80 protein-coding genes, 4 tRNA genes and 1 pseudogene are annotated in these 80,799 nt (G+C 69.9%); 9 read left to right on the top strand and 76 right to left on the bottom strand.

The features are described 5' to 3' along the window. Positions 1 to 1,226, top strand: a pseudogene (locus B5D66_RS25545) (hypothetical protein); the annotation flags it as partial. 66 nt (positions 1,227 to 1,292) lie between these two features. Here the strand turns inward: B5D66_RS25545 and tsaD are convergent. The 6 genes from tsaD to B5D66_RS19875 all read right to left on the bottom strand — a co-directional run bounded on the left by tsaD (position 1,293) and on the right by B5D66_RS19875 (position 7,708). Next, positions 1,293 to 2,333: a tRNA (adenosine(37)-N6)-threonylcarbamoyltransferase complex transferase subunit TsaD gene (tsaD, locus tag B5D66_RS19900; protein WP_078763298.1), complete on the bottom strand. Its 1,041-nt coding sequence runs from the start codon at positions 2,331 to 2,333 to the stop codon at positions 1,293 to 1,295. Next, positions 2,330 to 2,821, bottom strand: coding sequence for a ribosomal protein S18-alanine N-acetyltransferase (gene rimI / locus B5D66_RS19895; protein ID WP_078763297.1), 492 nt, complete (start codon positions 2,819 to 2,821; stop codon positions 2,330 to 2,332). Before rimI ends, tsaD begins: the two co-directional genes overlap by 4 nt. After that, a complete protein-coding gene (gene tsaB / locus B5D66_RS19890; RefSeq protein WP_078763296.1) occupies positions 2,809 to 3,483 on the bottom strand; it encodes a tRNA (adenosine(37)-N6)-threonylcarbamoyltransferase complex dimerization subunit type 1 TsaB in 675 nt (224 codons plus the stop codon). The genes rimI and tsaB overlap by 13 nt, the downstream gene beginning before the upstream one ends. An 11-nt stretch (positions 3,484 to 3,494) precedes the next feature. Further along, complete coding sequence (tsaE, locus tag B5D66_RS19885) at positions 3,495 to 3,977, bottom strand: tRNA (adenosine(37)-N6)-threonylcarbamoyltransferase complex ATPase subunit type 1 TsaE (RefSeq protein WP_078763295.1); 483 nt, start codon at positions 3,975 to 3,977, stop codon at positions 3,495 to 3,497. Positions 3,978 to 4,239: 262 nt separating this feature from the next. Continuing rightward, positions 4,240 to 5,379 (bottom strand): alanine racemase, encoded by a 1,140-nt coding sequence (gene alr / locus B5D66_RS19880; RefSeq protein ID WP_078763294.1) that lies wholly within the window; start codon positions 5,377 to 5,379, stop codon positions 4,240 to 4,242. A gap of 100 nt (positions 5,380 to 5,479) precedes the next feature. Then, entirely contained in the window at positions 5,480 to 7,708 is a 2,229-nt protein-coding gene (locus tag B5D66_RS19875) for a PrsW family glutamic-type intramembrane protease (protein WP_078763293.1), read from the bottom strand. 779 nt (positions 7,709 to 8,487) lie between these two features. On the opposite strand from B5D66_RS19875, the gene B5D66_RS19870 reads away from it, so the two are divergent. After that, positions 8,488 to 8,979 (top strand): NUDIX hydrolase, encoded by a 492-nt coding sequence (locus tag B5D66_RS19870; RefSeq protein ID WP_394330071.1) that lies wholly within the window; start codon positions 8,488 to 8,490, stop codon positions 8,977 to 8,979. A 66-nt stretch (positions 8,980 to 9,045) separates the two neighbouring features. Here the strand turns inward: B5D66_RS19870 and B5D66_RS19865 are convergent, their stop codons facing one another. Next, entirely contained in the window at positions 9,046 to 10,527 is a 1,482-nt protein-coding gene (locus B5D66_RS19865; protein ID WP_078763292.1) for an NAD(P)H-hydrate dehydratase, read from the bottom strand. Positions 10,528 to 10,778: 251 nt separating this feature from the next. On the opposite strand from B5D66_RS19865, the gene B5D66_RS19860 reads away from it, so the two are divergent. After that, positions 10,779 to 11,312 (top strand): DUF4913 domain-containing protein, encoded by a 534-nt coding sequence (locus tag B5D66_RS19860; protein WP_078763291.1) that lies wholly within the window; start codon positions 10,779 to 10,781, stop codon positions 11,310 to 11,312. Between the two features lie 44 nt (positions 11,313 to 11,356). Here the strand turns inward: B5D66_RS19860 and B5D66_RS19855 are convergent, their stop codons facing one another. The 3 genes from B5D66_RS19855 to coaA form a co-directional block, all read right to left on the bottom strand. Further along, the gene (locus B5D66_RS19855; RefSeq protein WP_078763290.1) at positions 11,357 to 12,523 is read right to left on the bottom strand and encodes a glutathionylspermidine synthase family protein; all 1,167 of its coding nucleotides are present in this window, start codon (positions 12,521 to 12,523) and stop codon (positions 11,357 to 11,359) included. A gap of 6 nt (positions 12,524 to 12,529) precedes the next feature. Next, on the bottom strand, positions 12,530 to 12,904 hold the full coding sequence (locus tag B5D66_RS19850; RefSeq protein WP_078763289.1) for a hypothetical protein: 375 nt from the start codon (positions 12,902 to 12,904) through the stop codon (positions 12,530 to 12,532). A gap of 132 nt (positions 12,905 to 13,036) precedes the next feature. After that, complete coding sequence (gene coaA / locus B5D66_RS19845) at positions 13,037 to 13,981, bottom strand: type I pantothenate kinase (RefSeq protein WP_078763288.1); 945 nt, start codon at positions 13,979 to 13,981, stop codon at positions 13,037 to 13,039. Positions 13,982 to 14,322: 341 nt separating this feature from the next. Between coaA and B5D66_RS19840 the strand changes: the two genes are divergently transcribed. Both B5D66_RS19840 and glmS read left to right on the top strand, forming a co-directional pair. Further along, a complete protein-coding gene (locus B5D66_RS19840; protein ID WP_144390214.1) occupies positions 14,323 to 14,787 on the top strand; it encodes a hypothetical protein in 465 nt (154 codons plus the stop codon). 173 nt (positions 14,788 to 14,960) lie between these two features. Continuing rightward, positions 14,961 to 16,814, top strand: a complete 1,854-nt coding sequence (gene glmS, locus B5D66_RS19835; protein ID WP_078763286.1) for a glutamine--fructose-6-phosphate transaminase (isomerizing) — start codon at positions 14,961 to 14,963, stop codon at positions 16,812 to 16,814. A gap of 776 nt (positions 16,815 to 17,590) precedes the next feature. Here the strand turns inward: glmS and glmM are convergent. From glmM to rplM, 3 genes are all read right to left on the bottom strand, one after another. Continuing rightward, complete coding sequence (glmM, locus tag B5D66_RS19830; RefSeq protein WP_078763285.1) at positions 17,591 to 18,931, bottom strand: phosphoglucosamine mutase; 1,341 nt, start codon at positions 18,929 to 18,931, stop codon at positions 17,591 to 17,593. 204 nt (positions 18,932 to 19,135) lie between these two features. Further along, positions 19,136 to 19,651, bottom strand: a complete 516-nt coding sequence (rpsI, locus tag B5D66_RS19825; RefSeq protein WP_078763284.1) for a 30S ribosomal protein S9 — start codon at positions 19,649 to 19,651, stop codon at positions 19,136 to 19,138. Positions 19,652 to 19,686: 35 nt separating this feature from the next. Further along, positions 19,687 to 20,136, bottom strand: a complete 450-nt coding sequence (rplM, locus tag B5D66_RS19820; protein ID WP_078763283.1) for a 50S ribosomal protein L13 — start codon at positions 20,134 to 20,136, stop codon at positions 19,687 to 19,689. 1,671 nt (positions 20,137 to 21,807) lie between these two features. Between rplM and B5D66_RS19815 the strand changes: the two genes are divergently transcribed. Next, positions 21,808 to 22,875 (top strand): chromosomal replication initiator protein DnaA, encoded by a 1,068-nt coding sequence (locus tag B5D66_RS19815; protein WP_235001110.1) that lies wholly within the window; start codon positions 21,808 to 21,810, stop codon positions 22,873 to 22,875. A gap of 83 nt (positions 22,876 to 22,958) precedes the next feature. Here the strand turns inward: B5D66_RS19815 and truA are convergent, their stop codons facing one another. The 46 genes from truA to B5D66_RS19585 all read right to left on the bottom strand — a co-directional run bounded on the left by truA (position 22,959) and on the right by B5D66_RS19585 (position 60,982). After that, a complete protein-coding gene (truA, locus tag B5D66_RS19810) occupies positions 22,959 to 23,792 on the bottom strand; it encodes a tRNA pseudouridine(38-40) synthase TruA (protein WP_078763282.1) in 834 nt (277 codons plus the stop codon). Between the two features lie 136 nt (positions 23,793 to 23,928). Further along, positions 23,929 to 24,444: a 50S ribosomal protein L17 gene (gene rplQ, locus B5D66_RS19805; protein WP_078763281.1), complete on the bottom strand. Its 516-nt coding sequence runs from the start codon at positions 24,442 to 24,444 to the stop codon at positions 23,929 to 23,931. Between the two features lie 67 nt (positions 24,445 to 24,511). Beyond that, on the bottom strand, positions 24,512 to 25,531 hold the full coding sequence (locus B5D66_RS19800) for a DNA-directed RNA polymerase subunit alpha (protein ID WP_078763280.1): 1,020 nt from the start codon (positions 25,529 to 25,531) through the stop codon (positions 24,512 to 24,514). Positions 25,532 to 25,667: 136 nt separating this feature from the next. Further along, positions 25,668 to 26,072, bottom strand: coding sequence for a 30S ribosomal protein S11 (rpsK, locus tag B5D66_RS19795; protein WP_078763279.1), 405 nt, complete (start codon positions 26,070 to 26,072; stop codon positions 25,668 to 25,670). 64 nt (positions 26,073 to 26,136) lie between these two features. Beyond that, a complete protein-coding gene (gene rpsM / locus B5D66_RS19790) occupies positions 26,137 to 26,517 on the bottom strand; it encodes a 30S ribosomal protein S13 (protein ID WP_078763278.1) in 381 nt (126 codons plus the stop codon). Positions 26,518 to 26,714: 197 nt separating this feature from the next. After that, a complete protein-coding gene (gene rpmJ / locus B5D66_RS19785; RefSeq protein WP_013156136.1) occupies positions 26,715 to 26,828 on the bottom strand; it encodes a 50S ribosomal protein L36 in 114 nt (37 codons plus the stop codon). Positions 26,829 to 26,887: 59 nt separating this feature from the next. Next, complete coding sequence (gene infA / locus B5D66_RS19780) at positions 26,888 to 27,109, bottom strand: translation initiation factor IF-1 (RefSeq protein ID WP_017593374.1); 222 nt, start codon at positions 27,107 to 27,109, stop codon at positions 26,888 to 26,890. A gap of 265 nt (positions 27,110 to 27,374) precedes the next feature. Further along, positions 27,375 to 27,827 (bottom strand): DUF1707 SHOCT-like domain-containing protein, encoded by a 453-nt coding sequence (locus B5D66_RS19775; RefSeq protein WP_078763317.1) that lies wholly within the window; start codon positions 27,825 to 27,827, stop codon positions 27,375 to 27,377. A gap of 101 nt (positions 27,828 to 27,928) precedes the next feature. Continuing rightward, entirely contained in the window at positions 27,929 to 28,753 is an 825-nt protein-coding gene (gene map / locus B5D66_RS19770; protein ID WP_078763277.1) for a type I methionyl aminopeptidase, read from the bottom strand. Further along, a complete protein-coding gene (locus B5D66_RS19765; RefSeq protein ID WP_078763276.1) occupies positions 28,753 to 29,403 on the bottom strand; it encodes an adenylate kinase in 651 nt (216 codons plus the stop codon). The genes map and B5D66_RS19765 overlap by 1 nt, the downstream gene beginning before the upstream one ends. After that, a complete protein-coding gene (secY, locus tag B5D66_RS19760) occupies positions 29,403 to 30,719 on the bottom strand; it encodes a preprotein translocase subunit SecY (RefSeq protein WP_078763275.1) in 1,317 nt (438 codons plus the stop codon). Before secY ends, B5D66_RS19765 begins: the two co-directional genes overlap by 1 nt. A 291-nt stretch (positions 30,720 to 31,010) precedes the next feature. Next, positions 31,011 to 31,475 carry a 50S ribosomal protein L15 gene (gene rplO / locus B5D66_RS19755; RefSeq protein ID WP_078763274.1) on the bottom strand — a complete coding sequence of 155 codons (465 nt, stop codon included), beginning with the start codon at positions 31,473 to 31,475 and terminating at the stop codon, positions 31,011 to 31,013. Continuing rightward, on the bottom strand, positions 31,472 to 31,657 hold the full coding sequence (gene rpmD, locus B5D66_RS19750) for a 50S ribosomal protein L30 (protein WP_078763273.1): 186 nt from the start codon (positions 31,655 to 31,657) through the stop codon (positions 31,472 to 31,474). The genes rplO and rpmD overlap by 4 nt, the downstream gene beginning before the upstream one ends. Positions 31,658 to 31,660: 3 nt before the next feature. Continuing rightward, complete coding sequence (rpsE, locus tag B5D66_RS19745) at positions 31,661 to 32,263, bottom strand: 30S ribosomal protein S5 (protein WP_078763272.1); 603 nt, start codon at positions 32,261 to 32,263, stop codon at positions 31,661 to 31,663. Between the two features lie 49 nt (positions 32,264 to 32,312). Further along, on the bottom strand, positions 32,313 to 32,699 hold the full coding sequence (gene rplR, locus B5D66_RS19740; protein WP_078763271.1) for a 50S ribosomal protein L18: 387 nt from the start codon (positions 32,697 to 32,699) through the stop codon (positions 32,313 to 32,315). Between the two features lie 2 nt (positions 32,700 to 32,701). Further along, entirely contained in the window at positions 32,702 to 33,238 is a 537-nt protein-coding gene (gene rplF, locus B5D66_RS19735; RefSeq protein ID WP_078763270.1) for a 50S ribosomal protein L6, read from the bottom strand. 15 nt (positions 33,239 to 33,253) lie between these two features. Continuing rightward, positions 33,254 to 33,652 carry a 30S ribosomal protein S8 gene (rpsH, locus tag B5D66_RS19730; protein ID WP_078763269.1) on the bottom strand — a complete coding sequence of 133 codons (399 nt, stop codon included), beginning with the start codon at positions 33,650 to 33,652 and terminating at the stop codon, positions 33,254 to 33,256. 244 nt (positions 33,653 to 33,896) lie between these two features. After that, positions 33,897 to 34,082, bottom strand: coding sequence for a type Z 30S ribosomal protein S14 (locus tag B5D66_RS19725; protein WP_078763268.1), 186 nt, complete (start codon positions 34,080 to 34,082; stop codon positions 33,897 to 33,899). 13 nt (positions 34,083 to 34,095) lie between these two features. Further along, a complete protein-coding gene (rplE, locus tag B5D66_RS19720; protein ID WP_078763267.1) occupies positions 34,096 to 34,671 on the bottom strand; it encodes a 50S ribosomal protein L5 in 576 nt (191 codons plus the stop codon). Then, positions 34,671 to 34,976 carry a 50S ribosomal protein L24 gene (gene rplX / locus B5D66_RS19715; protein WP_078763266.1) on the bottom strand — a complete coding sequence of 102 codons (306 nt, stop codon included), beginning with the start codon at positions 34,974 to 34,976 and terminating at the stop codon, positions 34,671 to 34,673. Before rplX ends, rplE begins: the two co-directional genes overlap by 1 nt. Before the next feature lie 3 nt (positions 34,977 to 34,979). Continuing rightward, the gene (gene rplN / locus B5D66_RS19710) at positions 34,980 to 35,348 is read right to left on the bottom strand and encodes a 50S ribosomal protein L14 (RefSeq protein ID WP_078763265.1); all 369 of its coding nucleotides are present in this window, start codon (positions 35,346 to 35,348) and stop codon (positions 34,980 to 34,982) included. A gap of 102 nt (positions 35,349 to 35,450) precedes the next feature. After that, positions 35,451 to 35,723 carry a 30S ribosomal protein S17 gene (gene rpsQ, locus B5D66_RS19705; protein ID WP_078763264.1) on the bottom strand — a complete coding sequence of 91 codons (273 nt, stop codon included), beginning with the start codon at positions 35,721 to 35,723 and terminating at the stop codon, positions 35,451 to 35,453. After that, positions 35,720 to 35,974 (bottom strand): 50S ribosomal protein L29, encoded by a 255-nt coding sequence (rpmC, locus tag B5D66_RS19700; protein WP_078763263.1) that lies wholly within the window; start codon positions 35,972 to 35,974, stop codon positions 35,720 to 35,722. Before rpmC ends, rpsQ begins: the two co-directional genes overlap by 4 nt. Then, positions 35,974 to 36,390 carry a 50S ribosomal protein L16 gene (gene rplP / locus B5D66_RS19695; RefSeq protein WP_078763262.1) on the bottom strand — a complete coding sequence of 139 codons (417 nt, stop codon included), beginning with the start codon at positions 36,388 to 36,390 and terminating at the stop codon, positions 35,974 to 35,976. The genes rpmC and rplP overlap by 1 nt, the downstream gene beginning before the upstream one ends. A gap of 3 nt (positions 36,391 to 36,393) precedes the next feature. Continuing rightward, complete coding sequence (gene rpsC / locus B5D66_RS19690) at positions 36,394 to 37,209, bottom strand: 30S ribosomal protein S3 (RefSeq protein ID WP_078763261.1); 816 nt, start codon at positions 37,207 to 37,209, stop codon at positions 36,394 to 36,396. After that, entirely contained in the window at positions 37,209 to 37,586 is a 378-nt protein-coding gene (gene rplV, locus B5D66_RS19685) for a 50S ribosomal protein L22 (RefSeq protein ID WP_078763260.1), read from the bottom strand. Before rplV ends, rpsC begins: the two co-directional genes overlap by 1 nt. A gap of 71 nt (positions 37,587 to 37,657) precedes the next feature. Continuing rightward, the gene (gene rpsS / locus B5D66_RS19680) at positions 37,658 to 37,936 is read right to left on the bottom strand and encodes a 30S ribosomal protein S19 (protein ID WP_078763259.1); all 279 of its coding nucleotides are present in this window, start codon (positions 37,934 to 37,936) and stop codon (positions 37,658 to 37,660) included. 12 nt (positions 37,937 to 37,948) lie between these two features. Next, a complete protein-coding gene (rplB, locus tag B5D66_RS19675) occupies positions 37,949 to 38,782 on the bottom strand; it encodes a 50S ribosomal protein L2 (protein WP_078763258.1) in 834 nt (277 codons plus the stop codon). 54 nt (positions 38,783 to 38,836) lie between these two features. Further along, positions 38,837 to 39,127, bottom strand: coding sequence for a 50S ribosomal protein L23 (rplW, locus tag B5D66_RS19670; protein WP_078763257.1), 291 nt, complete (start codon positions 39,125 to 39,127; stop codon positions 38,837 to 38,839). Further along, positions 39,124 to 39,795, bottom strand: a complete 672-nt coding sequence (gene rplD / locus B5D66_RS19665; protein WP_078763256.1) for a 50S ribosomal protein L4 — start codon at positions 39,793 to 39,795, stop codon at positions 39,124 to 39,126. The genes rplW and rplD overlap by 4 nt, the downstream gene beginning before the upstream one ends. Positions 39,796 to 39,798: 3 nt before the next feature. Then, positions 39,799 to 40,449 carry a 50S ribosomal protein L3 gene (rplC, locus tag B5D66_RS19660; protein ID WP_078763255.1) on the bottom strand — a complete coding sequence of 217 codons (651 nt, stop codon included), beginning with the start codon at positions 40,447 to 40,449 and terminating at the stop codon, positions 39,799 to 39,801. Between the two features lie 13 nt (positions 40,450 to 40,462). Next, entirely contained in the window at positions 40,463 to 40,771 is a 309-nt protein-coding gene (gene rpsJ / locus B5D66_RS19655) for a 30S ribosomal protein S10 (RefSeq protein WP_013156110.1), read from the bottom strand. A gap of 224 nt (positions 40,772 to 40,995) precedes the next feature. Further along, entirely contained in the window at positions 40,996 to 42,189 is a 1,194-nt protein-coding gene (gene tuf / locus B5D66_RS19650) for an elongation factor Tu (RefSeq protein WP_078763254.1), read from the bottom strand. 54 nt (positions 42,190 to 42,243) lie between these two features. Further along, positions 42,244 to 44,358, bottom strand: coding sequence for an elongation factor G (gene fusA, locus B5D66_RS19645; RefSeq protein ID WP_078763253.1), 2,115 nt, complete (start codon positions 44,356 to 44,358; stop codon positions 42,244 to 42,246). Positions 44,359 to 44,404: 46 nt separating this feature from the next. Next, complete coding sequence (gene rpsG, locus B5D66_RS19640) at positions 44,405 to 44,875, bottom strand: 30S ribosomal protein S7 (RefSeq protein WP_078763252.1); 471 nt, start codon at positions 44,873 to 44,875, stop codon at positions 44,405 to 44,407. 2 nt (positions 44,876 to 44,877) lie between these two features. Further along, positions 44,878 to 45,249, bottom strand: a complete 372-nt coding sequence (gene rpsL / locus B5D66_RS19635) for a 30S ribosomal protein S12 (RefSeq protein WP_078763251.1) — start codon at positions 45,247 to 45,249, stop codon at positions 44,878 to 44,880. A gap of 530 nt (positions 45,250 to 45,779) precedes the next feature. Continuing rightward, entirely contained in the window at positions 45,780 to 48,368 is a 2,589-nt protein-coding gene (locus B5D66_RS25200) for a hypothetical protein (protein ID WP_144390213.1), read from the bottom strand. 526 nt (positions 48,369 to 48,894) lie between these two features. Next, positions 48,895 to 52,770, bottom strand: a complete 3,876-nt coding sequence (locus B5D66_RS19625; RefSeq protein WP_078763249.1) for a DNA-directed RNA polymerase subunit beta' — start codon at positions 52,768 to 52,770, stop codon at positions 48,895 to 48,897. A 31-nt stretch (positions 52,771 to 52,801) separates the two neighbouring features. Then, the gene (gene rpoB / locus B5D66_RS19620; protein WP_078763248.1) at positions 52,802 to 56,269 is read right to left on the bottom strand and encodes a DNA-directed RNA polymerase subunit beta; all 3,468 of its coding nucleotides are present in this window, start codon (positions 56,267 to 56,269) and stop codon (positions 52,802 to 52,804) included. Positions 56,270 to 56,857: 588 nt separating this feature from the next. After that, positions 56,858 to 57,244 (bottom strand): 50S ribosomal protein L7/L12, encoded by a 387-nt coding sequence (gene rplL / locus B5D66_RS19615; protein ID WP_078763247.1) that lies wholly within the window; start codon positions 57,242 to 57,244, stop codon positions 56,858 to 56,860. A gap of 99 nt (positions 57,245 to 57,343) precedes the next feature. Then, complete coding sequence (gene rplJ / locus B5D66_RS19610) at positions 57,344 to 57,865, bottom strand: 50S ribosomal protein L10 (protein WP_078763246.1); 522 nt, start codon at positions 57,863 to 57,865, stop codon at positions 57,344 to 57,346. A gap of 366 nt (positions 57,866 to 58,231) precedes the next feature. Beyond that, the gene (gene rplA / locus B5D66_RS19605) at positions 58,232 to 58,936 is read right to left on the bottom strand and encodes a 50S ribosomal protein L1 (protein ID WP_078763245.1); all 705 of its coding nucleotides are present in this window, start codon (positions 58,934 to 58,936) and stop codon (positions 58,232 to 58,234) included. 75 nt (positions 58,937 to 59,011) lie between these two features. Next, a complete protein-coding gene (gene rplK / locus B5D66_RS19600; RefSeq protein WP_078763244.1) occupies positions 59,012 to 59,443 on the bottom strand; it encodes a 50S ribosomal protein L11 in 432 nt (143 codons plus the stop codon). 223 nt (positions 59,444 to 59,666) lie between these two features. Beyond that, entirely contained in the window at positions 59,667 to 60,431 is a 765-nt protein-coding gene (nusG, locus tag B5D66_RS19595; protein WP_078763243.1) for a transcription termination/antitermination protein NusG, read from the bottom strand. Positions 60,432 to 60,560: 129 nt separating this feature from the next. Next, entirely contained in the window at positions 60,561 to 60,809 is a 249-nt protein-coding gene (secE, locus tag B5D66_RS19590; protein WP_078763242.1) for a preprotein translocase subunit SecE, read from the bottom strand. A 100-nt stretch (positions 60,810 to 60,909) separates the two neighbouring features. Continuing rightward, positions 60,910 to 60,982: transfer RNA gene (locus tag B5D66_RS19585), tRNA-Trp, on the bottom strand. A gap of 211 nt (positions 60,983 to 61,193) precedes the next feature. Here B5D66_RS19585 and B5D66_RS19580 point away from each other — a divergent pair. Then, positions 61,194 to 62,402, top strand: a complete 1,209-nt coding sequence (locus B5D66_RS19580; RefSeq protein ID WP_078763241.1) for a pyridoxal phosphate-dependent aminotransferase — start codon at positions 61,194 to 61,196, stop codon at positions 62,400 to 62,402. Between the two features lie 104 nt (positions 62,403 to 62,506). Further along, on the top strand, positions 62,507 to 63,532 hold the full coding sequence (locus tag B5D66_RS19575) for an adenosine deaminase (protein ID WP_078763240.1): 1,026 nt from the start codon (positions 62,507 to 62,509) through the stop codon (positions 63,530 to 63,532). Between the two features lie 28 nt (positions 63,533 to 63,560). Here the strand turns inward: B5D66_RS19575 and B5D66_RS19570 are convergent, their stop codons facing one another. The 16 genes from B5D66_RS19570 to B5D66_RS19495 form a co-directional block, all read right to left on the bottom strand. Further along, a complete protein-coding gene (locus tag B5D66_RS19570) occupies positions 63,561 to 64,157 on the bottom strand; it encodes a TMEM165/GDT1 family protein (RefSeq protein WP_078763239.1) in 597 nt (198 codons plus the stop codon). Between the two features lie 341 nt (positions 64,158 to 64,498). Beyond that, a complete protein-coding gene (locus B5D66_RS19565; protein ID WP_078763238.1) occupies positions 64,499 to 65,581 on the bottom strand; it encodes a UDP-N-acetylmuramate dehydrogenase in 1,083 nt (360 codons plus the stop codon). Positions 65,582 to 65,652: 71 nt separating this feature from the next. Beyond that, positions 65,653 to 66,081: a MaoC family dehydratase gene (locus B5D66_RS19560; protein ID WP_078763237.1), complete on the bottom strand. Its 429-nt coding sequence runs from the start codon at positions 66,079 to 66,081 to the stop codon at positions 65,653 to 65,655. 11 nt (positions 66,082 to 66,092) lie between these two features. Next, complete coding sequence (locus B5D66_RS19555) at positions 66,093 to 66,554, bottom strand: MaoC family dehydratase N-terminal domain-containing protein (protein ID WP_078763236.1); 462 nt, start codon at positions 66,552 to 66,554, stop codon at positions 66,093 to 66,095. Positions 66,555 to 66,725: 171 nt separating this feature from the next. Further along, a complete protein-coding gene (rpmG, locus tag B5D66_RS19550) occupies positions 66,726 to 66,890 on the bottom strand; it encodes a 50S ribosomal protein L33 (RefSeq protein ID WP_159457292.1) in 165 nt (54 codons plus the stop codon). Between the two features lie 86 nt (positions 66,891 to 66,976). Beyond that, a tRNA-Met gene (locus B5D66_RS19545) sits at positions 66,977 to 67,049 on the bottom strand. Between the two features lie 109 nt (positions 67,050 to 67,158). Further along, a tRNA-Thr gene (locus B5D66_RS19540) sits at positions 67,159 to 67,231 on the bottom strand. Between the two features lie 115 nt (positions 67,232 to 67,346). Then, entirely contained in the window at positions 67,347 to 69,452 is a 2,106-nt protein-coding gene (locus tag B5D66_RS19535) for an AAA family ATPase (RefSeq protein ID WP_078763234.1), read from the bottom strand. A 179-nt stretch (positions 69,453 to 69,631) separates the two neighbouring features. Then, positions 69,632 to 73,993 (bottom strand): TIGR02680 family protein, encoded by a 4,362-nt coding sequence (locus tag B5D66_RS19530; protein ID WP_078763233.1) that lies wholly within the window; start codon positions 73,991 to 73,993, stop codon positions 69,632 to 69,634. A 181-nt stretch (positions 73,994 to 74,174) separates the two neighbouring features. After that, the gene (locus B5D66_RS19525; protein ID WP_078763316.1) at positions 74,175 to 75,398 is read right to left on the bottom strand and encodes a TIGR02678 family protein; all 1,224 of its coding nucleotides are present in this window, start codon (positions 75,396 to 75,398) and stop codon (positions 74,175 to 74,177) included. Between the two features lie 94 nt (positions 75,399 to 75,492). Beyond that, on the bottom strand, positions 75,493 to 76,215 hold the full coding sequence (locus B5D66_RS19520; protein ID WP_078763232.1) for a DUF2397 family protein: 723 nt from the start codon (positions 76,213 to 76,215) through the stop codon (positions 75,493 to 75,495). 152 nt (positions 76,216 to 76,367) lie between these two features. Next, positions 76,368 to 76,892, bottom strand: a complete 525-nt coding sequence (locus B5D66_RS19515; RefSeq protein ID WP_078763231.1) for a hypothetical protein — start codon at positions 76,890 to 76,892, stop codon at positions 76,368 to 76,370. A 266-nt stretch (positions 76,893 to 77,158) separates the two neighbouring features. After that, positions 77,159 to 77,488 carry a hypothetical protein gene (locus tag B5D66_RS26175; protein ID WP_235001108.1) on the bottom strand — a complete coding sequence of 110 codons (330 nt, stop codon included), beginning with the start codon at positions 77,486 to 77,488 and terminating at the stop codon, positions 77,159 to 77,161. Between the two features lie 26 nt (positions 77,489 to 77,514). Continuing rightward, on the bottom strand, positions 77,515 to 77,733 hold the full coding sequence (locus tag B5D66_RS19505; protein ID WP_078763230.1) for a hypothetical protein: 219 nt from the start codon (positions 77,731 to 77,733) through the stop codon (positions 77,515 to 77,517). Between the two features lie 56 nt (positions 77,734 to 77,789). Then, positions 77,790 to 78,014: a hypothetical protein gene (locus tag B5D66_RS19500; RefSeq protein WP_078763229.1), complete on the bottom strand. Its 225-nt coding sequence runs from the start codon at positions 78,012 to 78,014 to the stop codon at positions 77,790 to 77,792. 825 nt (positions 78,015 to 78,839) lie between these two features. Beyond that, positions 78,840 to 78,921 (bottom strand) — tRNA-Tyr (locus B5D66_RS19495). Between the two features lie 248 nt (positions 78,922 to 79,169). On the opposite strand from B5D66_RS19495, the gene B5D66_RS19490 reads away from it, so the two are divergent. Continuing rightward, a complete protein-coding gene (locus tag B5D66_RS19490; protein ID WP_078763228.1) occupies positions 79,170 to 79,667 on the top strand; it encodes a YajQ family cyclic di-GMP-binding protein in 498 nt (165 codons plus the stop codon). A gap of 92 nt (positions 79,668 to 79,759) precedes the next feature. Here B5D66_RS19490 and B5D66_RS19485 read toward each other — a convergent pair whose 3' ends face one another. Continuing rightward, positions 79,760 to 80,620, bottom strand: a complete 861-nt coding sequence (locus tag B5D66_RS19485; protein WP_078763227.1) for a M48 family metalloprotease — start codon at positions 80,618 to 80,620, stop codon at positions 79,760 to 79,762. Between the last annotated feature and the right edge of the window lie 179 nt (positions 80,621 to 80,799).

Below are 80,799 nucleotides of genomic sequence, written 5' to 3'. Positions count from 1 at the left end.
ACCTGCACACCCTCGTCGGCAAGGCCGACGAGCACCACGAAGCGCTGAGCGGCGAGGTCGCCCGTAGCACGGGACTCCTCACCACGCAGGCCGAGGAGAACCACGCCGAGACGGCCGCCGCCATCGCCGACGCCAACAGCGCGGTGGTCAAGCTGTCCGGCACGACCGAGACCCAGCTCGCCGACCTGCGCACGCACCTGCGCAAGCAGCAGAACGAGCTCCAAGAGCGGCTGGACGCCCAGCACGCAGAGCTGCGTGAGCGGGACGACGCCCAGTACGAGGGACTGGCGGCGAAGCTCGCCGAGGCCGCCGCGAACCTGCGCGCCGCCGCCGAAGGCGACCACAACGCCGCGATCGCGGCCATCGCCGAGGTCGGAGCCGCGCTGGCCGAGACCAACCTGGCCATCGCCGCCGTGGAGGAGCGCGACGAGGCCCGCTCCGCCGAGCTCCGCTCCGCCTTCGACGAGCGTGTCGAGTCCCTGACCGCCCAGGGGCGCGAGCAGCACGGTGCCCTGCTGGAGCTCATCGCCGAACACCGCGACTCCGTCGGGGCGCGCCTGGAGCAGCAGCGCGAGGAGCTGTCGGGCAAGGTCGACCAGCACCTGGCCTCGGTCACGGCCAAGATCGACGGACGCTACGAGGCGCTCACCGCGAAGTTCGAGCACGGCCTGGGCCGGCTCAGCGACCGCTTCGACACCTTCGAGGGGCACTTCGACGGAAGCTTCGAGGGGGTCGAGGGCAGGCTCGACGGTCTCAACGGCCGCCTGGACGGACTGGACGGACGGGTCACCGGCGTCGAGGGCAAGTTCGAGGGGGTCCACGGCCAGTTCGACGGTGTGGACGGCCGCCTGGAGGCCATCGACGACCGTCTGGAGGCGCTCAACCAGCGCCTGGGCCAGCTCCCGGCCTCCCTGGAGGTCTCCGAGGTGCACCGCCGCCTGTCCGAGCTGGTCGAACGGCCGATCATCGACCACTCCGAGCGGTTCGACGCGATCGACCAGCGGCTCGGCGAGTCCCTGGACCCCCTGCTGAACGAGATCCGGACGCGACCGGACCGTCACGAGTTCGAGGAGACCATCAGCGACGCCGTGGAGACGTCGCACGACGACATCACCAAGCGCCTGGCCGCGCTGGAGGAGACGATGCTCGCCCTGGCCGAGGCCCTGCTGCGCCCCGGCCGCGACGGCAAGCGCAAGCGCCGCCCGGTCGACGACGACGAGGACTGATCCTCGCCGTCCACGCCGAAGGGGCCGTCCCGTTGGGACGGCCCCTTTCCCGTTGTGCGCCCCGGCTCAGCCGGCCAGGGGGCGGTTCACCGGCAGGGAGGTGTCGGTGGCGAGGTCGAGCCGGGAGGGCGGCAGGCCCGCGGCGACGACCTCGGCGCCCAGGGCGGCGATCATGGCACCGTTGTCGGTGCACAGACGCGGGCGCGGGACCCGGAGTTCGATCCCCGCGGCGGCGCACCGCTCCTCGGCCAGGGCCCGCAGCCGGGAGTTCGCGGCCACCCCGCCGCTGATGACCATGTGCTCGACGCCGTGCTCGCGGCAGGCGTCCACGGCCTTGCGGGTGAGGACGTCGACGACGGCCTCCTGGAAGGCCGCCGCGACGTCGGGGACTGGCACGGGCCGACCGTCGCGTTCGGCGTCCTCGACCCAACGGGCGACCGCCGTCTTCAGGCCGGAGAAGGAGAAGTCGTAGGTGCCATCGCCCCACTTGCCCCGCGGGAAGCGGATCGAGCCGGGGTCGCCCTCGCGCGCGGCGCGGTCGATGGGCGGCCCGCCCGGGTAGGGCAGGTCGAGCAGGCGCGCGACCTTGTCGTAGGCCTCGCCCGCCGCGTCGTCCACGGTGTCGCCGAGGAGGCGGACGTCGGTGGCGAGGTCGCGTACCAGCAGCAGCGAGGTGTGTCCGCCGGAGACGAGCAGCGCGACCGTCGGCTTGGGCAGCGGGCCGTGCTCCAACTGGTCGACGGCGACGTGGCCGACCAGGTGGTTGACGCCGTACAGCGGTTTGCCGAGGGCGAGCGCGTAGGCCTTGGCCGCGGAGACGCCGACGAGCAGGGCACCGGCCAGCCCCGGACCGGCGGTCACCGCGATGGCGTCGACGTCGGACAGCTTCACCCCCGCGCGGTCCAGCGCCCGTTGCACGGTCGGCGTCATCGCCTCCAGGTGCGCCCGGCTGGCCACCTCGGGCACCACGCCGCCGAAGCGCGCGTGCTGGTCGACGCTGGAGGCCACCTCGTCCGACAGTAGTTCGCAGCCGCGGACGAGGCCCACGCCGGTCTCGTCGCAGGAGCTCTCGATTCCCAGGATCAGTGGCAGGTCGGTGTTGCTCATCGGGTCTTCTCCTCGCCGGCGTCCCCCGCCGGGGCCGAGCGCCTCATGACGATCGCGTCGGCGTCCTTGTAGTAGCCGCGCCGCACGCCGAGTTCGGTGAAACCGAACCGGCGGTACAGCCGTTGGGCGCGCGGGTTGTCGGAGCGCACCTCCAGGAACACGTCGGTGACCCCGCGCCGGTGCGCCTCGGCCAGCAGCTCGGTGAGCAGCGCGGTGCCGACGCCGCCGCCCCAGTGGGCCGCGTCGACGGCGATGGTCTGCACGTCTCCCTCGGGCGGCACCGCGCGCAGTCCCGCGTAGCCGATGATCCGCCCCTCGGCGACGGACTCGGCGACGACGTAGTGGCGTCCGTCGCCGGTCATCTCGTCGCGGAGCATGCCCTCGCTCCAGGCGTCGCCGGGGAACAGGGCGCGCTCCAGCCGCATCACCTCGGCGATGTCCGCCTCGGTCATGGAACGCAACCGGTGCCCGGTGGTCAGGCCTGCCATTGCCGCACCTTCTTGGGGGCGCCCGGCTCCTGGGCGTCGGGACGGCGCAGGTAGAGGGGCAGGGGCTCGGGCAGCTCCCTCCCTTCGACCAGGCGTCGTACGGCGAGCTCGCCGAGGGCGGCCGCGTCGGGGTACAGCGGTTCGGCCTGCGCCGCGTCCTGGCCGAACACGTCGGCGTACAGGTGCGCGCCGTGCCCGATGACGGGCAGGCCGCCGGTGTCGACGTCGGCGGGACGGTCCACGGCGATGTCGCCGACCCGGGTGAGGGCGTCGTCGTAACGCGCCCAGAACACCTCCTTGCGCCGGGCGTCGCTGGCCGCGACGAACGGCGTGGTGCGTCCCGACGCGAAGGCGATGGCATCGAGCGTGGCGACCCCGTGGCAGGCGATGCCGAGCGCCTCGGCGAGGGCGTGCGCGGTGGCCAGGCCGACGCGCAGCCCGGTGTAGGGGCCGGGTCCGATACCGACCGCGATGTGGGTGAGGTCGGCCATCTGGGCACCGGAGCGTTCCACTACCTCCTGGATGCCGGGGGCCAGCAGTTCCCCGTGTCGGCGGGCGTCGACGGAGGAGACGCTCGCGCGCACCCGGACGCCGTCGCCGACGGGTTCACAGACCGCGGCGGTGACCGCGGGGGACGCAGTGTCGAAAGCCAGAAGCAGCACGATCCACCAGCCTATTGCGCGGTCGGCAGTGCGTCGTGCCAGCGGGCGCCGACGCCGGTCAGACGGACGGTGCGGGTGTCGTCGGGCAGCCGGTCGATCACGATCTCCAGCCGTTCGTCGGAGAGGCTCTCGGCCAGGCCCTCGCCCCATTCGACGACCGTGACGGAGTCGGGGATGGCGGCGTCCAGGTCGAGGTCGTCGATCTCGGCCGCGCTTCCCAGCCGGTAGGCGTCGACGTGCACGAGGTCGGGCCCCCCGGTCAGGGAGGGGTGGATGCGCGAGATCACAAAGGTGGGTGAGGTGATCGGGCCCCGCACTCCCAGCCCCTCGCCCAGCCCCTGGGTGAAGGTGGTCTTGCCCGCGCCGAGCGGGCCGGTCAGGATCAGCACGTCACCGCGGCGCAGCCCGGAGGCGACGCGCCGGGCGAGCGCGCGCATCTCGGCGTCGGTGGCCGCCGTGACGGTGGCGGCGGTGGTGTCGGTCGGTTCGGTCATGGGCTCGCAACGTCTCGTGGGTGGAGAGGGCGGCCTGCGGTCGCCGGGGCCGCACGCGCTCCCTGGACGCTCCCGCCGGCGCGGTCCCGTGCCGGTGGAGGGAGACCACGCGGCCGCGGACCCGGGAGGCGGGGATCCGCCGTCGTAGGGGTCCGTTGGGACGCTCGCCGGGATCGGTGGGCGCCGTGCGGTCTCGGTCGCCGCACACCACCAGGGTAGGCACTTCCGGGAGAAGGTGGGGCCGCTTACCGCGAGGTCCGGATCAGCTCACCGCCCCGGACCGGTAGGTTCGCGGGACGCGCACGCCGACGCGGGTGACGATCTCGTAGGGGATGGTGCCGAGCGCCTCGGCCCAGTCCTGCGCGGTGGGCACGCCGTTCTCCCCGTCGCCGAAGAGAACGACCTCATCGCCCGCCTCGACCGGGTCGTTCCCGACGTCCAGGACGAACTGGTCCATGCACACGGTGCCGGCGATCACGTGCCGCCGGCCGCCGAGGGCGGCCGGTCCGATGTTGCTCGCCGCGCGCGGCACCCCGTCGGCGTAGCCGAGGGGGACGAGGGCGAGCGTGGTCTCCCGGTCGGTGACGTAGCGATGGCCGTAGGAGACGCCGCTGCCCGCGGGAACGCGCTTGACCAACGCGACCCGCGCGGCCAGGGTCATCGCCGGCCGGACACCGATGTCGCGCAGGTCGGGCATGGGGCTGAGACCGTAGGCGGCGATGCCCGGACGCACCAGGTCGAAATGGGAGTCGGGGCGGGTGAGCAACGCCGCGGAGTTGGCGATGTGGCGCACCTCGGGGCGCAGTCCGGCCTTGTCCGCGAGGGCCAGGGCCTCGTCGAAGGCGTCGAGCTGGGCCTGGACGGAGTCGCGCGCGCCGGGGTCCGCGGGCTCGTCGGCGCGGGCGAGGTGGGAGAACACTCCGGTGACCTGGAGCACCCCGGCCGCCTCGGCCCGGGCCGCGGCCTCGACGACCTCCGGCCAGCCTTCCCTGGTGATGCCACCCCGGTTGAGCCCGGTGTCGGCCTTCAGGTGGACACGCGCCGGCCGTCCCGCCGCGCGCGCCGCCGCGACGGTCGCGTCGAGGACCCAGGGGTCGCTGATCCCGAGCTCGACGCCGGCCTCGATGGCGGCGCCGATGGGCGCGCCCGGCGGGACGATCCAGGCGAGCAGCGGGGTGTCGATGCCGGCCCGGCGCACCTCCAGGGCCTCCTCGATGAAGGCGACGCCCAGCCAGGTCGCGCCGCCGGCCAGCATGGCCCGGGCGGCCGGGATCATGCCGTGCCCGTAACCGTCGGCCTTGACGACTCCCATGAAGTGGGAGTTCGGGGCGCGCTCGCGCAGCGCGGCCACGTTGGCGCTGATCACGTCCAGGTCGACGCGGGCTTCGGCAAAGGCAGGCATGTCTCTTAGTGTGGCACGCGCGGGGAAGGGCTCCCCCGCGCGCGAGGTGACAAGGGGCACGTCACCACGTGTTGCGGGCGTGGGGAGAACACCGGCCCGGTCAGCCGCGCGGGCGCAGCAGGCGGTCGGTCCGCGCGGGAAGCGCGAATCCGACGAGCCCGGCGACCCCATAGGGCACCTGGCCGGGAGCCAACGCCCCGAGGAGACCACCGAGGTTGCCGCGCGGATCACGGAGGAAGTGCCGGACGCTGGGATGCTCACGCGGCACGCTCCACCCGCTCACCAGCAGGCTCGCCAGCGCCACGCCGCCCGCCCACACCCACGGCCGGGTCCCGGCCGGCAGCGCGGCAACCCAGTCGGACAGCGCGCGCAGCGACATCAGCGCGTAGGCGCCGTCGGCGTGGGGGACCGATCCCGAAAGCGCGGGGTGGGCGAGGGCCGTGGAGACGGCCAGCACCGCCACCGCGGCGATCGAGGCCGAGCGGGGGCCGACCCCGAGCCGGGTCGCGAGCTGGACCTCGGTCTCGGCCAGTTCCTCGCGCGACGGGCTGCGTCGCCACGGACGGCCGGCCGCGCGGGCGGCCCCCATGGCGTACTCGCGCCGACGGCGCAGGAAGATCCAGGAGCGGCACAGCGTCGCCGGTCCCCGGCTGGCGGCGACGACCATCACCGCGTACTCGTGCAGGATCGTCGCGAGCGTCTCGACCAGGGCGACCGGGATCCGCGCCCACAGCAGCCCGAAGTGGCGGAAGGTCGGGGCGATGTCCCCGGGGACGCGGACCCGGACGCGCACCGCGCGACCGTGCGCGGCGCGTACCAGGGCGGCCAGCGGCGGACGGCCGGGCAGCCGCGGCACCTCGGCGGTGGCCGACCGGGCGACCCGGTAGTCCAGGAGCACCGCGAGGACGAGCAGGAGCAGCAGCAGCCAACGTGTCGCCGCGCCGTCACCGTAGAGGGCGAACACCGCCGTGGTGAGCGGGGTGGGGTCCAGCCCGGCCACGACCGCGTTGAAGTTGAGGTGTTCCAAGGCCGCGGCGCCCAACGCGAGCGGGGGCAGCGCCCACAGCCAGACGCCGTAGCGGCGGGCCCCCACGAGCGCCAGGCCAAGTGCGGCCCCGACCAGTCCGCTGGTGACCGCGTGCCCGGAGAACCTCAGCAGGGCGACCTCCTGGAACGGCTGTGTCGAAACGGCGGCCACCGGAACCTCGACCCACCCCGGCAACAGCGCGAACATCCCCAGATGGGCGGCGAACGGATCGACGGAGCCGCCGGCGACGAGCATCGCCCGGACGGCCTGCTCCGCCACGTGGAACCCCGCGCCGGACGCCGCGGCGAGCAGGAGCAGGTCGACGGCGGCGAACCTGCGGAACCTGCGTCGCGCGACGAACAGGCACAACAGCAGCGGGAGGAGTTTGCCGACCTCCTCCACCGGCACGGCCACGTAGGCGTAGGCGTAGGGGTCGTCGGCCGCAAGCCCCAGCGCCCCGGCCAACGCCAGCTCGGCGAGCGCCATCGGCCAGGCCAGGAAGGCTCCGAACGCGAGCGTGCGCACCAGCGTGGAGAAGGCCACGGTCCGCGAACGCGCCAGCCAGGCGAGCTGGGCGAGGAGCCACACCATGGCGAGGACGACCGGCAGTGCGGCGGGCACCCCTGGGACGAACACCCCGGCCAACAAAAGCACCACGAGCATCGCCCACCCCCATGCGCCGCGCAGGGCGCGCAGCGCGGTGGTGGCCCGCGGCGAACCACGACGCAGCGAGTCCAGTCTCTGCTCGATCCGTTCGGCGAGGTCGGGGCCGGGCCCGCGGGTCCCGCGGGCGTGCCGGGCCCCCTGTTCCAGGCAGGCGTAGCGCTGGGCCGCGCGCAGCAGCTCGGGGTCGCGCGAGGTTCGCGCCTCCTCCCCGAAGGCGATCCGGGCCGCGGCGAGGTCGGGGCCGACCAGTTCACGGACGAACACGTCGGGTCCCGCGGCGACGGTGAGCTCGGTGGTGGTCACCAGGACCCCGGCGGAGATGTCCTCGATGGCGACGAGGAAGTCGGTCGGCTCCGCGCCCCAGCCGCGTACCAGGGCGATGAGCGCCTCGGCGTCGACGGGGACCTCGGTGACGGGTTCGTAGGCGTATTCGGCGCGGGTCCGGCACACCAGGAGCCGTTCCACCCCCAGCGCCTCTCCCGCCGAGACGATGGCTCGGATCAGGGCGGTGTCGCGTGAGGCGGTGAAGGGGACGACCACTTTCGCGTCGTCGTCGATCCATGCCTCGTCGAACTCGGTGGCGTTGGCACACAGGCGCAATACGAGATCGCGCGTGAGCATGGCCTGTTCGTCCATGACCCTCGTTTTTCTCGTGCCCGATAACGGTTGCCCCCGGCCCCGTTCACGGCGTGGCCGGCCGCTCCCAGGGAAGTGACTACGCTACCGCGCCGATTGCACGGAAATGGAGTCCTGGTCCTTATCCTCTTACCTATGCCCGTGATCGGTCATGGACAATTCGCTGCACCGATACACCATCGTGATCCGTGAGAATGGCGTTTCCCGTGTTTTCGGCCTTTCCCCACGCGATTCATCCGGTGGGGATGACCGTCTTGGCCCGTCTGTGCATCGGGCCCCTGGCCGGCGGGGCCGGGCCCCTCGGCTCTCCCCGGACGCGTGTCGGCACCTCCTGGGGCGTCGGATCCCCCGGTACGGCCTGCCGGGCGTTTCTCGGGGCGGAGCCGGTTCCCGCGCGCCGGGCACGTCGGCGCGGGTTCCGTGAACCAGGTCGGGCGCCATCTCGGGGGCTCCCCGAACAGGATGTCAGCGGGGTCCACGGCCGCGTCCCTCACCGGGGATCGATCGGGGCGGGGAGCGCACGAGGCCGGCGAGCTGCGCCCGCCCTCCCGAGTAGGCGCGAGGCCGGCGCCGGGAGCGAACGCCGCCTCGGGCCGGGCCCGACCGCTACGGCGGACGCTCCGGGGCGGGGCGTGCCCCGTGTCCGGGCGGCGTGGCCCACGAAGGTCTGTCGGCGAGTGCGGCGACGGTGGCCGCGACGGGCCGCGAGAGCACCGGAGGAACGGGGCCGCCCGGCGCGCGTGTAGGGTCGGGCGCGCACGAGAGCGAGGGGAGGCGCGGTGGTGGACGTCCGGATCGCGGAGGGGGTCGAGGTCCCCGAGGTCAGCGGGGACCGGCGCTGGGTCGTGGGCGCGGTGATCATCGATGATCGCGGACGCGCGTTCGCGCAACGCCGCTCCCCTGAGCGCCGGCTCTTCCCCGGCTGCTGGGACATCGTCGGCGGTCACGTGGAGGACGGCGAATCGGTCGTGGAGGCCCTCGCGCGGGAGATCGCCGAGGAGACCGGTTGGCGGCTCACCGAGGTCGTCGCGGACCTGGGGGCCCTGGTGTGGACGCCCGACGACGGGGTGGAGCGTCACGAGGTGGACTACCTGGTGCGCGTCGCCGGGGACCTGACCGCTCCGGCGCTGGAACCGGGGAAGCACACCGAGTTCGCCTGGGTGGAGGAGACGCAGATCGGCATGCTCGTCGACCCCTCCGACCCGGGGCACACCTTCGTCGCGGACCTCGTCGCCCGTGGGCTGCGCAGCGCGCGGGCCCTTGACGGCTGAGGCCGCGCGGTCGCTCCTTTGGCCGCCGTGTTGCCCGGTCGGGTCCGCGGCCGCCGGGCCGTCCCGCTAACGGCGGCCGCCCGCCTCCTCGACGAGGCGCACCGCCGCGGGGATCGCCCCGATGAGGTCCGACGCCGACACCGGGGCTCCGTCGTGGGCCAGCCTGCCCGCCAGCCCGTGCAGGAAGGCCCCGCACATGGCCGCCGCTCCCGGCGTCAGCCCTCCGGCCAGCAGGGCGCCGGACAGGCCCGACAGCACGTCCCCGCTGCCCGCGGTCGCCAGGAGCGGGGTCCCCGTGGGGTTGGCCACCGCGGGGGCGCCGGGCTCGGCGATGACGGTCGTGGAGCCCTTCAGGAGCACCGTGCAGCCGTACTCCTCCGCGGCGCGGGTGGCGTGCTCCAGCCTTCGGGCCTCGATGTCGTCGCGTTCGGTGCCGGGCAGGAGCCGGGCGAGCTCGCCGGCGTGCGGCGTGAGCAGCGTGGGCGCGGTGCGGTCGCGTACGAGGTGGGGGCGCCGTCCCAGCAGGGTGATCGCGTCGGCGTCGACCAGGACGGGGCGATCGCCGGCCAGTACCGTCTCCAGCTCCACCTCGGCGGCGGGGTGCAGGCCCCGCCCGGGTCCGATGACCCAGGCGCCGACGTGTGTGGGAAGCCGTCCCGCGGGGTCGGTCGGTTCGAGGACCGAGGCCACCGCCTCCGGCCAGTGCCGGATCACCTCGGCGGCGACGCTCTCCTGGCCGATGTAGCGGACCATCCCGACGCCCGCGCGCAGCGCCCCGCCGACCGCGAGCACGGCCGCCCCCCGATAGCGGCCGCTGCCCGCCGCCACGGCGAGCACTCCGCGGCGGTACTTGTCGGATTCGACCCCCGGCCGGGGCAGCAGCGCCGCGATGTCGTCCGCGCGGGGCGCGCACAGCCGGGGTGCGGGAAGCTCGGGTCCCAGTCCGATGTCCACGAACTCGACGACCCCCGCGTGTCCGGCGCCCGGGTCGACGAACAGTCCCGGTTTGTGGGTGCCGAAGGTGACCGTGACGTCGGCGTGGACGGCCTCCCCCTCCACCGCCCCGGTATCGGCGTCCACCCCGCTGGGAAGGTCGACGGCCAGGACCGGCGCTCCCGAACGGGTGGCGTATCCGGCGAGGACCGCGTGGGAGGCACGCAGCCCGCCCCGTCCCCCGATGCCCACGAGCCCGTCGATGACGAGGTCGGCCGCCGAGATCTCGCCCTCGGCCTCCTCCGCCCCCACCAGGCGTCCCCCGGCCGCGCGTAGCGCGGCGAGCCCTGCCTCGTGCACGCGAGGGCCGGCCGGCACGGCCCGGACGGCGGCGCCCCGACGGGCCAGCGTCGCGCCGGCGTACAGCGCGTCGCCTCCGTTGTCGCCGCCTCCGACGAGCAGCGCGACGCGGGCGCCGTACACCCGCGGCAGCATCCGCGCGGCGACGGCGGCCAGGCCGGCGGCCGCCCTTCGCATCAGTGCCCCTTCGGGCAGCCGTGCCATGAGCGCGCCCTCGGCCCTGCGAACGGTGTCCACGGTGTGTGCCTCGCGCACCCGGCCTCCCTCGTCGTCCCGGCGGTCCCGTGCCCCGGTCCGCCCACGATATTCCCGTCCAGGGCGGGGACCTCGCGCGGCCCGGCCCCGCCCGGCCGGGAAACCGGTTCCACGGTGCCGGGCGATGTCGCGTACGGTCTGAGGAATCGGTCCTCCCCCCGGGCCCGTACCGGCGCCACCCCGCCACTGATTTACTTTGTTCCAGCCAAAATTCGTTTTCCGGCATCGAATAGCAGCACGGGACTGTCCCCATGACCTATACCGACGACCGCGTCGCGGCCGACGCCGGCCTCACCGACCGAGTCGCACTTCTCCAAAACGCCATCCACAAACTGGGCGCGGACGTCATCAGGCTGCAGACACAGCTCTCCGAGCTCGCCGCCACCAACGCCCAACGGCCCGAGGAACCCCGCTCCGCCACACCGTTCATCTTCAACATGTCCCGGGACGCCTACCGGGGGGAGCTCGCCTCCCTGGTGGGCTGGGTGGACGACTTCCTCGTCCCGGTCTACCTGGGCTCCACCGGCGCCTGGTGTCCGGTGTGGTGGGAGCACCACGAGGCGGTGGGACGGTTGCACGCCCTGCGGCTGGCCTACATCGAGCTGTCCGACACCTCGACGGCGGGCCCGTCGGGGCCGGGGTTGTGGCACCGCGACCATCTCGACCCGACCCTGGACCGGCTGCGTTCGCCCGACGGCCCGTTCGCCGCGTGCCTGTCCGCCGCCGGGCACGTGGAACGTCGGCAGGCCGGACACGTGGAGAGACGGCCCACCGGCTCGATCTGACCCCTGGTGCCCCGGGACGGGGAACGTCCCGGGGCGCCGCCGGCCTAGACCCGGATCACGTGGGGCACGAACGACGAGGTGTCGTCCGTGATGAGACCGGTCGTCTCGCGGATCCCCAGGCCCGCGGCCTCGTCGCCGACCACCCAGGTCCCCAGCGTCGGGTGCTGCCCGTCGTGCTCCGGCAGCGGGTGGAAGTCCTGGAAGACGTAGCCCTCGGCGCCGTAGTCGCCGGGCGTCCGCACCAGCTCGCCGTGCGGCGTCACGATCCGCATGCTCGCCCCCTCGCGGCCGAGCAGGGGTTTGGCGACGTAGGACTCCAACGGCCCCGGGTCGCCGAGGTAGGCGGGCAGCAGGTTGGGGTGGTCCGGGTACATCTCCCACAGGATGGCCAGGATCGCCTTGTTGGACAGCACCATCTTCCAGACCGGCTCGATCCAGGGCAGCGTCTGGAGGTGCTGGAGGATGAGGGGGCCGAACCTGTCCTTGACCAGCCACTCCCACGGATAGAGCTTGAAGACGGCGGTGATCGCGCGTTCCTCCAGGTCGACGAACTCGCGCGCGGCGTAGTCCCAGCCGATGTCCTCCAACGCGATCTCGACGGTGGGAAGGCCGGCCTGCTCCGCGGTCTCCTGGAGGTAGGCGGTGGTCAGGGCCTCCTCACCGGTCTCGTCCTCGTTCGTCCAGGCGAAGTGGAGGGTTCCGGAGGGGAGCCGGGGGCCGAGCTCGGCCCACCGGTCGACGAGCCGCTCGTGCAGCGAGTTCCACTGGTCCCCGTCGGGGAACCGGTCGCGCATCCAGTGCCACTGGATGATCGCCGACTCCACCAGGCAGGTGGGGGTGTCGGCGTTGTACTCCAGCATCTTCGGCGGGGCGGAGCCGTCGTAGACCAGGTCGAAGCGGCCGTAGAGGTGGGGGTCGCGGCGCTGCCACGAGGCCCGGATGGACGGGGCGACCCAGTCGGGGATGCCCAGTTCGGCGAACCGGTCCTCGGCGACGACGTGGTCGACCGCCTCCAGGCACATGCGGTGCAGTTCCTCCACCACCGCCTCCAGGCGCAGGACCTCCTCCATCTCGAACTCGTAGTGCACCGACTCGTCCCAGTAGGGCCGGGACAGGTGTCCGGGGTGGACGGCCCGGTGGAATCCCAGGCCCTGTGACTCGACGATCCGCTCCCAATCGGGGCGGACCGCCCCTCCGCTGCGTCGGATCACGGCCGTTCAGCCTCCACCGCTGCCGCCGCGGCCGCCGGCGCCGCCGCGGGAGATGGTGGTGCCGCGCTCGGTGACGATCGTGACGCCGCTGGGGCGCGTGACGGTGCCGCCGCTGACCCGCTGCCCTGAGCGTGAACCGCCGTAGTAGTAGTGGTATCCGCCACCACCGCCGCCGGCGGTGGCCCCGTTGTCGTCGCAGCGGTCCTCATCGACGGTGCGGTAGGACCCGTCGGAGTTCCGGCTGTCACGGTCGACGCAGTAGGCGGTGACGGTGTCGTTGCTGGAACATCCGGCGATGGTCAGGGAGAGCGCACCGACCGCGCCGATCAGGACGGCCGGCGAGCTCTTGCGTGGTCTGGGGCTCGGGGGGTGGTGCGCCATGGGGGTATCCGGCCTCCTCCGGGGTCTGCTACGGGAGGGAGAGTTCTCCGCGCATCAGGGATGGGACGGGTCTGTGCATGACGGCGTTCCCTCGCGCAGAAGGATTTTTCTTCTTAAATCGTCCGGAACCGGTCAGGTCTTACGCAAGCGGACACGGCGCACCCGGTGCCCCTCCCCCTTGTACAGCACCAGCGTGGCCCGTCCCCGGGTCGGCACGATGTTCTCGACCAGGTTGACCTCGTTGATGGTCCGCCAGGTGTTCATCGCGAACGCGCGCGCCTCCTCCTCGTCGACGCTCGTCGCCATCGAGTGGAAGTAGGAGCGCGGATCGGAGAACGCGGTACGGCGAAGCTCCAGGAAACGCTCCAGGTACCAGGAGCGGATGTGCTCGACCCGCGCGTCGACGTAGATGGAGAAGTCGAAGAAGTCGGCCACCGCCAACCGTCCCGCCGAGGGCGGCTGGAGCACGTTGATGCCCTCGACGATGAGGATGTCGGGGCGCCGGACGGTCTGCACCGCCCCCGGGACGATGTCGTAGGCGAGGTGGGAGTAGACCGGGATGTCCAGCTTCGGGGCACCGGCCTTCATCTCGGAGACGAAGCGCACGAGGGCGCGCCGGTCGTAGCTCTCCGGAAACCCCTTGCGGTTCATGATGCCGCGCTCGGTCAGCACCGCGTTGGGGTACAGGAAGTTGTCGGTGCTGACCAGCTCGACGTGGGGGTGGTCGGGCCACTGGGCGAGGAGGGTGCGCAGCAACCGCGCCGTGGTGGACTTGCCGACCGCGACGCTGCCGGCGACACCGACGATGAAGGGCACCGGCCTGTCGTCCTCGCCGAGGAAGTCCCGCACCGCCCCGTGGCGCTGCCGCGTCGCCTTGACGTAGAGATTGAGCAACCGGGACAACGGCAGGTAGATGTCGCGCACGTCGTCCAGCGAGGTCGGGTCGGCCCTGCCGCGCAGCTCCTCAAGCTCGGCCTCGGTCAGCGACAGGGGGGTCGCGGCGCGCAGCGCCGCCCACGCCTGACGGTCGAGCTCAACGTACGGCGTCGAAAAGCCGTTTTTCGTCGGTTGATACACGTTTGCCCACCCTAGATGAGGGGGGATGGTGCCCCGACAGTCGCCCTCCGGCACGGACGTCCCCGGCCACTCCCCCTCCACCCCATGCCCGCCCCGGAGACGTTCAATGGATCGGCGCGGCACGCGCCGGGATCGAGGGGGAAACTCCAAGGACCTCTTGTCCGGCGCAAAGAGATGACACGTCCCCGCTCTCCCCGGCCCTCGGCATGGTTTATTGAAGAGGTCGAAGCGGTCGATACGCAGGACGGGAATCGGTCACCATGTCCGGCACCGACATCCGTAGTGGACATGCGCCTCGCCGGCCGGAGGGACCCGCGGCCTCCTCTCCGGTCGCCGGCCGTGTGTGGGCGGCGACGCGCATCTGCCTTGGCCTGGTCTATCTGTGGGCGTTCTTCGACAAGACGTTCGGGGCCGGGTTCCCCACACCACCCAAATACGCCTGGCTCACCGGCAACAGCCCGACCCTGGAGTTCCTCGGTGGTGCGCGCGGGCCGTTGTCCCACCTGTTCCGTTCCCTGGCCGAGAACCGTCTCGTCGATCTGGTGTTCATGGCGGGCCTGTTCGGGATCGGCGCCGCCCTGCTCCTCGGCATCGGCATGCGCGTGGCCGCCGCGGCCGGGGTGGTCATGATGGCGCTGCTGTACCTCACGGCCCTGCCGCCACGCGTCAACCCGCTCATCGACGAGCACGTCGTCTACGCCCTGGTCGGTGTCGGGCTGGCCGCGGCCAACGCCGGCGACGTCTGGGGGTTGGGGCGCCCTTGGGCCGCCACCCGGCTCGTGGGCCGGTTACCCTGGTTGCGCTGACCGGACACGGCCGGAATTTTTTACCCGGCCGGAGGGATGTCCCCCGCGGGGGCTCCCTATGCCGTGACGTGCGCGAGGAGCTCTCTCTTTACCAATTGGTCTATACCGCTACCTGCGAAAATTCCGAATGGCCTAGGTCTGAGAACTCTCCTCCATTGGTTACGCTGACGCTCATGTGTGGAATCGTTGGCTACGTCGGGCCGAAACCGGCGCTTGAGGTCGTCGTGGACGGCCTGGCAAGGCTGGAGTATCGGGGATACGACTCCGCGGGTGTCGCCGTCCTCTCCGACGGCAGGCTCGAAACCGAGAAGCGGGCGGGCAAGCTCGCCAACCTGCGCGCGGCGCTGGAGCAGACCCCTCGCTCCGCCGACGGCATCGGTATCGGACACACCCGCTGGGCCACGCACGGCGCCCCGACCGACATCAATGCCCATCCCCATGTCGACAACGACAACCGGGTGGCGGTCATCCACAACGGCATCATCGAGAACTTCGCGCCGTTGCGCCTCGCCCTGGAGGAGCGTGGCTGCAAGTTCACCTCCGAGACCGACACCGAGGTCGTCGCCCACATGCTGGGCGAGGAACTGAAGGAGCGCGGCGACGGCGATCTCGCCGCGGCCCTGCGTTCGGTCTGCAAGCGCCTGGAGGGCGCCTTCACCCTCGTCGCGGTCTGCGTGGACGACCCGGACCTGGTCGTGGCCGCCCGCCGCAACTCCCCCTTGGTCGTCGGCCGCGGTGACGGCGAGAACTTCCTCGCCAGCGACGTCGCCGCCTTCATCGCCCACACGCGCAACGCCATCGAGCTCGGCCAGGACCAGATCGTGGAGCTGCGACGCGACTCCATCACCGTCACCGACTACGACGGCGCGCCCGCGCCGATCCGCGAGTACCACGTCGACTGGGACGCCTCGGCGGCCGAGAAGGGCGGGTACGAGTACTTCATGCTCAAGGAGATCGTCGAGCAGCCGCGCGCGGTGGCCGACACCCTCCTGGGTCGTGTCGGGGTCGACGGCACGCTCACGCTGGACGAGATGCGCCTGTCACCGGCCGACCTGCGCGACATCAGCAAGATCGTGATCATCGCCTGCGGCACCTCCTACCACGCCGGGCTGATCGCCAAGTACTCGATCGAGCACTGGTGCCGGATCCCCTGCGAGGTCGAGGTCGCCAGCGAGTTCCGCTACCGTGACCCGATCCTGGACCGCCAGACCCTGGTCATCGCCATCTCCCAGTCCGGCGAGAGCATGGACACGCTCATGGCGGTCCGCTACGCGCGCGAGCAGCGCGCCCGCGTCCTGGCGATCTGCAACGTCAACGGCTCCACGATCCCCCGGGAGTCCGACGGGGTGCTCTACACCCACGCGGGGCCTGAGGTCGGGGTCGCCGCGACGAAGACGTTCCTGACCCAGCTCGTCGCCTGCTACCTCGTGGGCCTCTACCTGGCCCAGGTGCGCAACCTGAAGTTCGGCGACGAGATCAACGCGATCATCGAGCAGCTCGCGAACATGCCCGAGCAGGTCGAGAAGGTCCTCGACACCGTCGAGCCCGTCCGCCAGCTCGCCCGTTCCCTGGCCGACGCCAGCACCGTGCTGTTCCTGGGGCGGCACGTCGGCCACCCGGTCGCCATGGAGGGTGCGCTCAAGCTCAAGGAGCTCGCCTACATGCACGCCGAGGCGTTCGCGGCCGGAGAGCTCAAGCACGGCCCGATCGCGCTGATCGAGGACAACCTGCCCGTGGTCGTGGTGGTGCCCAGCCGCGAGGGCCGCAGCGTGCTCCACGACAAGATCGTCTCCAACATCCAGGAGATCCGTGCCCGGGGTGCCCGGACGATCGTCATCGCCGAGGAGGGGGACGAGACGGTCCGGCCCTTCGCCGACGAGCTGATCGAGATCCCGGCCGTGCCGACGCTGCTCCAGCCGATCGTGGCGACCGTGCCGCTCCAGGTCTTCGCCTGCGAGTTGGCGCTGGCCAAGGGCAACGACGTGGACCAGCCGCGCAACCTCGCCAAGAGCGTCACCGTGGAGTGACCCGAGGCATGGTAGGCGTGGGGGCGGGCCGCGGGCCCGCCCCCTGTCTTTTCCCCTCCCCGGTCGTGCCGGCCGCGTCGCGGACCTGGCGGGTGACACCGGGGAGGAGGTGCGCGGTGCCGGGTTCGGGGAGGGAGCGGCGCGCCGGGCGCGACCGCGTTCAACGCCCTCCCGCTCCGTCCGGCTTCCGCGTCGGCGGCCACGGCGATCGGGGACTCCCGCCCTCTCGAACCGGGTGATCCCGCGCCGGCATCGGGCGCGGCGAGGAGGTCACCCGTTCACCTCGTCCGGCCCCGCCCCTCCGACGCGGTGGGCGATACCGCCGCCGGAGCCCGGATCGGCTCCGCTTCGGCGGCCCGGCCGGTCTCCTCACCGGCCCTCTTCGGGGACGGCCCCGGCACCCACGCCGTTGCCCGCGGGAGCGCCCACCCGCGGTTCGGCACCGGCGTCTGCGGCCCCCTGACGCGGCATCCGGCCGGACGGGAAGAACGGGCCTACGCCGGATGACGGTGCTCCGCGGAGAGAAGCGGGGGATCGCCCTGGAGCTCGCCGCCTCTCGCCGGGCAGCGGCGTGTGCCACCGGGCGGCCCCGGGCGCGGAGCGCTCACGGTATACACGCTACGGAGCGAGGCCGGCGGCCCCGCCTTCTTCGTGGACCCGGCAAGCCCGCGGCACCGCCACGGCGACGCCGCCCCGCCCGGAGCGCCCCACTGGGCCGGACATGGCAGCGCGCCGGCCCCCTTGGGGGAGCCGGCGCGCGAAGGACCTCGGACGGGTCAGCCGAGCGCGGACTTGACCACCCCGGCCAGCCGGTCGGCGACCCGCTGGGCCTGTTCCTGGTGGGGGGCCTCGACCATGACGCGGACCATCGGCTCGGTGCCGCTCGGGCGGATGAGAACGCGGCCCGAGGAGCCCAGCTCCGCCTCGGCCTCGGCGACCGCCCCGGTGACCTCGCTCGACGTCGCCACTCGGCCCTTGTCGACGTCGCGCACGTTCACCAGGACCTGCGGCAGCCGGGTCATGACCTTGGCCAGTTCGGCCAGGGCCAGGCCGCGCCGGCTCATCGCGCCGAGCAGGTGCAGACCGGTCAGCAGGCCGTCCCCGGTGCTCGCGTGCTCCAGCAGCACGACGTGGCCGGACTGCTCGCCGCCGAGCGAGTAGGAGCCGGCCCGCATCGCCTCCAGCACGTAGCGGTCCCCGACCGGCGTCTCCACCACGGTGACGCCGGCCTCCTTCATCGCCAGTTTCAGTCCGAGGTTGGACATCACCGTCACGACGAGCGTGTTCTCGGCGAGGCGGCCGGCCTCCTGGAGTTCCAACGCCAGGATCGCGAGGATCTGGTCGCCGTCCACGACGGAGCCGTCCGCGGCGACCGCCAGGCAGCGGTCGGCGTCGCCGTCGTGGGCGATGCCGGCGTCGGCGCCGTGCTCGCGCACCGCCGCGCGCAGGGCGTCGAGGTGGGTGGAGCCGCACCCCTCGTTGATGTTGAGGCCGTCGGGAGCGTCGCCGATCGTGATCACCTCGGCGCCCGCGCGGCGCAGCGCCTCGGGCGCGACGCGGTGCGAGGCACCGTTGGCGCAGTCGACGACGACCTTGAGCCCGTCCAGGCGGTTCGGCAGGGAGGCGACGACGTGGGCGATGTAGCGTTCGGCCGCGTCGGGGGCCTCGGTGACGCGCCCCACCGCGTCGCCCACCACCGGCTCCACGGGGACGCCGAGCCGCGCCTCGATCTCGTCCTCGACCGCGTCGGGCAGCTTGTGGCCGCCTCGGGCGAAGAACTTGATGCCGTTGTCGGGGGCCGGGTTGTGGCTGGCCGAAAGCATCACGCCGAAATCGGCGTCCAGCTCGCCGGTGAGGTGGGCGACCGCGGGCGTGGGGAGCACTCCGAGGCGGATCACGTCCACCCCCGCGCTCGCCAGTCCCGCGACGACCGCGGCCTCCAGGAACTCCCCTGAGGCGCGCGGGTCACGGCCGACCACGGCGAGCGGCCGGGGACCGGTGTGCCGGCCGTCGGACAGCACTCGCGCCGCCGCGATGGAGAGGTCCAGCGCCAGCGAGGCGGTGAGATCGCGGCCGGCGACCCCCCGGACTCCGTCAGTACCAAACAACCGAGCCACGAACCAATCGCCCCTTTTCGTCCTGGAGACAATGGAGAACACTGTTTTGAGACCGGGGTGCACGGATTCTGTTGAGTACACCCGGGATGACGATGTCGAGAAACAGCTATGGCCCGCACTGGCCACCCGTTCTCGAAAAACGGGTGCCCGGCGGGCCGTAGCTGGAACCGGCGCGAACAGCGACCGGGATACCAGACGGAGTGGTTACCGCTTGGAGTACTGCGGGGCCTTGCGGGCCTTCTTGAGACCGGCCTTCTTGCGCTCGACCTCGCGGGCGTCGCGGGTGAGGTAACCGGCCTTCTTCAGGGTCGGACGGTTGTTCTCCGGGTCCAGCCCGGCCAGCGCGCGGGCAAGACCGTGGCGCAGCGCACCGGCCTGACCGCTGGGGCCACCACCGTTGAGGCGCGCGAAGACGTCGTAGGCCTCCTCGAACCCGAGGGCGACCAGCGGTTCCTTGATGATCTGCTGGTGGACCTTGTCCGGGAAGTAGACCTCGAGCGGCTTGCCGTTGATCTTCCACTCGCCGGAGCCCGGGGTGATCCGGACGCGGGCGATGGCGCTCTTACGGCGGCCGGTACCGGCACCGGGGCCGGACGCGGTGGGGACGTACCCGGCGGCCGGGGCGTCCGGCGACTCGCTGGTGTACTCAGCGGGGTACTCTTCGGGGTTGTCCTCGAAGTCCTGGGTGGCGACGTCTTCGATGCCGGTGGGCTCGACCACGGTTCTCCTCGTACTTCCTTCAGTCTCGCAAACGCCTAGGCGGGCTGCTCGATCTTGGTGATTTCGAACGGCACCGGCTGCTGGGCCTGGTGCGGGTGCTCCGAGCCGGCGTAGACCTTGAGCTTCTTGGCCATCTGGCGGCCGAGGGAGTTCTTCGGCAGCATGCCCTTGACGGCCTTCTCGATGGCGCGCTCGGGGTTCTTGGCGATCAGCTCGCTGTAGGCGACGGAGCGCAGACCGCCGGGGTAACCGGAGTGCCGGTAGGCCCGCTTCTGCTCCAGCTTCTTACCGGTCAGCGCCACCTTGTCGGCGTTCACGACGATCACGAAGTCGCCGGTGTCGATGTGGGGCGCGTAGTACGGCTTGTGCTTGCCTCGGAGCAGCGTGGCAACGTGGCTGGCCAGCCGCCCGAGCACGACATCGCTGGCGTCGATGACGTGCCACTGACGCTGGACATCGCTGGGCTTAGGGCTGTATGTGCGCACGATCGTATGCCTTCGTCTCAGTCGGCGGGGTCCATCCCCGCGAACGGAGATGGGGAACTCGTATTACTGGCCGGGCCGCCCATTGCGGGGACTCACCCGGTGATTGAGTGCGCAGACGGTGATGCGTGATCGGCGCCCAACGCGAATGTGGGAACCCACGGCAACTCAACGCACAACGACGGAGAATCATAGCCGTCGGACACGCCACAGGTCAAAACGACCCATGATCATACTGCTTTCCGTCATGGATCGGCCAGTGGCCGCGTCACACCGCTCGATTACTCCACTCTCATTATGCCTTGCCGTAGGAGTGCTTGGGCCACACCACGGGGACCCGACGCGGTACTTCGGGGCGTCGGTGAGGTCGCTCTTCCCCGCGGGACAGGCGACGCCGGCCGGGAGGTGAGTTCGGGGGAGACGCCCGTCATATCCTCCCACTGCGCCGGGAAGCGACCGCTACAGTCGCGTTCAGGGGCCTTGCCGCACGCCGCCGAACAGGCGTCCCGTGGGGCCGGGACCCCTACGGTCCCGGGGCACCGACACGAGGAGGTCGGAAGGCACAGTGAGCATAGCGCGTGACCGCGGTGGCGCCATCCCCGAGAAAGGCGCGCGGGGAGGAGGCGCGCCGCCCTCCCCCGGCCGCGTTTCCCGGCTCCGCGAGGGCGCCGGTCCCCGGAACGGGCGCCCTCGCCCCGAAAGGGCTATCCTCACCCCGCACGACCGGCTCCACCGGTCGTGTCCGCCCCGGGTCCGATGATCCCCAGGTGTCCTTCGACCGTCCCGGGTGGCCGGGACCGGCCCCGCGGACAGCGTCGCCCCCTCATCTCCCCGGCCGTGTCCTCCCCGCCGAGGTGGGGGCCGGGGACGCCGCCGGCGCGGGCGGCCGGCCGAAGGACGATCGCGGGAGACCGAGGGCGGCACCCGACCGATCGTCTCCACCCCGCTTCCCCGCCCCTCCCACCCGGGGCCACCCACCCCCTCCACAGGGCGGCGGCCCTGCCGGCGAGAGGCCGGTGAGTCCCCTCCACGGGAGGGGCGCACCCCCCGAGGATCCAACCGCCGCCCCAGGAAAGTCTCCGGAGTTCTCCCATCGCAGCACATCCGAACGAGCCCGCAGGTGGCCAACCAGACCCTGCCGGCCGACCACCCCAGCCCCCCACGCCGCCCGCGGGACAGTTCCCCCCGGACGGTTCAGGTCGCCCCTCCGGGCCGCAGCCCCCTTGGGGTGCGCCTCCCCCGCCTCCCGGCGCGTGGAACGGCCCCTCGGGAGCGCAGCATCCCCCGGGGCCTCCGGTCCCCCCTACCGGCGCGCGGCAACCGATGACGCCCCCGTCCGGCCCCGGCGCTCCCCCTCAAGGGCCGCCCCCCGGGGCCGGAGGCCCAATGCCCCGGCCCGGGCAGCCCCCGCAGCCCGCCTGGCACGGCCAGGGGCCCCCGCCGACCGGCCCGCAGCGGCCGCCGCAGGGTCCACCCCCGGGGCCTCCGCAGGGCTTTCAGGCCCTGCCTCCGGCCTCGGGCACCCCCTCCGCGCCCTCCTCGCCCGGAATGGGTGCGCCCGGCCCGCAGCGGCCACCTCAGGGGCCCCCGCCGGGGATACCCGGCCCCGCGGGACCGCCGCCCGGCCCGGGGGCGCGGCCTCCCCTGCCGCCGGGGATGCCCGGTGGTCTTGGCATGCCGTCGTATCCCACCGGTCCCCAGCAGCCGCGCCACCCCGGCCGGCAGGCCGAGGGGGGCGGCCCGGGTGAACCCCTGCGCGGCCGGGTCATCCCCCCGGGTGGCGAGGCCCCGGCCGCCGAGCCCGTGTTCAACGCCGACCCCTCCCCCGCCGAGGCCGACGACGAGGGGGCCACCCAGGTCTTCTCCCCCGTCTCCGAGGAGCCCGTAGGCGCGACCCAGGCCATCCCCCCGGTTCAGGACGACTTCTACGGGGGCCGGCCGATGTTCCGGGACGAGGTGCCGCCGCGTTCCGCCGAGTCCACCGCCCAGTTCGACCTGTCGGGCATGGACGCCCCCGGGGAACGCCCGTCCCGGCGGCGTTCCGGCTCTGAGCGGCCCCACCGCCCCAAGGGCCCGGGCAGGTCGGGCGGCCTCCCCCGGAACAAGGGGCTCCTCCTGGCCGGCGGATTCGCCGCGCTGCTCCTCCTCGGTGGCGGTGGCGCGTTCCTCGTGGCCTCTGGGGGGTCGGGAGAGGGCTCGGGAGAGTACGACGTCGCCCGGGTCTCCAACGAGTCGACCGACGGCGATCCCCTGTCCGCCGGCCCCCTGTTCCCCGACACCGAGATCGAGGCCGCCGGCGAGACCTTCACCCTGGTCATCACCGACGAGACCGACCAGTGCGCGACCACCGCCCACGGCGACTACGGCGACGTCCTCACCGAGAACGAGTGCCGTCAGGTGCTGCGGGCCTCCTACGTCAACGAGGCGGGGGACCACGCGGTCACGGTGGGGGTGGCGGCCATGCCCGACGCCGACAAGGCCGGCGCGGCCCAGGAGGCCCAGAACCTCGCCGAGAGCCGCTGGTTCTCGGGACTCGCCGGCGAGGAGGGCAGCGGCACCGAGCGGATGGACATCGCCGGCGGCCACGGCGCGGGTGGCACCTGGGGGCGCTACATGGTGTTCGCCCTGGCCGCCAACAGCGACGGACGGGTCTCCGAGGCGGACGCCTCCCAGCTCGCCGAGATCAGTCAGGAGTTCGTCAACGTCCCGTTGAAGGCCCTGGGCGAGCGCGCGCGGGACTGACCCGGCCGGTCCCACGGAAACGGGGCGGCCCCCGGACCACATCGGTGGTCCGGGGGCCGCCCCGTGTCACGTGCCCGTGGCGCTCACCCCTCACCGGCCGGCGTGCGCACCCGGCGGGTCGCCACCGCGCGCGCGGCCAGCTCGGCGTCGGGCGGATAGGCGACCTCCTCCAGGGACAGGCCGTGCGGGGGAACGACGTGGACCGCCGAATCACGTACCCCCGCGGCCAGCACCCGCCCCGGCCAGTCGGTCTCGCGACGGCCGTCGCCGACCGCCAGCAGCGCGCCGACGAGCGCGCGGACCATGTTGTGGCAGAAGGCGTCGGCCTGCACCGTTCCGGCGTACAGGTGGGGTTCCTCCTCCACCCACTCCAGTCGCAGCAGCGCCCGGATCGTCGTGGCCCCCTCGCGACGGCGGCAGTAGGCGGCGAAGTCGTGCTCGCCGAGCAGGGCCGCGGCGGCCTCGTTCATCCGCGCCAGGTCAAGGGGTCGCTTGTGCCAGAGCACGTCACGGCGGCGCAGCGGGTCGACTCCTCCAGGAGCGTCGCTGACCCGGTAGACGTAGCGCCGGAACAACGGGGAGAAGCGGGCGTCGAACCCCTCGGGGGCCGGGCCCACCGCCCGCACCCGGACATCGGCCGGCAGCACCCCGGCCAGCCGGCGCAGCAGCCGATCGGCCTCCTGCTCCCACAGCGCGGCGGGCACGTCGAGGTGGGCCACCTGGCCACGGGCGTGCACCCCCGCGTCGGTGCGCCCGGCGACGGTCAGCTGCACCTCGTCCAGCCGCAGCACCCGGGCCAGCGCGCTCTGCACCTCCCCTTGGACCGTGCGCCGGCCCGGCTGTTCGGCCCAGCCGGAGAAGTCGGTGCCGTCGTATGAGATGTCCAGCTTCAACCGGACCAGGTCGTCGGGGCTCATGCCGGTGCTCCGTCCTTGGGTCGGGCGCGGCCGTGGCGGATCGGCGGCGTGCCGGCCGCGCGGGGGTGGGACGACGAGGTGCCCGGCCCCCTGTGCGGGGACCGGGCACCTGTTCGCCGGAAAGGCAGGACGGGTCCTACTTCTCCTCGGGCTTGGTCTCGCCCTCGGCCTGGGAGGTCTCCCCCGCCTGAGCGGTCTGCTCGGAGGTGGTGTCCTCGGCCGGCTGGTCCGCGGCCTCCGGAGCGGCGGCGGTCTCCTCGGCCGGCTCGGCCGGGGTGGAGACGACCTTCGCCGGAGCGGCCTCGACCAGCTCGATCACGGCCATCGGGGCGTTGTCGCCCTTGCGCGGGCCGATCTTGGTGATGCGGGTGTAGCCGCCGTCGCGGTTCTCGAACCGCGGGCCGATCTCGGTGAAGAGCTCGTGAACGACGCTCTTGTCGGCGATCTTGGCCAGCACCAGCCGACGCGCGTGCAGGTCGCCGCGCTTACCGAGGGTGATGAGCTTCTCCGCGTACGGACGCAGGCGCTTGGCCTTGGCCTCCGTGGTCTTGATGCGACCGTGCTGGAACAGCGAGGTCGCCAGGTTCGCCAGCATGAGCCGCTCATGTGCCGGGCCGGAACCCAGGCGAGGCCCCTTCGTTGGCGTGGGCATGGTGTCGTTCTCCTAGTGATGCGGTCCTCGACCAGGCACGCGGCCGTGGACCATCGGGCGACGTCTTCTAGTACTGCTCGGTCTCGACGTAGGACTGGTCGTCCTCGTCGGCACCGTAGGAGTCGGCCGCGCTCGTCGGGTCGAATCCGGGCGGGGAGTCCTTGAGCGACAGCCCCATGTCGATGAGCTTCTGCTTGACCTCCTCGATGGACTTCGCACCGAAGTTGCGAATGTCCAGGAGGTCCTGCTCGGAGCGGGCCACGAGCTCACCGACGCTGTGGATGCCCTCGCGCTTCAGGCAGTTGTAGGAACGGACCGTGAGGTTCAGGTCCTCGATCGGCAGCGCCAGGTCGGCGGCCAGGGCCGCGTCCGTCGGCGAGGGGCCCATGTCGATGCCCTCGGCGTCGACGTTGAGCTCGCGCGCCAGGCCGAACAGCTCGACCAACGTCTTGCCGGCGCTCGCCACCGCGTCGCGGGGGCGGATGGACGGCTTGGTGGTGACGTCCAGGATGAGCCGGTCGAAGTCGGTGCGCTGCTCGACACGGGTCGCCTCGACCTTGTAGGTGACACGCAGGACCGGCGAGTAGATCGAGTCGATCGGGATGCGACCGATCTCCTGACCCGGCTGCTTGTTCTGCGTCGCGGAGACGTAGCCGCGGCCGCGCTCGACCGTGAGCTCCATCTCCAGCTTGCCCTTGCCGTTGAGCGTCGCGATGTGCAGGTCGGGGTTGTGCACCTCGACACCTGCCGGCGGCGCGATGTCGGCCGCCGTGACGACGCCCGGCCCCTGCTTGCGCAGGTACATCAGGACCGGCTCGTCGTGCTCGGAGCTGACCACGAGACCCTTGAGGTTCAGGATGATCTCGGTGACGTCCTCCTTCACGCCGGGCACGGTGGTGAACTCGTGCTCGACGCCCTCGATGCGGATGCTGGTGACAGCCGCACCGGGGATGGAGGAGAGCAGGGTACGACGCAGCGAGTTGCCGATGGTGTATCCGAAGCCCGGCTCCAACGGCTCGATGACGAACCGGGACCGGAATTCGGAGATCGACTCCTCGGTCAGGGTGGGGCGCTGAGCGATCAGCATGATCCGTGTTTCCTTTCCCACGACCGCCCGCTATATGACGGTCACTGGACGGCCCCGCGGATGCGGGGCCTTCTGCCCTGGCCCCGGGAACCACGAGAGGTCCCGGGACCGGTGCGACGAGGGCCGCTCGGTCGGGTCAGACCCGGCGGCGCTTCGGGGGACGGCAGCCGTTGTGCGGAACCGGCGTGACGTCCTGGATGGAGCCGACCTCCAGGCCGGTGGCCTGGAGCGAGCGGATCGCGGTCTCACGACCGGAACCGGGGCCCTTGACGAAGACGTCCACCTTGCGCACCCCGTGCTCCTGGGCACGGCGCGCGGCGGCCTCGGCGGCCATCTGCGCGGCGAAGGGGGTGGACTTACGCGAGCCCTTGAAGCCGACCTGCCCGGAGCTCGCCCACGAGATCACCGCGCCGGTCGGGTCGGTGATGCTCACGATCGTGTTGTTGAACGTGCTCTTGATGTGAGCCTGTCCGTGGACGATGTTCTTCTTTTCCTTGCGGCGCACCTTACGCGCGGCGCCCTGACGGCCCTTAGGCGGCATTCCTCAAACTCCCAAGATCATCGGTCCGTGTCTCACCGGACGCGAAACGTCGTGTCCGGACGGACTACTTCTTGCCGGCCTTCTTCTTGCCGGCCACGGTCTTCTTCTTGCCCTTGCGGGTACGCGCGTTGGTCTGCGTCCGCTGACCGTGGACGGGGAGGCCACGGCGGTGACGGATGCCCTGGTAGCTGCCGATCTCGATCTTGCGGCGGATGTCGGCCTGGATCTCGCGGCGGAGGTCACCCTCGACCTTGTAGTTGGCGTCGATCCAGTCGCGCAGCTTGACGAGGTCGTCCTCGGTGAGCGCGTGGACACGGGTGTCGGGGTTGACGCCCGTGTTGCGGAGGGTCTCGGCGGCGCGGGTGCGACCGATCCCGAAAACGTAGGTGAGAGCGATCTCCACCCGCTTGTCGCGGGGGAGGTCAACGCCGGCAAGGCGTGCCATCTGGGCGAGCTCCTTCGTGGTTGCGGAGGTCTCTCCCGTTGCCGTGGCCCTCTCGTCGCCCAACGACGAGGCCCCGGCCTCCGACCGGGGGTGGTTCCCCAGTGCCGTGGCACCCGGGGAAACGGAACGGGACTTCGAACTACCGCCGCCGGGCCGTCGGACCGGTGCGGCGGGGTGATGCGCTCAAGAAGGCTGGGTCAGCCCTGACGCTGCTTGTGCCGCGGGTCCGAGCAAATGACCATGATCCGGCCGTTACGGCGGATCACCCGGCACTTCGCGCAGATCTTCTTGACGCTCGGCTTGACCTTCATGGTGGCTCCGAACTCGGTGCGCTCCCCTGGACCACGGCGGACGCGGCCGGGGATGCGCGTTACTTGTAGCGGTAGACGATGCGCCCGCGCGTGAGGTCGTACGGGCTCAGCTCCACGACGACACGGTCGTCGGGAAGGATACGGATGTAGTGCATCCGCATCTTGCCGCTGATGTGGGCGAGGACCTTGTGCCCGTTGTCGAGCTCCACACGGAACATAGCGTTGGGTAGGGACTCGATAACGGAGCCCTCGATCTCGATGGCGCCGTCTTTCTTAGCCATGTCCTCCACGCTTCGTTCATCGACTGAGTTGACTGAATTGACCCGACGCGGGGATCACCCCCGCATACGCGAGGAGCACGAGAGAGACGTCAGCCTCTGACCCGGTAACCCGAACTACGTCGGGATTCTGATCACTGGAAGATCAGGTCAACTGCAATAGCATACGCCAACGCGACGAACGGACGCGAATGAAGGCAGACCGACCCAACAGCCCGCGTGTGGGCACACCCAGTCTAGCGGGTTCGACCCGGTCCCCACGCCCTTGTCAGGGCGCGTCGCCCCCACGGCGGGCGATGATCGCGCCGATGGTGATGAAGGCCATGACCACACCCCAGGGACCGGCCACCCACAGGAACCACGGGTAGTCGCTGCCCCCTCCGGCGAGGTAGGCGATCAGCCAGATCAACAGGCACAGGGTGTTGACCCCGGCCCACAGCAGCCACGGGATCAGCAGCGCCGGATCGCGAAGCGCCGAACCGGCACTCCGTCCGGCCGGGACGTGCTCGGGCACCACGGGAAGATCGGCGAGGTCGCGTTCTGGCAGGTCCGCGGTGAGCGGGACGAGCTCGCCGAACGTCCGGGCCTGATAGACCTGTTCCAGCCGGGTGGTGAACTCGCTGTCGTCGAGACGCCCCTGTGCGAAGTGCTCCTGGAGCTGCTTGGCCACCCGGTCACGATCGGAGTCGGAGGCCCTGGTCTCCGGGGAGAACTCGGACATGCGGTTCACCATCCCCATCCTCACGTCGGGCCTCTCGGCCAAGGGTCCGCCACCGATCATCGTAGTCGTGCGGCGCACCCTTCGGTCCGGCTCCTGAGGACTCAGAACCCCGGGTCGGGCAGCCCCAGGCGGGCGATGGTCTCCCGGTTCTCCTCACGCGCGGTCAACACGAGCGGGCCGTCCTCGGTGATGGCCACCGAGTGCTCGAAGTGTGCCGAACGCTTCCCGTCGCGGGTGACGACCGTCCACCCGTCGTCGAGCTGGAGGACGTGCCGGGTGCCGAGGTTCACCATGGGCTCGATCGCCAGGCACATCCCCTCGACCAGCTTGATACCGCGGTTGGGCCGGCCGTAGTTGAGGACATGCGGTTCCATGTGCATCTCGGTGCCGATGCCGTGGCCGCCGTACTCCTGGACGTTGCCGTAACGGCCGCGCGTGTTGATGGCGGTCTCGATGGCGTGCCCGATGTCCCCCAGGCGGTTGCCCGCGCGGGTGGCGAGGATGCCCTGCCACATCGCCTCCTCGCACACCTCCATCACCGTGCGGTCCTCGTCGGAGACCTCGCCGACCGCGACCGTGATCGCGGAGTCGCCGTGCCAGCCGTCGAGGATGGCCCCGCAGTCGATGGCGATGATGTCGCCCTCGGCCAGCACCCTGGTGGCGCTGGGGATGCCGTGGACGACCTCCTCGTTGACCGAGGCGCAGATGGAACCGGGGAAGCCGTGGTAGCCCTTGAAGGACGGCACGGCCCCCGCGTCACGGATGCTGCGCTCGGCGATGGCGTCGAGGTCGAGCGTGGTCATGCCCGGACGGACCGCCGCGCGCAGCGTGTCAAGGGTGCGGGCCACGATCCGGCCCGCGGCCCGCATTTTCGCGATCTCAGCCTTCGACTTCAGCTGCACCGCGTCTTGCCCTTTGCGAAACATCAATCCTTGCCCTTGAGAGCGGCCAGGGCGCGCTCCGTGACCTCTTCCACGGTGCCGGTGGCCGTGATCGCCACGAGGATGCCCTCCTTCTCGTAGAAGGACACCAGGGGGGCGGTCTGTTCCCGGTAAACGTCCAGACGGTGGCGGATGGTCTCCTCGCGGTCGTCATCGCGCTGGAAGAGCTCACCCCCGCAGGAGTCGCAGACGCCCTCCGTCGCCGGCGGGTTGTAGACGACGTGCTGGACGTGGCCGCAGGAACGGCAGGTCCGTCGTCCGGAGAGACGACGGACGACCTCCTCCTCGTCGACCTTGAGCTCCAGCACCACGTCCAGGCTCCGGCCCATCTCCTGCAACATCTTGTTGAGGGTCTCGGCCTGCGCGACGTTGCGCGGGAACCCGTCGAGCAGGAACCCGTTCTGCGCATCCTTCTCGGCCAGCCGGTCACGGACCATCGCGTTGGTGACCTCGTCGGGGACGAGGTCACCGCGGTCCATGAAGGCCTTGGCCTGCTTACCCAGTTCTGTGCCACCGCTGACGTTGGCACGGAAGATGTCCCCGGTGGACACCTTCGGAATCGACAACTCTGACGCCAAGATTTGGGCCTGGGTGCCCTTACCGGCTCCCGGAGGTCCCACCAATACGGCACGCACTATCGCAGAAAACCTTCGTAGTTCCTCTGCTGGAGGTGACTCTCGATCTGCTTCACCGTGTCCAGCCCGACACCGACCATGATCAGGATGCTCGTACCACCGAACGGGAAGTTCCCCGCGGCCCCGGAGGCTCCGAGGGCCAGCATCGGCAGTAGGGCGATCACACCCAGGTAGAGCGCGCCGGGGGTCGTCAGCCGGGTCAACACGTAGTCGAGGTACTCGGCGGTCGGACGCCCCGGACGGATGCCCGGGATGAAACCACCGTACTTCTTCATGTTGTCCGCGACTTCAGCGGGGTTGAAGGTGATGGCCACGTAGAAGAAGGCGAAACCCACGATCAGCAAGAAGAACGTGACCATGTAGACCGGGTGGGTGCCGTTGGGGTTGAAGTAGGTGGAGAGGAAGTTCACCACCGAGTTGTTCGTGTCGTTGCCCAGCAGGCCGATGACCAGCTGCGGCAGGTACAGCAGCGACGAGGCGAAGATGACCGGGATGACACCCGCCTGGTTCACCTTCAGCGGGATGTAGGTGGAGCTGCCGCCGTACATGCGGCGACCCACCATCCGCTTGGCGTACTGGACCGGGATGCGACGCTGGGCCTGCTCGATGAACACGACCCCGGCCATGAGGATCAGGCCCGCGACCACGATGATCGCGAACACCCACGGCCCCTGCTCCTCCCAGATGCGCATCATGGAGGACGGGAACATCGCGACGATCTGGGTGAAGATCAGCAGCGACATGCCGTTGCCCACGCCGCGCTCGGTGATGAGCTCACCGAACCACATGATGATGCAGGTACCGCCGGTCATGACGAAGACCATCGTGATGAGGGTCAGCGGGTCCTGCTGCGGCATGTAGGAGCTGGGCACACAGGCGTTCTGGAACAGCTGCCCGGTGCGGGCCATGGCGATGATGCTCGTCGACTGCAGGACCGCCAGCGCGACCGTGAGATAGCGCGTGTACTGCGTGATCTTGGCCTGCCCCGCCTGGCCCTCCTTCTTCAGGGTCTCCAGGCGCGGGATGACCACCGTGAGCAGGTTCAAGATGATGCTCGCGGTGATGTAGGGCATGATGCCCAGGGCGAACACGGCGAGCTGGAGCAGTGCGCCACCACTGAACAGGTTGATCAGCGAGTACAGGCCCGCGGAATCGCCGGCCTGGACACCCTGGAGACACTGCTTGATGGCCGCATTGTCGATACCCGGCGCGGGAATGACCGAACCGAGCCGGAAGATCGTCAGGATGAATATGGTGAACAGCAGCTTGTTGCGCAGGTCAGGCGTGCGGAACGCACGGACGAACGCTCTTAGCACGTCTCCTCCTGCGAGGCTTCGGCGGCGGCGGAACCGTTTCGAGACATCGCGGCCGATCCTGGATCGTCGTTGAACGTCAGCGCAGGGCGTTCACCCTGAGCCCCGGTAGTTTCTTGGTAAGCAGATGGAACTTTAACAGCCATTCGGGAGCTTGGCAGGAAGAACGCCCCTACGCTGCGGGAACGCCCTTCCGGCGCACCCTCCGCGGAACGCGACAAGGGCGCCCGCCGGCACCGCACTCGCGTGTGGTGTGCCCGGCAGACGCCCCGTGAGCCCACGTGGGGGTCGCCCCTACAGCTCGGTGACCGAACCGCCGGCCGCCTCGATCTTCTCCTTGGCGGAGGCGGAGAACGCGTTCGCGCTCACCTGGACGGCCACGGAGATCTCGCCGGTGCCCAGGACCTTGACGAGCTGGTTCTTGCGAACCGCGCCCTTGGCCACAAGGCTGTCGACGGTGACCTCGCCACCCTCCGGGTACAGCTCGGCCAGCTTGTCCAGGTTCACGACCTGGTAGGTCGTCTTGAACCGGGCGTTGCTGAAGCCCTTGAGCTTGGGAACCCGGCGGATGAGCGGCATCTGGCCACCCTCGAAGCCGACGGGAACGGTGGAACGAGCCTTGGTGCCCTTGGTGCCACGACCCGCGGTCTTGCCCTTGGACGCCTCGCCGCGACCCTTACGGATCTTCGACTTGTTGGCACCCGGGGCCGGGCGCAGGTGGTGGATCTTGAGCAGCTGGTCGGGAGAGTAGTCGCTCATTCGCTGACCTCCTCGACGGTGACGAGGTGCGTGACGACATTGATCTGCCCACGAACCTCGGGACGGTCCTCGCGGATGACGGACGAGCCGATCCGACCGAGCCCGAGCGAGCGCAGAGTGTCACGCTGCTTCTGCTTGCCGCCGATCTTCGAGCGGACCTGCGTGATCTTCAGCTTCGCCATGATCTAGGCCCCCGCCTTCGCTTCCGCACGAGCGCGCAGCATCGCGGCCGGAGCGACGTCCTCGATCGGCAGACCGCGGCGGGCCGCGATCTCCTCGGGACGGTTCAGGCCCTTGAGCGCTGCCACCGTGGCGTGAACGATGTTGATCGGGTTCGACGAACCGAGCGACTTGCTCAGAATGTCGTGGATGCCGGCGCACTCCAGGACGGCGCGGACCGGGCCACCGGCGATAACACCGGTACCGGGAGCGGCCGGACGGAGCAGGACGACGCCGGCGGCGTCCTCGCCCTGGACCTGGTGCACGATGGTGCCCTGGATCCGGGGGACCCTGAAGAAGTTCTTCTTGGCCTCTTCGACGCCCTTGGCGATCGCCGCCGGGACTTCCTTGGCCTTGCCGTAGCCGACACCGACCATGCCGTTGCCGTCGCCGACGACGACCAGGGCGGTGAAGCTGAAGCGGCGGCCGCCCTTGACGACCTTGGCGACCCGGTTAATGGTCACCACACGTTCGATGTAGGAGACACCCTTGTCTGCGGCGCCGCCGCGGCGATCGTCACGGCGGTCACGCCGCTCGCCACCGGCGCCGCGCCGCGGAGCTGCAGCCATCAGTGGTTCCTCTTCCCGTCGATGAAAATGCTCTTGGTCGGAGTCATCACTAGAACTCCAGACCGCCCGCACGCGCGCCCTCGGCCAGGGCGGCGATGCGGCCGTGGTAGCGGTAACCGCCACGGTCGAAGACGACCGCCGTGATGCCGGCGTCCTTGGCACGCTGCGCGAGCAGCGCACCCGTCTTCTGCGACTTCTCGGACTTCTTGCCCTCTTCGCCGCGGATGCTCGGGTCCATGGTCGAGGCCGAGACCAGGGTGATGCCCTTGGTGTCGTCCACGATCTGGGCGATCATGTGCTTGGAGGAGCGGGTGACGACCAGACGCGGCCGCGCGGGCGTACCCGAGATCTTCTTGCGGACCCGCAGGTGCCGCCGCGCACGGGAAGCCGCGCGCGAGGCCGTACCCTTGCGGACAGCCGTCGAGCTCTTCGCCATGCTTACTTACCAGCCTTTCCGGCCTTGCGGCGGATGTACTCACCCTGGTAGCGCACGCCCTTGGCCTTGTAGGGGTCGGGCTTGCGCAGGCTCCGGATGTTGGCCGCGACCTGACCCACGAGCTGCTTGTCGATCCCGTCGACGTGCAGCAGGGTCGGCTTCTCGACCCGGAAGCTGATGCCCTCCGGGGGCTCGACCACGACCGGGTGGCTGTAGCCCAGGGAGAACTCCAGGTTGGAGCCCTTGGCCTGGACGCGGTAACCCACGCCGTGGATCTCCAGGGTCTTGCTGTAGCCCTTGGAGACGCCCTCGATCAGGTTGGCGATCAGCGCACGGGTCAGGCCGTGCAGCGAGCGGTTCTCGGGCTTGTCGTCCGGACGCGCGACCTTGATCTGACCGTCCTCCTGCGAGACGGTGATCGGCGCGGCGACCGTGTGCTTCAGTTCGCCCTTCGGCCCCTTGACTTTGACGTCTTGCCCGTCAATCGTGACTTCGACGCCCTTCGGGACCGAGATCGGCAGTCGACCGATACGCGACATGCTGAAATCTCTCCCTTACCAGACGTAGGCGAGGACTTCGCCGCCCACGCCGCGCTTCTTGGCCTGCTTGTCGGTCATCAGGCCACCGGACGTCGAAATGATGGCCACACCGAGGCCACCCAGGACTCGCGGAAGGTTGTCCTTCTTCGCGTAGACCCGCAGACCCGGCTTGGAGACCCGACGGACGCCGGCGATGGAACGCTCACGCGTGGGCCCGTACTTCAGGTCCACCACGAGGTTCTGTCCAACCGCGGCCTCTTCGGTGCGCCAGCCCTGGACGTAACCCTCCTGCTGGAGGATCTCGGCGATGTGAGCCTTGATCTTGGAATACGGCATGGTCACACTGTCGTGATATGCCGAATTCGCGTTACGCAGACGCGTGAGCATGTCTGCGATCGGGTCGGTCATCGTCATGGCCGATTGGCCCTTCCTCACCGCGGTTTCCCCAAGGACAGACTTTCCCTTTGAGCCTGTTCCCCCGTCTGTGCGGAGGTTCCTCTAGGACCTACGGCGTGGTCATGGGCACCGTGCCGATTCAGGCACCGTGCCCGGTCGATTTTTCTCTGTACAGCGGAGGTGTCCCACCGTCCGCTTCGTTGCAACGCTCGGCCCTACCAGGACCCGGGGGGCCGGCCCTGAAGGGCCGGCCGCACGAGTACTACCAGCTGGACTTGGTGATGCCGGGCAGCTCGCCCCGGTGCGCCATCTCACGGAAGCAGATGCGGCACAGGCCGAACTTCCGGAAGACCGAACGCGGGCGACCGCAGCGCGAACAACGAGTATATGCGCGAACCTCGAACTTCTGCTTCCGGTTCGCCTTGGCGATCAGAGCCTTCTTAGCCATCCGTCTTCACCCCTCAGGCTTCCTTGAACGGGAAGCCCAGCCGCTTGAGCAGGCTCCGGCCTTCGTCGTCGTTGGTCGCCGTGGTGACGACCGTGATGTCCATGCCGCGCTGCCGGTCGACCTTGTCCGGGTCGACCTCGTGGAACATGACCTGCTCGGTCAGACCGAAGGTGTAGTTGCCACGACCGTCGAACTGCTTCGGGGAGAGCCCGCGGAAGTCACGGATCCGGGGAAGCGCCAGGGAGAGCAGCCGGTCGAGGAACTCCCACATCCGGTCGCCGCGCAGCGTGACGCTGGCGCCGATCGGCTGCCCCTCGCGCAGCTTGAACTGCGCGATGGAGTTCTTCGCCCGGTTGATCCGCGGCTTCTGGCCGGTGATCGCCGACAGGTCGGCGATGGCGCCCTGGATCAGCTTCGCGTCCCGAGCCGCCTCGCCGACACCCATGTTGACCACGATCTTCGTCAGACCGGGGACCTGCATGATGTTGGCGATCTCGAACTCTTCCCGGAGGGCCGGGATGATCTCGGAACGGTACTTCTCCTTGAGGCGCGGCATCGCCGGAGCCGCGGCGTCAGTGGTGACCGTCATCAGATGTCCTTACCGGTACGGCGGGAGATCCGAACCTTGGTTCCGTCTTCCTCGAAGCGGTAACCGACGCGGGAGGGCTTGCCGTCCTCGACGATCGCCACGTTGCTCACGTGGATCGATGCTTCCTGGGTGACGACCTCACCCCGCTGGCCGCCCGCCTGGTTGGCCTTCTTGTGCTTCTTAACGAGGTTGACGCCCTCGACGATGACACGCTGCTCCTTGGGAAGGGCCTTGAGGACCTTCCCGGTGGCACCCTTGTCCTTGCCGGCGATGACGATGACCTCGTCGTCCTTCTTAATCTTCATCGCCTACAGCACCTCCGGCGCTAGCGAGATGATGCGCATGAACTTCTTGTCCCGCAGCTCGCGGCCGACGGGGCCGAAGATACGAGTGCCTCGCGGGTCCCCACCGTCCTTGATGAGCACGGCGGCGTTCTCATCGAAGCGGATGTAGGAGCCGTCGGGCCGGCGGCGCTCCTTGGTGGTGCGCACGACAACGGCCTTGACGACATCGCCCTTCTTCACGCCCGCGCCGGGAAGGGCGTCCTTCACCGTCGCCACGATGATGTCACCGATGCCCGCGTAGCGCCGACCCGAGCCGCCGAGGACACGGATGGTCAAGATCTCCTTGGCCCCCGTGTTGTCGGCGACCTTGAGTCGCGACTCCTGCTGAATCACGTCTGCTCCTGATATACCGCGCGGGTTCACTTCCCGCGCTTGCTAGGTGGTCTCACCCCTTCGGCGGCCGATCTCCACGAACCGGCCGCCGTAGGCAGGGGTTTACTTAGCCTTCTCCAGGATCTCCACGACGCGCCAGCGCTTGGTCGCGGACAGCGGACGGGTCTCCATCAGGCGGACCCGGTCCCCGATGCCGGCGGTGTTCGCCTCGTCGTGGGCCTTGTACTTCGTGGTGCGGCGGATGACCTTGCCGTACAGCGCGTGCTTGACGCGGTCCTCCACCTCGACAACGACGGTCTTGTCCATCTTGTCGCTGACGACGTAACCCTCGCGCACCTTGCGGTAGTTGCGAGCCACGGTCTTGTCTTCGCTCATTCGGCTGCTTCCTTCGTCTTCTCAGCCGACCCAGCAGCCAACGGCATGATGCCGAGCTCGTGCTCCCGCATGACCGTGTAGATCCGAGCGATCTCACGCTTGACGGTACGCAGCCGAGCGTGGTTGTCGAGCTGCCCGGTGGCGGCCTGGAAGCGGAGGTTGAACAGCTCTTCCTTCGCCTCCTTGAGCTTGGTGACCAGGTCCTCCAGGGACTGGTCCCGTAGCTCCTGGGCGGTCAGGGACTTCGCCATCACGCCTCCACTTCGCGCTTCACGAACTTGCACTTCATCGGGAGCTTGTGCATCGCGCGCCGCATCGCCTCCTTGGCGATGGGCTCCGGCACACCCGACAGCTCGAACATCACGCGTCCGGGCTTGACCGGAGCGACCCACCACTCCGGGGATCCCTTACCGGAACCCATGCGGGTCTCGGCGGGCTTCTTGGTCAGCGGACGGTCCGGGAAGATGTTGATCCAGACCTTGCCGCCACGGCGGATGTGCCGAGTCATCGCGATACGCGCCGACTCGATCTGCCGGTTGGTGACGTAGGCGGACTCCAGGGCCTGGATGCCGTACTCACCGAAGTTGACCGTCGTACCACCCTTGGCACGGCCCTTGAGGCTCGGGTGGTGCTGCTTGCGGTACTTGACCTTGCGGGGAATGAGCATTGGTCAGCTCCCCTCGTTCCCGGACTTCTCGGCGCCCTGCGTCGCCTCAGCCGGCGTGTTGGACTTCGCGTCGGCCTGCTGGCCGCCGCCCTGCTGGCCACCACGACGGCGGCGCTGCGGACGCTCGCGGCGCTGACCGCCACCGCCCGGGGCACGCTGCGCGGCCGCCTGGGCGGCCTCGCGCTCGGCCCGGGTCGCCGGGGCGTCACCCTTGTAGATCCAGACCTTCACACCGATGCGGCCGAACGTCGTACGGGCCTCGAAGAAGCCGTAGTCGATGTCGGCGCGCAGCGTGTGCAGCGGCACCCGGCCCTCGCGGTAGAACTCCGAACGCGACATCTCAGCGCCACCGAGACGGCCACCGCACTGGATGCGGATGCCCTTGGCGCCGCTCTTCATCGCGCTCTGCATCGCCTTGCGCATGGCCCGACGGAACGCGACCCGGCTGGACAGCTGCTCCGCGACACCCTGAGCGACGAGCTGGGCGTCGATCTCGGGGTTCTTGACCTCGAGGATGTTCAGCTGGACCTGCTTCTTGGTCAGCTTCTCGAGGTCGCCGCGGATGCGGTCGGCCTCCGCGCCGCGGCGGCCGATGACGATGCCCGGCCGGGCGGTGTGGATGTCGACGCGGACGCGGTCACGGGTGCGCTCGATCTCGACCTTGGAGATCCCGGCGCGCTCCATACCACGGTTCAGCATCCGGCGGATGGCCACGTCTTCCTTGACGTAGTCCTTGTACAGCTTGTCCGCGTACCAGCGACTCTTGAAGTCGGTGGTCACGCCGAGTCGGAACCCGTGCGGGTTGACCTTCTGCCCCACTATCGGGCCCCTTCCTTCGTCTTGGCCGACGAGGCGCCCGCGGTCTCACGCGGCTCGACGACCACGGTGATGTGGCTCGTCCGCTTGGTGACGCGGAACGCCCGGCCGAAGCCGCGGGGCCGGATCCGCTTCAGGGTCGGACCCTCGTCCACCCACGCGCGGCTGACGACCAGCGTCTCGCGGTCCAGCTTGTCGTTGTGCTCGGCATTGGCGATGGCGCTCGCGAGCACCTTGCCCACCGGTTCGCTCGCCGCCTGGGGCGCGAACCGGAGCACCGCCTGTGCCTCGTCAGCGGGCAGCCCGCGAATAAGGTCCACCACTCGGCGGGCCTTTCGGGGCGTAACACGGACGAACCGTGCTTGTGCCCTCGTTCCCATCGCTTTTCCCTCGCTCACGGAAATCACCCCCACGCACCGTGGGGCTTGGCTCTTACTCCTGGATGCAACCGCTAACGGCGGCTACGGCGGTCTTCCTTGACGTGGCTGCGGAAAGTGCGCGTGGGAGCGAACTCGCCGAGCTTGTGGCCGACCATCGACTCGGACACGAACACCGGGACGTGCTTGCGCCCGTCGTGAACGGCGATCGTGTGCCCGATCATCTCGGGGATGATCATCGAGCGGCGGGACCACGTCTTGATGACGTTCTTGGTGCCCTTCTCGTTCTGCTCGTCCACCTTCTTGATCAGGTGGTGGTCGACGAAGGGACCCTTCTTAAGGCTACGTGGCATCAGACGTGCTCCTTACCGCTTCTTCTTGCTACGCCGACGCACGATGAGCCGGTCGCTGGCCTTGCCGGGCTTGCGGGTGCGGCCCTCGGCCTGACCCCACGGGCTGACCGGGTGGCGACCACCGGAGGTCTTGCCCTCACCACCACCGTGCGGGTGGTCGATCGGGTTCATCGCGACACCGCGGACGGTCGGGCGCTTGCCCTTCCACCGCATACGGCCGGCCTTACCCCAGTTGATGTTTGACTGCTCGGCGTTGCCGACCTGTCCGACCGAGGCCCGGCAGGTGACCTCGACCTGCCGCATTTCACCGGAGGGCATACGCAGCGTGGCGTAGGCGCCCTCCTTGGCGAGCAACTGGATCTGCGAACCGGCGGAGCGGCCCAGCTTGGCGCCACCGCCCGGCTTCAGCTCGACCGCGTGCACGAACGTACCCGTGGGGATGTTGCGCAGCGGGAGGCAGTTGCCCGGCTTGATGTCGGCCTGGGGGCCGTTCTCGATCCGGTCGCCCTGCTTGAGGCCGGCCGGCGCCAGGATGTAGCGCTTCTCGCCGTCCACGTAGTGCAGCAGCGCGATCCGCGCGGTGCGGTTCGGGTCGTACTCGATGTGCGCGACCTTGGCCGGGATGCCGTCCTTGTCGTGGCGACGGAAGTCGATGACACGGTAGGCGCGCTTGTGGCCGCCGCCCTGGTGGCGAGCGGTGATCCGGCCGTGGCCGTTACGGCCGCCCTTGGAGTGGAGCGGACGCACCAGGGACTTCTCGGGCGTCGACCGCGTGATCTCGACGAAGTCGCTCACGCTGGCGCCACGACGACCCGGTGTCGTCGGCTTGTACTTACGAATGCCCATCTTCTTCGTGCATTCCTCTACGTATTACTGGAGATGAAGCGGTCGGGCGGCGGATCAGACGCCGAAGATGTCGATCCGGTCGCCCTCGCGCAGGCTCACGATCGCGCGCTTGGTGTCGGGACGCTTCCCGAAACCGAACCGCGTGCGCTTGCGCTTGCCCTGACGGTTGATCGTGTTCACGCTGGTGACCTTCACGTCGAAGATCTGCTCCACCGCGATCTTGATCTGCGTCTTGTTGGCGTCGGGCTTGACGATGAACGTGTACTTGTTCTGGTCGATCAGGCCGTAGCTCTTCTCGGAAATCACCGGTTCGATGATGATGTCCCGAGGGTCGGGGATCCTCACTGGTCGTCCTCCTGAGACGTCGCAGTCTTCGAGGCACCCTGGACGTGAGCCAGGAACTCGTCGTAGCCGCTCTCGGTGAACACGATGTCGTCGGCGACCAGGACGTCGTAGGTGTTGACCTGGCCGGCGTCGAGGATGTGCACCTCGGGCAGGTTCCGCAGCGCGGTCCGGTTGTGCTCGTCGGACTGGGCGAGGACAACGAGGACCTTGTCGGACTCGGTGACCTGGCGCAGCGCCTTCAGAGCGGTCTGGGTGCGCTTGGTGGTGACGTCCTCGGCGAGGAACTCGCTGATGACGTGCACGCGGCCGTGACGGGCCCGGTCGGAGAGGGCGCCGCGCAGCGCGGCGGCCTTCATCTTCTTGGGCGTCCGCTGGCTGTAGTCGCGCGGCTTGGGGCCGTGCACCACGCCACCGCCGGTGAACTGCGGAGCGCGGATGGAGCCCTGCCGGGCACGACCGGTGCCCTTCTGGCGGTACGGCTTCTTGCCGCCGCCGCGCACCTCGCCGCGGGTCTTCGTGGAGTGCGTACCCTGGCGGGCGGCAGCCTCCTGCGCGACCACGACCTGGTGGATCAGCGGGATGTTGACCTGCTGGTCGAAGATCTCACCCGGGAGCTCGACGCTCCGGCCGGTCGCGCCGTCGGGGTTCTTGACCTCGATCGTCGCCATGACTTACTTGTCCCCCTTCGCGGCGGTGCGGACGAGCACCAGCCCGCCGTTGGGGCCGGGAACCGCACCCTTGACCAGAATGAGGCCCTTCTCGGCGTCAACCGAGAACACGGTGAGGTTCTGGACGGTCTTGCGCACGTTGCCCATGCGACCGGCCATCCGCAGGCCCTTGAACACGCGGCCGGGCGTGGCGCAGCCGCCGATGGAACCCGGCGAGCGGTGCTTGCGCTGGGTGCCGTGCGTAGCGCTGAGGCCGCGGAAGCCGTGGCGCTTCATGACACCGGCGAAGCCCTTGCCCTTGCTCTTGCCCGTGACGTCGACGAGCTGGCCGGCCTCGAAGGTCTCGGCGGTCAGCTCCTGGCCCAGCGTGTACTCGCTGGCGTCAGCGGTGCGGACCTCGACGTAGTGACGGCGAGGCGTAAGCTCGTGCTTGCGCAGGTAGTCGCCCAGCGGCTTGTTGACCTTGCGCGGGTTGATGTGCCCGTAGCCGAGCTGAACGGCGGAGTAGCCGTCGGTCTCCGGGGTGCGGACGCGAGTCACGACGCACGGACCGGCCTTCAGAACCGTCACGGGCACGATCTTGCCCGAGTCGTCGAAGACCTGGGTCATGCCGAGCTTCTCGCCCAGAACTCCCTTGATCTGCTTGGTGGCCATGTCTGTGCGTCCCTTAAAGCTTGATCTCGATGTCGACGCCGGCCGGAAGGTCGAGTCGCATGAGCGAGTCGACGGTCTTCGGCGTCGGGTCGATGATGTCGATCAGCCGCTTGTGCGTGCGCATCTCGAAGTGCTCGCGCGAGTCCTTGTACTTGTGCGGCGAGCGGATGACGCAGTACACGTTCTTTTCCGTCGGCAACGGCACCGGGCCAGCGACCTGTGCGCCAGTTCGCGTCACGGTCTCGACGATCTTGCGCGCCGAGCTGTCGATGACCTCGTGGTCATAGGCCTTGAGCCGAATGCGGATCTTCTGTCCCGCCATGGTGGCCTTTTCGTCCTTCGCTTCAGTGTCCGTAGAGGCGCGGTGCCGGTGTCCGGCCCTAAGTCCGACCCGGGGCTGCCCTATTGCTTTCGCTGGCTCTATTCACCTGAGAAACTGCTACAGGGCTGTCCCCTGAGGTGGAATCACCGCTACAGAGCCCGATGACGTCGTTCATGGTGTGGCGGCCGAGCCGACGAGCGGCTCGACCGCCACATACGGTCGTGCTACTTGATGATCTTGGTAACGCGGCCCGCGCCGACGGTCCGGCCACCCTCACGGATGGCGAACTTCAGACCCTCTTCCATGGCGACCGGCTGGATCAGCGCAACCGTCATCTCGGTGTTGTCACCCGGCATGACCATCTCGGTGCCCTCGGGCAGCGTGACGACGCCGGTGACGTCCGTGGTGCGGAAGTAGAACTGCGGCCGGTAGTTGTTGAAGAACGGCGTGTGGCGGCCACCCTCGTCCTTGGACAGGATGACGACCTGGGCCTCGAACTCGGTGTGCGGGGTGGTGGTGCCCGGCTTGATCACGACCTGGCCGCGCTCCACGTCCTCGCGCTTGATGCCGCGGAGGAGCAGACCGACGTTGTCGCCCGCCTGGCCCTGGTCGAGCAGCTTGCGGAACATCTCGACACCGGTGACGGTGGTGCTCTGCTTCTCGTCCTTGATGCCGACGATGTCGACCGTCTCGTTGACGTTGATGACACCGCGCTCGATGCGGCCGGTGACGACCGTACCGCGACCGGTGATCGAGAAGACGTCCTCGATCGGCATCAGGAAGGGCTTGTCGATGTCGCGCTCCGGCTGCGGGATGCTCTCGTCCACAGCGTTCATGAGCTCGATGATGGCCTCGCCCCACTTGGCGTCGCCCTCGAGAGCCTTGAGCGCGGAGACCTTGACGACCGGAACCTCGTCGCCCGGGAACTCGTACTCGTTGAGGAGCTCACGGACCTCGAGCTCGACGAGCTCGAAGATCTCCTCGTCGTCGACCATGTCGGCCTTGTTCAGGGCGACGACGATGTAGGGGACACCGACCTGGCGGGCCAGGAGCACGTGCTCCTTGGTCTGCGGCATCGGGCCGTCGGTGGCGGCCACGACCAGGATCGCGCCGTCCATCTGGGCGGCACCGGTGATCATGTTCTTCACGTAGTCCGCGTGACCGGGGCAGTCCACGTGAGCGTAGTGGCGCTGCTCGGTCTGGTACTCAACGTGCGCGATCGAGATGGTGATACCGCGCTCGCGCTCCTCCGGCGCCTTGTCGATGTCCTCGAACGGCGTGAAGGGGTTGAGGTCCGGGTACTTGTCGTGCAGAACCTTGGTGATCGCCGCGGTCAGCGTGGTCTTACCGTGGTCGATGTGACCGATGGTGCCGATGTTTACGTGCGGCTTGGTCCGCTCGAACTTGGCCTTCGCCACTGGATTTCTCCTAGACGTACGAGTTGCTAGCTGACTGGTTACGTGTCGCGGCGACTATTCGCCGCGGGCCTTCGCAACGATCTCCTGCGAGACGTTGGAGGGGACCTCCGCGTAGGAGTCGAACACCATCGTGTAGTTGGCCCGACCCTGGGTACGGCTGCGCAGGTCGCCCACGTAGCCGAACATCTCCGACAGGGGCACCTGAGCCTTGACGACTCGCGCCCCGGCGCGCTCCTCCATGCTCTGGATCTGACCGCGTCGGCTGTTCAGGTCGCCGATCACGTCGCCCATGTAGTCCTCGGGCGTCGTGACCTCGACCGCCATGACCGGCTCCAGCAGAACCGGACTGGCCTTGCGCGCCGCCTCCTTGAACGCCATCGAACCGGCGACCTTGAAGGCGAGCTCGGAGGAGTCGACGTCGTGGTAGGCACCGTCCTGCAACGTCACCTTGACACCCACGAGCGGGTATCCGGCGAGTACGCCGAACCCGGCGGCCTCCTGGCAACCGGCGTCGACCGACGGGATGTACTCCCGCGGGATGCGACCACCGGTGATGTTGTTGACGAACTCGTAGCCGGCGCCGTCGCTGTCGCCGTCGGCCGCGATCGGCTCGAGGTCGATGATGACGCGACCGAACTGGCCGGAGCCACCCGTCTGCTTCTTGTGGGTGTACTCGACCTTCTCGACCTTCTTGCGAATGGTCTCGCGGTAGGCGACCTGCGGCTTACCGATGTTCGCCTCGACCTTGAAGTCGTCGCGCATACGGTTGACCAGCACCTCGAGGTGCAGCTCGCCCATACCCGCGATGATGGTCTGGCCGGTCTCCTCGTCGGTGGAGACCTGGAAGGAGGGGTCCTCCTCCGCCAGACGCTGGATCGCGATACCCAGCTTCTCCTGGTCGCTCTTGGTCTTGGGCTCGACCGCGACCTGGATGACCGGAGCCGGGAAGGTCATCGACTCGAGGACGATCGGGTCGGCGGGGTCGCACAGCGTCTCGCCGGTGGTCGTGTCCTTCAGGCCCATGACGGCGACGATGTCACCGGCGCCGACACGCGAGATCTCCTCGCGCTTGTTGGCGTGCATCCGGTAGATCTTGCCGATGCGCTCCTTGCGCCCCTTGACGCTGTTGAGCACCTGCGTGCCGGCCTCCAGAACACCGGAGTAGACGCGCACGTAGGACAGCTTGCCCAGGTGCGGGTCGCTCATGATCTTGAAGACCAGGGCGGAGAGCGGAGCGCTCTCGTCCGGCTTGCGGCTGAGCATGGTCTGCTCGGTCTCGTCCTTGGGGTCGTGGCCCTCGATGGCCTCGACGTCCAGGGGCGAGGGGAGGTAGTCGACGACCGCGTCGAGCAGGGGCTGGACGCCCTTGTTCTTGAACGCGGTGCCGCACAGGACCGGGATGGCGGTGCGGGCGATCGTCGTCCGGCGGATCGCGGCGATGGTCTGCTCCACGGTGGGCTCCTGGCCCTCCAGGAACAGCTCCATGACCTCGTCGTCGGCCTCGGCGAGGGTCTCGATCAGCTTCTCGTGAGCCTCGCGAGCGGCCTCGGCGTGGGTCTCGGGAATCTCGATCGTGTCGTACATCTCGCCCTTGGCGGCCTCGTCGCTCCAGACGTAGGCCTTCATGCGGACGAGGTCGATGACGCCCTTGAAGTCGGACTCGGCGCCGATCGGCATCTGGATCGCCAGCGGGTTGGCACCGAGGCGGTCGGAGATCATGTCGACACAGCGCTGGAACTCGGCGCCGATCTTGTCCATCTTGTTGACGAAGCAGATCCGGGGCACGTTGTAGCGGTCAGCCTGCCGCCACACCTGCTCCGACTGGGGCTCGACGCCCTCCTTGCCGTCGAACACGGCAACCGCACCGTCGAGGACACGCAGCGACCGCTCGACCTCGACCGTGAAGTCGACGTGGCCGGGCGTGTCGATGATGTTGATCGTGTGGTCGTTCCAGTGAGTGGTGGTCGCGGCGGACGTGATCGTGATGCCGCGCTCCTGCTCCTCCTTCATCCAGTCCATGGTGGCAGCGCCTTCATGGACCTCACCGATCTTGTAGTTCACACCGGTGTAGAAGAGGATCCGCTCGGTCGTCGTGGTCTTGCCCGCGTCGATGTGCGCCATGATCCCGATGTTGCGGACCTTGGCAAGGTCAAGAGCAGTGGTAGCCATGTGGCTCGTCTTCTCTCGGTCTCTCGTATCGAAAAGGCCGCGGGGATTACCAGCGGTAGTGGGCGAAGGCCTTGTTGGACTCCGCCATCTTGTGGGTGTCCTCGCGGCGCTTGACGCTCGCGCCCAGACCGTTGCTGGCGTCCACCAGCTCGTTCATCAGACGCTCGGTCATGGTCTTCTCGCGACGCTGGCGCGAGTACTGGACCAGCCAGCGGAGGGCGAGCGTGGTGCTGCGCGACGAACGGACCTCGACCGGCACCTGGTAGGTGGCGCCACCGACACGGCGGCTGCGCACCTCAAGGGCGGGCTTCACGTTGTCGAGCGCACGCTTGAGAACCACGAGCGGGTCCTGGCCGGTCTTCTCGCGGGCGCCCTCGAGAGCGTCGTAGACGATGCTCTGGGCGATGGAGCGCTTGCCGTCCAACAGCACCTTGTTGATCAGTGCCGTGACCAGCGGCGAGCCGTAGACCGGGTCGGTGATCAGCTGGCGCTTCGGCGCCGGCCCCTTGCGCGGCATACTTACTTCTCCTTCTTGGCGCCGTAGCGGCTGCGCGCCTGCTTGCGGTTACGAACACCCTGGGTGTCGAGCGAGCCACGGACGATCCGGTAGCGAACACCCGGCAGGTCCTTCACACGACCGCCACGGACGAGCACGATCGAGTGCTCCTGGAGGTTGTGGCCAACGCCGGGGATGTAGGCCGTGACCTCGATCCCGCTGCTCAGCTTCACACGGGCGACCTTGCGCAGGGCGGAGTTCGGCTTCTTCGGCGTGGTGGTGTAGACACGCGTGCACACGCCACGCCGCTGCGGACTCCCCTTCAGCGCCGGGGTCTTGTTCTTCGAGACCTTGTCCTGTCGGCCCTTACGGACCAGCTGCTGGATGGTGGGCACCGCGTCTCCGTCTTCCTCGTGACCTACGCCGGTTCTCTTAGCCGAATTCGCTATTGACCTGCTGGATTTCCCGTTCTCCCCGACCCCCGCACTCGGGCGTGTCGCGCCTTTCCCGAACATGGGGGCGTCGACCACAGCCCGACCGGACGGTCGATTCTCATGGGAGGAGGTGTCACGCGCCGCTCTCGTCCGCCGTCCATCTAGCGGGATCGGCCATAAAAGCGCACACGTGTGACCCGCTGACTCACGGGCACGAAGTTAAAGAGTACCGAAGAGCGACTACCCGGTCAAAACGACGCTGGTTGCCGTCGGCACCCTCACTCCGCAGCCGCATGCTGCCGTAGGTCTCCGTCCAGTGTACGACTCGGCAGGAGTGCTCGCGTAATTTTTCCACCACGGTCGAGGTGGGAGGCCGTGTTCCCGAGCGCCCTTCGCGACATTGTCATCTCTCGGACACCTGCGCCGTCCGCGGTTGACGGGCGCGGTGGCCCACCGGGAGGTTCCGGCGGGCCACCGCGAAATGACCAGCGTCACAGCACCAGGTAGAGGACGACCTCCACGACGGTCAGCACGGCACCGACGACGGCGAGAACCGTGCCGGCCTTCACCAGTCCGAGGCCCTCCAGCTCTCCGCGGGACTCACGGATGTCGCGTCGCGCCTTGGGGCCGACGACGAACACCCCCACCGCGGTGAACAGACCGATGACCGGGATCAGCGACGCGATGCCGAGCCACAGCGCGGCGGACGCCTTCGGCTCGGTCTCCGGCAGGGTGTCGAGGTTGTCGTAGCCGGGGTAGCCGTCCCCGGGGGAGGCGCCGAGCGGCCGGTCGTCGAAGCCGGGGAACTCCTCGGCCAGTTTGTCCCGTCGCCGCCCACGCGGCGCGCGCCGCGACGCGGCCCTGTCGGACCCGTAGTCGTCGTCATCGTAGCGCTCGTCTTCGACGTAACGGTCCTCGTCCACGGCCCCGCGGCCGCGGTCGTCCCGACCGTACTCCTCGTCGCGGTCGTCGTAACCGCGCTGCCCGTAACGCTCGTCTTCGACGTAACGGTCCTCGTCCACGGCCCCGCGGCCACGATCGCCCCGACCGTACTCCTCGCCACGGTCGTCGTAACCGTAGCCGTAGCCGTCGTCGTCCCCTTCATCGGAACGGAGATCCGGGCCGCCGGCCCTGTCATAGTCCTCGCGACCGTAGTCGTACCCCGGCTCATCCGAACCACGACCGTAGTCGTACCCCGGCTCATCCGAACCACGACGACCATCGACACCGAGCTCATCCCCGGCCCACCGGTCACCCGGCCGGTCGGTATCCGGCCCCATCTCGGGAGCGCCGTGGGGACCGGGGACTCCCACCGAGGGCGCGCCGTCCTCGTGGCGGCCTCCCAGCGCGCCGAGCGCGGGGAACTCCCGGGTCCCGTCCTCGCCGTCGAAGACGCGGGGACCGTGGTCCCGCTCCTCTTCCCACGCGCGGGCCCGGGCCTGCTGTTCGGCGATCGCGGTGAGGGGATCGCTGACGGAATCTCCGCCGTAACCGCCGGGGGCATCGCCGTAGCCCTCCTCGGGACCCGCGGCCTCGTCCGCATACCCGAGGGGGTCGTCGCGGCGGCGCCGGTCCTGCGCCTCGGCCCCGATCCGGCGCACGCTCTCGGGCAGTCGGGGATCGTCCCGGCTGAAGGCCCAGGTGTCACCGCTTCCCATCGCCGGCTCGCCGGCGGGTGCGCCGGAGGACGAGGGCTCGTACCCCGCTGTGGGAACGTCGGGAGAAGCGGGAGCCTCGTCGCCGTATCCGGCCGTGGGCGCCGTACCGGTGTGGCCGGCGATCCGCTCGTCGGATTCCTCCGGGCCGGCACCGGCGCGCCGTCCGCTCGGTTCATCCCAGAACGGGACATCCGCCTGCTGACTCGGGGCGTCGCCGATGGAGGGGCCCCGTTGCGCGGCGTGGGCGCCGGCGGCTCCGTGGTCGGCGCCTCGCCCTGGAACGTCCGGCCGGGGCGTCTCCCGTTCGTGGGAGCCGTCCAGGTAGATCAGTCCGGTGGACAACGGGTCGTCATCGTGTCGCTCCGGACCGTCCAGGGGCCGGTCGTCCCCGGGGCCGGGAGAAGCCGGAGTCTCCGCGGGACCATATCCACCGTCCCCGAACCCCTCCGGACCCGAAGCGACATCCCCACGCCGCCCCGGCCCCTCATCCACCCGATCCCGATCCAGGTAGATCAGACCCGTGGACAACGGATCCTCACCACGACGATCCGAACCCCCCACATACGAATCCCAGGCGACGCCCCCGCCCGGCTGCGCACCACCGTCCTGGCGGTGCGGCCCGCCGAGCGGATCGTCCAGGGGCCGGTCGTCCCCGGGGCCGGGAGAAGCCGGAGCGTCCGCGGGACCATATCCACCGTCCCCGAACCCCTCCGGACCCGAAGCGACATCCCCACGCCGCCCCGGCCCCTCATCCACCCGATCCCGATCCAGGTAGATCAGACCCGTGGACAACGGATCCTCACCACGACGATCCGAACCCCCCACATACGAATCCCAGGCGACATCCCCGCCCGGCTGCGCACCACCGTCCTGTGGGAGGCGTGCGGCCCCCTCCTCGCGGGCGTCGAGGGGGGACGCCGGGGTGGCGGGACCGCCGTCCTCCGTCCAGCGCGACGGCACGTCGCCGTCCCTCCAGAAGGGGAGTTCGCCGGTGGTGTCGCCGTCACGTCCCGAGAAGGCGGTCGCCGTCGCGGGGTCGGCATCGCTCTCCCACCGGTCGTTCCCGCGGTCCTCTCCCGCCCGCGGGTGCCGCTCGGTGGAGACCTCGTCCCGCCCCCAGGCGGTGTCGAACGGCCCGTTCCCGGTGTTCTCCCACACGGGGCGTTCCGGGGAGGAACGGTGGGCGTCCACGGAGGTGTCGGGGCCCGCGGGCGTGCCCTCCGGGGCCGGGTGGCGTTCCCCCGTCTGCTCCCAGGTCTGCTGCGGCTGGTGCCCTCCCGCCTCATTGCCGACCCCCTCACCGAAGGCCAGCGGAGCCGTCGAGGTGGTCTCCTCCGGCCGCGACGGAGCGGCCGGTTCGGCGGGGTCCGCCGGCCCGGCGAGAGAGGGGCCGCCCAGGGCCTCGGGGTAGGGCTCGGCCATCCCCGGCCGCGTGGTGCCGTATCCGAGGGACGGGTAGCCCCCGGTTCCGGGATAGCCGTCCAGCCCCGGGTACCCCCCCGTCGCTGTCTCCTCCCGGCCGCGTGCGCGGTCCTCCGCCTGAGAGCTCCCATAGGGGTACCACCCGGGCTCCTCCGCGGGCCTGGGTGTGGCGTCCCCTCCGGGAGCCTCACTCGCGGCGGTACCGGGCGCGCCCTCGGCACCGCTACCCGTGAGGTACGGATCCTGGTACTGCGCCTGCGTCCGGTGGCGTTCCCCGCTGGGCGTGAACCACGAGCCCGACTTCGGGGCCGGGGACTCGGGTTCCCCGTCCTCCGGCCTGTAGGGGCCTCCCCCGTTTTCCGTCACTGTGTCCGATCTCCCGACCGCGCCTGAGCGCTCTGCGAACTGTCCCCATCCGAGTATGGCGATGGACAAAGACGAACGGCGGTAGTACCGCCCCTTCCGGGGTGGACCACCGCCGTCGCCGGATCAACCGATCAATCTCATCGGCTGGTCTTCGTCAAGGTCACCTGTTGTAGGGACCGAAGTCGTACTCCTCCAGCGGGACGGCCTCGCCGGATCCCTGACCGAAGGTGTACTCGCTGGGCTCCTCGTACGCCGAGACGGAGTACATGGATGCCTTCGCCTCTTCGGTCGGCTCCACCCGGATGTTGCGGTACTGCGGCATACCGGTACCGGCCGGGATGAGCTTACCGATGATGACGTTCTCCTTGAGACCGAGCAGCGGGTCGCTCTTGCCGTGGATGGCGTTCTCGGTGAGGACCCGGGTGGTCTCCTGGAAGGAGGCCGCCGACAGCCACGACTCGGTGGCCAGCGACGCCTTGGTGATGCCCAGCAGGACGGGACGTCCGGCGGCCGGCTGGCCACCCTCCGCCACGACCTGGCGGTTGATCGCCTCGAACTTCGGACGCTCGACCATCTCGCCCGGCAGCAGCTCGGTGTCGCCGGACTCGAGGATGTTCACCCGCTTGAGCATCTGCCGCACGATGATCTCGATGTGCTTGTCGTGAATCGAGACACCCTGCGACTTGTAGACCTCCTGGACCTCCGACACCAGGTGCTGCTGGACCGCGCGCGGGCCCAGGATGCGCAGCACCTCGTGCGGGTTGATCGCACCCTGGATGAGCTGCTGGCCGACGGTGACGTGGTCGCCCTCGTTCACCAGCAACCGGGCCCGCATGGGCACCGGGTAGGCGATCTCGTCCGAGCCGTCGTCCGGGATCAGGACGATCTTGCGGCTCTTCTCGGTCTCGTCGATGCGGATACGGCCGTCCACCTCGCTGATCGGCGCCACACCCTTGGGGATGCGGGCCTCGAACAGCTCCTGGACACGCGGCAGACCGTGGGTGATGTCCTGACCCGCCGAACCACCCATGTGGAAGGTCCGCATGGTGAGCTGGGTACCCGGCTCACCGATGGACTGGGCCGCGATGATGCCGATGGCCTCACCGACGTCGACCGGCTTGCCGGTGGCCAGCGAACGGCCGTAGCAGGTCGAGCAGACGCCGATCTTGGCCTCGCAGACCAGCGAGCTGCGGATGCGCACCCGCTCGACGCCGGCCGCGATCAGCTTGTCGATGACGCTCTCGGTGGTGTCGGTCAGCGCCGGGACGATGACCTCGCCGTCCACGACGACGTCCTCGGCGAGCGTCCGGCCGAAGCCGGTGTTCTCGACGTTGTGCTTGCGCACGACGACGCCGTTGGCGTTCTTCTCGCCGATCTCGTGCCACAGCGACCGGTCGGTGCCGCAGTCGACCTCGCGGACGATGACGTCCTGCGCGACGTCCACCAGACGCCGGGTGAGGTAACCGGAGTCGGCGGTGCGCAGGGCCGTGTCGGCCAGACCCTTCCGCTGACCGTGGGTGGAGATGAAGTACTCCAGCACGGACAGGCCCTCGCGGTAGGAGGACTTGATCGGACGGGGGATCGTCTCACCCTTGGTGTTGGACACCAGGCCGCGGATACCGGCGATCTGGCGGACCTGCATGGGGTTACCACGGGCACCGGAGTTGACCATCATCCACACCGGGTTGTCGGCGGGGAAGTTGGACTCCATCTCCTTGGCGACCTCGTTGGTGGCCTTGGTCCAGATCTCGGTCAGCTCCTGACGACGCTCGTCGTCGGTGATCAGACCGCGGTCGTACTCGCGCTGGATCTTGTCGGCCTGCCGCTCGTAGCCGTCCAGGATGGTCTGCTTGTTCGGCGGCGCGACGACGTCGCTGATGCCGATCGTCAGACCGGACCGGGTGGCCCAGTGGTAGCCGGCGTCCTTCAGGGCGTCCAGCGTGGTGGCGACCTGGACCTTCGGGTACTTCTCGGCCAGCTCGGTCACCAGGGCGGACACCTGCTTCTTGCCCACCTGGTAGTTGACGAACGGGTAGTCGACCGGCGTGGTCTCGTTGAAGAGGTAGCGGCCCAGCGTCGTCTCAAGGACGTAGGGGCTGCCGGCCACGTGGCCCTCGGGCGCGACCCAGTCGCTCGGCGGCGGGACGTCGCCCTCGATCCGCAGCTTGATCCGCGCCTGCAGGTCGAGGTCACCCAGATCGTAGGCCATGATCGCCTCGGCCGGCGTGTGGAACGCGCGGCCCTCGCCCTTCGCACCCTCCTTGAGGGTGGTCAGGTAGTACAGGCCGATGATCATGTCCTGCGTCGGCATGGTGACCGGCTTGCCGTCGGAGGGCTTCAGGATGTTGTTCGTGGCGAGCATGAGGATGCGCGCCTCGGCCTGGGCCTCCGCCGACAGCGGCAGGTGCACCGCCATCTGGTCGCCGTCGAAGTCCGCGTTGAACGCGGTGCAGACGAGCGGGTGGATCTGGATGGCCTTGCCCTCGACGAGCTGCGGCTCGAACGCCTGGATGCCCAGGCGGTGCAGCGTCGGAGCACGGTTGAGCAGCACCGGGTGCTCGGTGATGACCTCTTCGAGGACGTCCCACACCACCGGGCGGGAACGCTCGACCATCCGCTTGGCGCTCTTGATGTTCTGCGCGTGGTTCAGGTCCACCAGGCGCTTCATCACGAACGGCTTGAACAGCTCCAGCGCCATCTGCTTGGGCAGACCGCACTGGTGCAGCTTGAGCTGCGGACCGACGACGATGACCGAACGGCCGGAGTAGTCGACACGCTTGCCGAGCAGGTTCTGGCGGAACCGGCCCTGCTTACCCTTCAGCATGTCGGACAGCGACTTCAGCGGACGGTTGCCCGGGCCGGTGACCGGCCGGCCGCGACGGCCGTTGTCGAACAGCGCGTCGACGGCCTCCTGGAGCATCCGCTTCTCGTTGTTCACGATGATCTCGGGCGCACCGAGGTCGAGCAGACGCTTGAGCCGGTTGTTGCGGTTGATGACCCGGCGGTACAGGTCGTTGAGGTCGGAGGTCGCGAAACGGCCACCGTCCAGCTGGACCATGGGACGCAGGTCCGGCGGGATCACCGGGATGCAGTCGAGGACCATGCCGTTGGGGCTGTTGCGCGTGTTGAGGAACGCCGAGACGACCTTGAGCCGCTTCAGGGCGCGGGCCTTCTTCTGGCCCTTGCCCGTGCGGATCGTCTCGCGCAGCTTCTCGGCCTCGGCGTCGAGGTCGAAGTTGGCCAGACGCTCCTGGATGGCCTGGGCGCCCATGCCGCCGCGGAAGTACTTGCCGAAGCGGTCCCGCATCTCGCGGTAGAGCAGCTCGTCGCCCTCGAGGTCCTGGACCTTGAGGTTCTTGAAGCGGTTCCAGACCTCTTCGAGGCGGTCGATCTCGCGCTGGGCGCGATCGCGGATCTGGCGCATCTCACGCTCGGCGCTCTCGCGGACCTTGCGGCGCGCGTCGCCCTTGGCGCCCTGCTCCTCCAGCTCGGCCAGGTCGGCCTCGAGCTTGCGGTGGCGCTCCTCGACGGAGGAGTCGCGCCGCTGCTCCATGTGCTGGCGCTCGACGGAGATGCGGGCCTCCAGGGACTGGAGGTCGCGCTCGCGGGCCTCGGTGTCGACCCACGTGACCATGTACGCCGCGAAGTAGATGATCTTCTCGAGATCCTTCGGGGCGAGGTCGAGCAGGTAACCCAGGCGGCTGGGCACACCCTTGAAGTACCAGATGTGGGTCACGGGCGCGGCGAGCTCGATGTGGCCCATGCGCTCACGCCGGACCTTGGCCCGGGTGACCTCGACACCACACCGCTCACAGATGATGCCCTTGAAGCGGACCCGCTTGTACTTGCCGCAGTAGCACTCCCAGTCCCGGGTGGGGCCGAAGATCTTCTCGCAGAAGAGCCCGTCCTTTTCCGGCTTGAGGGTGCGGTAGTTGATGGTCTCCGGCTTCTTGACCTCACCGTGCGACCACTGACGGATGTCGTCGGCCGTGGCGAGGCCGATTCGCAGCTCGTCGAAGAAGTTGACGTCGAGCACTTAATTCGTCCCCTGCTCTTGGATCGCGGAATTAGACCTCTTCGACGCTGCTCGGCTCGCGCCGACCCAGGTCGATTCCGAGTTCTTCCGCCGCACGGAAAACGTCCTCATCGCTGTCCCGCATTTCGATGGACATGCCGTCACTGGACAGCACCTCCACGTTCAGACAGAGCGACTGCATCTCCTTGATGAGCACCTTGAAGGATTCGGGGATACCCGGCTCGGGGATGTTCTCGCCCTTGACGATCGCCTCGTAGACCTTGACCCGGCCCACGACGTCGTCGGACTTGATCGTGAGGAGCTCCTGGAGCGCGTAGGCGGCACCGTAGGCCTCCAGCGCCCAGACCTCCATCTCGCCGAACCGCTGACCGCCGAACTGCGCCTTACCACCCAGCGGCTGCTGGGTGATCATGGAGTACGGGCCGGTGGAACGGGCGTGGATCTTGTCGTCCACCAGGTGGTGCAGCTTCAGGAAGTAGGTGTAGCCGACAGCGATCGGCTCCTTGAACGGCTCACCGGTGCGCCCGTCGTACAGCCGCGCCTTGCCGTTGGCGTCGACCAGGCGGTCGCCGTCGGCGTTGGGCAGGCTGGAGGCGAGCAGGCCGCCGATCTCGTCCTCACGCAGGCCGTCGAAGACCGGCGTGGCGACCTTCGTCCCCGGGGAGATGTCGTCGGCGCCGATCTCGCGCATGGCGCGCTTCCAGCCCTCGTCGTCCCCTTCGATCTTCCAGCCGCTCTTCGCCAGCCAGCCCAGGTGGATCTCCAGGATCTGACCGACGTTCATGCGGCCGGGCACGCCCAGCGGGTTGAGCACCATGTCGACCGGCGTGCCGTCCTCCATGAACGGCATGTCCTCCTGGGGAAGGATCTTGGCGATGACGCCCTTGTTGCCGTGCCGGCCGGCGAGCTTGTCGCCGTCGGTGATCTTGCGCTTCTGCGCGACGTAGACGCGCACCAGCTCGTTGACGCCCGGGGGCAGCTCGTCGCCGTCCTCGCGGCTGAACACGCGGACGCCGATGACCTTGCCGGACTCGCCGTGCGGCACCTTCAGGGAGGTGTCGCGGACCTCGCGCGCCTTCTCACCGAAGATCGCGCGCAGCAGGCGCTCCTCGGGGGTCAGCTCGGTCTCGCCCTTCGGGGTGACCTTACCGACGAGGATGTCGCCGTCGACCACCTCGGCGCCGATGCGGATGATGCCGCGGTCGTCCAGGTCGGCGAGGACCTCCTCGCTGACGTTGGGGATCTCGCGGGTGATCTCCTCGGGCCCCAGCTTGGTGTCACGGGCGTCGACCTCGTGCTCCTCGATGTGGATCGAGGAGAGGACGTCGTCTTGGACGATGCGCTGGGACAGGACGATGGCGTCCTCGTAGTTGTGGCCCTCCCAGGACATGTAGGCCACCAGCAGGTTCTTGCCCAGCGACATCTCGCCCTTGTCGGTGGACGGGCCGTCGGCGAGGACCTGACGCTCCTCGATCCGCTGCCCCTCCTCGACGATCGGGCGCTGGTTGAAGCAGGTGCCCTGGTTGGTGCGCTTGAACTTGGCCACGCGGTAGGTCTTGCGCGTGCCGTCGTCGTGCATGACGGTGATGTAGTCGGCGGTGACGTCCTCGACGACACCGGCCTTCTCCGCCAGGACCACGTCACCGGCGTCGGTCGCGGCGCGGTACTCCATGCCGGTGCCGACGAGCGGCGCCTCGGCACGCAGCAGCGGCACGGCCTGACGCTGCATGTTGGAGCCCATGAGCGCGCGGTTGGCGTCGTCGTGCTCCAGGAACGGGATCATGGCGGTCGCGACCGACACCATCTGGCGCGGCGAGATGTCCATGTAGTCGACCTCGGTGGCCGAGACCGCCTCGAACTCCCCGCCCTTCCGGCGGACGAGCACCCGCTCCGTGGCGAACGAGCCGTCGGCGTTGACCGGCGTGTTCGCCTGGGCGATGACGTACCGGTCCTCCTCGTCGGCGGTGAGGTAGGAGATCTCGTCGGTCAGCCGACCGTCGACGATCTTGCGGTAGGGGGTCTCGACGAACCCGAAGGAGTTCACCCGGCCGTAGGCGGCGAGCGAGCCGATGAGGCCGATGTTGGGGCCTTCAGGGGTCTCGATCGGGCACATGCGGCCGTAGTGGGACGGGTGGACGTCACGGACCTCGAAGCCCGCGCGCTCACGCGACAGACCACCCGGGCCCAGCGCCGAGAGGCGACGCTTGTGGGTGAGGCCCGCGAGCGGGTTGGTCTGGTCCATGAACTGCGAGAGCTGGCTGGTGCCGAAGAACTCGCGGATGGAGGCGGTGACCGGCCGGATGTTGATCAGCGTCTGCGGCGTGATGGCCTCGACGTCCTGCGTGGTCATGCGCTCGCGGACGACGCGCTCCATACGGGCCAGACCCAGGCGGACCTGGTTCTGGATGAGTTCGCCGACGGTGCGCAGACGACGGTTGCCGAAGTGGTCGATGTCGTCGACCTCGATCGGGAACGTGTCGTGCGGACGCTGCAGCTCCTCCTCGCCCGCGTGCAGCCGGACGAGGTAGTCGATGGTGGCGACGATGTCCTCTTCGGTCAGCGTCCCCTGGGTGTACTCCTCCTGCAGCCCCAGCTTCTTGTTGAGCTTGTAGCGGCCGACCTTGGCGAGGTCGTAGCGCTTGGGGTTGAAGTACAGGTTCTCCAGCAGGGTCTGCGCCGACTCCTTCGTGGGCGGCTCGCCCGGGCGCAGCTTGCGGTAGATGTCCAGCAGCGCGTCATCGGTCCCCGCGGTGGGGTCCTTCTCCAGCGTGTTGCGGATGGACTCGTACTGACCGAAGCGCTCGAGGATCTGGTCGGTGGTCCACCCCAGCGCCTTGAGCAGGACGGTGACGCCCTGCTTGCGCTTGCGGTCGATGCGGACGCCGACGAAGTCGCGCTTGTCGACCTCGAACTCCAGCCAGGCACCCCGCGACGGGATGATCTTGCACCCGTAGAGATCCTTGTCCGAGGTCTTGTCGACCTGGCGGTCGAAGTACACGCCCGGCGAACGGACAAGCTGGGACACGACGACGCGCTCGGTGCCGTTGATGATGAAGGTGCCCTTGGCGGTCATGAGCGGGAAGTCGCCCATGAACACCGTCTGGCTCTTGATCTCACCGGTGTCGTTGTTGATGAACTCCGCCGTGATGAACATCGGGGCGGAGTAGGTCATGTCCTTGTCCTTGCACTCCTCTTCGGAGTACTTGGGCGGCTCGAACCGATGGTCGCGGAACGACAGCGACATCGTGCCCGAGAAGTCCTCGATGGGACTGATCTCCTCGAAGATCTCTTCGAGGCCAGACTGCTCCGGAACGTCCTTACGGCCTGCGTTACGGGCCGCCTCGACTCGGGCACGCCACTTCTCGTTGCCGAGCAGCCAGTCGAAGGACTCGGTCTGCAGGGCGAGGAGGTTGGGGACCTCGAGTGGTTCCTTAATGCGGGCGAAAGAAACGCGGTTCGGACCAAGGGCGTTAGCGGAGGCGTTGCGCGAGGCTGCCAACAGGGGTCCTTCCGAAGGCTTGTGGCGGTTGATGCGCGCGCACGCCGGACGACCTGAGTGGCGAGGAACCACCGGACAGGGGCGGTGCTCGTCTCAGAGCACGTGCGGACCGGGCCAATCACGTAAGAATTGGACACCAGACACGGACTCTGGCACAGAAGTCGTCAAAGGGCAGCGCAAAAGGGCAGTGTAGCCGAATACTACACCGCTGTCCAACAGCAGCCCCCCGAGTCAGTCACGACACCTGGCAGCATCGCCGCAACGAGCGAATCCGTCAAGCCCAGATCCGGCAGATCCGGCTATTCCACGCCCGTGAGAGGTCCCACAGCACCCGGTAGGTGTGAGCGAGCAGACATCCGGGAAGGAACTCCTGTTCAAAAGGAGACCACACGAGGGTCAAGATCCCCCTCGCGTCCCGCTCGGGCCGGCCCACTCACGCGTCCCGCCTCTCCCGATTATTTCAGGTATCCGGCGCTCCGTGTGCCGCCCGAGCCGCCACATCCCTCTTCCCACCAGGTCACAGGCCCCTGAGAACGGGAAAGGGCGACCGCCCCCGAAGGGACGGCCGCCCGAAGCAGCCGGAAACGACTACTTGAGGGTGACCGTGGCGCCGGCGCCCTCCAGGGCGGCCTTGGCCTTCTCCGCGGTCTCCTTGTTGACGCCCTCGAGCAGCGGCTTCGGAGCGTTGTCGACCAGGTCCTTGGCCTCCTTCAGGCCCAGGCTCGTGAGGCCACGGACCTCCTTGATGACCTGGATCTTCTTGTCGCCGGCGGCCTCGAGGATGACGTCGAACTCGTCCTGCTCCTCCTCGGCGGCGGCCGGAGCACCCGGGGCGCCCGCGGCGGCCACGGCCACGGCCGGGGCGGCGGCGGTGACGTCGAACTTCTCCTCGAACTTCTTCACGAAGTCGGAGAGCTCGAGAAGGGTCATCTCTTCGAAAGCGCCGAGCAGCTCTTCGGTGCTGAGCTTCGCCATGATTGGGGTCTCTCTTTCTCTTCCAGCGCGGACGCCTGTTGGCACCGCACCGAGTCTTTGCCGGCGACGGCCCGTGCCGCCCGCCGGTTGTTCGGGTTCTTAGGCTTCCGCTCGCTTGTCGTGCAGTGCCTGGGCCAGGCGCACGGTCTTGGACGGCAGCGCCTGGAACAGCGCGGCGGCCTGACCCTGCTTGGCCTTGAGCGCACCGGCCAGCTTCGAGAGCAGAACCTCGCGGGACTCGAGATCGGCCAGCTGGTTGATCTCGTCGGGGGTCATCGGCTTACCGTCGATGACACCGCCCTTGATCACCAGCGGCGAGTTCGCCTTCGAGAAGTCACGCAGGCCCTTGGCGGCCTCGACCACATCGCCCCGGACGAAGGCGATGGCGGAGGGACCCTCGAACAGGTCGAGAACCTGCTCGTCGAGGCCGGCCTCCTTAGCCGAGATCTTGCTCAGCGTGTTCTTCACGACGCGGAAACGCGCGTTCTGGCCGAGGCTACGGCGCAGCTCGGTCAGCTGCGCCACAGTGAGCCCACGGTATTCGGTCAGCACGGCGCCCTGGGAGCTACGGAATTCCTCCGTGAGCTCCGCGACGGCGGCTGCCTTATCCGGCCTCGCCATGGGACTCCTTCCAACAGTGAACACCGGTTAAGGAGCCAGGCGAACGGGGAGCAGGCGCATGAAAAAACGCCCCGGCGCAGGCGCGCGGGGCGTGGGGAACACGTGTACCCGTCACGGGGCACACGGCCACAGCTCGCATCTCACCTGCGCAGGCCGCCCATTCGCATGGGACCTTAGGTCACCCGACGGGTGACGACCGGCGGTCTTCGGCAATTACCAATGTTAAGCGATGACCGCGAATGGGCAAAACCAGGAATGCCGGGGCTCTCTGCGGGGAGCCCCGGCACCACCGCGCCCTTTCGCGGCCGGTAGGCGAAGGGGCGCCCCGGCCCGAGGACCGGGGCGCCCGCCTCACCCGGGGTCGAACTAGGCGGCGGCCGTAACGCGCGTCACGTTGGGGTCGACCGGGATGCCCGGGCCCATCGTGGTGGTCACGGTCGCCTTCTTGATGTAGCGACCCTTCGCCGCGGACGGCTTGAGCCGCAGCACCTCCTCCAGGGCGGCGGCGTAGTTCTCGACGAGCTGCTGCTCGCTGAAGGACGCCTTGCCGATGATGAAGTGGAGGTTGCCGTGGCGGTCGACACGGAACTCGATCTTGCCGCCCTTGATGTCGCTGACGGCCTTGGCGACGTCGGGGGTGACGGTGCCGGTCTTGGGGTTCGGCATGAGACCACGCGGACCGAGGACGCGGCCGAGGCGACCGACCTTGCCCATCAGGTCCGGGGTCGCGACGACGGCGTCGAAGTCGAGGAAGCCCTTCTGGATCTCCTCGACCAGGTCGTCGTCACCGACGAAGTCGGCGCCCGCCGCGCGGGCCTGCTCGGCACGCTCACCGGTGGCGAAGACCAGGACCCGAGCGGTCTTGCCGGTGCCGTGCGGCAGGTTGACGGTGCCGCGGACCATCTGGTCGGCCTTGCGCGGGTCGACACCGAGACGCAGGGCGACCTCGACGGTCGGGTCGAACTTGACGCTGACGGTCTCCTTGGCCAGCTTCACGGCCTCGGCCGGCGCGTAGAGCCGGTCGCGGTCCACCAGCTCACTGGCCTTGCGGTAGTTCTTGCTGCGCTTCACTGAAAACTCCTGTCAGGGGCTCTGTGGTGTGGGCCAGCGCCTGGCCCTGCCACGGATGTTCTCGGCCGAAGAGGGTCAGCCCGTGACCTCGATGCCCATGGAACGGGCGGTGCCGGCGATGATCTTCTCGGCGGCGTCGAGGTCGTCGGTGTTGAGGTCGGGCAGCTTGGTCTGCGCGATCTCACGCACCTGGTCGCGGCTGATGGAACCGGCGACGGTGCGGCTCGGGTCCGTGCTGCCCTTCTCCTGGCCGATCGCCTTGAGGATCAGCTTCGGCGCCGGCGGGGTCTTGGTGACGAACGTGAACGTGCGGTCCTCGTAGATGGTGATCTCTACGGGGATGACGTTGCCGCGCTGGGACTCCGTGGCAGCGTTGTACTGCTTGCAGAAGTCCATGATGTTCACGCCGTGCGGACCAAGAGCGGTACCGACGGGCGGAGCCGGGGTGGCCTGGCCAGCCGGAAGCTGGACCTTGACCAGGGCGGCGATTTTCTTCTTCGGAGGCATTTCGGGTCCTTTGCCTGATTGCGAATTGCGTTGGTCCCTGCCGGCCCGCGCGGAGGCGGGCTCCGTCACGCTCGCGCGAGCGCGGCGGCCTCAAGTGGGATCGCCCCCGGTGTACGGGGGCGGCGTGACCCGCCGGGACCCGAGCGGATCGCGAATAAGCCCCGCCGGGGCGGGGCGTGACGGGCCCGTCCTCGGGACGGGCCCGTCCAGTCTACGCGCCGGATCAGATCTTCGAGACCTGGTTGAACGCGAGCTCCACCGGGGTCTCGCGGCCGAAGATCGACACGAGCACCTTGAGCTTCTGGGTGTCGGGGTTGATCTCGCTCACCGTGGCGGGCAGCGTCGCGAACGGGCCCTCCATGACGGTGACGGACTCACCGATCTCGTAGGCGACGTCGGAGCGGGTCTCCGTCTCCTTCTTCTTCGCCTGCTCGGTCTCCTGCTCCGGCTCCGGGGCCAGGAGGTCGGCGACCTCCTGGATGCTCAACGGAGCGGGGCGGTTGGACAGTCCGACGAAACCGGTGACGCCCGGCGTGTTACGGACCGCGGCCCAGGACTCGTCGGTGAGGTCCATCCGGACGAGGACGTAGCCGGGCAGCACCTTCTCGGTGACCTGCTGCCGCTTGCCGCTCTTGACCTCGGTGACCTCCTGCGTGGGCACCTCGACCTGGAAGATGTACTCCTCCATGTTGAGCGACTGGGTGCGGCTCTCGATGTTGGCCTTGACCCGGTTCTCGTACCCCGCGTAGGTGTGCACCACGTACCAGTCGCCCGGCAGCATGCGGAGCTCGATCTTGAACTCCTCGACGGGGTCGAGCTTGGGAGCAGCGTCCTCCTCGGACCCGCCCTCGGCCGGCGTCACCTCGTCGGCGGCGTCGGAGGACTCGGCGGTCTCCGCCTGCTCGGTTCGCGGACCGGTCTCTTCCGCCGACGACTGATCCCGCTCCTCGTTGGGGAGGTCGTCAGAGGTCAGTGGGGACTCGGACACGGCTGCTCTTTCTCTCGTCGGGTACGCGCTCTCGGCTGCGCGGAGGCAGCCGATATGGCCAGCTTACGGTCTCGATCGACATGACGGGACCACCGCACCCACAAAGGTCACCGCGCGGTCCGAGCGCTCTTAGGAGGGGCTGCCGACAGTCCCGTAGAGCCAGGTGACGGCCTCGCCGAAACCGAAGTCCAGCAGCGAGATGTAACCGACCAGGATGAGGACGAACACGATGACGACGATCGTGTAGGTGATCAGCTCGCGGCGCGTAGGCCAGCGAACCTTGCGGAGTTCGCCGACGACCTGCTTGGTGAAGGTCACCGGACCGGTACGACGCTTGCGCTCCTTCTCGGGCTTGGCGTCGGCGTCAGTCTGTGTCACCTGAGGTCCTTAGAGGGTCGACGGGGCAACTGGTGCTTCCTGGCGGACGGCAACAGCCGGGCGCCGATCTTCTCGACTGCGCTCCTTCGGAACGTTCTTGCAGGGCAGGAGGGACTCGAACCCCCAACCGCCGGTTTTGGAGACCGGTGCTCTACCAATTGAGCCACTGCCCTTGGGTACCGCTTGGTTCCCACCATAGCCGGTTCCGGTTCCAGGCGCGCGTGGAAATCACCACCCCTTGGTCCCGTCCACCGGTCTATCGGCGGCATGAGTCTATGCCCTATCGGCCCGAAGGACCAACCCGCGGCCCTCGCCGCGGCGCCACGCGGCGGTTGTTCCCCCTTCGGGGGAGACCACCGGGAGCACGCATGGAACCATGGGGGCATGACTGACCGACCTCGTATCTCCGCACGTATCGGCGGCATCTCCGAGTCAGCGACCCTGGCCGTGGACGCGAAGGCCAAGGCCATGAAGGCCGCGGGCCGACCCGTCATCGGGTTCGGCGCCGGGGAGCCCGACTTCCCCACGCCCGACTACATCGTCGAGGCGGCGGCGCAGGCGTGTCGGGAGCCGCGTTTCCACCGCTACACCCCGGCCGGCGGCCTGCCCGAGCTGAAGGAGGCGATCGCGGCCAAGACGCTGCGCGACTCCGGTTACCAGGTCGAGCCGAGCCAGGTCCTGGTGACCAACGGCGGCAAGCAGGCCATCTACGAGGCGTTCGCCACGTTGCTCGACCCGGGCGACGAGGTCATCGTCATCGCCCCGTACTGGACCACCTACCCCGAGTCCATCAAGCTCGCCGGCGGTGTCCCGGTCTACGTCGTCACCGACGAGACCAGCGGTTACCTCGCCACCGTCGAGCAGCTGGAGGCGGCGCGCACCGAGCGCACCAAGGTCCTGCTGTTCGTCTCCCCCTCCAACCCCACCGGCGCGGTCTACTCCCCGGAGCAGGTCCGCGAGATCGGCCGCTGGGCCGCGGCCAACGACCTGTGGGTCCTCACCGACGAGATCTACGAGCACCTGGTCTACGGGGACGCGCGCTTCACCTCGATGCCGGTCGAGGTGCCCGAGCTCGCCGACCGGACGGTCGTCGTCAACGGTGTCGCCAAGACCTACGCGATGACCGGTTGGCGCGTGGGCTGGATCGTGGGCCCCAAGGACGTCGTCAAGGCCGCGGGCAACCTCCAGTCCCACGCCACGTCCAACGTGGCCAACGTGTCCCAGGTCGCCGCGCTCGCCGCGGTCTCGGGGGACCTCAGCGCCGTCGACGAGATGCGGACGGCCTTCGACCGCCGCCGGCGCACGATCGTGCGGATGCTCAACGAGATCCCCGGTGTCGTGTGCCCCGAGCCCCAGGGCGCCTTCTACGCCTACCCCTCGGTCAAGGGCGTGCTCGGCCGGGAGATCCGGGGCAGGCGCCCGCAGAGCTCCGGCGAGCTGGCCGAGCTCATCTTGGAGCAGGCCGAGGTGGCGGTCGTCCCCGGCGAGGCGTTCGGCACCCCCGGCTACCTGCGGCTGTCCTACGCGCTGGGCGACGCCGACCTCGCCGAGGGGGTCGGCCGCATCGCCAAGCTGCTGAGTGAGGCGCAGTAGGCTCCGGCCTCTCGGTCCGCCCCGGCCCCCGAGCGGGTGCCGGGGCGGACATGTTTTTGCCCACAGCGGCGACCACGCGGCCCGGCATGGGGCAGAGTTGGGACATGGAACGCCCGATCTCCCAACTCCCCAAGGCACACCTTCACCTGCACTTCACCGGCTCGATGCGGCACTCCACCCTGGTGGAGCTCGCCGACCGTCACGGGGTGCACCTGCCCCACGCGCTCGTCGAGGAGTGGCCGCCCCGGCTGCGGGCGACCGACGAGCGCGGCTGGTTCCGCTTCCAGCGGCTCTACGACATCGCGCGTTCGGTGCTGCGGACCCCCGAGGACCTGTACCGGTTGTTGCGCGAGGCCGCCGAGGACGAGCGGGCGGCGGGGTCGGGCTGGCTGGAGATCCAGGTCGACCCCAGCGGGTACGCCTCCCGCTTCGACGGGCTCACCGCCACCCTGGAGCTGATCCTCGACGCCGCCGGCGTCGCCGAGGCCGAGACCGGGGTGGGCGTGGGGATCGTGGTGGCCGCCAACCGGACGAAGCACCCGTTGGACGCCAAGGCGCTGGCCCGCCTGGCCACCCAGTACGCCGGGCGCGGGGTCGTCGGCTTCGGCCTGAACAACGACGAGCGGCGCGGACGCGCTCTCGACTTCGAGGGCGCGTTCCGCATCGCGCGGCGCAGCGGGCTGCTGTCGGTGCCCCACGGGGGCGAGTTGATGGGCCCGCGCAGCGTCCAGGAGTGTCTCGACGTGCTCGACGCCGACCGGATCGGGCACGGTGTCCGCGCCATCGAGGACCCCCACCTGGTCGAGCGCATCGCGACCCAGGGCGTGACCCTGGAGGTCTGCCCGAGCTCCAACGCGGGCCTGGGGGTGGTGGACGACGTGGCCCAGGTGCCGCTGCGCCGGCTCTTCGACAACGGGGTCCCGATCGCGCTGGGGACCGACGACCCGCTGTTGTTCGGTCCCCGTCTGGCCGCCCAGTACGAGACCGCCCGCGAGGTGTTCGGGTTCGACGACCGCGAGCTGGCGGAGTTGGCGCGCATGTCGATCCGGGGCTCGGCGGCCCCCGAGGGGCGTAAGAAGGAGCTGCTCGCCGGGGTCGACGCCTGGCTGGCCACCCCTGTGGGCGCCTGACCCTCCCGCGCCGCCCGCTGGAGCGGGGTCAGGCGGCCAGGGCCAGCATGCGCACCCCCTGGATGGTCATCGCCGCGCCGGCGACGAAGAACAACAGGGCCGCGCCGATCTGGATGGCCCGCTCGGGCAGCCGCTTGCCCAGCGCGGCGCCGAGCGCGATCGCCACCGCGTCGGCGGCGACCATGCCGACGGTCGAGCCGATCCACACCGGCAGCCAGTCGTGCTGGGTGCCGACGGTGATGGTGGCGAGCATGGTCTTGTCCCCGAGCTCGGCGACGAAGAAGACCACGCAGACGGTGATGAACCCCGACCTGATGCGGCGGGACGCCGCGCGTTCCTCGTCCTTGTCCGTGAGCTCGTCCCCGCGCAGCGTCCACAGCCCGAAGACGATGAACGCGATCCCCGCGATGAGGGTCACCCAGTCGGTGGGGATCGCGAGACCGAGCACCTCGGCGATGAGGACGCTGAGTCCGTGCACCACGACCGTGGCCGCCGTGATCCCGAGCAGGACCGTGACGACCCGATAGCGGGTCGCGAGGGACATCGCGACGAGTTGGGTCTTATCACCCATTTCAGCGAGAAAAACGACTCCCGCGCCAACGGTGAGTGCTGTGAGAAACTCCACGGAGGTCTTCCACCCTTCAACTTGAGGACCGGGCAGAAGCGAAAGGCGGACGCCACACTTCGGCCCGGCATCACCTGCCGGGCCGAAGGTCTCGTCCGCCTGGAGTTCGAGGCTCGCGCGACCGGGCCAGCTGGATGACCAGGGCCAGTGTGTCGACCACGCGAATTGAGGACTACTCCCCTTCGACGAATTCCACTTTACCAGGGAATTGGCGAGGGGCAATTTCTCGGTTCGCCGAGGAATTCTCGAAAGCCGTCCGAATAAAAGAGTTCGGCGCCCCTAAGAAAAAAGAACGGCATTCCGCCGTCCGGTCGGACCGGGTCCGACCGGACGGCGCGGGCTCACAGCGCGACGCCCACCATCACCGGTTCGTTGACCAGCGTGACGCCGAACGCCTCGGCCACCCCCGCGCGGACCTCACGCGCCAGCGCCAGCAGGTCCTCGGTCCTGGCGCCGCCCCGGTTGGTCAGCGCGAGCGTGTGCTTGGTGGAGATCCGGGCCGGACCTGCGCCGTATCCCTTGCCGAACCCCGCGCGGTCGATCAGCCAGGCCGCGGAGGTCTTGGTCCGGCCGTCGGGAGCGGGGTAGGCCGGGGGCTCCGCCTCCGGCCCCAGACGGTCGGCGACCCGCTTGCGGAACTCGGTGAACTCCGCGGGGGAGAGGATCGGGTTGGTGAAGAACGAGCCCGCGCTTCGCGTGTCGGGGTCGGCGGGGTCGATGACCATCCCCTTCCCCCGGCGCAGCTCCAAGACCGCGGCCCGCGCATCGGCCAGCGGGACCCGGTCGCCGGCCTCGACGCCGAGCCTGCGGGCGAGCTCCGCGTAGCGGATCGGCCGGCTCAGCTCCGATCGGGTCAGGGCGAACACGACTTCGCAGACGACATAGCGGTCGTCCCCCTTGAACACGCTGTCGCGGTAGGCGAACTCGCACTCCGCGTTGGTCAGCGTGCGCGTGGCGCCGAGCTCGCGGTCGTAGACGACCACCTCGGCGATCGTCTGGCTGACCTCCTGGCCGTAGGCGCCCACGTTCTGGATCGGGGTGGAGCCGACCCGGCCCGGGATGCCCGAAAGGCACTCGATCCCGCTGAGCCCGTCCTCGACGCAGCGCCGGACCAGGGGCTCCCACTCGACACCGGCGGCGGCCCGGACCCGCACGGTCGCGGCCTCCTCGCCGTCCGCGGCCGGCTCGACGGCGACACCACGGGAGTCGACGTGGACGACGGTCCCGGCGAACCCCTCGTCGGCGACGACGAGGTTGCTGCCGCCGCCCAGGACGAGCAACGGCTCACCGGCCGCGTCGGCCTCGCTCACCGCTTCGATCAGCGCGTCGGTGTCGCCGACGGTGAGGAACGTCGCGGCGGGGCCGCCGAGGCCCAGCGTGGTGTAGCCGGCCAGCGGGACGTTACGGGCGGGGACAACAGGCACGGGACACCTCTGGGTGGGACGAAGTGCCCGCGGCGGCCGAGGACACCGCGGGCGGATCGATGCGGACGCGGTCAGGCCAGGCGGACGACGGCGGTGGAGCGGGCCAGGACCTTGACACCGCCCGAACGCGCGGTGATGGCGATGACCACCTGGTTGTCCCCGCGCTTCTCGGTGACCTTGCCGCTGACGACGATCTCGGCGCCCTGGTCGTCGTCGGGCACCACCACGGGGGCGGAGAAGCGGACGCCGTACTCGACGATGGCGCCGGGGTCGCCCACCCAGTCGGTGACCAGGCGGCCCGCCTCGGCCATCGTGAGCATGCCGTGCGCGATCACCCCGGGCAGCCCCACCGACTTGGCGACGCGCTCGTTCCAGTGGATGACGTTGAAGTCGCCGGAGGCGCCCGCGTAGCGGATGAGGTCGAGTCGCCGGACCGGATAGGTCTGCTCGGGCAGTTCCGTGCCGACTTCGACGTCGTCGTAGCGAACGGTGGTGGTCATGGCGCGATCCCCTACTTCTCCCCCTGCGCGGCACCGCCACGCACAACCAGCATGTTGACCGACGTGACGACGTGCTCGCCCGCGAGGGTGGAGATCTCGCTCTCCAGGGTGATGAGCTCGTTGCCGCCGAGGACCTTGATGTCGGAGATGGTGGTGACCGTGGTGACCACGTCACCGGCCTGGAGGGGACGGCTGTAGCGGAACCGCTGGTCGCCGTGGACCACCATCGAGAAGTCGAGCCGCAGTTCAGGATCGGTGACGGCCTGTCCGGCCGCCTCCATGCCCATGATGATCGGGAACGTGGGGGGCGCGATGACGTCGGCGTAGCCGGCGGCCTTCGCCTCGGCCGTGTCCCGGTACACCGGGTTGGGATCCTGGATCGCGTCGGCGAACTCCCGGATCTTCCCACGTGTCACCTCGTAGGGTTCCGGGGACCGATACACCCGCCCCAGGAGGTCGCGGTTGATCGCCATGGACGTCCTTTCCGGCTGCGTCGTCTCGTCGTGCCCGGTCACGCGGCCGGGGCACCCCCAACACAGTAGTAGCCCAGTGAGCCTGAAACGCTCACTGGGCTACGTGATGCCTAGGGGCACTGCCGTTCTGCCGGGCGGCCACGCCATCCGTCCCGTCCGGGACGGAGAGACCTAGCGGGTCTCCTTGTGCTCGCGGTGGGAGCGGCAGTTCGGGCAGTACTTCTTCAGCTCAAGACGGTCGGGGGTGTTCCGACGGTTCTTGCGCGTGATGTAGTTACGGTGCTTGCACTCCTGGCAGGCCAGGGTGATCTTCGGCCTCACGTCGGTGGCAGCCACGTTGGAGTGCCTTTCTGCTGAACGACATTCGAACACTGAAAAAGACCCGCGGTGACCCCTGAACGAGTCAGGGGTCGCGCAGGTAGTAGCGGAGGCCGGACTTGAACCGACGACACAGCGATTATGAGCCGCTTGCTCTACCGACTGAGCTACTCCGCCAAGAGCCGGGAAACCGGACAACCATCAGGATACCGGAACCCGATCAGACCGGCGAATGGGACCACCGCCGGCCACCCACCTGAGTGGACCGGATCTCGTCAAGTGGTAGAGCCCCTTTACGGAATCGAACCGTAGACCTTCTCCTTACCATGGAGACGCTCTGCCGACTGAGCTAAAGGGGCACGCTCCTGCGGCTTCCCCCCTCTGCGGGGTTCCGCCCTTCGCGTTGGTCATGACTATACAGGGGTTTCGGGGTGCAGTGCCAAATCGGCGGCCCACGCCCCCTCCACCCGCCCCTCACACCCCCACTGAGCTGGCCTCATCCGCGATCCACACGTTCGACATCGCGTCGCGCTGGATGGTCCGGATCATGGCGGGCAGCCCGAGCCTGCGCAGCGCGTCGGGCAGCCGGGTGTCATGGGTGAAGACGATGAGCTGGCGATGACGCCCCACTTCCGCGAGGACCGCCGACAGCCCCTCCACGGTCTCGGTGTCCATCGCCTGCACCGGGTCGTCGAGGACGAGGAAACCGAAGGGGTTGCCCGGGGCGAGCGTGCGCGGCAGGCAGATCGACAGGGCCAGCGCCTGGAACTCTCCCTGGCTGAGCAGCCCCGGGGAGGTGCCCGACACATCGGCGCCGTCGACGGCGACGTCCACGGCCACGCGGCGTTGGGCACCCCTGCCCACCAGGCGCAGCGCCTCAAGGTCGATGTGACGCTCCTGCCGGAGCCGGCGCCAGACCCGTTCGGCGTGCGCGGCGAGCGGCCGCAGCCGTTCCTCGCGCAGCGCGCGGGCGGTCGCGGCGAACCACTCGAGCGCCCGCGCCGCCGGTCCCAGGGTCTCGCGCGCCTTCACCGCCTCACGCGCGTCGTCGGTCCAGGCCGCGAGCTGTTCGGCCAGCGCGGCCCAGCCGTCGGAGGGGTCGTTGAGCCGCTCCGTGGCGGCCTTGCGGGCGGCGATCGCCGTGGAGCGCAACCGCCGCCCCGTCTCCTCGATGTGGGTGGCCAGCTCGCCGAGGTCGGTGATGGCGGCCCCGGCCGCCCAGTCGGCCCAGACGCGCCCCAGATCGCTCTCAGGCGGCAGCCAGGAGGGCGGCGGGGCCATGAGGAAGCGGGCCTGGTCCCGGGCCGCCTCCGCGCGTTCGTAGGCCGCCGAGGCGCTGGCCGCCACCGGTTCCAGCGACGCGATCTGCGCGCGGGCGCGGTCCGCCCAGTCGGGACCCAGCGCCCCGCCGGTGCCGCAGGCCGGGCAGTCGCGCTCGGCCGGATGACGCCGGTGGTGTTCCAACGCCTGGTTCAGCAGCTCCACGAGGCCGCGCGCCCGCGCCCCCTTGCTGTCGGCGACCATCGCGAGTTCCATGGCCGCGCCGCGCAGCTCGTTGACCACGTCGGTCATGAGACCGCGCTCGGGGACCGCGAGACGGCGCAGCCGCCGCAGCACGACCTCCTGGGCGGGGTCGGCGGGCCCGTCGTCCGCCGCGATCGAGGCGAGACGGTCGAGGTCGATCGAGGAGGACCCGATGATCTCCAGGGCGCGCCGGGCACGCGGGTCGGCGCTTCCGTTCAGCTGCTCGACCAGGTAGGGCAGGTCGCGGCCGGGGCGGCTCTCCTGTTTGGCCAGCCGGTCGCACGCCTTGGCCAGCCGCCGCTCGGCCTCGGCCAGTTCGGTCAGGCCCAGCAGCGCGGTGAGGGTGTCGTAGAGCTCGGCCGCGCGCCCGGTGACGGTCCGGCCGAGCTCGTCGTAGGACAGGAAGGGGCGGTAGCGGACGAGCTCCTCACCCCACCCCAGGTCCCCGAGCCGAACGGTCTCGCCCGAGGGCAGGACGACCCGACCGCGCGCCGAACGCACGCTGTCGCCCGTCCAGGTGCGCGTGACCCGGGTCGGGTGCTCCTCCCCCGACAGGTACAGGTCGACGCTGACCTCGGTGCGGTCGTCGAAGTGGAGGTTGCGCCAGCCGTCGCGCCACGCCGTGGGCATCGCGTCCCACCGCAGGTTGCGGCCGGTGAGGGCGGCCTCGATCGCCTCGGCGAAGCTGGACTTGCCCGAACCGTTGCGCCCGACGATGACGGTCAGGCCGGGCCCCGGTGGGAACTCCAGCGCGGAGGAGCGGCCGATGCCGCGAAAACCCTGGACCTCGACCCTGCCCAGGAACCCGCGCCGCGGGCGGTTCCCGGCCGGAGCGGGACCGCCCGGATCGGGGACCTCGATCTGCTCGCCCCGGGTCCGGGCGGCCAGCGCCTCGTCCCCGAGCAGGGCCGCGACGACCCACTGCCGGGCCTCGTGGTCGAGCCCCGAGTGGGCGAGACGCTCTCGGAGCGAGGCCTCGGGGCCGGCCCCGCTCTCCCGCCACCGTGGAGCCCGTCCGGTGAACGCTGTATCGGCCGACGTCACGGTCGTCACCACACCCGCTCCGTATCTCGACTTCGTCTTTGCAGAGTAGAGCCTGATGTACGAATTTTCCGCCCTGTCCGCGTGAAGCCGTTCGGGCGCCCGCCGTCTCCACGCCGCTGACCGGGAAGGAGTCCGTGCCCGCGGCCGAGGGCGGCCGCGGACACCCCTTCGAGGAGGCCGGCGGCGGAGGGTCAGACCCCGACGAGGCGCCGGCGGGTGCCGTCCCAGGTGAAGTGCAGCGTCGCGATCCCCGGGACCGCGGGATCGCGCAGACACTCGTAGACGTGCAGGCTCGGCACACTCGGGAAGCATCCCCACAGACGTTCCGAGGTCAACACGAAGTCGAGGTCGAGCTGGACGAGCAGCCCGAGCAGACGCCCGTGCGTGGGCTCGTCGACCTTGGCGAAGGCGTCGTCGAGAAGGATCAGCCGGGGGGCGTGCGGCGCGAGCGCCCCGAACCGGGCCGCGGCCGCCGCGAAGAGCACCAGATAGGCGATGACGCGCTGCTCGCCCTGGCTGAGCGCGGTGCGGTGGGTGAGCCGGCGCTCCCGCCCCGGGTGGGCGGCGTCGGTCACATAGACCGTGAAGGCGAACCAGGAGCGGTAGTCCAGCGCGGCGCGAAGTTGCGCCCCGTTGGCCGCGGTCGGGTCGAGGCGGCGGATGGCCTCGATGCAGCGGCGCAGCGCGTCACGCAGTCGGGTGGTCTCGACCCTGGTGCGTTTCTCCGCCGGGCGTTGCAGCAGCGGCACGACCGCGCTGACGTCCTCGTCGGCGTCGGGGGCGAGCGCCCATTCCAGGCGCACCCCCAGCCCCTGCGACGTGGTGACGTCGCCGAGCACCTCGTTCATCGTCGCGATGAGCTCGCGGGCCTCGGAGATCTGGCGGGAGAGGTGGGCGGCGAGCTCACCGAGGAGGTGGCGTTCGAACGCCTCCTCCTCGCGCAGCGCCGCCGTCTCCTCGGCCTCGGCGATGGCCGTGTCGAGCCGGGCCGCGTAGGCGGTGATGTCGTGGGCTCCCTCGTCATCGTGGACGGTGAGCCGTTTGACGCCGGCCGGCTCGGTCAGCTCGGTGCGCGCCGCGGCGGCGCCTCCGCCGGCCAGCAGGCGGTGGAGTTCCTCGCGGCTGCGCAGAATGCCGCTGTTGTCGACGTCGTGGGCCGGGTCGGGGTCGAGCCGTTCCTCCAGGACCGTGACGAGCGTGTCGAGCGCGCGCACCCGCGCGTCGACGTCCTCCTCCCCCTCCTCTCCGGCGCGCGCGGCGGCTTCGGCCGCGCTGAGGGCGTCCAGCGCGGCGCGCAGGCCGGAGTCGTCGTCGGCGTCGTCGAGGCCCGCCGCGACGAGCAGCTCGGAGTCGACGTGGCCGTCGGCCGTGCAGAGCATCGCCCGCAACCGGTCGCCCGCGGCCAGGACGCGTTCGGCCTGCTCGACCCGCTCGCGCAGGGCCGTGGCGTGGCGTGTCTCGGCCGCGACACGTTCGTCCCTGGCCTCGCGCGCGGCCCGTTCGAGTTCGGGCAGCCGCTGGGCCGCCTGGTCCATGCGGGCCCGCACCTCGGCGACGGCGCTGCCGATCTGCTCGGGGGAGGCGGAGCGTGCGCGGTCGGTGAGCTCGGTCTCGCGACGCACCGTGATCATGTCGCCGATGGCCGCGGTGCGCACGTCCTCGGCCACCACCCGATCGGCGCGGGCGCGTTCCCACTCGGCGACGTGGCGGTGGTAGTCCTCCAGGCGTCCGGCGATGTCGCCGAGGTCGCGGTAGGCCGCCGCGACGTGGACCCGCAGCCGCGCCAACGCCGACAGGATCGCCACGAGCTCCTCGCGCCCCTCGGGCAGGACGTGCTCGCGCGCGTGCGCGGCGACCTCGGCGCGCAGCTCCAGCACGGTGGCGCGGGCCGTGTCGGCGGCGCGGCGGGCCGCCGCGGCGTCGCGGTTGGCGGTCACCAGCCAGGCGCGGGCGTTGTCGAGGGCGGCCCAGGCCGCGGCCAGCCCCGCGCCCGAGGGGACGGAGCGGGCCACCCGCACCAATGCCTCGTGCCGTTCCTCGACGGCTCCCCTGCGCTCTCCCGCCTCGGCCAGCAACGCCTCGGCGATCGCGATACGCCGGTCGATGTTGGCCAGGAGGCGGTCGTGGGCGTCGGCCCGCGCGGCCTCGCCGATGTACTCGGCGCGGTCCTTGTGGTGCGCCCCGCCCGCGACGCCGAGCCGCCAGCGCCCGTCGGTCCCCACCATCCCGCCGGAGGCGTCGTGGTCACCGGTCGGGGCCGCCCCGCTCTCGTCGGCCTCGGCCAGCCTGACCGCCCGCAGCAGCGCGGCGACGGTCGCGGTGGTCACGCCGGACCCGGGCACCTCGACCGGGGTGAGCGCGTCGAGGAGCGTGCGTCCGGCGGTCGGCGCCGTGGGGCGCAGGACGAGATCACGGGTCGCGGGGTCGACGACCGTGCCGTCGGCGGCGATCCAACCGGACAGGATCCCGCTGGCCTCAAGCGCGGCCTCCAGTCCCGCGCGTTCGGCGGCGGAGAGGTGGTCGGCGAAGTCCACCGCGAGGTGGAAGGCGACGCCCCGGGCGTCCCCGCGCTCGGCGGTGGCCCAGGCCGGCGGCGGGGCCAGATGCCCGTTTTCGAGGGCCTTGCGGCGCTCGGAGAGTTCGTCCAGCTCGGTCACGAGCTCGCGCTCCTCGCCGACGGCGGTGTCGCGCCGGGCCCGCAGCTCGGAGACGAGGGGGGCGACGATCTCGTGGGCGTGCCGGATGACCTCCGCCGGCACCTCGATGTCCAGCACCCGCAGCTCCTCGTCGAGGGGGAGCTCGACCCGCTGTTCCAGGTCGGCGAGGGGCCCGGAGAGGTCGCCGCCGGCGTCGGCCACGGCGTCGCGCAACGCGGCGCTCCACTCGCGCACCGCCGCCGCGTGCGCGGCGCTGGCCGCCCGCACGGCCTCGATGGCGGCGCGCTCGCGTTCAAGAGCCCGCTCCAGGTGCCCGTCGCTCCACTCGGCCTCGTCGGCGAGCGCGCTCGCCCGGCGTTCGGCCTCGGCCAACTCGACCGTGCGGTCGTACAGGGCGGTCGCGGCGGCCGTCCGGCGGGCGGCCCAGTCGTCGACCGCGGTGAGGCGGTCGTGCAGTTCGGCCAGGCGTCCGCGCAGACGCGCGATGTCGATCCCCTGGACCGGTTCGCGCTCGACGGCCTGTTCCAGACCTTCGAGGTCGACATGGGTCGTGCTCTCGCGCGGGGCCAGGGTGACGGCCATGACCTGCGGGATCTCCCCCAACGCGCCGGGAGGCGCCCCCGCGGCCCGGGCGAGGGCCGTCGCCTCGGCGTGCGGGGCGCGCATCGCGGTGATCCGACGCTCGATGCCGGCGATGCCGGAGGCGAGCTGTGCCGCGGCGTTGCGCTCGTTGGTGAGGGCGTGGCCCGCGGCGGCCCAGGCGGACTCGGCGGCCCGGATATAGGCGACGACCGCCGCGTAGCGGGCCTGGCGCTCCCCTTCCTCGGGGGGAGGCGAGCCGGGCTCGCTCGAACCGAGCGTGGCGGCGTCGGCGGCGGCGGTGTCGCGCGTGCGACGCGCGCGGTCGCGCTCCTCCTGCACTTCGGCCTCGGCCGCCACCAGATCGGTCAGTTCCGTGGCGAGCCGGGCGACCTCGGCGTCCCGACGGGCGTGGTCGTCGATCTGGGCCCGCACGGCGGCGGCCTGGGCCCGCAGCGCGCCGTGCAGGTAGCGGCGGTAGTCGTCCAGGAACCCGGTGACGCCCTCCTTCGCCGAGCGCAGCACCGCCAGGCGGGCGCGGGCGGAGTCGAGGTCGGAGATGTTGCGGGCGACCTCGTCGAGTACCCGCTCGTCCATGGGCGGGAGCGCCTCGGCGAGGACCGAGACGAGTTCCCCCGCCTCCAGACGCTCGCCCACGGTGGGCCGGCGCAGGCGGTACAGCAGGTGGACGAGGTTGCGGTAGCGGGTGGGGTCGTCGATGCCGAAGAGCTCGTCCATGACCCGGGCCCGGTAGGCCGTTGCGGCGTCGTAGCAGTTCTCGGGCCCGACCTCGGCGCGCAGACGTTCGATGGGCAGGGGGCGTCCCTCGACGACGAGATCGAGGTCGGTGCCGACGGACCGGTCGGTGACGAAGAAGACGCACCTGGCGTCGGCGTCGTCGGGGGAGGCCGCGACGGCCGCGCCGAGCGTGCGGCGGCGCGGCCGTTCCTCGTCGTCCTGTCCGGCGAACTCGACCCACAGGTAACCGAGGGCGGTCGTGTGCGCGCCCTCGTCCCGCCCATCGTCCTCACCGGAGGCGGTCTGTCCGCCCAGCATGAGCCAGCGCAGACTGGTCCGGCTGGTCCCCGTGGTGTCGAGGCGGCGGGCGTCGCCGTCGAGCAGGAACGGCAGCAGCATCTCCAGCGCCTTGGACTTCCCCGCGCCATTGCGGCCGCGCAACAGCAGCCGTCCCTCGGCGAACTCGAAGACGTGGTCGTCGTACTGCCAGACGTTGTGGATGCCGGCCCGGTTGAGTCGATAGCGATGGGGGTCGGCGGTCCGCGCAGGTGTCGTCTCGGGGTGACCCGCGTCGCTCATCGACCGCCCTCCGCTCTGTACCGACCAGCCGCGCCGCCGCGCCGGGATCGCCGTGCGCGGGCGGCACTGCCATTGTCCCGGATCCCCGGTGCGCGCCGGGCGCGCACCGGCACGTCCCGTCCCATCCGCCGTGGTGACGTCCGCGCCCGGGGCCCGACGCGGCCCACGTGTGATCGGCCTCTCACCGGTCGGCCTCCCCGGTCCCGGACTCGCGGGGCGAGGAGGCGTAACGGGCGGCTGCGGGGAGCAGCCTCCACCCGTCGAGCTGGGAGGGACCCGGGTCGGGGCGGTCCACCAGCCGCGCGTCACCCAACAGCGCCAGGACCCGCGCGGCCACGTCCCCGGGATCGGGCGGGCAGCCCACGGCGGCGCGGGGCCAGTAGCGCGCGGCGTCCTCCTCGTCGAGGAGGTCGGCGAGCTGGGCGCTGAGCAGGTCGGCGGGGATCTCGACGGGTCCGCGCGAGCCGGGCTCGGGGCGCAGGAGCGCCGCGAGCCGGCCGATCAGCAGCAGCGCGGCCCGGCCGACCGGGCCCGGCCCCGGGAACACGGCGGACCGTCCCGCCCAGCCGCCGTCCTGCGTCCCGTCCCGGGGCAGCACCAGCGCGATCCCCTCGGCCCGGATCTCGGCGTCGCAGCCGAGGAGCTCACCGAGCTCGGCCACCGCCCGCCACTGGTGGTGGGCCAGCCAGACACGCTGCGGGGCGGGAAGGTCGTCGCGGTAGAGCACCGCGGTCTCGGCGAGCCGGCGGCGGATCGTGAGTTCGGCGTTGTGCGGGTCGCCGGCCGCGTCGTCGCGCGCCGCCTCGGCCAGGAACACGTCCGGTTCCTCGACCGCGTGCGGGGGATGGGCGACGACCCTGCGCGCGATGTCGGCGCGGACCTCCAACCGGACCTCGTGTTCACCGTCCGCCGCGTAGCCGGCGAGCGAACCGTCCCGTTCGCCGACCACCCCCCGACGGGACAGGACCCGCAACGCCGCGGTGAACGCCCTCCGTTCGGCGGCGCGGTCCGCGGGGTCCAGGTCCAGGCCCGCCTCCACCGCCGCCTCCCGCACCCACGCCGCCAGTTCGGCCAGTCGCACCACGGGCGGCGCGTCGACGAGCGCGGCGAGCGCGAGCGCGAGGTAGGCGTAGGAGCGGGGGGTGAACTCCGCACCGCTGTCGCGGACCAGCGGGGTCACCACCGCGTCGTGGATTCCGCTCTTGACCAGTCGGGCGTGGTCGGCGGCCACGACCAGGCGGTAGCCGAGAACCCGCTGGAAACGCTGGACCAGCCACTCCGAGTGGGCGCTGACCAGCGTGAAGTCCTCGGGATGACGGTGAGCGGTCACCAGGGGGTCGGCGAGGAGCCGCCGGGCCGCCGTCTGCCGCTCCACGATGAGTGCGATGTCGTCCTTGGCCGCCACGGCCGCCGCCACCTTCCCTCGATCCCTCTTCCCCCGGACACCGGGCCGTCTCCGCTCGCCCGCCCCCGCCTCGCGGGTCTCGCCCGCGGTGACGTCACGCGGGGTGCGCCAGTTCCGAGGAGGACTCCGTTGGGGAGTCCGGTTCCACGGATGGGTCCGTACCGCCGGCGTAGCGGGTCGCGTGCAGGCTCAGGTCACGGAGCACGAGTTCGCCCCCCGCCTCGCGCAGCGTCAGCGTCGCTCCCGGGGCGGGGATGACGCGCAGCCTGATGTCGAGTTCGAGGTCGGCGGCGGTCCCGGCCCCCGACGCGGCGTCGTCCGTGCCGAGCGCCGCGGTGAGCAGGCCCATGAGCACCTCCAGGGCGGCCCCGCTCAACTGCGGGCGGTCGCCGTCCCGGGTGGGCTCGGCCAGGAGGTCGCGCACCTCCTGCGCCGCGGAGCGGCGCCAATGGGCCGCGGCCTCGGCCGCGTCGCGCAACCGCGTCTGCTGTTCGGTGTGGTCGTGGACCGGTCCGGGCGCGGAACGCCGGGCGGACCTGACCGCGACGCCGGCGGAGGGCGGGGCGTCCCACCACCCCGTGGTGGCCGCCACCGTGTCCTCCCCCTGCCCTTCCAGATGCCGGGCGGGGTACAGCGCGAACGCCGCGGTGAAGAGCCGATGGGCCGCCTCGGGGTCGGCGCCCTCGAACCATCTGGCCAGTCGCAGCAGCGCGGCACGCCCGTGCCGCGGCGCGGAGCGGCCGTCGTCGAGCGCCCCCTCCCCTGGCCGGGGTGGGAGCGCAGCCGGGTCGGGGTCCGTCGGACCGGTCTGCGTCATCTGAGCCGCGTCATCACCCACAATTCAGCAGCCTAGGGACTCCTCACGGCACCCGTGTCCCGATTCGGGCCCGGGGACCCGGCGGAACCTCTCCCCGAAGGCCGCTGAACTGCGGTTTCCGCGTCGATGGCGGTTCGCGATCCGAATCCGGATCAGGAGGCGGACGGCAGCATGAGAGCGCTGTCGTCGGCCTCCTCCATCTTCTCCCGCATCTCCTCGGGCAGCTCCTCGGACTCGACGGTGTACCCCGTGTAGTAGAGGGTGCCGTCGACCTCCTCGGGCTCCACGAGGGTGATCGTCGCCGCGTAGGGGTCGTCCTGGCACTCGGGCAGGCACCAGGTGCCGAGGATCTCCCCCTCGGCGGTCGCGGAGGCGCCGTCCCACGACGTCCACTCCAGGTTCTGGAACGTGGTGTGCTCCGAGGCGGTCAGCGTCGCGGGCTCGCGATCCGCCCGCCCTTCCTCGGCCTGGTAGGTGTTGTAGACGAAGACCTCGCCGGCGCCCTGTCCTGCGTCGTCCTCGGGGGTGCGCGCCGTACCGGAACGGCCGTGTCCCTGGTGCGGCGCGGGTTCCTCCGCAGCCTCGGGCACGGCCTCGTCGCGCTCCTGTTCCGCGGCCTCCTGTCCACCACAGCCACCGAGCAGCACCAGCGAGCACAGCGCCCCAATGGCGGTCACTTGGGTTCTCCTCATGACTTCCTCCCGTTCGTCCGTTCCGCCGCCACTTTTCCGTTCACTGTGAGTAACCCTAGGTTCGCGGTTTCCGTCTCCCTGGGAGCGACGCGCCTACTCAGCCTTCCCCCAGGCGCGCGGCCCATGTGGGAGCACACGGAAAAGGGGTTCCCCGCCCTCCCTTCGCGGGAGAACGGGGAACCCCGATAGGCACGAGGCCGAACCGGCGGGTGAGGGAGCGGGGCCCCGTCCCCTCACCCGGGCACCGGCGGTCAGTAACCGCTGGGCTTGTCGGTCTCCTTCTCGGAACCGGCCTGCTCCTCGGTCTCGGAGCCGCCCTTGGGCTTCTCCGGGGTGGACTCGCTCTTCTCGGACTCAGACTCGGTCACGGTCTGCTGCGGCCCGTTGACACACTGGTCGATGGGCTGGTTGGACAGCAGGTTGACCGGAACGCCGACGACGTTGATCGAGCTGTTGCACTGCTGGAGCGTGATCACCTGGACGTTCTGGTTGAACGTGTGCCCGTCGGCCGCCGCGGGCGCGGCGGCGAATCCGAGCGCGGCACCGGCAAGCAGGCCGGCGACGACGAACTTACGCAGCATGGTGCGCGTCCCTTCCGTCGTACGTACTAGTCGTTGACGGTCTGCTGCGGACCGTTGACGCACTGGCCGATGGGCTGGTTGGACAGCAGGTTGACCGGAACGCCGATGACGTTGATCGAGCTGTTGCACTGCTGGAGCGCGACAACCTGGCCGTTGTTGTTGCTCTCGTCCGCGTGGGCGGGGGCGGCGACGAAACCGAAGGCGGCACCCGCGAGCAGGCCGGCAACAGCGATCTTGCGAAGCATGGAAGGTACTCCTTGCACCAGAAGAGAAAAGGGAAAGAAAAAGAATTCAGGGACTATTAGTCGTTCACGGTCTGCTGCGGACCGTTGACGCACTGGCCGATCTCCTGGTTGGACAGGGCGTTGATCGGGATGCCGATGACGTTGATCGAGCTGTTGCACTGCTGGACCGCGGCCACCTGGGCGTTGTCGTTGTCGTCTTCGGCGTGGGCGGGGGCGGCCATCAGAACCGAACCGAGAGCCGCACCGGCGATCAGACCGACAACCGAGAACTTCTTGAACACAATTACCCCTGAAGAGTCGATTCGAGGTTGGGTGACAGGGCGTTGATCAGCGCCCCTCAATCGCGGCGGACATCGGTAATCATTGAGCACCGGCCGGATTTTGTCAAAGCCCAAAAGCGAGAAATCATTATGTCCGGTTCGCTCATTTGGTCGCCATTGTTCAAAGAAATTGACAATGGCGCGAAATGGAAGTGGTTGATTTTTCCGACTTTCCGGCGCCTTCTCCGGACAGGAGGCTGGAACCGTCGCGGGCGGTGAGGAGCGCGGACCCCTCCCCCTCTCGGGCCGTGAAACCCCGTGCCACCGGCCGGGAGAGGCCCGTCCGACCCACAACGGAGCGGCCGGACCGCCCCTGGCGCGAGAGCGCACGGACCCCAGGGAGGAAAGCCGCGAAGCGGTCTTTGGGCATGGCGAAACGCCGCGGCGCCGGGTTAGGGACATGCCTTAACCCCGGCTCCGCGGGACGGCACACGGTATCCGGGAACACGGAAACGAGGACATCGGCGGCCGGCAGAGGGCACGGCACACCGGACGACCGGGACGACGGAGGACGGACACGGGCCGGCCCAGGCCGGCATCATGCACAAGGGATCGGTCCGCCCGCAGGACAGGGCGGCACGGGACCACACCTCACTCGCGGGCAGAAGGCCCCACGTCGTCCTCCGGCGCTTTACCGGAGTCCGGGGGATTTCCCGCGGTGACACACCGATGGTAACCGAGAGTGACGGCACGAGGGAGGGGTTTTCCGAGAAACCGGATGCCCCCGCTCCCGCACGGGAACAGAAAACGAGGCCCCGATCGGATCGATCGGGGCCTCGCTCGAAGTGGCAGGTGCAGGGTTCGAACCTGCGTAGGCTGAGCCGACGGTTTTACAGACCGTTCCCTTTGGCCACTCGGGCAACCTGCCGGGTCCGTCGCGACGCGGTGTCGGCGACGTGAAAGAGGATAGCGGAGATCGGGCCCGGACACGAAATCGGCGCCCGACGTGCCCGATCCGGCGCCCCGAGTGTGAGAACGGGCGGGATGGCGCCCCCCGGCTAAGCTCTGTCTCTGCCGTGTCCGGACGGCCGCCGACAGCGGCCCGGGGCAACGGCACCAGTCGTCGGCCGCGCGCAGAGGCGGGGCCCAGCAACCATCTCGGGGGTGCGAGCACACGTGGCGTCCGAATCCAGTTTCGACATCGTCTCCAAGCTTGATCGGCAAGAGGTCGACAACGCCCTGACACAGACGAGCAAGGAACTGTCCCAGCGCTTCGACTTCAAGGGGACCGGCGCGTCCATCGCGTGGTCGGGCGACAACGGCGTGGAGATCAGGGCGAACTCCGAACAGCGGGTGACCGCGGCCCTGGACGTCTTCAAGGAGAAGCTGGTCAAGCGCAAGGTCTCCCTGAAGGTCTTGGACGCCGAGGGCGAACCGAAGCCGTCCGGCAAGGAGTACCGCCTGATGGTCGGCCTCAAGGAGGGCATCTCCACCGAGGACGCGAAGAAGATCTCCAAGATCATCCGCGACGAGGGCCCCAAGGGGGTCAAGCCGCAGGTCCAGGGAGACGAGTTGCGCGTCACCTCGAAGAAGAAGGACGACCTCCAAAGCGTCATCGCGATGCTCAAGGAGAAGGACCTCGACCTCGCGTTGCAGTTCGTGAACTTCCGCTGACAGGCTCGCACGACGGCGGGAGGGCGGGTCCCGGCTCGGGGATCCGCCCTCCCGCCGTTTCGGCGCGCGGCTCCTCCCGGCACGCCGCGGGGCTACAGGAGCGGGAAGTCCCGCATGTCCCGCAACCTGCGGATGCGCTCGGTGGTCGGGGGGTGCACCGCGAACAGGCGCAACACCCCCCGCTCGGGGAACGGGTGGGCGATCATCAGATGCCCGGCGGCCAGCAGCCGGCCCTCGGCCGGGAGCGGATGGATGCGCGTGCCGATCTCGATCTTGCGCAGCGCCGCCGCCAGGCCGTCGGGATCGCCCGTGAGACGCGCCGCCTCCTCGTCGGCGCGGTACTCGCGTCCACGGCTCACACCGGCCCGGATCACCATCGCGGCGGCCGGCCCGACCACGAGGAACAGCAGGCCGCCGAGCAGGCTCGGCACGTCCTCGTCCTCGGAGTCGCCCAAGGGGAGCAGCAGCGCCAGCGCGGTCAGCGAGGTGATGATCGTCCCCAGCGTCGCGGCGACCGAGCACACCAGGGTGTCCCGGGCCCGGATGTGGGCGAGTTCGTGGGCCAGCACACCGCGCAGCTCCCGCTCGTCCAACAGGCGCAGCAGACCCGTCGTACAGCAGATGGCGCCGCGGCGGGGTCCCCGGCCGGTGGCGAACGCGTTGGGCGAGGCCGTGGGCGACAGATAGAGGCGCGGCATGGGCTGACGGGCCCGGGTGGCGAGCTCGCGCACGATCCGGTACAGCTCGGGCTGCTCGATCTCACCGACCGGGCGGGCCCGCATGGCCCGCAGCGCCATCGTGTCGCCGAAGAGGAAGACCAGCCCGTTGAGGGCGATCGCGAGGGTCACGCCGAGTTGCAGGCCCGGCTCGCCCCAGACGCCCCAGCCGATCAGGATGACCAGCGCGGAGAGCCCGACGAGGAGACCCGCTGTGCGGAGCGTGTTGTGGCGCACGACGACTCACGGCCTCCCTGTGTCCTTCGGCCCTTGTTGGCCCCGTCCACTGTTACGAACGTCCGATCCCATGTCCGGCGTTCCCCACCCTGCGCGGCGAAGCTCACGCGCTCCTCCGGCGGGCAGCCCCGCCACAGGCCGCGATGTGACTTCCGACACCCGGCCCGAACCCCGCCCGA

The sequence above is a fragment of the Marinactinospora thermotolerans DSM 45154 genome, assembly GCF_900167435.1.
GTDB classification, from domain to species: Bacteria; Actinomycetota; Actinomycetes; order Streptosporangiales; family Streptosporangiaceae; genus Marinactinospora; species Marinactinospora thermotolerans.
This window is presented reverse-complemented; position numbering and strand designations above follow the sequence as displayed.

Excerpts from the sequence above, each read along its gene's own strand:
- tsaD (WP_078763298.1), bottom strand. The coding sequence starts at position 2,333 with ATGAGCAACACCGACCTGCCACTGATCCTGGGAATCGAGAGCTCCTGC.
- rimI (WP_078763297.1), bottom strand. The coding sequence starts at position 2,821 with ATGGCAGGCCTGACCACCGGGCACCGGTTGCGTTCCATGACCGAGGCG.
- tsaE (WP_078763295.1), bottom strand. The coding sequence starts at position 3,977 with ATGACCGAACCGACCGACACCACCGCCGCCACCGTCACGGCGGCCACC.
- alr (WP_078763294.1), bottom strand. The coding sequence starts at position 5,379 with ATGCCTGCCTTTGCCGAAGCCCGCGTCGACCTGGACGTGATCAGCGCC.
- B5D66_RS19875 (WP_078763293.1), bottom strand. The coding sequence starts at position 7,708 with ATGGACGAACAGGCCATGCTCACGCGCGATCTCGTATTGCGCCTGTGT.
- B5D66_RS19860 (WP_078763291.1), top strand. The coding sequence starts at position 10,779 with ATGACCTATACCGACGACCGCGTCGCGGCCGACGCCGGCCTCACCGAC.
- B5D66_RS19850 (WP_078763289.1), bottom strand. The coding sequence starts at position 12,904 with ATGGCGCACCACCCCCCGAGCCCCAGACCACGCAAGAGCTCGCCGGCC.
- glmS (WP_078763286.1), top strand. The coding sequence starts at position 14,961 with ATGTGTGGAATCGTTGGCTACGTCGGGCCGAAACCGGCGCTTGAGGTC.
- B5D66_RS19815 (WP_235001110.1), top strand. The coding sequence starts at position 21,808 with ATGCCGTCGTATCCCACCGGTCCCCAGCAGCCGCGCCACCCCGGCCGG.
- truA (WP_078763282.1), bottom strand. The coding sequence starts at position 23,792 with ATGAGCCCCGACGACCTGGTCCGGTTGAAGCTGGACATCTCATACGAC.
- rplQ (WP_078763281.1), bottom strand. The coding sequence starts at position 24,444 with ATGCCCACGCCAACGAAGGGGCCTCGCCTGGGTTCCGGCCCGGCACAT.
- B5D66_RS19800 (WP_078763280.1), bottom strand. The coding sequence starts at position 25,531 with ATGCTGATCGCTCAGCGCCCCACCCTGACCGAGGAGTCGATCTCCGAA.
- rpsK (WP_078763279.1), bottom strand. The coding sequence starts at position 26,072 with ATGCCGCCTAAGGGCCGTCAGGGCGCCGCGCGTAAGGTGCGCCGCAAG.
- rpsM (WP_078763278.1), bottom strand. The coding sequence starts at position 26,517 with ATGGCACGCCTTGCCGGCGTTGACCTCCCCCGCGACAAGCGGGTGGAG.
- rpmJ (WP_013156136.1), bottom strand. The coding sequence starts at position 26,828 with ATGAAGGTCAAGCCGAGCGTCAAGAAGATCTGCGCGAAGTGCCGGGTG.
- infA (WP_017593374.1), bottom strand. The coding sequence starts at position 27,109 with ATGGCTAAGAAAGACGGCGCCATCGAGATCGAGGGCTCCGTTATCGAG.
- B5D66_RS19775 (WP_078763317.1), bottom strand. The coding sequence starts at position 27,827 with ATGTCCGAGTTCTCCCCGGAGACCAGGGCCTCCGACTCCGATCGTGAC.
- map (WP_078763277.1), bottom strand. The coding sequence starts at position 28,753 with ATGTTTCGCAAAGGGCAAGACGCGGTGCAGCTGAAGTCGAAGGCTGAG.
- rplO (WP_078763274.1), bottom strand. The coding sequence starts at position 31,475 with ATGAGCGACTACTCTCCCGACCAGCTGCTCAAGATCCACCACCTGCGC.
- rpmD (WP_078763273.1), bottom strand. The coding sequence starts at position 31,657 with ATGGCGAAGCTGAAGATCACGCAGGTCCGCTCGAAGATCGGCGGCAAG.
- rpsE (WP_078763272.1), bottom strand. The coding sequence starts at position 32,263 with ATGGCTGCAGCTCCGCGGCGCGGCGCCGGTGGCGAGCGGCGTGACCGC.
- rplR (WP_078763271.1), bottom strand. The coding sequence starts at position 32,699 with ATGGCGAAGAGCTCGACGGCTGTCCGCAAGGGTACGGCCTCGCGCGCG.
- rplF (WP_078763270.1), bottom strand. The coding sequence starts at position 33,238 with ATGTCGCGTATCGGTCGACTGCCGATCTCGGTCCCGAAGGGCGTCGAA.
- rpsH (WP_078763269.1), bottom strand. The coding sequence starts at position 33,652 with ATGACGATGACCGACCCGATCGCAGACATGCTCACGCGTCTGCGTAAC.
- B5D66_RS19725 (WP_078763268.1), bottom strand. The coding sequence starts at position 34,082 with ATGGCTAAGAAGGCTCTGATCGCCAAGGCGAACCGGAAGCAGAAGTTC.
- rplE (WP_078763267.1), bottom strand. The coding sequence starts at position 34,671 with ATGACGGTCACCACTGACGCCGCGGCTCCGGCGATGCCGCGCCTCAAG.
- rplX (WP_078763266.1), bottom strand. The coding sequence starts at position 34,976 with ATGAAGATTAAGAAGGACGACGAGGTCATCGTCATCGCCGGCAAGGAC.
- rpsQ (WP_078763264.1), bottom strand. The coding sequence starts at position 35,723 with ATGAGCGAAGACAAGACCGTGGCTCGCAACTACCGCAAGGTGCGCGAG.
- rpmC (WP_078763263.1), bottom strand. The coding sequence starts at position 35,974 with ATGGCGAAGTCCCTGACCGCCCAGGAGCTACGGGACCAGTCCCTGGAG.
- rplP (WP_078763262.1), bottom strand. The coding sequence starts at position 36,390 with ATGCTCATTCCCCGCAAGGTCAAGTACCGCAAGCAGCACCACCCGAGC.
- rplV (WP_078763260.1), bottom strand. The coding sequence starts at position 37,586 with ATGGGAACGAGGGCACAAGCACGGTTCGTCCGTGTTACGCCCCGAAAG.
- rpsS (WP_078763259.1), bottom strand. The coding sequence starts at position 37,936 with ATGCCACGTAGCCTTAAGAAGGGTCCCTTCGTCGACCACCACCTGATC.
- rplB (WP_078763258.1), bottom strand. The coding sequence starts at position 38,782 with ATGGGCATTCGTAAGTACAAGCCGACGACACCGGGTCGTCGTGGCGCC.
- rplD (WP_078763256.1), bottom strand. The coding sequence starts at position 39,795 with ATGGCGACGATCGAGGTCAAGAACCCCGACGGCGCGACCGGCCGGAGC.
- rplC (WP_078763255.1), bottom strand. The coding sequence starts at position 40,449 with ATGGCCACCAAGCAGATCAAGGGAGTTCTGGGCGAGAAGCTCGGCATG.
- rpsJ (WP_013156110.1), bottom strand. The coding sequence starts at position 40,771 with ATGGCGGGACAGAAGATCCGCATTCGGCTCAAGGCCTATGACCACGAG.
- fusA (WP_078763253.1), bottom strand. The coding sequence starts at position 44,358 with ATGGCTACCACTGCTCTTGACCTTGCCAAGGTCCGCAACATCGGGATC.
- rpsG (WP_078763252.1), bottom strand. The coding sequence starts at position 44,875 with ATGCCGCGCAAGGGGCCGGCGCCGAAGCGCCAGCTGATCACCGACCCG.
- B5D66_RS25200 (WP_144390213.1), bottom strand. The coding sequence starts at position 48,368 with ATGGCCGAGCCCTACCCCGAGGCCCTGGGCGGCCCCTCTCTCGCCGGG.
- rplL (WP_078763247.1), bottom strand. The coding sequence starts at position 57,244 with ATGGCGAAGCTCAGCACCGAAGAGCTGCTCGGCGCTTTCGAAGAGATG.
- rplJ (WP_078763246.1), bottom strand. The coding sequence starts at position 57,865 with ATGGCGAGGCCGGATAAGGCAGCCGCCGTCGCGGAGCTCACGGAGGAA.
- rplK (WP_078763244.1), bottom strand. The coding sequence starts at position 59,443 with ATGCCTCCGAAGAAGAAAATCGCCGCCCTGGTCAAGGTCCAGCTTCCG.
- B5D66_RS19580 (WP_078763241.1), top strand. The coding sequence starts at position 61,194 with ATGACTGACCGACCTCGTATCTCCGCACGTATCGGCGGCATCTCCGAG.
- B5D66_RS19575 (WP_078763240.1), top strand. The coding sequence starts at position 62,507 with ATGGAACGCCCGATCTCCCAACTCCCCAAGGCACACCTTCACCTGCAC.
- B5D66_RS19560 (WP_078763237.1), bottom strand. The coding sequence starts at position 66,081 with ATGACCACCACCGTTCGCTACGACGACGTCGAAGTCGGCACGGAACTG.
- B5D66_RS19555 (WP_078763236.1), bottom strand. The coding sequence starts at position 66,554 with ATGGCGATCAACCGCGACCTCCTGGGGCGGGTGTATCGGTCCCCGGAA.
- B5D66_RS19530 (WP_078763233.1), bottom strand. The coding sequence starts at position 73,993 with ATGAGCGACGCGGGTCACCCCGAGACGACACCTGCGCGGACCGCCGAC.
- B5D66_RS19520 (WP_078763232.1), bottom strand. The coding sequence starts at position 76,215 with ATGACGCAGACCGGTCCGACGGACCCCGACCCGGCTGCGCTCCCACCC.
- B5D66_RS26175 (WP_235001108.1), bottom strand. The coding sequence starts at position 77,488 with ATGCTGCGTAAGTTCGTCGTCGCCGGCCTGCTTGCCGGTGCCGCGCTC.
- B5D66_RS19505 (WP_078763230.1), bottom strand. The coding sequence starts at position 77,733 with ATGCTTCGCAAGATCGCTGTTGCCGGCCTGCTCGCGGGTGCCGCCTTC.